This window comes from Kitasatospora gansuensis, assembly GCF_014203705.1.
GTDB classification, from domain to species: Bacteria; Actinomycetota; Actinomycetes; order Streptomycetales; family Streptomycetaceae; genus Kitasatospora; species Kitasatospora gansuensis.
The window spans coordinates 2,625,483-2,738,623 of sequence record NZ_JACHJR010000001.1; the positions used below are offsets into that span (position 1 = coordinate 2,625,483).

Here is a 113,141-nt window from a genome sequence, read left to right on the forward strand (position 1 = left end):
CAGGCCTGGTCCTGACGGACCAGCAGCTCGACCGCCTCGACGAAGGCCTCGGTCGGCAGCTCGGGCATCGCCAGCCGGCGCGCGGAGGCCTGGAAGCGCTCGGCGTTCGCGGTCGGGCGGAAGGTCGCGATCGAGCCGTCGGGCTGGCGGTAGGCCTTCATACCCTCGAAGATCGCCTGACCGTAGTGCAGGGTCATGTTCGCCGGGTCGATCTCCAGCGGGGCGTACGGGGTGAGCTGCGCGTCGTGCCAACCCCGGCCCTCGGTCCACCGGATGGTGACCATGTGGTCGGTGAAGACCCGCCCGAAGCCGGGGTTGGCCAGCCGGGCCGTGCGCTCGCCGTCCGCGAGCGGGTGCGCGGAGGGCTTGAGGTCGAACGTGATGGGCGCCTGGGTGGGCGTACTCATGACTGTCTGTCCTTCACCGTGGGGTTGGTCCGGGCCGCCACCGCCATGGTGATTGAACGCACGAAGGCACGGCCCACTGTCGATACTCGCATCCAGAGGGCCGTGCCGAACAGCCGGTCGGCTGTTACGTGGGGTGAAACCGGCCCGTCAGCCGGAACACCCTTGGTCGGTTCCGGCCCGCTAGCCGGATACTCGGGCGGCGATCGCGTCGCCGACCTCGGAGGTGGAACGGGTGCCGGAGCGGGCCAGCAGGTCGGCCGCGACGGCCGCCTCGACCTTGGCGGCCTCCTCGGCGAAGCCGAGGTGCTCCAGCAGCATGGCGACCGACAGCACGGTGGCCGTCGGGTCGGCCTTGCCCTGGCCCGCGATGTCGGGGGCCGAGCCGTGCACGGGCTCGAACATCGACGGGAAGGCGCCGGTCGGGTTGATGTTGCCCGAGGCGGCCAGGCCGATGCCGCCGGTGACGGCCGCGGCGAGGTCGGTGAGGATGTCGCCGAACAGGTTGTCGGTGACGATCACGTCGAAGCGCTCGGGCTGGGTGACGAAGAAGATGGTCGCCGCGTCCACGTGCAGGTAGTCGGTGCTGACCTCGGGGAACTCCCGGCCGACCTCGGCGAAGATCCGCGACCACAGGTGGCCGGCGTGCACCAGCACGTTGTTCTTGTGTACCAGGGTGAGCTTCTTGCGCGGACGGGCGGCGGCGCGCTTGTACGCGTCCCGGACCACCCGCTCGATGCCGAACGCGGTGTTCAGGCTGACCTCGGTGGCCACCTCGTGCTCGGTGCCGGTGCGCAGCGTGCCGCCGTTGCCGACGTACGGGCCCTCGGTGCCCTCGCGGACCACGACGAAGTCGATCTTCGGGTCGCCGGCGAGCGGGGACTGCACACCGGGGAGCAGCTTGCCCGGGCGGAGGTTGATGTGGTGGTCGAAGGCGAACCGCAGCTTGAGCAGCAGCCCGCGCTCCAGCACGCCGGACGGCACGCTCGGGTCGCCGATGGCGCCGAGCAGGATCGCGTCCTGGGTCTTCAGCTCCTCCAGCACGGCGCCCGGCAGGGTCTCGCCGGTGCGGTGGTAGAGGCGGGCACCGAGGTCGTACTCGGTGGTCTCGACCTTGACGTCAGCGGGGAGGGCGGCGGCGAGCACCTTGAGGCCCTCGGCCACCACTTCCTGGCCGATACCGTCACCGGGGACAACTGCGAGACGAAGGCTGCGAGACATGCAGGGGACCCTACTCCGGCGTCCCAGGGGCTGACACCTGCTGTCCGCCATTCGGACGCCGCGTGTCGGCCACCGCGACCCGGCGGGAGCCGGGGGATCATACCGGGGCAGACAGGACGAAACGTCAGGAGCGCCATCCCGTGAGCGAATCGCGCCGTGCGGAGTCGGGGGCCGCCGGGCTCGCGGCCGGGGTCTCGATGGGCGCGTACTGCCTGGCGCTGGCGTTCCACGGGACCTATCCGTTCGGCTCCCGCTCGCGGGCCGTGCAGGACCTGGGCGACCGGTACGTCCCGTTCCACGCCCACCTGTGGGACCTGATGCACGGCAACACCACCGGCGACCTGCTGTTCAACTGGAACAGCGGCTACGGCGCGCCGTTCCTGGCCGACTTCTTCGGCTATCTGATGAATCCGTTCTCCTGGCTGGTGGGCCTGTTCCCCCGCTCGGCGGTGAACTTCCCGGTCTTCCTGGTCACGCTGCTCAGCATCGGCCTCAGCGCCGCGGTGATGACCCGCTTCCTGGGCCGTCTGCACCCCGGCCCCGCCTGGCTGCGGGCGCTGCTCGCGGTCGGCTACGGGCTCTGCGCCTGGGTGCTCGACGACGGCGCGACCGCCCCGATGTGGATGTGGGGCCTGGTCTCGCTGCCGCTGCTCTGCCTGGCCGGTGACTGGTGTCTGCGGGGACGGCACTGGGTGCTCGGCAGCCTCGCCGTGGCGGTGGCCTGGGCGGGCAACTTCTACACCGGGACGATGGCCACCCTCGGCGCCGGGCTGGTCCTGCTGCTGCGGGTGCTGCTGCTGACGGACCGTCCGGTGCTCGCCCGGCTGAAGGTGCTGGGGCGGGCGGCCACCATGCTGCTGCTCGGGGTGCTGCTGGCCGCCCCCGTCCTGACGGTGGCCCTGAAGGCCGACAAGGCCGCGCAGCCGGCCCCGCTGGCCACCTACGACGGACCGCCCGGGCTGACCGACTACCTGGCCCAGCTGCTCCCCGGCGGCCGCTCCGACCACCCCCTGCCGAACGTCTTCGTCGGCGTGCTCGGCCTGCTGCTGGTCGCCTCGCTGCCGTTCAACCGCCGGGTCCCGGTCCGGGAGCGGATCGGCTGGTACGCGCTGCTGCTGCTGGTCGGGGTGAGCTTCGTCTGGGAGCCGACCGTCCTGCTCTGGCACGGTCTCGAACTCCCGAACGGCAGCCCCTACCGGGCCACCTTCGTGCTGAGCGGGCTGCTGGTGGCGGCCGCCTGGGTCTCGCTCGCCCGCCGCCCCGACCTGTTCGCGCTGGTCGGCGGCGCCGGGGTGGTGGCGCTGGTCGCGCTGCTCGGCCACGGACAGAGTTCGGTCCGGACCGCGACCTGGGTGCTGCTGTCGGCGGGCGGCGTCCTGGTGCTCGGTGCGCTCTGGCTGCTGGAGCGCGGGACGGCGCGGCGGGCGGTCTGCGCGCTCCTGACGCTCGGCGTGCTGGCCGGGGCCACCTACTCGACGTACTCGGTCACGGTGATCCGCGACAAGCTGCCGTCCTTCCAGCCGCGGACCACCGTCAGCGCCCGGTCGCTGGCGGCCTATCAGGTGATCCAGCGGGCCGACGACTGGCCGAACGGCCGGACCGACCCGGGCCCGCACGAGTTCACCGGCAACGACCCGCTGCTGCTCGGCGGCGAGGGCGGCTCGTACCACTCCGGCAATCTGCCCAGGACCACCGCCGAGCTGCTGCACGACCTCGGCGCGGGCTGGTACCTCGACGGCCGGCACACCCTGAGCCCGGCGGACCCGGTGGGCCGGGCGCTGTTCGGGGTGACCACCTACCTGGACAGCGGCCCGGCCCCGGACGGCTTCACCGTCGGGCAGGCACCGGCCGTCCCGCTGATCACCCTGCGGCCGGACGGGCCCGCGCCCGACACCACCTCGGTCTGGAGCAGGCAGCAAGCCCTGCTCGGCACCACGGTCTACCGGGTGCCGCAGCTCACCCCGACCGCGGGCCCGGCCCCGACCCTGCACGGCACCAGCGGGTGGTCGATCCCGGCCACTCCCCCGGGCGGCACCTGGACCACCTTCGAGGGCAGCTGCCTGCCCGGTGACCAGGTCTTCTTCTACGGGCCGTGGTTCAACGGCACGGTGCAGGGCCTGGGCACGCGGTTCACCGGCCACGGCCGCCAGCCGATGACCGCGATGCCGGTCCGGCTGCTCGGCGACGCCCCCGCCGACGGCCGGTTCACCGTGGCGCTGCAGACCGGCGCCGCCGCCCAGGTCCCGGCCCAGCCGGTGGGCTGCCTGGACCGGGCCGCGCTGGGCCGGGCGCTGGCCCGGCCGGCCGTGGTGACCGCCGTGCACAGCACCGGACACTCCGTCAGCGCGCAGCTGCCACCGGGCTCCACCGGCACCGCGCTGATCTCCGTCCCGGCCGTCACCGGCTGGCAGTGCGCGGTGGACGACGGCCTCGAACAGCCGGCGAGGTCGGTGCTCGGCATGATCGGTGTCCCGCTCGGCGCCGGGGCCTCCCGGCTGAGCTGTACCTACGTGACCCCGGGGCTGATGCCGGGAGCGGCGCTGAGCGGGGCCGCGCTGGCGGTCCTGGTCGGTGTCGCGCTGGTCACGCTGCTGCGGCGGAGGGCTTCGGCCGCTCGTTGAGTACATTGGCCGGACCCGCCACGAGACCGAGGAGCCCGGTGAAGGCACAGCTCTGGCAGCTCGTCCGGTTCGGCCTGGTCGGGCTGGTGAACACCGGCACCTTCTTCCTGCTGTACCTGGCCCTGCACCCGTTCCTGCCGTACTTCGCGGCGTTCACGGTGGCTTTCCTGCTCGCCATGGTCGGCTCGTTCTTCCTGCACACCTACTTCACCTACCGCACCCTGCCGAGCTGGCGGAAGTTCCTGCTCTTCCCGCTGCCGAACCTCGCCAACTACCTGGTGCAGAGCGGTGGCGTGCTGGTCCTGGTGCAGGGGCTCGGGCTGGACTCGCGGATCGCGCCACTGCTGGCTGCCGTGGTCGCGATCCCGGTCACCTTTCTGCTCTCCCGGCTGGTGCTGACCGGCCGGGCCTCCGCCCAACCGTCAGCCCAACCGTCGGCACAGCCCTCAGCGCAGCCGGACCAGCTGGGCCCGGCGCCCGTCCGGGTTGAAGTGGTGGACGAGTAGCAGCCGGTCCGCCCCGGCCCCGCGCCGCCTGACCTCCAGGACCGCGCCGGGCTGCTCGGGCACCGCGACGGCCGTCGGGCCGCCCGCCCCGGCCCGGACGTCCAGCGCCGGGGCGAGCACGTCGATGGTCAGGGTGGGCCGCTCGCCCTGCAGGCCGATCGAGGAGAGCGCCGCCGCCGCACTGGGTGTGCCGGGGGCGACGAACGAGGTCCACAGGCCGTACCGGATCTTCGAGGTGCTCTGTCGCAGTCCCGGCAGCTTGGCCAGCCGGACCGGCAGGACGACGGTGTCGCTGTCCAGCAGGCCGGTGTCGGTGTCGCCCCAGCGGGCGTTCAGCGGCTGGACGTCGAGCTCCTCGCCGGTCCTGGCGTCCAGCGTCCTGGCCACCAGCACGTCACTGCCCTTGAGCCGGGCGGCGGTCACCACCACGTCGGTGACCTGGTCGCCGTCGGTGTCCAGGGAGGCCCGGACCGCGATGCCGCCGGCCGGGGTGGCGGCCGGCGCCCACAGGCTCGCGGCCAGGTAGAGCGTGCCGTTCTCGAGCGGCTCGCCGCCGACCGCCGGGGCGTCGCTGGCGGCGCCCACCGCCCGCAGGTTGGCGGCCCGGTCTCCCGGGGCCGTCACACAGACGCCCGCGGCCTTCTCCTCCTCGGTCTTCTCGTCCCTGGGCGTCCCCGGCGGGCAGTCCGGCCAGCGGGCCGCCTCGCCGCCCAGCGCGAAGGCGCTGACCAGCGCCCCGCGCGCGGTCGGCGCGCCGGTGCCGGTGATGCTCAGCAGGGTGGTCCCGGCGGCCCGGACCTGCGGACCTGCCGTCAGCTCGGAGGTGGCGTGCGGAGCGGCGAACAGCGGCACCCGGAGCGCGGGCGGCCCGGCCTCGGTCGGGGTCAGCAGCAGCCGTCCGGACAACTCGCCCCGGTAGCTCCGGGCCTTGCCGCCCTGCACCAGGTCCAGGGTCGGGTCGGGGGCGCGGTCCAGCTGTCCCGGCACCCGCAGGGTGACGGTCACCCGGGCGGTGCCGCCGGGCGGGACCGTGACCTGACCCGGCGTCAGCTCGAAGGCGGCGCCCTGCAGTTCGGTGGCCGCCAGATAGCCGGTGCGGTACGTCAGCGGGTGGTCGGCGAAGCTGCGCAGCTCGACCTCCCGGCTCAGCGTGGTCGCTCCGGTGACCGGCACCGGGCCGAACGAGAGCCCGACCGCGCCGTCCACCTCAGGCCCGGCCGCGTACGCGACCACCGGGGTGGCCACCGCGAGGTCGACCCTGGCCCGCCCGGCGCCGGTCCGCTCGGGCCCGTACACCGGACCCGACCGGTCGTCACCCGCCCAGGTGTCGCCGGTGGTGTTCATCAGGGCGGCCTTCACCTGGGCCACCGTCCAGTCGGGGTGGGCGGCCCGGACCAGCGCGGCCAGCCCGGCCACGTGCGGGGCCGCCATCGAGGTGCCGTCCTCGCGCATCCCGCCGGAGCCCGCGCCCGCCTTGGCGGACCAGATGGTCTCGCCGGGCGCCGCCAGGTCCGGCTTGATCAGGCCGGGCAGCCCGATGCCGCGCGAGGTGAAGGTGGTCAGGGTGTCGGTGCGCTGCGGCTGGTCCTGGGCCACCGCGCCGTGCAACGGGTTGCCGGGGGTGGCCAGTTGGACGGTCACCGGGCCGGCCTCGGTCGCCCGGAGCAGCCGCTCGCCGTCCGCCTTCGCCAGGATCGCCACCGGCACCCGGTCGTTGCCCGCGAGCTCGCCGAGGTGGTCGCCGTCGGCGGCGAACAGCGCGCCGAGCGCGCCCGCGTCGGCCGCGTGGTCGGCCCGGGCGGCCGAGCCGCAGGCCCGGTCCGGGTCCTTGGTCCGCCAGGCCAGCAGGGCGATCTTGCCCTGCAGCCGGGCCGCGTCGGCGGCCGAGAAGGCCGTGCAGCCGTCCGACTGGTCGACCGGGAGGGCGAGTTGACCCTGCACCTCACGGTCCGCCCAGTGCTGGTACTTGGCACTCCAGTGCGCCGGGACCAGCCCGGCCAGCGGCTCGGGCGCCAGCACCCGCAGGCCGTCCGCGTCACCGTGCGGGTCGACCGAGGCGGCCACCGTGACCACCCGGGGCGCGGTGCCGGGGCTGCCGCCGATCGCGTACACGTCGCCCTCGTTGCCCGCCGCCGCGACCACCACGGTGCCCAGCGCGGCGAGCCGGTCGGCGGCGATCGCGTCCGCGTCGTCCGGGCCGCCGAACGGGCTGCCGAGCGAGAGGTTGACCACGTCCAGACGGTCCGTCAGATCGCCGTTCCGGTCCGGGTCGGCGGCCAGGTCGAGGGCCTGGGTCAGCTGGTCGGTCGAGCCGTCGCAGCCGAACACCCGGATCGCGAACAGCCGCGCCTCGGGCGCCGCACCGGGGCCGACCTTGAAGCCCGCCGGGTCCAGGCCGGTGGTGTACGGGCCCCGGTAGGTCTGGCCCGCCGCGGTGACGCCGTACCCGGCGGCGGTGCCCGCGACGTGGGTGCCGTGGCCGTTCAGCGCGCAGTCGATCGGGTTGTCGTCCGGCTTCGGCGTGCCGCCCTCGGGCGTGCCCGGGTCGTACGCGTCGCCGACCAGGTCCCGTCCGCCGTACACCTTCTCGGTCGGGAACAGGGCCTTGGGCGCGGGCTTGGCGCCGTCCACGGCCTTGAACGCCTCTTCGGTGCCGGGGCCGCCGAAATCGGCGTGGGTGTAGTCGATGCCGGAGTCGATGACGCCGACGCTGACGCCGCGGCCGGTGTTGCCGGGCAGGCCGGCCCAGACCGCGGGGGCGCCGAGCAGCGGGACGGAGTACCCGTTCACCCGGTGCTTCAGCGCGATCGGGTGCACCGCGCGGACCCCGGGGAGCCGGCCCAACGCGGGCAGGGCGGCGGCCGGGGTGCTGACCGCGACCGCGGTCAGCAGGGTGCCGGTCCGGTACAGCTCACGTGCGCCGGGGGCGGATCGCCGTACCGCGCCCGCGAGTTGGTCGGCGGCCCGGTCGGCGACCCGGCGCTGTTCGGCCCCGGCGGCCGAGGCCGCCCGGCGGACCGCGTCCGGGGACCGGCGTTCACCAGTGGCCTGGTCGGCGGCCCGGCGCCAGGCCGGGGCGGCGGCCTCGGTGTCGAGTTCGAGCAGGACGCTGCGACGGGCGTCCGGACCGCGCTCGGCCGCCGCACCGGCGAGCGGTACGGCGGCGAGCGCGAGCGAGCCGGTCAGCAGCGCGATGCCGAACCGGAGTGCTGAGCTGGTGCGCACGGGGCTGTCTCCCCCGGCAGGGGCTCTGGCGGGTCCGCGCCGTGCGGAGCCCGATCACCCTTCCGGAGGCACCAAATTACGATCATCGCGCCGGGCTGTGCGAGCACCGTCCCTCGTCCGGGGGCGCACTGCACTCCTGCGGGTGACGGATCGTCAGGCGTTCGGCGCAACACCCGTAACCTGCCCGTTGACCAGGCCGGTTCAGCGGCCTCGGCGACCGGCTCAGTGGCCGGTGACGCCGCCGTTGTCGCGGCGGTCCAGCGCGCGCTGCAGGGCGGCGGCGGCGTCCGGGTTCGGCTCGGTCCTGCGACGGCGGCGGGGGGCCTGGGCGCGGGCGGCGGAAGCGGTGGCGTGGCGGTCTGCGGTGGGGGGCATACCGAACTCCTTGAGGTCGTGCGGGGAGAGGGTTTCGGGTACGCCGGCCAGGGGTCGCCTGCCGAACTGCGTACGCGCGCACCCGGGCCTGGCACCCTCGGTTGGGAGGGGCGGCTCGCCGGATGGCTCTTTCACGGTACGACCTGGAGCGGGTGCTGTCTGCACGGATAGTTGGATTTCCTAGTATCTGAGACAGGACTCACCCGGACGACGAAAAGGCCCGGCCCGCCGAAGCGGACCGGGCCTCTCTGACGAGTGATCAGCCGAGGTTGACCGCGCGGGCGAACCGCGCCCCGATCGCACCGGCGATCTCGGTCAGGACCTCCTGCGAGACCTCGCTGTCCACGGTGATCGAGGCCAGCGCCTCGGAGCCGTCCCGGGCCACCTGCATGCCCGCGATGTTGATGCCCGCGTCACCGAGGATCCGGCCGAGGGTGCCGACCACGCCGGGGCGGTCCTCGTACTTGAAGAACGCCATGTGGTCGGTGAGCGCCACGTCCACGTCGAAGGCGTCCACGCCGACGATCTTCTGGGTCTGCTTCGGGCCCGACAGCGTGCCGGAGATGGCGATCTCGCCGCCGGCCGCCAGGGTGCCGCGCACGGTGATCACGTTGCGGTGCTCGGGCGACTCGCTGGAGGTGGTGAGGCGGACCTCGACGCCACGCTCCTGGGCGAACAGCGGGGCGTTCACGTAGGACACCGTCTCCGCCACGACGTCCTCGAACACGCCCTTGAGCGCGGAGAGTTCGAGCACCTTCACGTCGTGCTGGGTGATCTCGCCACGGACCTCGACGTCGAGGCGGACGGCGACCTCACCGGCCAGCGCGGTGAAGATCCGGCCGAGCTTCTCGGCCAGCGGCAGGCCCGGACGGACGTCCTCGGCGATCACGCCGCCCTGGACGTTGACCGCGTCCGGTACCAGCTCGCCGGCGAGGGCGAGGCGGACCGACTTGGCGACCGCGATGCCGGCCTTCTCCTGCGCCTCGTCGGTGGAGGCGCCCAGGTGCGGGGTGGCCACCACGTTGTCGAAGGCGAACAGCGGGGAGTCGGTGCACGGCTCCTTGGCGTAGACGTCCAGGCCGGCCCCGGCCACCCGGCCGTCGCGCAGCGCGGAGGCCAGCGCGGCCTCGTCCACGATGCCGCCGCGGGCGGCGTTGACGATCCGCACGGTCGGCTTGACCTTGTGCAGCGCCTCGTCGCCGATCAGGCCGATCGTCTCGGGGGTCTTCGGGAGGTGCACGGTGATGAAGTCCGAGACCTCGAGCAGCTCCTCCAGCGAGAGCAGCTTGACGCCCATCTGGGCCGCGCGGGCGGCCTGGATGTAGGGGTCGTACGCCACGATCTTCATGCCGAAGGCGGACATCCGCTGGGCGACCAGCACGCCGATCCGGCCGAGGCCGACCACACCGAGGGTCTTCTCGGAGAGCTCGACGCCGGTGTACTTGTTGCGCTTCCACTCGCCGGCCTTGAGCGCGGTGCTGGCGGGCGCGATGTTGCGGGCCGAGGCGATCAGCAGGCCGCAGGCCAGCTCGGCGGCGGTGACGATGTTGGAGGTCGGCGCGTTGACGACCATCACGCCGGCCTTGGTGGAGGCCGCCACGTCCACGTTGTCCAGGCCGACGCCCGCGCGGGCGACCACCTTGAGCTTCTTCGCGGCCGCCAGCGCCTCCGCGTCCACCTTGGTGGCGGAGCGGATCAGGATGGCGTCCACGTCGGCGATCGCGGTCAGCAGCTCGGTGCGGTCCGCACCGTTGCAGTGCCGGATCTCGAAGTCCGGGCCGAGCGCGTCGACAGTGGCGGGGGACAGCTCTTCGGCAATCAGTACTACGGATTTGCTCACGACAGTGTGTCCTTAACTGTCCGGTTCTCCCCGCGCACGATGGTGGCGTGGAAAGCGGGGGAAGGTGGCATGCCGCGTAGATAGACGCACGACGCTGTGGGCCTGACGCGCACTCGGAAGTGTATCGACGGGCTGGAGGCCGGGCTGCTCCCGTCCGGCGAAATCACCCGGACGGGAGCAGCCTAGTTGTACAAGGCAGTTACGCCTTCTCGTCGACCCAGCTCATCAGACCGCGGAGCTTCTTGCCCGTGGTCTCCAGCAGGTGGTCGGCGTCCGCGCTCTTGTACTCGTTGTACTTCGGCAGGCCGGCCTTGTACTCGGCGATCCAGGTGTTGGCGAAGGTGCCGTCCTGGATCTCGGCGAGGACCTGCTTCATGGCGGCCTTGGTGTCGGCCGTGATGATGCGCGGGCCGGTCACGTAGTCGCCCCACTCGGCGGTCTCCGAGATGGACCAGCGCATCTTCTCCAGGCCGCCCTCGTACATCAGGTCGACGATGAGCTTCAGCTCGTGCAGGCACTCGAAGTAGGCGATCTCCGGCTGGTAGCCGGCCTCGACCAGGGTCTCGAAACCGGCCTTGACCAGGGCGGCGGTGCCACCGCAAAGGACGGCCTGCTCACCGAACAGGTCGGTCTCGGTCTCCTCGGTGAAGGTGGTCTTGATGACGCCGGCCTTGGTGCCGCCGATGCCCTTGGCGTAGGACAGCGCCAGGTCGAAGGCCTTGCCGGTGGCGTCCTGCTCGACGGCCACGATGGCGGGAACGCCGCGGCCCTCCTGGTACTGACGGCGCACCAGGTGACCCGGGCCCTTGGGGGCGACCATGCAGACGTCGACGTCGGCCGGCGGCTGGATGAAGCCGAAGCGGATGTTCAGGCCGTGGCCGAAGAACAGGGCGTCGCCCGCCTTCAGGTTCGGGGCGATGTCCGCCTCGTACACGTCGGCCTGGATCGGGTCCGGCACCAGGATCATGATGACGTCGGCCTCGGCGGCGGCCTCGGCGGCGGTGACGACGCGCAGGCCCTCCTCCTCGGCCTTGGCACGGGAGGACGAGCCCTCCTTGAGGCCGACCCGGACGTCCACGCCCGAGTCACGCAGCGACAGCGCGTGGGCGTGGCCCTGGCTGCCGTAGCCGATCACAGCGACCTTGCGGCCCTGGATGATCGAGAGGTCGGCGTCGTCTTCGTAGAACAGCTCGGCCACGGGGGCACATCTCCTTGCGTGGTGGTGATGCCGGTGCGTACCTACCGTACGTGGACCCGGCGGGGGTGTGGGGCAGTGCTTCAGGGTGTGAGACGACTGATCGTCAGGCGCTGCGGTCGAGGGCGCGCAGCGAGCGGTCGGTGATCGAGCGGGCGCCGCGGCCGATCGCGACCAGGCCGGACTGGACCAGTTCCTTGATGCCGTACGGCTCCAGCATCCGGAGCATCGCCTCCAGCTTGTCCGAGCTGCCGGTGGCCTCGATGGTCACCGCGTCGGGCGAGACGTCGACCGTCTTGGCCCGGAACAGCTGGACGATCTCGACGATCTGCGAGCGCGACTCGGCGTCGGCCCGGACCTTGACCAGGACCAACTCGCGCTGGATGGCGGCGGTCTGGTCGAGTTCGACGATCTTTATCACGTTGACCAGCTTGTTCAGCTGCTTGGTGACCTGCTCCAGCGGGAGGTCCTCCACGTTGACCACGATGGTCATCCGGGAGATGTCCGGGTGCTCGGTCGGGCCGACGGCCAGCGAGTCGATGTTGAAACCCCGACGGGAGAACAGGGCGGCGATGCGGGCGAGCACGCCGGGCTTGTTCTCGACCAGGACGGAGAGGGTGTGCTTGGACATAGTCATGACTCTCTATCGGATGGTCTGGGGCGTCAGTCGAGGTCGTCGCCGAAGTCCGGGCGGACGTCCCGGGCGGCGAGGATCTCGTCGTTGCTGGTGCCGGCGGCGACCATCGGCCAGACCATGGCGTCCTGGTGGACGATGAAGTCGATGACCACCGGGCGGTCGTTGATCTCCATCGCCTGCTTGATCACCGCGTCCAGGTCCTCCGGGCGCTCGCACCGCAGGCCGACGCAGCCCATCGCCTCGGAGAGCAGCACGAAGTCCGGGATCCGGGTGCCCTGGGCGGGGGCGGCGATGCCGTCGTGCTCGGGGCCCGCGTGCAGCACGGTGTTGGAGTAGCGCTGGTTGTAGAACAGGGTCTGCCACTGGCGGACCATGCCCAGCGAGCCGTTGTTGATGACGGCGACCTTGATCGGGATGTTGTTCAGCGCGCAGGTGACCAGTTCCTGATTGGTCATCTGGAAGCAGCCGTCACCGTCGATCGCCCAGACCGGGACGTCCGGCTTGCCCGCCTTGGCGCCCATCGCGGCCGGCACCGCGTAGCCCATGGTGCCCGCGCCGCCGGAGTTCAGCCAGGTGGCCGGCTTCTCGTAGTTGATGAACTGCGAGGCCCACATCTGATGCTGGCCGACGCCCGCCGCGTAGATCGCGTCCGGGCCGACCAGCTGCCCGATCCGCTCGATCACCTGCTGCGGCGACAACTCGCCGTTCGGGGCGGGCTCGTAGCCCAGCGGGTAGGTGGTCTTCCACTGGTTGAGCTTGACCCACCAGTCCGCGTAGTCGCCCTTGTGACCGGCGTCGAACTCGGCCTGCACGGCGACGATCAGGTCGGCCAGCACCTCGCGGGCGTCACCGACGATCGGCACGTCGACCGGGCGGTTCTTGCCGATCTCGGCCGGGTCGATGTCCGCGTGCACGACCTTGGCGTACGGGGCGAAGCTGTCCAGCTTGCCGGTCACCCGGTCGTCGAAGCGGGCGCCCAGGGTGAACAGCAGGTCCGCCTTCTGCAGCGCGGTGACGGCCGGGACCGAGCCGTGCATGCCCGGCATGCCCAGGTGCTGCGGGTGGCTGTCCGGGAAGACGCCGAGCGCCATCAGGGTGGTGACCACCGGGGCGCCGGTCAGCTCGGCCAGGATCCGCAGCTCGGCGCTGGCCTGCGCCTTGTGCACGCCGCCGCCGACGTAGAGCACCGGGCGCTTGGCGGCGACCAGCATCTTCGCGGCCTCGCGGATCTGCTTGGCGTGCGGCTTGGTGACCGGCCGGTAGCCGGGCAGCGAGGTCTCCACCGGCCAACGGAAGGTGGTGGTGGCCTGCAGCGCGTCCTTGGCGATGTCGACCAGGACCGGGCCGGGGCGGCCGGTGGCGGCGATGTGGAACGCCTCGGCGATCACCCGGGGGATCTCGGCCGGGTCGGTGACCAGGAAGTTGTGCTTGGTGATCGGCATCGTGATGCCGCAGATGTCCGCCTCCTGGAAGGCGTCGGTGCCGATCGCCTTGGAGGCGACCTGGCCGGTGATCGCCACCATCGGGACGGAGTCCATGTACGCGTCGGCGATCGGGGTGACCAGGTTGGTCGCGCCCGGGCCCGAGGTGGCCATGCAGACCCCGACCCGGCCGGTGGCCTGGGCGTAGCCGGTGGCCGCGTGGCCCGCGCCCTGCTCGTGCCTGACCAGGATGTGACGGACCTTCTGCGAGTCCATCAGCGGGTCGTAGGCAGGGAGGATGGCGCCGCCCGGGATGCCGAAGACGGTGTCCGCGCCCACTGCCTCGAGGGAGCGGATGAGCGACTGCGCGCCGGTCATCGTCTCCACGACGACGCTGGGCGCAGGAGCGTGGGTGGCCGGGGTGTCCCCGCGGCGGGGGGCGGCGTGCTCGGTCATCTGCCTGTCTCTTCTCGGGTTCTGCCGTCCCCGTCAGGTGAGGGTCCTGGGGTCGGGGGCCGGTCGCCGGTCCTGCCTCCATCGTCCACCCGGACGGTTGAGTACCGGGACAAGTGGGCGATTCGGCTGGGGTCTTGCGTTGTCAGACGGTTCCAGTGCAACAAAAAACCCCTCGTGCCAAGGGCATGCGAGGGGTGGCGCGTCGGTCTCCACGTGCGGGGGGTGGCCCGCTCAGCCGACGCGCCCGCCAAGTACGAGAATTCGGGTGCGCATGGCACCGACCTTCCTCCCCGGCGGTGGGGCATGTCAAGCAGGTGGGACGGCCGTCTCGCTATGCGGACCCCCTCCCGGACCCCAGGACGGACCGGGGGCCGGGCGGCGTTCGGCCAGGTCGGGGGCGTTCTGATGGTGCACGACCCGGCTGCCGCCGGGCTCCGGGCGGCCACCCGATCGGGCGTCCGCCGCCAGGTAGGCGCGCCGCGCGGAGAGCCCGTTCGCCTGCTTCGGGAGAGGGTAGACCCGGCGCAGCAGGGCCCGCCGCAGCCGGTGCTCGTCCAGCGGCTGGGCGAAGGCCAGACCCTGCCCCTGGCGGCACCCCAGCTCCTGCAGCGCGGTCACCTGCCGGGGCTGGTCCACCCCCTCGGCGCCGGTCACCAGGCCCAGGTCGCGGGCCAGCCGGAGGGCGTGCCCGGCCAGCGAGCGGGTCAGCCGGGAGTCGGCCACGTCCTGCACCAGGCTGCGGTCCAGCTTGAGCGCGTCGAACGGGAGCCGGGCCAGCGTGCCGAGCGAGCCGCCACCCGCGCCGAAGCCCGCCACCGCGGTGGAGACGCCGTGCCGCCGGAGCGCGGCGAGTCGGCGGCCGAGCTCGTCGGCGTGCTCGTCCGGACCCGTCCTGGCCAGCTCGATCACCAGCAGCTCGGCGGGCAGGCCGGTCTCCCTGAGCACCGCGACCACCGCCTCGTACATGCCGGGCGCGCACAGCCGCTGGGCCGACAGCCGGATCGAGACCGGGACGGGCACCAGCCGCGGACCGACCCGGTGGGCGGCCGCGGTGACCGTCTCCTGGAGCATCCAGCGGGCGAACCTGGTGGCCGCGTCGCCCTGGTCGGCGGTGCGCAGGAACTCCGCCGGGGTGAGCAGCAGCCCCTGGGCCGAGCGCCAGCGGGCCTGCGCCTCGACGCCGGTGACGGCGCCGGTGGCCAAATCCACCACCGGCTGGTGCAGCAGGGTGAAGGAGCCCTCCTGGACGGCCACCCTGAGCCGCTCCTCCAGCTCGGTGCGGCGGTCCAACTCGGCCCGCATCGCCGGGTGGTAGAGCACCACCCGGCCCTTGCCCTCGGACTTCGCCCGGTACATCGCCAGGTCGGCGTTGCGCATCAGCTCGTCCGCCGCGGCCTGCGGGTCGACACCGGGGTCGGGGTCGCAGCCGGCGAAGGCGATGCCGATACTGGCCGCCACCCCGAGCTCGGCCCCGCCGATCCAGTACGGCTCGGAGAGCGCCGAGCGCAGCCGCTCGGCCAGCTCGTGCACCTGGGCCCGGCCGAGTCGGCCGCGGACCAGCGCGGCGAACTCGTCGCCGCCGAACCTGGCCACCGTGTCCCCGGACCTGACCGCGTGCTGCAGCCGGCGGGCGGCCTGCACCAGCAGCTCGTCGCCGACCTGGTGGCCCGCGCTGTCGTTGACCGCCTTGAAGCCGTCCAGGTCGAGGAAGAGCACCGCCACCGTCGCCTCGTCCGGGTACCCGTCGACCGAGCTCAGCGAGGTGCGCAGCCGCTGGGTGAAGAGCGCCCGGTTCGGCAGGTCGGTGAGCGGGTCGTGGAACGCGTTGTGCTGCAACTGCGCCTGCAGTATGACCCGTTCGGTGACGTCCCGGCTGTTCAGGATCAGCCCGTCCCGGTACCGGTTGACCGTCGACTCGACGTGCAGCCACTCGTCGTTGCCGGAGCGGACCCGGCACTCCACCCGGGCCGAGGGCTCACCGGCGCCCTCCCGGCGCACCGGCCGGTCGGCCATCAGCCGCCGGACCTCGCGGAGCACCCGGTCGACGTCCTCGGGGTGCACCAGGTTGAGCAGGTTGCCGCCGACCAGCTCCTCCGGATCCCGCCCGTAGACGCCGATCGAGGCGGGGCTGACGTAGGAGAGCACACCGCTGCCGCCGGCGATCATGATCACGTCGCTGGAGCCCTGCACCAGGGAGCGGAAGTGCGCCTCCTTCTGGGCGAGTTCCTGGGTCAGCGAGAGGTTGTCGAGGAGTATCACGCCCTGCCGGACGATCAGCGCCAGGCCGACGGTGCAGGCCGAGGCCAGCACCACCCGGTCCAGCGCGTGGCCGCCCAGCGCGTTGTAGAGGATGCCCGCGGTGCAGACCGCCGCCGCGACGTACGGGGTGAGCGCGCTGAAGGTGGAGGAGACCCGGCGGCGGGGCGCGCCGCCGACCGAGGGGTGCTCGCGGCTCGGGGCGAACCGGCCGCGGGAAGCCCAGGGCGCCCAGGCGAGCAGCACGCTGCCGGCGAACCAGCCCGCGTCCAGCAGCTCGCCGGAGTGGTAACTGCTGCGCAGCGCGGGCGAGGTGAAGAGCGCGTCGCAGACCACCGTGACGGCCAGGCCGACCATCGCGGTGTGCACGGCGGCCCGGTTGCCGTCCCGGCCGCGGAAGCGGAGCCCGACCACCAGGCTGACCAGCAGGATGTCCAGCACGGGGTAGGCCAGGTTGAGCGCCAGCCGGAGTGGGTCCTCGCCCTCGCCCGCCGCGACCCGGCCGAGCGCCAGGCTCCAGCTGAGGGTGAACAGCGAGCCGGCCACCAGCCAGCCGTCCAGCAGCAGGCAGAGCCAGCCGGCCGCCGTCCGGGGCCGCTGGGCCAGCACGGTCAGGCCGATGATGGCGAGCGGGGCGAACAGCAGGAAGGCGTACTCGGCGGGCGAACCCTCCGGCAGCGTGGTGCCGAGCACCACCTCGTACCAGCCCCAGGTGCCGTTGCCGATCGCCACCATCGAGGAGGACAGGCCGAACAGCAGCCAGGCGGGCCGGGCCGGGCCATCGGCCGCGCAGGCGTGCAGCAGACAGGAGATCGCAGCGGCCAGCGCCGCCCCGGCCAGCCCGAAGTCGCCCATGAACAGTGCGAGTTCCGGCGACCCCCAGCCGACGGCGGCGCCCAGGGCGTACCCGAGGCAGAGCAGCACCAGTAGCAGGCCGGGGAGGCGGCGCGGGTGGAAGTTCACTCGACCTCTCCCCCACGCCTTGCCGGTGTTCCCTCTCGGGACCTTACACCACTTCCGTCACTGAATGACACGCACACTCAACTTAGAGTAATGGGGCCCGGGTGGCGTTGTGTCCCACTCTTGACGGGATCGCCCCGGTTGGCCGTAGCGCACCACGGGGGCGTACGGGGCACGCACCCGCCCGGGCGGTGGCTGACGGCGGGTCAGGCGCCGAGCAGGTGCAGCCGGTGCGCCAGGGCGGCGGCCTCGCCACGGCTGCCCACCGAGAGCTTCGCCAGGATGTTGGAGACGTGCACGCTGGCGGTCTTCGGGGAGATGTAGAGCTCCTCGGCGATCTGCCGGTTGGTCCGCCCCTGGGCCAGGCGGTGCAGCACGTCCCGCTCGCGCGGGGTGAGGCCGAACTGGTCGGCGGGCTCGGCCGGTTGGGCCGGCCGGGCGACCGCCGCCGGGGGCGCGGCCAGCGAGAGCCCGGCCCGGGCGGTCAGCTGGCCGATGTCCTGCCGCAGGTAGAGACCGGCCGTCGCCAGTGCCTGGACCTCGCGCAGCGGCTCGACCGCGGCCTCCCGGCGGCCGACCGTCAGCAGCGACTCGGCCTGCCGGTAGAGCGCCTGGCCGAGCGGGCAGCCGAGGCCGGTGTCGCGCAGCAGGCCGACCACCTCGGCCCACTGCTCGGGGGTGTCCTTGCCCTCCGCGCGGGCCAGCTCGGCGGCCAGCAGCGCCGCCCAGCTCCGGTGCAGCGCCGTCCGGGGCCGCAGTCGGGCCGCCACCTCGGCGATCCGCGCCAGCACCACCGGACGCCCCAGGTCGGCCGCCGCCGCACCCCGCGAGTCGGCCTCCCCGGACGCGCCCTCCACCAGTACCGGCAACAGCCCGTACAGACAGCCGTCCGCGAAGCCGGGACCGGGCGGACGCTCGGCCAACCGGTCGAGTACGGCGAGGAGTTCGGCCCTGGCCCGCAGGGGCCGCCCGGCCCTGGCCTCGATCCGCATCGCCAGCCGGGCCATCGGCAGGTCGTGCTGGGTCTGCCTGACCTGCCGGCCGGCCACCCTGGCCCGCTCCAGGTACTCCTCGGCGGTCGCCAGATCGCCCTGGTCCAGGGAGAGTTCGGCCCGCAGCCGGCCGAGGAAGGCGTGGTAGTTGCTGCCCGCCGGGTGGCACTCCCAGTCGGTCAGCAGCTGCTCGGCCTCGGCCGGGCGGCCGAGCGCCAGCAGGGCCTCGACCAGGTTCCCGGTCAGCAGGGCCCCGATGTGGCCGAGCAGCCCGTTGCTCCGGGCGACCTCCAGGCCCTCGCGGGCGAACGCCTCGGCCTCCGCCGCCCGGCCCAGGCCGAGCACCAGGCTGGACAGGTTGTTCAGCCCCCGGCAGAGCACGTCCACCGGGCCGGTGCGCCGGATCCGCTCGACCGCGTCGGCGAGCATGGCGAGACCGGCGGCCGGCTCGCCGAAGTAGACGGACAGCGTGCCCATGGTCATCCGGGCGTGCTGCTCGACCGCGTGGGCACCGACCTCGCGGGCGATCGCGGCAGCCCGCTCGGCCAGCTCCAGGTCGGCCTCGACCGGGTCGCCGAGCATCGCGTGGCTGGCGGCCAGGGCGAACACCTCGGCCTGCACCGGGGACGGCTGCAGCCCGGCCACCAGCCGCTGGGCCCGCTCGATCTCCTCGTCGCTGCCGCTGCGCCGGAGGTGACCGAGCATCAGCGCGCGCTGGATCCGGAACCAGGCGACGCGCTCCGGCTCGGTCTCCTCGTCCAGCAGCTTGAAGGCCCGCTTGGCCAGGCTAAGGCCGCGGTCGCGGTCGCCCGCCCGGCGGGCCGCCAGCACCGCCTCGGCGAGGACGTCGACCAGGTGCAGCTGCCGGCAGGCGCCGTCGTCGTGGCCGCAGGGCGGATAGGTGCCGGCCCAGTCGGCGGGCCGCAGGTTCTCCCGGCAGACCTCCTCGGAGACCTCGTCCCAGAGCTCCAGCGCCCGCTCCAGCATGCCGAGTTGCTCGGCGAAGGCGTTCCGCCGCCGGGCCGCCCTGGCGGCCTCCAGCGCCGTCGGCAGGGCCCGGCCCGGGTCGTGCGCGTGGTACCAGTAGTTGGCCAGCCGGGCGGCCCGGCCGTTGCCGCAGACCAGTGAGCCGTCCTGCTCCAGCGCGGTGGCGTACCTGCGGTTGATCCGGTACCGCTCGCCGGGCAGCAGGTCGTCCGAGATCGCCTCGCGGACCAGCGCGTGCCGGAACCGGTAGCCGTCGCCGTCGCTGTCCGGGCGCAGCACGTTGACCCCGACGGCGTTCCGCAGCGCGTCGATCAGGACGTCCTCGCCCTCGTCCAGCACCGCCTCCAACAGGGCGTGCTCGACCAGCGAGCCGCCCTCGGCGGCGATCCTGAGCACCCGTTGGGTCTCGTCCGGCAGCGCCTCGACCCGGACCAGCAGCAGGTCGCGGAGCGAGTCGGTGAGCCCGGTGTCGCAGCCGTCCTGGTGGGCGGTGGCCAACTCCTCGACGAAGAACGGGTTGCCCTCGGAGCGGCGGTGGATCCGGTCCACCAGCTGCCGGTCGGGGGCCGCGGTGCCCAGGATGCCGGCCAGCTGGGCGGCCACCTCGCGCCGGGCGAACCGGCACAGCTCCACCCGCTGGACGGTGCGCAGCCGGTCCAGCTCGGCCAGGAACGGGCGCAGCGGGTGCCTGCGGTGCAGGTCGTCGGAGCGGTAGGTGGCGACGATCAGCACCCGGGCCCGGTGCAGGGTGCGGATCAGGTAGGTGAGCAGCTCCCGGGTGGACCGGTCGGACCAGTGCAGGTCCTCGATCGCGAGCACGATCGTCCGGTCGACGGCGAGCCGCTCGAACAGCCGGGCGACGTGCTCGAACAGCCGGGCCCGGCTGAACTCGTCGTTGGGCTCGGCGTCGTCCGCGCCGAACTCCGGCAGCAGCCGGGTGAGATGACCCTCCATGCCCTGCGCCGCCCGCTCCAGCTCGGCCCCCAGGCTCCGGTGCAGGCGCCGCAGTGCGGTGGTCAGCGGCGCGTACGGCAGCCCCTCGGCCCCGACCTCCAGGCAGCCGCCCAGGGTGGTGACCACGCCGGGCCCGCAGGCGGCGGTCAGGAACTCCTCGATCAGCCTGGTCTTGCCGACCCCGGCCTCGCCGCCGATCAGCACGGCCTGCGGCTGGCCGGCCGCGGCCCGGCGCAACGCGGTGTCCAGGGTGCCGATCTCGGTGCCGCGTCCGACGAAGACCGGGCTCACCGATATCTGCTCCATGGCGCCGAGCATGCCACAGGCCGCCGACACCGTCCGAGCGGATATCTCGCTGTTCGGACGGGCGGCGGCCGGGCTGTGAGGGTCTGTCAGCATTCGTACCCCCCGGGCACGGGAGGGTTCAGCTCTGGCGGAGCTGCGGGGCCGGACTGAGGGCCCGTACCCGGCGGTTTTGCAGTGCTCTCCGCAGGCCGCTGCGCAGGCTCGGGCGGCCTTCGCGCTGCACCGCGTCCAGCGCCTCCCGGACCAGTGCCTCGTGCCGTGCCAGACGCTGCAGCTCCTGCGAACGGGCCTGGATCAGCTCGTACTCCAGCATGGTGGTGCCCCCTTCTCGGCGGACCGTCCCGGCCTCGGTCGGCCGGTCCTTCGTCCTGCTAAGAGCTTCCTCCGCTGAGGGGGGTCATCACATCGGGAGCATGCCGCATGTTCCGGGCCGTCAGGTCCTTAGACGACGACCGCCCGCTCCGTAGGTACGGAGCGGGCGGTCGCGAACGGCCTAGGTACCCCTGCTTACTCGGGGGTGACCCCGAGCTTCGCGAAGATCATGTCCTTGACCTTCGCGGCGTCGGCCTGGCCGCGGGTGGTCTTCATGACCGCGCCGACCAGGGCACCGACGGCGGCGATCTTGCCGTCCCGGATCTTGTCGGCGATCGCGCCGTTCTCGGCGATCGCCTGGTCGACCGCCGCGCCGAGCGCGGAGTCGTCCGAGACCACGGCCAGGCCGCGGGCCTCGATCACCGCGTCCGGCTCGCCCTCGCCGGCCAGCACGGCCGCGATGACCTGCTTGGCCAGCTTGTCGTTCAGCTTGCCCTCCGCGACCAGCGCGGCGATCCGGGCGACCTGGACCGGGGTGATCGGCTGCTCGCTCAGCTCGGTGCCGGTCTCGTTGGCGTTGCGCGCCACCTCGCCCATCCACCACTTCCGGGCCTGCTCGGCGGTGGTGCCGGCCTCGATGGTGTCCAGGATCGGCTGGACCGCGCCGGCGTTGAGCACCGACTGCATGTCCTTGTCGGACAGGCCCCACTCGCCCTGCAGCCGGGCCCGGCGGACCCGGGGCAGCTCGGGCAGTCCGGCCCGCAGCTCCTCGACCCACTCGCGCGAGGGCGCGATCGGGACCAGGTCGGGCTCCGGGAAGTACCGGTAGTCCTCGGCGTTGTCCTTGATCCGGCCGGCCGTGGTGGAGCCGTCCTCCTCGTGGAAGTGCCGGGTCTCCTGGACGATCGTGCCGCCGTCGTCGAGCACCGTGGCGTGCCGGCGGATCTCGAACCGGGCCGCCCGCTCCACGCTGCGCAGCGAGTTGACGTTCTTGGTCTCCGAGCGGGTGCCGAACTTCTCCCGGCCGTGCGGACGCAGCGACAGGTTCACGTCGCAGCGCATCTGGCCCTTGTCCATCCGGGCCTCGGAGACGTCCAGCGCCTTGATCAGCTCACGCAGCTCGGCCACGTACGCCTTCGCCACCTCCGGAGCCCGCTCGCCCGCGCCCTCGATCGGCTTGGTGACGATCTCGATCAGCGGGATGCCGGCCCGGTTGTAGTCCAGCAGCGAGTGCGAGGCGCCGTGGATCCGGCCGGTCGCGCCGCCGATGTGCGAGGACTTGCCGGTGTCCTCCTCCATGTGGGCGCGCTCGATCTCGACCCGGAAGGTCGAACCGTCCTCCAACTGCACGTCGAGGTAGCCGTTGAAGGCGATCGGCTCGTCGTACTGCGAGGTCTGGAAGTTCTTCGGCATGTCCGGGTAGAAGTAGTTCTTCCGGGCGAACCGGCACCACTCGGCGATCTCGCAGTTCAGCGCGAGACCGATCTTGATCGCCGACTCCACACCGATCGCGTTGACCACCGGCAGCGAGCCCGGCAGGCCGAGGCAGGTCGGGCAGGTCTGCGAGTTGGGCTCGGCGCCCAGCTCGGTCGAGCAGCCGCAGAACATCTTGGTCTTGGTACCCAGCTCGACATGGACCTCAAGGCCCATCACCGGGTCGTACGAGGCAAGTGCGTCCTCGTACGAGACCAGGCTAATGACGCTCACAGCGTCCCCTTCAGTTGAGTCTTGGAGGTCCGTCAGCCCAGCAGCACGTCGTCGTCACCGAGCCGCTTGAGCTCACGGACGAGGAGTGCGGTGCCGGTGATCAGCGCGGCGGCGCCGACCAGGGCGTTGATCAGCTTGAGGGTGTCGTTCTCGCCGCGGGCCTTCTTGACGTCCTTGACGATCGAGACCGCGCCGAAGGCGCTCGTCCCGATGGACAGCCAGAGACCCGGCTTCGAGTTCTTGAACCCCTTGGCCTTCGCGATGCTGCTCACAGTGCCGGTGCCTCCTCCAGCAGGGGGTGTCCCCACTTGTCGTTGAGTGCGGCCTCGACGGCGCCGCCCACGCGGTACAGGCGGTCGTCCGCCATCGCGGGGGCGATGATCTGCAGGCCGACCGGGAGATTGTCCTCCGGCGCGAGGCCGCAGGGCAGCGACATGGCCGCGTTGCCCGCGAGGTTCGACGGAATCGTGCAGAGGTCGGCCAGGTACATCGCCATCGGGTCGTCGGCGCGCTCGCCGATCGGGAAGGCGGTGGTCGGGGTGGTCGGCGAGATCAGCACGTCGACACCGGCGAAGGCGGCGTCGAAGTCGCGCGAGATCAGGGTGCGGACCTTCTGGGCCGAGCCGTAGTACGCGTCGTAGTAGCCCGAGGAGAGGGCGTAGGTGCCGAGGATGATCCGGCGCTTGACCTCGGCGCCGAAGCCCGCCTCACGGGTGAGGGCGGTGACGTCCTCGGCCGAGCGGGTGCCGTCGTCGCCGACCCGCAGGCCGTACCGCATCGCGTCGAAGCGGGCCAGGTTGGAGCTGGCCTCGCTGGGCGCGATCAGGTAGTAGGCGGGCAGCGCCAGGGTGAAGGACGGGCAGGAGACCTCGACGATCTCGGCGCCGAGCTCACGGAGCAGCTCGACCGACTCGTTGAAGCGCTGCATCACGCCGGCCTGGTAGCCCTCGCCCGCGAACTCCTTGACCACGCCGATCCGCATGCCGCGGACCTCGCCGCGCTTGGCGGCCTCGACCACGGCCGGCACCGGCGCGTCGATCGAGGTGGAGTCCAGCGGGTCGTAGCCGGCGATCGCCTCGTGCAGCAGCGCGGTGTCCAGCACCGTACGGGCGCACGGGCCGCCCTGGTCCAGCGAGGAGGAGAACGCGACCAGGCCGTAGCGGGAGACCGAACCGTAGGTCGGCTTTACGCCCACGGTGCCGGTGACGGCGCCGGGCTGACGGATCGAGCCGCCGGTGTCGGTGCCGATTGCCAGCGGGGCCTGGTACGCGGCCAGCGCCGCCGCCGAGCCGCCGCCGGAGCCGCCGGGGATCCGGGAGAGGTCCCAGGGGTTGCCGGTCGGGCCGTAGGCCGAGTTCTCGGTGGAGGAGCCCATCGCGAACTCGTCCATGTTGGTCTTGCCGAGGATGACCACGCCCGCGTCCTTCAGACGGGTCGTCAGGGTGGCGTCGTACGGCGGGATCCAGCCTTCGAGGATCTTCGAGCCGCAGGTGGTCGGCACGCCCTTGGTGGTGAAGACGTCCTTGAGCGCGAGCGGGACGCCGGCCAGCGGGCCGAGCACCTCGCCCTTGGCGCGCTTCTCGTCCACCGCGCGGGCGGCGCTCAGCGCGCCCTCGGTGTCCACGTGCAGGAAGGCGTTGACCTTCTTGTCGACGGCGTCGATCCGGTCCAGGTGGGCCTGGGCGACCTCGACGGCGGAGACCTCGCCGGAGGCGATGGCGGCGGCCGTCTCGGCGGCCGTGCGCTTGATCAGTTCGGTCATGGTGATCAGTCCTCCCCGAGGATCTGCGGCACGCGGAAACGCTGCTCCTCGACGGCGGGGGCGCCGGCCAGCGCCTGCTCGGGGGTGAGCGACGGTCGCACCACGTCGGCGCGCATGACGTTGGTCAGCGGCAGCGGGTGGGAGGTCGGCGGGACGTCCTGTCCGGCGACCTCGGAAACGCGGGCGACCGCGCCGATGATCACGTCGAGCTGCTCGGCGAAGTGGTCCAGCTCTTCGGCCTGCAGCTCCAGACGCGACAGCCGGGCGAGGTGGGCGACCTCCTCGCGCGTGATGCCAGGCATGCAGCGATCCTCAAGGTGAGTTCTGGTCGGGCGGGCTGATGGCGACGTGCCCGTCCTCTGTCTGTCGAGCCCATCCTAGGGGGAGCACGGCCGACGCCCGTCCCGACATATGTCAGGACGGGCGTCGGAGCGGTGTCGCGGCGGGCTACTGAGGGGTGGTCGGGGCCGGCACCGGCGGCAGGGCCGGCGGCGGGGCGAGCAGCTCGACCGCCGGTGCGCCGGTGCGGTGCACCATCAGCCAGGCGGTGGCCTGGTCGGCCGGGAGGGCGGCGGAGACCAGCCAGCCCTGCACCGCGTCCACGCCCATGCTGTGCAGCCGCTCCCAGGTCTCGTCGTCCTCGACGCCCTCGGCCACCACGGTCAGGCCGAGCGAGTGGGCCAGCTCGACCGAGCAGCGGACCACCGCCGCGTCGTGGTCGTCGGCCACCATCCGGGAGACGAAGGACCGGTCGATCTTCAGCTCGCCGACCGGCAGCGAGCGCAGCCGCACCAGCGAGGAGTGGCCGGTGCCGAAGTCGTCCAGCGACATGCCGACCCCGTACCGGCGCAGCTCGGCCAGGGTGTCGGCGGCCAGCCGGGAGTCGTCCAGCAGCAGCCGCTCGGTGATCTCCAGCTGGAGTGCGGCGGCGGGCACCTGATGCCGGGTGAGGTGACCGGCCACCCGGTCGGCGAAGCCGGGGTTGAGCACGTCCCGGGGCGAGACGTTGACCGCGACCTGGACCTCCAGGCCCTGCGAGCGCCAGATCGCCAGCTGGCCGACCGCCGACTCCAGCACGTAGTCGGTCAGCCGGGGCATCAGACCGCTGGACTCGGCCAGGCCGATGAACTCGTCCGGCGGCACCCGGCCCTGACCGGGCCGCTCCCAGCGGAGCAGTGCCTCCAGGCCGACCACCCGGCCGTCGAAGGCGACCTTCGGCTGGTAGTGCAGCTGGACCTCGTTGGTCTCCAGGGCCCGCCGCAGGTCACCCAGCAGGCCGATCCGGTACGGCGTGTCGAGGTCCCGGGTCTCGTCGTACTGCTCGACCCCGGTCCGCCGGCGCTGGGCGTGCGCCATCGCCACGTCGGCCCGGCGGAGCAGCGCCTCGGCGTCCTGGGCGTGCGCCGGGTAGACGCACACCCCGGCGCTGGCCTCCAGCACCAGCAGCAGCCCGTCCAGCCGGATCGGCGCGGCGAGTTCGGCGATCAGCGCCTTGGCGACCCGCTCCAGGGTGTCAGGGCGGCCGACCCCGGGCAGCAGGACGGCGAACTCGTCGCCGCCCATCCGGGCCACCACCGGGCGCAGGCTCTGCTGGACCGGCGGCGGCAGGCTGGAGAACACGTCGTCCGGGTCGTCCCGGCCGGGGTTGTGGGTGCCCGAGCGGAGCGCCCGGTGCAGGCGGCGGGCGATGTGCACCAGCAGCCGGTCCCCCGCGGTGTGGCCGAGCGCGTCGTTGAGCGACCTGAACCGGTCCAGGTCGAGCAGGATCAGGCCGACGTTCCAGTCCTGGTCGCCGCCGTGCTCGGCGATCGCCTCCTGGGCGGCCAGCAGCAGGGCATGACGGTTCGGCAGATCGGTCAGCGGGTCGGTGAGCTGGTCCCGCGCCCGGTCCCGGGCGATCCGCCAGGCGGCCACCAGCACCGCCAGCGGCACCGCGAACAGCGGTAACAGCTCGGGCTCGTGCCGGTACACCAGGACGGCGAGCGGGATGAGCGGCGCCGCGCCGGCCAACAGCACGCCGAGCAGCAGGACCGCACCTGCCACCCCCTGCGGCGGGCGTGTGGGCGCGCCGCCGGTCGTACGATCCATAAGCCTGTCCTCCGTCGGGCCCGCCCCGTCAGGCCGCCTTTCGGTGCGACACCCGGAGTGCCGGCAGGCGTCAGCGAACCGGGGCGTCCCCGCTGGTACCGGCTGCAACCCCGGTGCCGACCGCCCCTGCTGACACAGTGTCGCCCTAAGGGTAAGCCGGTGTCCGACCGGTAAGGCGGACTTTCGGACAACCCTGGACACGCCGAAGCCGGAACATCCTTTCGGGATGCCGCACACTGACAGAATGCCCGGTTTCTTTCGGACAGACCCCGCTGACGAGGCATCAGGAAGGTAACGGAGCATCAGCTCTCGGCCGGGGCCTCCTCGACCGGCTCGGCGGGCTCGATCCCCAGGTGGGCCCGGGCCGCCTCGGGCCCCTCCGCCAGCAGGACGGCGAACCCGGCGTCGTCCAGCACCGCGAGCCCGAGTTGGACCGCCTTGTCGTACTTCGACCCGGGGTTGTCACCGGCCACCACGAAGTCGGTCTTCTTCGACACCGAGCCGGTGACCTTGGCCCCGCGCGAGGTCAGCGCCTCCTTGGCGCCGTCCCTGGTGTGCCCGGCCAGCGTGCCGGTGACCACCACGGTCAGGCCCTCCAGCGGGCGGGGGCCCTCGTCCCCGGTGCTCTCCTCGACGAAGCGGACCCCGGCGGCGCGCCACTTCACCAGGATCTCCCGGTGCCACTCCTCCTCGTGCCACTCCTTGATCGCCCGGGCGATGATCGGGCCGACCCCCTCGGCGGCGGCCAGCTCCTCCTCGGTCGCGGCGAAGATCAAGTCCAGGTCGCGGAACTCCCTGGCCAGCGCCTGGGCGGCGACCGGGCCGACATGACGGATCGACAGACCGTTCAGGAAGCGCCAGAGCGGCCGGTCCTTGGCCTTCTCCAGGTTCTCCAGCAGCACGGTGGCGGACTTCTTCGGCTCGCCCTTGAGATTGGCGAAGAAGGGAACCACCTTCTCCTTGCCGCTCTTGTCGTCCAGCTTGGGCATCCCGGTCTTCGGCTCCAGCACCCGGACCCTGATCGGCAGCAGCTGCTCCATGGTCAGGCCGAAGATGTCCCCCTCGTTGGTGACCGGGGGCTGCTTGGGCTCCAGCGGCTGGGTCAGCGCGGTGGCGGCGACGTACCCGAGCCCCTCGATGTCCAGCGACTCGCGGCCGCCGAGGTAGGCGATCCGCTCCCGGATCTGGGCCGGGCAGCCCTGGGCGTTCGGACAGCGCAGGTCGATGTCGCCCTCGCTCATCGGGCGCAGCCCGGAGCCGCACTCGGGGCAGTGCGTCGGCATCTCGAACGGCTGCTCGGAGCCGTCCCGCAGCTCCTCGACCGGGCCGAGGATCTCCGGGATCACGTCCCCGGCCTTGCGCAGCACGATGGTGTCGCCGATCAGCACGCCCTTGGCCTTGACCACGTCCTGGTTGTGCAGCGTGGCGTACTGCACCATCGAGCCCGCGACCTTGACCGGCTCGGCCAGCACCGCGTACGGGGTGGCCCGGCCGGTGCGGCCGATGCCGACCTCGATCTTGGCGAGCCTCCCGTTGACCTCCTCCGGCGGGTACTTCCAGGCGATCGCCCAGCGCGGCGACTTGGAGGTGGCGCCGAGCCTGCCCTGCAGCGGGATCTCGTCCACCTTGACGACCACGCCGTCGATCTCGTGCTCGACCGAGTGCCGCTGCTCGCCGAACTGCGCGATGAAGGCGCGCACCTCGTCCAGCGTGCCCACCACCCGGTTGTGCCGGGCGGTCGGCAGGCCCCAGTCGTGCAGCAGCTGGTAGGCGTGCGACTGGCAGTCGATGTCGAAGCCCTCGCGGGCGCCGATGCCGTGCACCACCATGTGCAGCGGACGGGAGGCGGTGACCAGCGGGTCCTTCTGGCGGAGCGAACCGGCCGCCGCGTTCCGGGGGTTGGCGAACAGCCTGAGCAGGGCGCCGGGGCGCTTGCCCTCCTGCTCGCGCTGCTCGTTGACCGCCTGACGGCGCTCGTTCTCCGCCGCCAGCGAGGCGTTCAGCTCGGCGAACGCCTCGGTCGGCAGGTAGACCTCGCCGCGGATCTCCACCAGGGCGGGGATCTGCTCGCCCTTGAGCTGGTGCGGGATCTCCTTGATGGTGCGGACGTTGGCGGTGATGTCCTCGCCGACCCGGCCGGTGCCCCGGGTGGCGGCCTGCACCAGTCGGCCGTGCTCGTAGGTGAGGTTGACGGCCAGGCCGTCCACCTTGAGCTCGCACAGGTAGTGGTACTCGAGCCCGTCCAGCTCGCGGGCCACCCGGTCGGCCCAGGCGGCCAGCTCCTCGTCGTCCATCGCGTTGTCCAGGCTGAGCAGCCGCTCGCGGTGCTCCACCTCGGCGAACTGCTCGGTGACCGCGCCGCCGACCTTCTGGGTCGGGGAGTCGGGCGTGACCAGCACCGGGTGCCCGGCCTCGATCGCCTCCAACTCCCGCATCAGCCGGTCGAACTCGGCGTCGGTGACGGTCGGGGCGTCCTGCTCGTAGTACCGGACGCGGTGCTCCTCGACCTCGGCCGCCAGCTCCGCGTGGCGCCTGCGCACCTCCGCCGGAACGTCCTCCCAGCCCTCGACCGCCACCGCGTCCTCCCAGCTTCTACTCCGGGTTGTCCACCAGGCTCTGGGCCGCCCTCGCGCTGAGTGACAGCGCCGTCCGCGCGTACGCGGGCGAAGCCCCCGCCAACCCGCAGGTCGGTGTCACCAGCACCCGGCGGCCCAGCAGCTCCGGGGACAGCCCCAACCTGCGCCACAACGTCCTGACACCCTGGACACTACCGGCCGGGTCCGTCATTCCCCGGTCGCTGGAGGGCACCACACCGGCGAGGAACACCGTGCCGGCCTCGACCGCCTCGCCGATCTCGTCGTCCTCACGCTCCGTCAGCAGACCGAAGTCCAGCGAGATCCCGGCCACCCCGGCCCGGCGCAGCAGCGGGATCGGCACCTCGGGCGCGCAGCTGTGCACCACGACGGGCGCGTCCAGCGCCGAGATCACGCTCCGCAGCACCTCCTCGGCGACCTGCCGGTCCACCGAGCGCAGCCGCTGGAAGCCGCTCGCGGTCTTCACGTCACCGGCCAGCACGGCGGGCAGCGAGGGCTCGTCCAGCTGGAGCACCACCTGTGCGCCGGGGATCCGCCGCCGGACGTCCTCGAGGTGCCGGCGCAGCCCCTCGGTGAGCGACTCGGCGATCCCCCGGCAGGCGCCCGGGTCGCGCAACGCCTTCTCGCCGCTGCGCAGTTCGATCGAGGCGGCCAGCGTCCACGGCCCGACCGCCTGCACCTTCAGCGCGCCCTGGTACCCCTGGGTGAACTCCTCCAGCGCGTCCAGGTCCTCGCCCAGCCAGGAGTGCGCCCGCTTGGTGTCCCGCCCGGGCCGGTCGGCGAACCGCCAGCCGCTCGGCTCGGTCTGCGCGAACAGCTCGACCAGCAGGCCCGCCCCGCGCCCGATCATGTCCGCCCCGGGCCCGCGCGCGGGCAGCTCCGGCAGATGCGGCAGGAACTCCAGCGCGCCGACGGCGGTCTTCGCCGCCTCCCGCGCGTCCGTGCCCGGCAAGGAACCGATCCCGGTCGCGGCGCCGACCAGCTCGGGGAAACCCAGTTGAGTGCTCACCCGGCCGAGCCTAGGGCACCTGCCGCTCAGCTCATGCCGAGGTGCTTGCGGGCGAAGCCGATGGTCGCCGCCAGGTGCCTGACCCGCTCGGCCGCGACCAGCGAACCGTGGCCCGCGTCGTAGCGGTACACCTCGTGCTCCTTGCCCAGCTCGGCCAGCCGGTGCACGTAGTTGTCGATCTGCCGGATCGGGCAGCGCGGGTCGTTCTCCCCCGCGATCACCAGCACCGGCACCGACACCGACTCGACGTAGCTGAGCGGCGAGGAGGCCAGGTAGCGCTCGGGCACCTCCTCGGGCGAACCGCCGAACAGGGACCGGTCGTACGCCTTGAGCGCCTCCATCTCGTCCTGATAGGCGGTCAGGTAGTCGGCGACCGGCGCGTTGCTGATGCCCACGGTCCAGTCGCCCGGGTGCAGCCCGAGCCCGAGCAGGGTCAGGTAGCCGCCCCAGGACCGCCCGGCCAGCACCAGCTGCTCCGGGTCGGCCAGGCCGGTGGCGACCGCCCAGTCCCGGACGGCCTTGACGTCCTCGAACTCGGTGAGTCCCGGCCGGCCCTCGATGGCGTCCCGCCAGGCCGACCCGTAGCCGGTCGAGCCTCGGTAGTTGACCTGGACCACGGCGAACCCGTGGTCCACCCAGGCCGCCACCAGCGGGTCGAAGGCGTCGGCGTCGTACCCGGTCGGGCCGCCGTGCACCTCGAAGACGCAGGGGTACGGCGCCGCGCCGCCCCGTGGCTTGGAGATCAGGGCGTGCACCGGACCGCCGGGGCCCTCGATCCAGGCGTCCTCGACCGGCACCGACGGCGGCGCGGCCGGACCGGGCGGGGCGAGCACCACGTGCCCGGCGGTCGACCGGATCACGTGCGGCTCGGCGGCGGAGGACCAGGCGAACTCGATGCTGCCGTCCGGGCGGACGGCCGCGGCCCGGACCGTGGCGGAGCCGATCGTCCCGCGCGGGGTCGGGATCCGGGTCAGCTGACCGCTCGTCAGGTCGTACCGGTAGAGCTCGTCCCTGGCGTGGTGGGAGTGCGAGATCAGCAGCGCGTCGCCGGTTGGGTACCAGTCGGCGCCGGTCTCACCGGGCAGGTCGAGGACCAGCTCGCGCTGGGCCCCGCTGACGGTGTCCCAGACCAGCAGTTCGGGCCGGCCGCGGCGCTCGTGCTCGACCAGCAGCCGCGGGTCGCCCGGGACGGGGGCGAAGCCGAAACCCTTGAGCCCGAGCCCGGCGCCGTCCCAGAGCTCGGCGACCGTCGAGCCGTCGACGGCGAGCACCCGCAGCGCGGGGTGCCGGCTGTCGCCGTGCTCGCTGTGCCCGATCGCGACCAGCGAGTCGTCGGCGGAGAGCGCCACCACCTGGGCGTCCTCCCGGTGTTGGTACAGCGTGACCGGGTCGGCGCCGTCGCGGCAGAGCTGGACCTCGCTGCCGGCCCTGCCGGTGCGGCCGATCACCGCGAGGCCGTCCGCGCCGAGCGCAAGCCCCGCCGGGTAGGCCGGCTCCAGGCCCGGCACCGCCGGCTCGTCGGTCTCCCCGTCGAACGGGCGGCGCATCCAGACGCCGAACTCGTCGCCGTCCGTGTCGGCGAACCACCACAGCCACCGGCCGCTCGGGTCGATGGTGCCGGTGAGGGTCCCGTTCGGGCGCCGGGTGACCTGCCGGTGGGTGTCGGTCGACCGGTCCCAGGCGTGGATCTCCCAGGTACCGGTGGCGTTGGACCGGTAGACGCAGCGTTCCGGCCGGTCCCTGGCCCAGACCGGCAGGCCGACCCGGGCCGCCCGGAGCCGGGACTGCCAGCGCTCGGTCTCGGACATCAGTGCACTCCTTCAGCGGTCTGGCTCTCGGCGGTCTCGGCGGTGGCACGCGACTTCGCCCGGTCCGCGAGCAGCAGGACGGCCAGCAGGCCGAGGCCCGCCGTCACCGGGATCACCACGGTGGGCGAGACGAACTCGGCGGCGGCACCGGCCGCCGCGAAGCCGAGGCCCTGCCAGAACATCAGGCCGGCGGTCTGGATGCTCAGTGCCCTGGCCCGCAGGTGCTCGGGGGCCACCTCCAGCAGCACCCGGTCCTGGCCCAGGTGGAAGCTGGAGCCGAGCCCGGAGACCACCAGCAGCACGGCGGTCAGCGCCACCCCGGGGCTGAACAGGAAGAACACCAGCGGCAGGAAGACCAGCGCGGCGGCGGGCGCGATCACCCGGACCTGGGTGGCCGCCGAGAGCCGCCAGTTGCTCAGCAACTCGCCCAGCACGGTGCCGATCGGGTTCGCGGTCAGCAGGAGCCCGGCTCCGACGCTGCCCGCGCCGAGTATGCCCGCGTACGGCACCGCGAGCGCCTCGGGGGCGACCCCGAGCATCGGCACCGCCCAGCCCAGCAGCAGCACCCGGCGCAGCGGCCGGACCTTCATGACCGCGCCGAGCCCGCCCAGCGAGTCCTTCAGCAGGGCCGGCCGGGGCGCGTCCTTGACGGACTCGACGGTCCGCTCCCGGGTGCCGAACTGCAGCAGCACCGCCGAGACCAGGAAGCTGACCGCGTTGCCCAGCAGGATCGCGCTCGGCGAAGCCACCGTCAGCAGCACGCCGCTGAGCGCGAATCCGCCCATCTGGGCGCCCTGGCTGACCAGCCGCATCAGGCTGCGCCCGGGCACGTAGACCGGCCCCGGCAGCACGTCGGGCAGGGTCGCCGCCCGGGCACCGGAGAACACCGGCTCGACCAGGCCGAGCACAAAGGCCAGCACCAGTACGGCTGCTGACGGTGTGCCAGGAAGCGCCATCGCTCCGGCCAGCAGCGCGGACAGCACGTTGCAGACCACCAGCAGGCGGCGCGGCGGGAACCGGTCCACCAGGGCCGAGAGCAGCGTCCCGGCCAGCAGGAACGGCGCGAGGATCAGGGTGAAGACGAGGGAGGCCAGCAGTGGCGAGCCGGTCTTCTGGTAGACGAGCACGGTGAGCGCGAAGTTCGCGACCACCGTGCCCGACATCGAGATGACGTGCGCCAGGAACACCGCGCGGAACTCACCGACGGCGAGGGCGTCGCGGTAACGGCCGGACGTGGTCAGAATGTGATCTCCAGCGGAAGGATTTCCAGCGTGCGCACGGTGGCGAGCTTCTTGTAGGTGGCCGGCTCCGCGAGCCGCAGCACCGCTCCGCGTTCGAGCAGTACGGTCAGCACCTCGCGCAGCAGCATATGGGCGAGGATCGAGCCTGAACAGGCATGTGCGCCGTATCCGAACGTCAGGTGGTGGTTGGGCCACCGTCCGAGGTCGATCCGGTCCGGCTCGGTGAAGTGCGCGGGGTCCCGGTTGGCGGCCGCGAACATCATCAACACGCCCTGGCCGCGCAGGACCTGAACACCCGCCAGCTCGGTGTCGCGCACCGCCAGCCGGGTGGTGCCCTGGATCGGCGCCTCGAAGCGGAAGAACTCGTGCGGGGCCCGGTCCAGCGTGACCGGGTCGCCCAGCTGCTCCTTGAGGATCCGCGGGTCGCGGGCCAGCGCGTGCAGGGCGTTGCCGAGCGAAGCGGGTACGGCGGTGAAGCCGTTCACCACCAGGGTGCGCAGCGAGTTCATGGTGGCCGCCCGCGGGATGCCGGCCTCGGTCGCCCGGTCCACCAACTCACGTAGCGGGGCGCCCGGTTCGAGCTCCTCCACCCAGGTCTCGATCAGGTCGGCGAGCTTGCCCTGGGCCTCGACCCCGGGCTTGCGGGCCGACGGCACCAGGCCGCCGTCCATCGCCTGGGTGATCGCGGCGGCGATCGGCCGGATCACGTCCAGCTCGAACTCGGGCAGGCCGAGCGCCTGCGGGATGAACCAGCGCGCCAGCGGCTCGGTGAACTCGGTGACCAGGTTGACCGGTCCGGCCGGCAGCGCGTCCAGCCGGGCCGCGATCTCGGCCCGGGCCCGCTTCGCCAGGCCGTCGCTGGCCATCTCCATCAGCGAGTGGGCCAGCACCCCGTAGATCCCGGTGTGCTCGGGCGGGTCGAAGGTGTGCACGCTCAGCGAGACGTCGGGCACGGTCTCCCCGGCCCGCCGCCAGTCGGCGGCGAAGTTCTCGTGGTCGAGCAGCACACGCTTGCAGTGCTCGTACGAGGTGAGCACCCAGCTGTCCAGCCGGTCGCTCCAGACCGGACCGCCCAGGGCCCGCAGGGCCTCGTACGTCGGGTACGGGTCCTTCAGCGTCTCCGGGTCCAGCGGGTCGTAACGGTCGATCAGGTCGCTCTGCTCGGTCAGGCCGGTCAGGTCGGTCATTCTCGGGTCAGCTCCCAGCGGTTCGAAAGGTGACGGGCAGTCGGTCCGGGTAGCGCAGCGTGGCGCGCGTCTCGCGTACGGGCGGTCCGGCCAGGCGGGGCGGGCGCGGTGCCCGGATCAGGCCGGTCACCAGGGCGCGGATGATGATCCGGGCGAGCATCGCGCCGGAACAGGCGTGCGGCCCCCAGCCCAGGGACAGGTGCCGGTTGGGGCTGCGGTCGAGCACCAGCTCGTCGGGCGAGGCGAACTGGGCGGGGTCGCGGTTGGCGGCGCCGAACAGCATCAGGACCAGCTGGCCGCGCTCGACCGTGACGTCGCCGATGGTGGTCCGCCGCACGCACGCCCGGGTGGTGCCCTGCACCGGGCTGTCGAACCGGAGCAGCTCGTCGACCCCGGTCTCCAGCAGCTTCGGGTCGCGCAGCCGCTCCAGTGCCTCCGGCCGCTCCAGCAGCGCCAGCACCGCGTTCGCGGCGGCGCCGACGGTGGTGCTGAATCCGGCCAGGAAGAGCACCCGGGAGCTGTTCCAGATCTCGCCCTCGGAGACCCCCGCCTGCGCCGCGCCCGCCAGCACCTGGGTCAGCAGGCCGGGCCCGCGGGTGGCGTGGTGCCACCCGGCGATCAGCTCGTTGATCTCCTTGCGCGCGGCCATCGCCGGCTCCAGCACCTCGGGCCGCAGCCCGGCGTCCATGCCGTGCACCAGCGCGTCCGACTGGGCGGCGAAATCGGCCACCGGCGGGATGTCGACACCCAGCAGCCGGCAGACCGCCGAGAGTGCCACCGGACGGGCCAGTTCGGCCGTGAAATCGAATTCTTCGGCCGTCGAGAATTTCTCCAGCAGTTCCGTGGTCTCGGCCAGCGCCATATCTCCGATATGGTCCAGATCCTGATCCCGGAATGCCGTGGTGAAAAGCCGACGAATAGGCGTGTGATCCGGCGGGTCGAGTGCCTGCATGCTCATCACCGTCGAAGCCGACTCGTGGCCGGCTCGCCGCCAGTCGCTGGCGAAGTTCGCGGCGTCCCCCAGGACGGCCCGGCAGTCCTCGTACCTGGTCAGCACCCAGGAGTCGAGCCGATCACTCCAGAACACCGGTGCGCTGTCACGGAGTTCGGAGTACGTCGGATAAGGGTCGGTCACCATGACCGCCGACAGCGGGTCATAGTCAGGCACGTGGGTGTCCCCTCGGAAGTTTATTGCAGAAGACAGGCGCGTGGCCCGGGCGTTCAGCCCGGGCCACGCCGTGAGTTATCAGTAGTCGTAACGCATGTCGAACCCCCCTCTCCGGGCCGGTGACCACCGTGCTTTCAATTCCCCGCCGGTGGCCGTGTCCCAACTATCACTCGGCTCGACAGCTGTCGCAACTGTCATTTCGCGCCCGTCCGTTCGAATCGGGCGACGCTGTCCGGAATTGATCGGCGGAGATCACCCAGGGTCATGCCAAAGAGATACCGAAAGCAGGTTTGTCCGGCCGTAGGTCTGATATGCCCGATATCCACCGCCCCGTCATTCGCGGCCAATCCGGGCATACCCGGTGGAGCGGTCGGCCGGCCCCGGCCGGTGGCGCCTCACCCAACGTGTTTCGCGGCTCGGCGATTCGGCCCCGAAGCACCCTCCCCGCGACCGGACCCGCCGTATCCGATCTGACCCGTGCGCATCAAGCCTGGTGAGAGGCCCGATGGTGCTCCGGGCATGCCGAAGCCCCTGGCGCGGAACCACAGTTCCGCCCCAGGGGCTTCACAGAACGAACGCTCGGTCAGCCGCCCGGGCGGACCGTGATCTCGGTGATCTCGGCGTCCCGGGGCAGGTCCAGCGCGGTGAGGATCGCGGTGACGACCGACTCCGGCGCGATCCAGCGGGACGGGTCGTACTCCTTGCCCTCCTGCTGATGCACCTTCACCTGCATCGCGGTGGCCGTCCGCCCCGGGTAGACCGAGGTGACCCGCACCCCGTGCCCGTGCTCCTCGGCCCGCAGCGCGTCCGCCAGCGCCCGCAGCCCGAACTTGCTGGCCGCGTACGCCCCCCAGGTGGCGTCGGCCCGCAGGCCGGCCCCGGAGTTGACGAAGAGCACGTGACCCCGGGCCTGCCGGATCGAGGGCAGCAGCAGCCGGGTGAGCTCGGCCGGCGCGACCAGGTTGACGTTCAGCTGCTCCTGCCAGCCCTTGACCGGCAGATCGCCGATCTCGCCGAGCTGGACCACGCCCGCGATGTGCAGGATCGAGTCCAGCTCGATCGGCAGCTCCTGCTGGCCGAGCGCCCAGGACAGCTTCGCCGGGTCGGCCAGGTTGCCGACCAGCGTCCGGCTGCCGGGGAAGCGGGCCCGCAGCTCGGCACCGCGCTTGGCGTCCCTGGCCAGCAGCCAGAGCTGCTCCCCGCGTTCGGCCAGCCGCTCGGCGACCACCGCGCCGATGCCGGAACCCGCTCCGGTGATCAGGTGAGCACCCATCAGTTCTTCTCCTCCAACAGGGCCAGCGCCTCGGCCGGTTCGGCCGCGAAGCTGATCAGCTCGGCCAGCGGCCGGGGCAGGAAGCCCTCGGCGTCCATCCGCTCCAACTGGGTGCGCAACCCGCCGTAGAAGCCCTCGGTGTCGAGCACCACCACCGGCTTCTCGTGCATCGCGTGCTTCTTCAGCTCCAGCACCTCGGTGATCTCGTCCAGCGTCCCGAGCCCGCCGACCAGCACCACCAGGGCATCCGCCCGGGCCAGCAACTGCGCCTTCCGCTCGGCCAGGTCACGCGCCATCACCAGCTCGTCGGCGCCCTCGTACGTCTTGTGCGCCAGGAACTCCACCGAGATCCCGACCAGCCGCCCACCGGCCTCCTTGACCCCGTCGGCCAGCAGCCCCATCAGCCCGGCGTGCGAACCACCCCAGACCAGGGTGTGCCCACCGGCCCCGAGCAGGCGGGCGAACTCGGCGGCGGGGGCGGTGTACTTCTCGTCCAGCGAGTACGCGGAACAGAAAACAGTGATGTTCATAGTGCCCCCAGGTCTACCAGGTGCACTGCCCGCCGCCCACCTGGTTAGGAGACAGCCCTCAGGCGCTGACCCGGCGCCGCTCGGTGGTCGCGATGGTGGCCGAGCCGACCACCCGGGTGCCGTCGTAGAGCACGACGGCCTGGCCGGGGGCGATGCCCCGGGCGGGGGTGGCCAGTTGGACGTGGAGCTCGTCGTCGGTCAGCGTGGCGGTGACCGGGACCTCGTCGCCGTGGGCGCGGAGCTGGGCGGTGTAGGAGCCCTGGCCGGCCGGGGCCTCGCCGCACCAGCGGGGGCGGATCGCGGTCAGGCCGAGCACGTCGAGCCCCTCGGCGGGGCCGACCGTGACGGTGTTGTTCACCGGTGAGATGTCGAGCACGTAGCGGGGCTTGCCGTCGGCGGCCGGGGTGCCGATCCGCAGGCCCTTGCGCTGGCCGATGGTGAAGCCGTACGCCCCGTCGTGCTCGCCGAGCTTGCTGCCGTCGGCGTCCACGATGTCGCCGGTGGCGGTGCCGAGGTGCTTGGCCAGGAAGCCCTGGGTGTCGCCGTCCGCGATGAAGCAGATGTCGTGGCTGTCCGGCTTCTTGGCGACGGCCAGGCCGCGCTGCTCGGCCTCCACCCGGATCAGGTCCTTGGTGGTGTCGCCGAGCGGGAAGAGCGAGTGCGCGAGCTGGTCGGCGTCGAGCACCCCGAGCACGTACGACTGGTCCTTGGCCATGTCCACGGCGCGGTGCAACTGCCGCTCCCCGGACGGGAGATCGACGATCCGGGCGTAGTGCCCGGTGCAGACCGCGTCGAAGCCGAGCGCGATCGCCTTGTCCAGCAGCGCGGCGAACTTGATCTTCTCGTTGCAGCGCAGGCAGGGGTTCGGGGTCCGGCCGGCCGCGTACTCGGCGACGAAGTCGTCGATCACGTCCTCGCGGAACCGCTCGGCCAGGTCCCAGACGTAGAACGGGATGCCGATCACGTCGGCGGCCCGGCGGGCGTCCCGGGAGTCCTCGATGGTGCAGCAGCCCCGGGCGCCGGTCCGGAAGGACTGCGGGTTCGAGGACAGCGCCAGGTGCACGCCCGTCACCTCGTGCCCGGCCGCCACCGCCCGCGCGGCGGCCACGGCCGAGTCGACGCCGCCGGACATCGCCGCGAGCACGCGGAGCCGGCCATTGCCAGGGGACACGGGAGCACCGGGGAAATCAGTCATGATGCGGACAAGCCTACGTCGTCAACGACGCGCTGCGGCGGCGAGTCCGGCGTTCCGGGCCCTCAGCACGGCCGGGCCGATCGCGGCGGCCAGCGCGGCCACGTCGTCCCGGGTCGAGGTATGGCCCAGCGAGAACCGGAGCGAGGCCCGGGCCAGCAGCGGGTCGGCGCCCATCGCGAGCAGGACGTGGCTGGGCTGCGGGACGCCGGCCGAGCAGGCCGAGCCGGTGGAGCACTCGATGCCCTGGGCGTCCAGCAGCATCAGCAGCGCGTCGCCCTCGCAGCCGGGGAAGGAGAAGTGCGCGTTGGCGGGCAGCCGCCCGGCGGCCGTCGGATCGCCGTTCAGCACGGCGTCGGGCACCGCCCGGAGCACCTCGGCGACCAGCTCGTCCCGGAGCGCGGCGACCACCGCGGCGTGCTCGGCCCGGCGCTGCACCGCGAGCTCGGCGGCGGCGGCGAACCCGGCGGCGGCGGGCACGTCCAGCGTCCCGGACCGTACGTCGCGCTCCTGGCCGCCGCCGTGCAGCAGCGGCACCGGCGTGACGCCCCGGCCGAGCAGCAGCGCGCCGACCCCGTACGGGCCGCCGACCTTGTGCCCGGTGACGGTCAGCGCGTCCAGCCCGGAATCGGCGAACGAGACCGGCACCTGGCCCAGCGCCTGCACCGCGTCGGCGTGCATCGGGATGCCGAACTCCCGTGCCACCGCGACGAGTTCGTGGATCGGCTGCAGGGTGCCGACCTCGTTGTTGGCCCACATCACGGTGACCAGGGCGACCGAGGACGGGTCCCGCTCGATCGCCTCCCGGAGCGCCTCGGGGTGCACCCGGCCGTAGCCGTCCACCGGCAGGTACTCGACCTGGGCGCCCTCGTGCTCGGAGAGCCAGTGCACCGCGTCCAGCACCGCGTGGTGCTCGACCGGGCTGCACAGCACCCGGCGGCGGGCCGGGTCGGCGTCCCGGCGGGCCCAGTACAGGCCCTTCACCGCGAGGTTGTCGGACTCGGTGCCGCCACCGGTCAGCACGATCTCGCTGGGCCGCGCGCCGAGCGACTGCGCCAGCGACTCGCGGGACTCCTCGACCACCCGGCGGGCCCGGCGGCCGGCCGCGTGCAGGGAGGAGGCATTGCCGACCACCCCGAGGTGCGCGCTCATGGCGGCGATCGCCTCGGGCAGCATCGGGGTGGTGGCCGCGTGGTCGAGATAAGGCATAGCGGCACAAGTGTAGGGGCCCGGCCGGTCACGATTTGGCCATTGCACCCTGTGCAACGCGCAGTTAGCCTCCTGGCTCAACTCATCCGGTAAGGGGGCGCGGCGGAATGTCGCAGACGGTGGACCGGGCGCTGACCATTCTGGCCTCGCTCGGCGACGGGCCCGCGTCCCTGGAACAGGCCGCCGCCCGGATCGGCGTGCACAAGTCCACCGCCCTCCGGCTGCTCCGCACGCTGCAGGAACACGGCCTGGTGGACCGCCAGCCGGACCAGCGCTACCGGCTCGGCGGCCGGCTGTTCTCACTGGCCCAGCAGGCCCTGGCGGGGATCGACGTCCGCCAGGTCGCCGCCCCGTTCCTGGCCTCGCTGAACGACCGGTACGGGCACACCGTGCAACTCGCGGTGCTGGACGCTGGCGAGGTGCTCTACCTCGACAAGGTGCAGAGCCGCTACCCCGACCGGCCCGGCACCTGGTCCGACCCGGCCGCCCGGATCGGACAGCGCGTCCCCGCGGTCGCCACCGCGGTCGGCAAGGTGCTGCTGGCGGATCTGCCGGAGGATCAGCTGACGGCCTTTCTGGACGTCCAGGAGTTCCCGGCCAGGACCAGCACCAGCATCCGCACCGCCGAGGAGTTCCGGGTCGAGCTGACCGCCGTACAGCGCCAGGGCTGGGCGGTCGACCAGGCCGAGTACCAGGAGACGGTGAACTGCATCGCCGCCCCGGTGGTCGGCCCCGAGGGCACCACGATCGCCGCCTGCTCGATGTCCGCCCCGGTCGGGGTGGCGCCGATCGCCGAGCTCAGCCGGCTGCTGCCCGAACTGCTCTGCACCGTCGAGGCGATCTCGCTGGCGTACGGCGGCTCGCCTACTCCTCGCTGGTGCGAGAACCGTTGCGGTGCCAAGCACGCGGCGCCCGCCAGCCGTACTTGAGCGCCAGCATCCGCAGCACGAACGCGGTCAGCGCCGAGGCGGTGCCGGACGCGGTGGTGAGCTGCCCGGCGCCGATCAGCACCACCACCATCGCCGAGCCGACCAGCGCGGGCACCGCGTAGATCTCCCGGTCCCAGCGCAGCAGCGCGGGCATCTCGTGCGCCAGCACGTCCCGGATCACCCCGCCGCCGGCCGCGGTCAGCATGCCGAGCGCCATCGAGGACACCGCGCCAAGACCGTAGTCGTGCGCCTTCGCGGTGCCGGTGACGCAGAACAGGCCCAGGCCGAACGCGTCCAGGGTCTGCACGGCGCGGTTGATCCGCTCCACCTCGGGGTGCAGGAAGAACACCACCAGGGCGGCCAGCAGCGGGGTGACGAAGTACCCGAGATTGGTGAACGCCACCACCGGAGTGGCCCCGATCACCAGGTCACGCATCACCCCGCCGCCCAGCGCGGTCGCCTCGGCGAGCACACAGATGCCGAAGATGTCCATGTTCTTGCGGACCGCCAGCAGACCTCCGGACAGGGCGAACACGAAGATGCCGATCAGGTCCAGGGTCTGCTGCACATCGGGGGAGAAAAGCTGCGAAGTCACCGTCAATTCTTACCGCGCCGGTCACCCGTACGAGCACAGCCGCCCCGGTACGAGCCGGTCAGCCCGTCGCGTGGCCTACCGCGACCAGGGCGGCGACCGGCAGCGCGACGGTGCCGTCCGGCTCGGCCCAACGGGCCGTCAGGGCGTCGTACCGCTCCCTGATCCGCCGCACGGTGGCCTCGTCCTGACCCTCGATCAGCGAGGAGGTGAGCACCGTGCCGGTCAGCACCGCCCGCCACCAGCGGTCCGGCGCGACCCGGTGGGTCCAGCCGACCCGGTGCACCTCGACATCGGTCAGGCCCCCGGTGCGCAGCAGCCCGGCGAACCGCTCGGGCGTCGCGTACGGCGCGAACGGCGCGGTGTCCGGGAGTCCGGCCGGGCGGGCCGCACCGGCCTCGGCGACGGCGGCGAAGAAGACGCCCTGGGCCTGGTTGGCCGTCAGCTCGTCCCAGCAGGAGAGCACCACCCGGCCGCCGGGGACCACCACCCGGGCCAGGTCGCGGACCGCCGCCGGCGGATCCGGTACGTGGTTGATCACGAACGCCCCGACCGCGCAGTCGAACTCGTCCGCCCCGAACGGCAGCCCGGGCAGCTCGCCCCGCAGCACCTTCGGCAGCACCCTGCCTGCCTCGGCCACCATCTCCGGCACCGCGTCGGTGGCCACCACCTCGGCACCCAGCCCGCTCGCCGACAACGCCAACCGGCCGGTGCCGCACCCCACTTCGAGCAGCCGGACACCCGGCCGCACCTCCGCCTCGGCCAGCAGCCGCGCGTGCAGCCCGGCCGTCATCGCACCGAAACCGTCGTCGTACGTACCGCTCCGGCGGGCCCATCCCCTGCGCTCGAACTCCGCGAACTCCACCACGTGCTGCCCCTAAGTTGACCGTCACCGGTCGCGCCAAGATCAGCTTGCACCACAAGGGGCTCGGGGCTCTACTGACGTGCGGCTCCGCCGCATGGGCGACGCCGACCTTTTGGCAGGTGCTCAGCCGACTACGGTCAGGGGCTCGGGGAACGGCGACGAGATCTGGCGTGCGGGTCAAAAGGCGAAAGTGCCTGACCATGTACGCACGCGTGACCTTCTCCGAGGTCGGCGTCGCAGTTCCCCGAGCCCCTGGACCATAGATGGTGGAGCCCCTGCCAGAAGGCTAGACGGCGTTCTCCGGGAAGTGGCAGGCCACCTGGTGCCCCGCCTTGGCCGCGGCGAGCGGCGGCTCCTGGCTCGCGCAGATGTCCTGGGCCTTCCAGCAGCGGGTGCGGAACCGGCAGCCGCTGGGCGGGTTGATCGGGGACGGCACGTCGCCGGTGAGCAGGATCCGCTCGCGCTGGTGCCTGCGCCGGGGGTCCGGCGTCGGCACGGCCGACATCAGCGCGGTGGTGTACGGGTGCATCGGCGCCGTGTAGAGCGAGTCCCGGTCGGCGATCTCCACCACCTTGCCGAGGTACATCACCGCGACCCGGTCGGAGACGTGCCGGACCACCGAGAGGTCGTGCGCGATGATCAGGTAGGTCAGGCCGAGCTCGTTCTGCAGGTCGTCGAGCAGGTTCACCACCTGGGCCTGGATCGACACGTCGAGCGCGGAGACCGGCTCGTCGGCGACGATCATCTTCGGCTTGAGGGCGAGTGCCCGGGCGATCCCGATCCGCTGCCGCTGCCCGCCGGAGAACTCGTGCGGGTAGCGGTTGTAGTGCTCGGGGCTGAGCCCGCAGAGCTCCAGCAGCTCCTGCACGGCGCGCTTGGTGCCGTGCTCGGTGGCGACCTTCTGCAGCTTGAACGGCGCACCGACGATGGTGCCGATGGTGTGCCGGGGGTTCAGCGAGGAGTACGGGTCCTGGAAGATCATCTGGATGTCGCGGCGGAGCGGACGCATCGCCGAGACGCCGAGGTGGGTGATGTCCCGGCCCTCGAACTCGATCTTGCCGGCGGTGGGCTCGTCCAGTCGGGTGACCAGTCGGCCCATCGTCGACTTGCCGCAGCCGGACTCGCCGACCACGCCGAGGGTCTCACCCGCGCGGACCTCGAAGTCGATCCCGTCCACCGCCCGGACCGCGCCGGTCTTGCGGCCCATCAGTCCCTTGGTGATCGGGAAGTGCCGGGCCAGCCCGGAGACCCGGAGCAGCGGCTCACGGTCGGAGGCCGGGGAAGGCGAAGCCGCAGGAATCAGCTTGGGCGTCGCCGTCGATGCGTCCGTCATGGGGTCTTCTCCTGAGGGGTGGTACGTGCTCACAGCCGGGGCGCGATCTCGTCGGTGAAGATCCGGTGCCGTTCGGCGATCGGCAGGTGGCAGGCGGCGTGGTGCCCGGGAGCGGCCTCGGCCAGGGTGGGGACGTCCGTGTCGGACCGGCCGCCGGTGAGCGAGGCGTACGGGCAGCGCGGGTGGAAGGCGCAGCCGGACGGGACGTTGATCAGGCTGGGCGGGGTGCCCTTGACCGGGATCAGACGCTCCTGGAGCGGCCGGTCCAGTCGCGGCATCGAGCCCAACAGGCCCCAGGTGTAGGGGTGTTCGGGAGACTCGAAGAGCGAGGCCGCCGGGCCGCGCTCGATGCACTTGCCGCCGTACATCACCAGGATGTCGTCGGCCAGCTCGGCCACCACACCCAGGTCGTGGGTGATGATGATGACCGCGGAGCCGAACTCCTGCTGCAGGTCCCGGATCAGGTCCAGGATCTGCGCCTGGACGGTGACGTCCAGCGCGGTGGTGGGCTCGTCGGCGATCAGCAGCGAGGGGTCGTTGACCAGCGCCATCGCGATCATCGCGCGCTGCCGCATGCCGCCGGAGAACTCGTGCGGGTAGGAGTCCACCCGCTTGTCGGGCTGCGGGATGCCGACCCGGTCGAGCATCTCGATCGCCCGGGTGCGGGCCTGCTTCTTGGAGACGCCCGGGTGGTGGGCCTGGTAGCCCTCGACGATCTGGGCGCCGACCGAGTAGTACGGGTGCATCGCGGTCAGCGGGTCCTGGAAGATCATCGCCATCTTCTGGCCGCGCAGCTGCCGCACCCGGTCGGGGTCGGCGCTGACCAACTCCTCGCCGTCCAGCCAGACTTCACCGCTGATCCGGGGTGCGCCGCGCTTGGTGCCGGTGCGGTGCAGACCCATGATGGAGAGCGAGGTGACGGACTTCCCGGAGCCGGACTCGCCGACGATGCCGAGCGTCTTGCCCTTCTCCAGGGAGAAGTTGAGGCCGTCGACGGACTTGACCAGGCCGTCGTCGGTGGGGAAGTGCACCCGCAGGTCGCGGACGGTGAGGAAGCCCTCGGGAGCCTCGCCGCGCTGACCGGGGACGATGGTGGTGTTCTTGCTCATGTCAGCCTCACCCGGGGGTCGACCACGGCGTACAACACGTCAACCACGAGGTTCGCCAGGATGATGAAGAAGCCGGCGAACAGGGTCACGCCCATGATCACCGGAAGGTCGCTGGAGTTGATCGCGTAGACCGCCTCGTAGCCCAGACCACGGAAGTTGAAGGTCGACTCGGTGAGCACCGCGCCACCGATCAGACCGCCGAGGTCCATCCCGAACACGGTGAGGATCGGGGTCAGCGTGGAGCGCATCGCGTGCTTGCCGATCACCTTCCGCTCGCTCAGGCCCTTGGCCCGCGCGGTCCGGATGTAGTCCTCGCCGAGCACGTCCAGCAGCGTGGCCCGGGTGAGCCGGGCGTACGTCGCGGCGTACAGGAAGGCCAGGGTGATCCAGGGCAGCATCAGGTTCTGCGCCCAGGCGATCGGGTCGGTGCCCAGCTCGACGTAGTCGTGCGGGAACCAGCCGAGCTGGTAGACGAAGATCGCGCTGGCCAGCATGCCGGTGAAGTAGATCGGCAGCGAGACGCCGGCCAGAGCGGTGGTCATGGTGATCCGGTCCAGCAGGGTGCGGCGCTTGAGCGCCGAGACCACACCGGTCGCGGTACCGAAGACCAGCCAGAGCACGGAGGCGCCGGCGGCGAGCGAGGCGGTGACGCCGAGCCGGTTCAGCAGCAGCGGCCAGACCGCCTGCTCGGTCTTGAAGGAGTACCCGAAGCACGGGGCGGCGCAGTGCGAGACGCTGACGCCGGTGCTGTAGTCGCGCCCGACGAACAGCCCCTTCAGGAACAGGTAGAACTGCTCGATGATCGGCTTGTCGAGGCCCATCTTGTGTCGGGCGCCTTCGACCGCGGCCTTGTCGGCGATCTTGCCGACGTAGTAGAGCGCAGGGTCGGTGCCGGTGAGTTTCGGCACCATGAAGAAGATGGCGAAGGTGACCGCAGCGACCACCACGAGCATGGCGACGACATTGACGAGCCGTCGGATGAAATACACGAGCATTGCGGTCGACCCCGCCGGGCACCGGCCGGAACCCCTGTAGGAGTTCCGACCGGCCCCGGCGGAGCCTTCACCTGCCCTTCGGACTAGCTGAGCGAACTACGGAAGCGGGGACAGGTCGGGGTCACTTGCCGTCAGAGACACCCAGGGCCTGGAAGTCCACCTCGCCGAAGGCGTCGTTGATGAACACGTTGGTCAGGCGCGGGTTGCGGTAGTTCAGCGCCTTGTCGGCGACGATCGGCAGCCAGACCGCCTGGTCCACGACCTTGTGGTTGATCTTCTTGTAGAACTCGGCCGCCTTCGCCGGGTCCGTGGTCGCCGCGGCCTGGTCGAACCAGCCGTCGACCTCCGGGTCGCTGGTCTCCGGGTAGTTGCTGTTACCGGTCTTGGTGATGAAGCGGCTGTCCATGAGCGGCTGCATGTAACCGTGGCCGTTCGGGAAGTCCGCGCCCCAGCCGGCCACGATCAGGCCGTAGTTCTTGGTGTGGACGGTGTCGGGCGAACCCGCGACCGAGGCCAGCAGCTTGCCGTCGTACTGCTCGACGTTGACCGTGACGTTGATGGCCTTCAGGGCGGTCTGCAGCGCGACGGCCGAGTTGACCTCCTTGGCCTTGTTGCCACGGACGGCGATGGTGGTGGTGAAGCCCTCCGGCTTACCGCACTCCTTCAGCTCCGCCTTGGCCTTCTCGACGTCCGGCTTGCCCTTGGTCAGGCCGAACGGGTCGTAGTCGTCCGAGCCGAGGATGTTCGGGGGCAGCATCGAGCCGAACAGCGAACCGGCCGAGGAGCCGCCACGGGCGGTCTGCAGCGCGGTGGTGTCGGCCGCGTACAGCACCGCCTTGCGGCAGTGGATGTTGTCGAACGGCGCGACCTTCGGGACCAGCGAGATGAAGCGGATGAAGCCGTTGTACGGGTTGTCCGTGTTGGCCTTCAGCGCCGGGTCGGTGAGGACCTTGGCCTGGGCGGCCTGCGAGAGACCGGTCTGGCCCCAGTCGAGGTCGGCGGTGCCGTCCAGCTGACGGGCGTCCATGTCGTCGGCGTTGGTGGTGATCGTCAGCTTGACGACGTCCGGCAGCGCCTTGCGGAACGAGTCGGTGGCCGGGTCCCAGTGCTCGTTGCGGACCAGCTCGTAACCCTTGCCCGGCTCGGCCGACTTGAACTTGTACGGGCCCGAGGAGACCGGCTTGTCACCGTACTTGGCACCGGTGTCCAGCTTCTGCGGCACCGGCGAGGCCGAGCCCATCGCCAGCAGGTACGGGAAGGAGGAGTCCGCGTCCTTCAGGTGGAAGACGATGGTGTTGTCGTCCGGGGTCTCGACCGTCTTCAGACCCAGCTTGTTCGGGTCGGTGTCGGTGTAGGGACCCTTGTAGTCCTGGCCCTGGTCGAGCGAGTTGATCAGGTAGGTCGGACCACCGGCGACGACGTCCTGCGCGAAGATGCGCTCGATGCCGTACTTGATGTCCTTGGTGGTGATCGCCGAGCCGTCCTCGAACTTCAGGCCGCTCTTCAGCTTGAAGGTGTAGGTCTTGCCGTCAGCGGAGATCTCCGGCTGCGCGGCGGCGAGGTCCGGAACGAGCTTCAGACCCTCCTTGCCGGGCTTGCCGTCGAAGGCGAGCAGCGTACGGGCGTAGAAGCGCTCGTAGTTCCACACCGAGGCGTAGTAGGCGCGGCCCGGGTCCAGCGAGTCGACGTCCGTGGCGGACCACAGGTTGAGGGTGCCGCCCTTCTTGTCGGACGGGTTGTGCACCTTGTCGACGGCGGCGTTGAAGCCGCCCTTCGAGGCGGACTTGCTGGCACCGTCGCCGGCGCTGCCGCCCTTCGAGCCGCCGCAGGCGGAGACGGTGAGGGCCAGCGTGGCCACCAGGGCGGCGGCGGCGAGCGTCCTATTACGCGTCATGGGTACGGATCCTCCTGATGATGTGCGGGCCTGAGCGGTCCGCCGGGGGGCTGTGGTCCCCCAAGTGGGTGGGCCGCGGGGTGGACCGGCCGCCGATGGGGGTCGGACGGCCGTGCGGGGTGAGGCAGTTGGTGCTGGACGCGGGCTCAGTTGCCCTTGGGGTCGAGCGCGTCGCGCAGGCCGTCGCCGAACAGGTTGAAGGCGAGGACGGTGATGAAGATCGCCAGACCGGGGACGACCATGTAGGTCGGGTCGACCTGGTAGATCTTGGTGGCTTCGGAGAGCATCTGGCCCCACGAGGGGGTCGGCGGCTTGACGCCCGCGCCCAGGAAGCTCAGCGCGGCCTCACTGAGGATGTTGGTCGGGATGATCAGGGTCGCGTAGACCAGGATCGGCGCCACCAGGTTGGGCAGCAGCTCGCGGAGCAGGATGTGCACACTGCCGGCGCCCAGGCTGCGGGCCGCGTCGACGAACTCGCGTTCACGCAGCGACAGGGCCTGACCTCGGACGATCCGCCCGATGTAGGGCCAGCCGAAGCCGCCGATGACCACCACCAGGATGCCCATCCGGAGGAAGCTGCCGTCGACACCGAGCAGCGAGCTCGGCATGACGGAGACCAGCGCGATGCTGAACAGCAGCTGGGGGAAGGCGAGCAGGACGTCCATGACCTTGCTGATCACCGAGTCGACCCAGCCGCCGAAGTAGCCGGCCGCGGTGCCCAGCAGGACGCCGATGACCACCGAGAAGGCGGCCGACAGCAGGGCCACCGTGAGGGAGATCCGGGCGCCGTAGATGATCCGGCTGAAGACGTCACGGCCGAAGGTCGGGTCGACCCCGAGCAGGAAGTCACCGCTCATGCCACCGAAGGAGCCCAGCGGCAGCCCGAGGTCCGGGTTGATCTGGTCCGGGTGCGGCTCGTCGACCGGATGGCCGAACAGCGCGATGAGCACCGGCGCGAAGACCGCGGCCAGGATCAGCAGCAGGACCACGACGCCGCCGGTCAGCGCGATCTTGTCGCGCTTCAGCCGGTCCCAGGCGATCCGGCCGGGTGAACGGCCCTCGATCCGCTTGGCCGGTACGGCAGTTGGCGGCGGAGCGTCGGTCGTGCTCTCAGTGGAAGTGCTCATGTCTCAGTTCGTTCCCCTCGCCGACGGTGGCCGGCCCACGGTCCGGACACACGGGCGCGGGCCCGGTGGGGCCCGGGCCCGAAGGTGGTCCGGTGTCGCGTACTAATGCGGTGGTGGTGCTGGTGCGTCGGTGCGGTGCTGCCGGCCGCGGATGCGGCGGTGTACGAAGAATGCTGTAAAGCAAGGGAGTTGCAGGACCGGGTTGGCCGAACCCTTGAACCGCTTTGGGCAGACTCTCTGCCATTCGGGTTGTCGCACGCCAGACCTGACAACCGAAGGATGCCCAACTGTGATCTGTCTGCATGCACTCGTGATCTTGCCGAATAGCGCTCTTCACACGGCTGTTACATGTCTGTCAAGATGCGTGCAGATGAACAAACCGGACGTACCCCAACTACCCCTTCGGAGCAGGGGGGTTCACTGCCAGGGCTGGTGCGGCCAGTACCCCTGGGCCGGGTAGGGGCGGGCCTCCCGATCGAAGAACGGGCGGGCGAAGGCGCGCATCCACATCGCCACCGGGTCCCACTCGTCAGCCAGCACCACCGTCGAGACCGGCAGCCCGGCCGGGATCTGCGGCACCGCCCGGTGCACCAGCGCCCGGGCCGCCTCGACGGCGGGCGGCGAGGTGTCGTACAGGTCGAGACCGATCGCCAGGTAGGGCTCACCGAGAGCCGGGCGCACCCAGGCCTGCCGGAGCGCCCGGACCGGGCGCACCTCGGCCGCCTCGCGCTGCAACTGGGCGTAGAACTGCGGTGCCTGGACCACCGGGTCGGTCAGCTGGAGCGGCCCGGCCGGCAGCCGGTCCAGGCCGGCCGCGATCCGCCGCAGGTCGGCCCAGGGCACACCGACCCCGCCGCCGGGCACGTGCGGGTTGAGCCACAGGCCCCAGCGCGTCCGGTACAGGGCGTTGGCGATCTCCGGTCCGGAGATCACCTCGTGACTTCGGGCCCAGCCGCTCGCGGCCAGCTGCTCGGGCGAGGTGACGGCGGGGGCGTAGCCGTGGCCGCCGAGCTCCATGTTCCCGTACTGGGCGTCCGGGCTGCCGGGGGTGCCGTGCCAGAGCAGCATCCAGACCCGGCCCTCGGCCAGCGCGTACAGCAGCCGCTCGTAGGCGTCGAAGCGGTCGGGCGCGACCTCGCCGAGGGCGCGCTCGATCGCGCCGTCTGCCGTCGCTCCCGCGCTCATGCCTCGCTCCGCCCGTTTCCGCCCGTCTCGCCCTGGGCTCCGAGCGAAGCCTATTGGCCCGCCCGGACAGCCGTCATACCGCCGCCCCGTACCGGCGGGTCCCCCGCCGGCTCAGCCCGCGACCGCCCCGGACCTGACGTAGAAGGGACGTACCCGGGTGAGCATCCACTCCACCACCGGATCGGCCACCAGATCCAGCAGCACCAGGTGGACGCCCCACGGCGGCGGGGTGGTTCCGAGCGCCCGGCCGAGCGCCTCGTTCACCTGCCCCGGATCGGCCGGCCAGCCGGCGTCCAGCTGCACCCCGATGAACAGCACCGGCGTGTCCCGCTCCACCCCGGCCAGCGCCCGACGGGCCGTCAGCACTCCCGGCAGCTCGGCGAGTTCGGTGATCGCGGCGCCCAGGAAGGCGTACGGCTCCTCGGCCGGCTCCGGCTCCCGCAGCGCCACCCGCGCACCGTCCGGCTGCTGCTCCCAGCGCTCGCCCTGCGGCCCGCGGCGCAGCTCGCCGACCCCCTCCGGAGGCACCGGGATCCCCACCGGCGCCTCCGGGTTGACCGCGATGCCGACCCCGAGCGGCAGCCCGCGGGCGAACTCCCAGGCCGGGGCGATCGCGAAGGCCAGACCCGGCGCGTGCCGCAGGAAGGTCTCCTGCGAGGAGAACACCGGGACGTACGGCGAGCCCGCCAGTTCGATCGTGGGCAGATCGAGACCGCTGCCCTGTGGGTCCGCCCCGGCCGGCAGCGGGATCCAGATCTGACTGCGGGCCAGCACCTCGATCACCCGGGGCGTCGCGCCCGGGTCGCCGAGCGCGGCGGTCAGCACCTGCTCCAGCTCGTTGACCGGCCAGCTGCCGCCGGGCGGCGCGGTGCCCGGCTCCGCCCATGCCTGCGCCCCTGTGTCGCCCGCCGGGTACCCCATCGCCCCTGCTACCGCCCCTCTATGTCTTTGCTGCCAAGAGCGTAGGGCCTGTCTGCCGATTCCCGTCGGATCAGGCCGGGTCGTTCGGTGCGTGCGCTCGGCGTGCGGCCGGGGCGGCCTCGTAGCGGAGCTACTTGGTCGTTTCGGCCGTGCGGCGAGCGTGCGTGCCGGGCGGGCCGGCCCCGACGGGAATCGGCAGACAGGCCCTCGGCCCGGCCCCCTCTCCCCTTGGGGCGTCGACTCGTGCCATGATGACCCCGCCCACAACTTCACACTGGCCGCTCGAACCCGCGCGGGAGAGTCCGGACTGCCCTCGTGGCACAGGCCGGCGCCGAAGGAGCAAGTCCTCCCCGGAATCTCTCAGGCACCCCTACCGCCCGGGCGAGGCAGATCTGGAAAGTGGACACGGCCGCGCCGTGCGCCCACCCACGGTGCAAGCCGCCATCCTTGGATGTGCGGTGAAGCTCTCAGGTTGTGACGACAGACGGGGAGACTCCACCCCCGCATGCCCGTTTGCTGCCAAGGAGTCCAGTCACCATGTCCCCTCGCCTCACCGCGCTCGACGCGCTGCACCGCTCGCTCGGCGCGACCATGACCGACTTCGCCGGCTGGGACATGCCGCTCCGCTACGGCAGCGAGCGTGAGGAACACCTCGCGGTCCGTACCAAGGCGGGTCTCTTCGACCTCTCGCACATGGGCGAGATCACCGTGACGGGCCCTCAGGCCGGTGAACTGCTGGACCACGCGCTGGTCGGCTTCATCTCCGCGCTCGGCGTGCTGCGCGCCCGGTACACCATGATCTGCCGCGAGGACGGCGGCATCCTGGACGACCTGATCGTCTACCGCACCGGCGAGACCGAGTACATGGTGGTCGCCAACGCCTCGAACGCCCAGGTGGTGCTGGACGCGCTGACCGAGCGCGCGGCCGGCTTCGACGCGGTGGTCCGGGACGACCGGGACGCCTACGCGCTGATCGCGGTCCAGGGCCCGGAGGCCAACGGCATCCTGGCCTCGGTCACCGACGCCGACCTGCCCGGCCTCAAGTACTACGCGCTGCTGCCCGCCACCGTCGCGGACCGCGAGGTCTGGCTGGCCCGCACCGGCTACACCGGTGAGGACGGCTTCGAGGTCTTCTGCGCCCCGGCCGACGCCGAGCACCTGTGGAACGCGCTGACCGAGGCCGGCGCCCCGGTCGGCCTGGTCCCGGCCGGCCTGTCCTGCCGCGACACCCTCCGCCTGGAGGCCGGCATGCCGCTGTACGGGCACGAGCTGTCCACCGACCTGACCCCGTTCGACGCCGGTCTGGGCCGGGTGGTGCGCTTCGACAAGACCACCAACGACGGCGAGTTCGTCGGCCGCAAGGCCCTGGAGGCCGCCGCCGCACAGGCCGAGGCCAACCCGCCGCGCAAGCTGGTCGGCCTGGTCTCCGAGGGCAAGCGCGTCCCGCGCGCCGAGTACGACGTCGTCAGCGTCGACGGCACCCCGATCGGGCGGATCACCTCGGGTGCCCCGTCCCCCACCCTGGGCAAGCCGATCGCCATCGCGTACGTGGACGCGGCGCACGCCGCCCCCGGCACCGCGGTGGCCGTCGACGTGCGCGGCAAGCACGAGCCGGTCGAGGTCGTCGCGCTGCCGTTCTACAAGCGCGCCCGCTGAGCCTGACACCCTTTCAGTTCCCGCAGTCCCCCGGTCCGCTCAGCGGACGGCTTCGCCCTACCCTCTTGCGATCCTGGAGAATGACGCCATGAGCAACCCCACGCACCTGCAGTACACCGAGGAGCACGAGTGGCTGACCGAGGCCGTGGACGGTGTCTCGACGGTCGGCATCACCGCGCACGCGGCTGACGCCCTCGGCGACATCGTCTACGTCCAGCTCCCCGAGGTCGGTGACACCGTCACCGCTGGTGAGACCTGTGGCGAGCTCGAGTCGACCAAGTCGGTCAGCGACCTGTACTCCCCCGCCACCGGCGAGATCGTCGAGATCAACCAGGCCGTCATCGACGACCCGGCCTCGGTCAACAGCGACCCGTTCGGCGACGCCTGGCTCTACAAGGTCAAGGTCGAGGCGACCGACAAGCTGCTGTCGGCCGCCGAGTACGACGCCTTCATCAAGGCCTGAACCACTGGTTGACGGGGGGTCGGCCGCAGCGCGGCGGCCGGCTCTCTCCCTTGGTCCATTGCCCGCACCGCCCCACGGGAAGACCCTGACATGACGGTTCTTAACCAGTCCCTGCACGCGCTCGACCCCGAGATCGCCGCCGCGGTCGACGCCGAGCTGCACCGCCAGCAGACCACCCTCGAGATGATCGCCTCCGAGAACTTCGCGCCCGTCGCGGTGATGGAGGCGCAGGGTTCGGTCCTCACCAACAAGTACGCCGAGGGCTACCCCGGCCGCCGCTACTACGGTGGCTGCGAGCACGTCGACGTGGCCGAGCAGATCGCCATCGACCGGGTCAAGGAGCTGTTCGGGGCGGAGTACGCCAACGTGCAGCCGCACTCCGGCGCCTCCGCCAACCAGGCCGCGCTGTTCGCGATCGCCCAGCCCGGCGACACCATCCTGGGCCTGGACCTGGCGCACGGCGGCCACCTGACCCACGGCATGCGGCTGAACTTCTCCGGCAAGCAGTTCAACGTGGTCGCGTACCACGTCGACTCGGCCGGCCTGGTCGACATGGCCGAGGTCGAGCGCCTCGCCAAGGAGCACCGCCCCAAGGTGATCATCGCGGGCTGGTCCGCCTACCCGCGCCAGCTGGACTTCGCCGAGTTCCGCCGGATCGCCGACGAGGTCGAGGCCTACCTCTGGGTCGACATGGCCCACTTCGCGGGCCTGGTCGCCGCCGGTCTGCACCCGAACCCGGTCGAGTACGCGGACGTGGTCACCTCCACCACGCACAAGACGCTCGGCGGTCCCCGCGGCGGCATCATCCTGGCCAAGCAGGAGTTCGCCAAGAAGCTGAACTCCTCGGTCTTCCCCGGCTTCCAGGGCGGCCCGCTCGAGCACGTGATCGCGGCCAAGGCCGTCTCCTTCAAGGTCGCCGCCTCGCCGGAGTTCAAGGAGCGCCAGGAGCGCACCCTCGCCGGCGCGCGGATCCTCGCGGAGCGCCTGCTGCAGGACGACGCGACCGCGGCCGGTGTCTCGGTCCTCTCGGGTGGCACCGACGTGCACCTGGTCCTGGTCGACCTGCGCAACAGCCAGCTCGACGGCCAGCAGGCCGAGGACCGGCTGCACGAGGTCGGCATCACGGTGAACCGCAACGCCGTCCCGAACGACCCGCGCCCGCCGATGACCACCTCCGGCCTGCGGATCGGCACCCCCGCGCTGGCCACCCGCGGCTTCCAGGCCGAGGACTTCAGCGAGGTCGCCGACATCATCGCCGAGGCCCTGCTGCCCACCTTCGACGAGGCCAAGGCCGAGTCGCTGAAGGCCCGGGTCACCGCGCTGGCCGTGAAGTACCCGCTCTACCCCGAGCTGTAGTCGGCTCTTCGCCGGGAGGTGTGACAGGCGACACCCGCCACACCTCCCGGTCACCCGGGGCACCGCGCACACTGGACAGTGAGGCGGTGCCCCGTCCCATGCTCAGCGCGTGTCCGTCCACAAGACGGGCCGTCACCCTCCACGAGACCAGACAAGGACGTCACCCCGTGGCCATCAGCGTCTTCGACCTCTTCTCCATCGGCATCGGCCCCTCCAGCTCACACACGGTCGGCCCGATGCGCGCGGCCCGGATGTTCGCCCGCCGCCTGAAGTCCGAGAGCCTGCTGGCCCAGACGGCCGGCATCCGGGCCGAGCTGTTCGGCTCGCTCGGCGCCACCGGCCACGGCCACGGCACCCCGAAGGCCGTCCTGCTCGGCCTGGAGGGCAACTCCCCCCGCACGGTCGACGTCGACCAGGCCGACGTCGACGTGGAGCGGATCAAGGCCGAGAAGCGGCTCCACCTGCTCGGGGTCCAGGACATCGCCTTCGACCCCGACACCCAGCTGATCCTGCACCGCCGCCGCTCGCTGCCGTACCACGCCAACGGCATGACGCTGTGGGCCTTCGACGCCGACGGCACCGAGCTGCTGTCGAAGACGTACTACTCCGTCGGCGGCGGCTTCGTGGTCGACGAGGACGCGATCGGTGCCGACCGGGTGGTCCCCGACGACACCGCGCTGCGCTACCCCTTCCGCACCGGCGACCAGCTGCTCCGGCTCACCCGGGAGACCGGCCTTTCCATCTCGGGCCTGATGCTGGAGAACGAGAAGGCCTGGCGCAGCGAGGCCGAGATCCGGGCCGGGCTGCTGGAGATCTGGCGGGTCATGCAGGAGTGCGTCGCGGCCGGCATGAGCCGCGAGGGCATCCTGCCGGGCGGCCTGAAGGTCCGCCGGCGGGCCGCCTCCGGCGCCCGCGCGCTGCGTGCCGAGGGCATCGGCCCGGCCAACGCGATGGAGTGGGTCACCCTCTACGCGATGGCCGTCAACGAGGAGAACGCCTCCGGCCAGCGGGTGGTCACCGCCCCCACCAACGGCGCGGCCGGCATCATCCCCGCCGTCCTGCACTACTTCACCAACTTCATCCCCGGCGCCGACGAGGACGGCATCGTCCGCTTCCTGCTCGCGGCCGGTGCGATCGGCATGCTCTTCAAGGAGAACGCCTCCATCTCCGGCGCCGAGGTCGGCTGCCAGGGCGAGGTCGGCTCCGCCTGCTCGATGGCGGCCGGCGGCCTGGCCGAGGTCCTCGGCGGCAGCCCCGAGCAGGTCGAGAACGCCGCCGAGATCGGCATCGAGCACAACCTCGGCCTGACCTGCGACCCGGTCGGCGGCCTGGTCCAGATCCCCTGCATCGAGCGCAACGGCATGGCCTCCGTGAAGGCCGTCACCGCCGCCCGGATGGCGCTGCGCGGCGACGGCCGCCACCACGTCTCCCTCGACAAGGCGATCAAGACCATGAAGGAGACCGGCGCCGACATGAAGGTCAAGTACAAGGAGACCTCGCGCGGCGGCCTCGCGGTCAACGTCATCGAGTGCTGAGTTCAGCGCTCTGACCTGGCTCTATGGCTTCCTCGTCATTCCTCACCGATCCTCACCCTTCCTCAGAGTGGTCCTCTCCAGAGGCTCCCCCGGGCCTGGATTCTCCCCACACGCTCCCCAGAGTTCCTGACATGAAAATGGCCCCGGACCCGTCGAACGACGGGTCCGGGGCACCATCGAGGGCGATAGGATGCGGCGCACCTCCCAGAGCACACGCATCCTGCACCCCCTCGGCTCCCGGCCGCAGTGCCCGATTACAGCGGGCACTGCGGCCGGGGTTCTTGGGAGGCCAATCGGCCAACAGCTGGGGCTACCGCACGTTGAAGCGCGGCGGTCCCAGGTGCCTGGGCTCATCCGCCCCAGTGGGTGTCGTTGAGGCTGAAGACGGTCGCCGTCGGCGAAGGCGACGTGACCTTCGGCGGGTCCGGCGTCGGCTCAACCTCATCGGCATACGCCGAGCTTGCGGTGAGCCCAATCAGCACGGCTGCAACGGCGGCCAGAGCCAGTGAAGCGATCTTTCTCATCGCCCCTCCCTTCACTTGTTGACGGTTCATCAAGTTCGTTCACAACGATCTCGCAAAGTCCTTGCGCAGGCAAGAGCTGCAGTGGTGCATTTATGTGCAGCAGCAAAAAAGTGCAGCCAGGAGGATCGATGGAGAACCCGCGCACCGTTCCGCCCGAGATCGTCATCTCCGACGATGCCCAGGCCCTCTACACGCGCCTGGCCGCCGAGGGGGGGCAGCCCACTCCGGAGGAGCAGGCCGCCGCACGCCAACTGCACGACCTCGGACTGCTGCGAGACGACCCCATGCAGGGCTACGTCCTGGTCGACCCTCAGTACGCCGGCGCTCGCCTGGAGGCCAACTTCTTCTCGATCTCCGCCCTGATGCTGGAGCAGGCCGCCTCAATCTCAGACGCCTTCAAGCCACTGCGAGCCACGTTCGACAGCAGGGCGGCCGATGCTGCTGGGCTCATCGAGCAGCACCGCGGCTCGGAGGCCATCGGGTGGCGCATGGGCCAGATCTTGAGCGGGTGCAGCACTGAAATTCTGTGCTGCCAACCTGGCGCCCAGCGCAGGCCCGAGGCGATCCAGGAAGCGTCCACCCGGGACCTTGCCGCTCTCCGGCGGGGCGTGGCCATGCGCACCATCTACCACGAGCAGGCGCGGACTGGCGCGGGGATGGACCTCTGGGTGTCGACCATGACAGCTGCCGGCGCCGACATCCGAACGCTCGACGCACACTTCGAGCGGATGTTCATCATCGACCGTCGGATCGCCGTGATCCCCGGTGATCACATTCTGGTAGATAGCACCGATGCAGTTGCCTACGTCGTCAACGACCCGGGCATCGCAGCATTCTTGGCCAGGCAGTTTGAGCGCGACTGGGAACAATCCACCCCATGGAACGATCCCGGGAAGGCGCCCCTTGCGCTGACAACCCGGCAGGCTGCGATCCTTCGCGGCCTCGAGGCGGGCACCAGCCGGGAGAAGCTTGCTCACCAGGTTGGAATCTCTCTGCGCACCCTGGCTGTCGCAGTGTCAGAACTTAAAGATCATTTCGGCGTTAAGAGCGCCTTCGAGCTGGCTTGCTGCTGGAAGGAGTGGCAGGCAGCTCAGGGCGCCGCCCGAAGCTGAGCTGTCAGTCGCCTGACCGTGGCGGCTGGCGCAGCGCCCAGGCTCACCAGGGGATACCCAGCCAGGACGCCCGGAACGTCCACCCCGAGCGCGGGCAGCGTGATGCCAATTGCGTCCAGCGCTGCCCGCAGGCCCTCTGCCGCATCCTGGGCGTCTGTCCACGGATCGGGCAAATGACGGTCCATCACTCAGTGTTCCTGACTGTGAGGTTGGGCCCTGCTAGATCATCGGGAGCTCTGTCGGGACCGGGCTCGCTCCACGAATCACATTGATCGAGGTCCGCCTGGTCCTCCTGTTCGTCGTTCTGCGGCTCGCATGGGTGCCGGACTGTCAGGCGCGAGTGCGCGCGGGTCGGGCCGCGGGTGCCGCGCCGGGGCTCGTGCCAGCCCCGGGCCTCCCCGCCGGGGACGACCCCGCTCACTGGGGCGGCTTCCGGGGCGTCGAGGGAATGGAGTTGAGGGCGTCCGCTGCGGCCTGGCGCTCCGCCGGGCTGGCGGTCGGATCCGTCGCGGCGTTCGCGGCAGCGCCGAGACTGGCGGCGAAGTCCAGCAGCGGGTCGGGCTCCCACAGGTCATCGGGCTCAGGTGTGGACACGGGTGCTCCTCTTCTTGGTGGTGGGTGTGGTGTCGGTCTGCTGGGCGGCCCAGAGCTCGACCCGGATTTCGGAGGTGAACGGCTCGGGCTCGCCGGTCCCGGCGCCGGTCCCGATTCGGCGGACCCAGTCGCGGTGCCGGTGGTCCCAGGCGCCCCACATCTGCAGAGCGCGCCCCAGCCGGGGCAGCGGACGCGGCTCGTACCGGTCAGCCACGGGCCGGCCCCGACAGTGGGACGATCGGCTCCGGGTCGGGCTCGATCTCGGGGATCATCCGCCACGGCCGGGACAGGACATGGCTGTAGCTGCGGTGGTCCGGGTTCGCCTGGAGGTGCTGGAACGACCAGCCGCGGGCGGCCTCGAAGTCCTCGCCGGCGGCGGACTGCTGGCCGCAGAGGACGCCCTGCTCGTTCTCGCCGTTGCACTGGAAGATGTGCAGGGTGGGCGGGGCGTCCGGCTCGAGGTCGGGGGTGGCGGTCCAGTTCATGTGCCGGTACCGGCGGGTGAGGCCCATGGCTCGTCTCTCGTCTGGGTGGCGGGTCGTCAGCTGGAGGGGACCAGGTGGAGCCGCAGCGGGCGGCAGCATGGACAGGTGCTGACCGGGCAGTCGCAGACCACGGCCGGGGCGCCGGCTGTCTCGCGGATGCCGCCCGGACAGCCGTGGTGGGCCCCGGCCTGGCACTCGACGGATATGTACTGGCCGTCCCGGCGGCAGTCGACGGTGAAGGCGACACCGGGCAGCACGAACTCACCGTCGACTCGGTAGTTCGGGAGCGAAACGGCGGCCATCAGCCGGTCGCCATGCAGCGCGCGCAGGACCGGACCGGCCACCCGAGGGGTGCCTCCCCGGTCGGAGTGAAGACGTGGCCCGCGTCGACCAGGTGGTGGTCGGTGCCGCAGCCAATGCAGCGGCGGCCGTGGAGCTGCTCGTCGGTGATTTCGACGGCCCGCTCGGCGCCGACGAGGGGGCGGAAGGCCACCACGGCGGAGGCGGGTTGTGCCTGATGGGTCGTCACCCCTTGATGGTCGGTCGCCGCTTGGGACGAACACACCGCGTTTCCGGGACGTTTGGGACGCTCTGCTGGTACACCTTGACTCGTCCTTGCAGCTCCAGGAGGTGCCCGCGTGAACGACGCTCTGCAACAGGCGATGGTCCGTGCCAACATGAGCGAGTCGCAGCTGGCGCGCGCCTGCGGAGTCGACCCGAAGACGGTCAGCCGGTGGCTCTCCAACCCCGCGCGCCTGCCCCACCCCCGGCACCGCGCTGCGGTCAGCCGGGCCCTCGGCGAGGAGGAGAGCGTGATCTGGCCCGCCGTGCAGCAGCTCGTGAAGTCCGGAGCGGACAGGGAGATGGTCCAGCTCTACCCGTACCGCTCGGCTGCCCCGGCGACGCTATGGCGCCAGCTCCTCCGCCAGGCCAAGACAGAGGTGACGTTCGCGGGCTACACCAACTACTTCCTATGGCTGGAGCACGCGAACCTCGGCGACCTGCTGCGAAAGAAGGCTGCGGCCGGATGTCGGGTCCGATTCGTGCTCGGTGACCCGGCCAGCCCAGTCACGCGGCAGCGGGAGTTGGAGGAGGATGTCCCGCTCACGCTGTCCACCCGGATTGAGGTCACCCTGTCCGAGCTCGCCAAGCTCAAGGACACCACCATCGAGGCCCGCTACGAGACCGGCCACGTCTCCCTTTCCGTCTTCCGGTTCGATCAAGACATGATCGTCACGCCGCTGCTGCCCGGTAGGATCGGCCACGATGCCCCGATGATGCACCTGCGGCGGGCCCAGGCTGACGGAGTGTTCGACCGCTTCGCGGGTCACGTTGAAGACCTGTGGGCCAAGGGGCGCGACGTGTGGACGATCCCGGAGGTGCAGCATGCCCAGGCGTGACTACGAGGACGACCCGAACGCTCCCCAGGCCAACAGCCTGGTGCCGGCCGCCAGCGTCGTCGTCGCCCGCGAGGACGGCCGGGTCCTGCTCCAGCGCCGAACCGACAACGGCCAGTGGGCACTGCCCGGCGGGAAGATGGACTTCGGTGAGTCCATCGCGGACTGCGGGGTCCGGGAGACTCTGGAAGAGACCGGCATCGAGGTAGAGATCGTCGGGATCGTCGGCACCTACACCAATCCCGGCCACGTCTTCGCCTACGACGACGGCGAGGTCCGCCAGGAGTTCTCGATCTGCCTGCTCGGGCGCCCGCTCGGCGGCGAACTACGGGTGTCGGACGAGTCGTTCGAGGTGGCGTGGTTCACCCCGGAGGAGACCGAGGCGTTGCCCATGGTGCCGAGCATCCGTAAGCGGATCACAGACTGGCGCTTCGCTGGTGGCCCAGTAGTCCGCTGACCTAACTCAGCCCTGCGCGCCGGTCCGTCGGGCTGTCGGTGGCCGGGCCTACGATCGCGCACGTGAGCGACACCATCGAGATCCCCGCAGACCTGATCGACCTGCACCGCCAGTGGGCCGAGACCGACCAGGCAGTCCACCAGCGGATCGCCGAGATCGAGCAGCACGAAGCCGAACACGGCCGGCCGCCCCTCCCCACCACCCCGGACGACCCCGGACGCGCGAACGACCAGCTCGCCCAGCTCCGGCAGGCCCGCAGCGATGCTGCCGCAGCGGTGCGCGCGCGGGTGGCCGAGGTGGCTGGAGACCCAGCCCGCCGCTGGGCGGTCCAGGCGGCGCTCCTCGAGGCGGCCGCCGAGCCCGTCGCGGTGTAGCCCGACACGAGGAAGCCGCCCCGCTCTCCTTCGGGAGGGCGGGGCGGCAGCATTTGGCGAAACGCTTCCATGTAGCACGCGCTACGTGTAGCGTGCACTACATGACGGATGCGACAGCACGCCAGCAGGCAGAGCAAGCCCTCCGCACATGGGCCCAGCGCCGGGACCAGATCGAAGCCGACCGCGACCCCCTCATCACCGCCGCCACCGCGGCCGGGGTCGACAAGATGACGATCCACCAGATCACCCGCGTCGCCCGCACCACCACCGACCGCATCCTCGACGCGGCAGCGGCCAGCAGCCTCCGCACCAGCGAGATCACCACCCTGACCAAGAAGGGCATCGCGCCGACCACACGGCCGGACCGCATCCTCCCCCTGCCCGAAGGTGCGGCCGAACTCCTCGCCAAGTACTCGAACGCGGACGCCGGACACCTCTTCCCGAAGCGGCCCCGCCCGAAGGCCCTGGCGCCCGCTCCCGTCATGCCCCGGCCCGAACCGCACGTGATCCAGGAGAGTGGGGAGGCACGACGTCGCCGGCGCGACACCCCCATCGAGGCCGCACCCGTCAGCCCCGCCGACCTCCAGGCCTGGCAGGTCGACACCGCCAAGTACCTCCAGGCGATTCGGCCCGAGCCCGACGAGAGCCAGTCTCAGGCATGACGAATCCTCCCCGTCCCTTCCGTAGGAGGGGCGGGGCGGTGGCGTTCAGCGGCCGAGCGCGGCGACCAGGCTGACCGGCGGTGCGGGTCGGCCGTATGGTTCCTCCCAGGGAGATCGCCCGAGCTGGAGGAACCGTGCCCGAGGAGCCGTTGCACCGTCAGATCGCCGACGACCTGCGGCAGCGCATCCTCGGCGGCGAGCTCCAAGCAGGCGACCCGGTGCCGAGCGAGAACGCGCTGATGGCTGAGTACGGAGTGGCCCAGGGCACCGCACGGAAGGCGCTCGGTGCGCTGGTAGCCGAGGGCCTGACCGAGGCCCGGCGCGGCTCCGGCACCCGAGTGCGGGGCTTCCGTCCGATCCTGCGCCGCGGCTCGCGCCGCCTCGACCGGTCCGTCTGGGGCGAGGGCCGATCGGTGTGGGAGGTCGACCTGGACGGCCGGCCACTGGAGGTGGACCGGCTGACGGTCCAGGAGCAACCGTGCCCGGAGCGCCTGGCCGGCGCGCTTGGCATCGCGATCGGGGATCCGGTGTGGGTGCGGGACCGGCGGTACCTGGTGGAGGGCGAGCCGGTGATGCTGGCGGCCTCGTACCACCCGGCGTCGATCGTGGCGGGGTCGGCGATCACCCGGGAGGACACCGGCCCGGGCGGGGCGCCCGCGAGGTTGGCGGAGTTGGGGTTCGCGGCGGTGCACTACCGCGAGCAGGCACGCACCCGGATGCCGCTCCCCGGGGAGGCTGCCGCGCTGGAGCTCGGCGCGGGCACTCCGGTGATGCTGGTCGTGCGGTACGGGTGGGCCGAGGGCGGGGTGCCGGTGGAGGTCACCGAGATGACGGCTGACGGCTCCCGGTACCTGATGGAGTGGGAGTTCCCGGCGTGACTCAAGGTGCCTGACGGACAGTCACCCAACCGTTGACTTCTGTATAGAACTCGCCGGATAGTTCTTTACAGAACCCCGGGAGTTGAGGGGTTCCTCCCCGCCCCGGCCGACCTGCTGGCGAGCCGTACGACCGGGACGGGTTCCGCAACACAGCACGGCCCCAGGCGCCAACAGGCGCACGGGTTCCGCACGTTGTGAGGAGAACCCAGTATGACCACCGCACCCCAGCGCCCGCCAGGGCCCATGGCACCCGACACCGCCGCGCTCCGAAACCCGGACCTGCTGCTGACGGACAGCCAGTTCGCCAGCGTGGTGAACACCATCCTGGACAACAACCCCAGCATGACCACCGACATGGCCAAGAGGATCGCCGTCGAGGGCATCCGCTTCGTCGTCACGGGAGCCCTCCGGCCCGAACTCGCCATGGCGCCCAGCCGCATCGTGGACGAGGGATGGCACGCCCTGATCATGCACACCACGCTGTACGCCGACCTGTGCGAGCGGTTCGGCCAGTTCGTCCACCACGCCCCCGGCTTCGACCCGGATCACTTCGACCCGGACATCCTGGAGAACACCCAGCGGGCCATCCAGGGTGTCGGATTCGAGGTCGACGCCGACCTGTGGCGGGCCCCGGACGACAACTCCCTGGTGAGCGTCGCCGCCAACTGTCAGCACGCACCGAACTGCTCGACCATCAAGCCCACCAAGCCGGGCGAAAAGCCGTGCCACAAGCCCAGTAAGTAACCCGCCAAGCGCCCCCGCCTCCGCGCACGCCAGAGGCGGGGCGCGTACCCTGCTGCCATCGACAGGAGGTGTCCTCATGGAGTGGATCAACCCGAAGTACGCCGAGCTGGTAGCCGACTACCGGATGCCGATAGACCCCGACATGACACCGATCAGCCCGATGGCCCGGCCCGACGGTGAACCCGTGGCACCGGTGCGGGGGTTCATCATGGAGCCCCTGGCCGACTGAAAGCCAACCGCAAACACCGCCCCCTGCACCGGCCGAAGCCGGGCAGGGGGCGGTGTTCGTTCAGCGGCCGAGCGTGCCGTACGCAGCAACCCCCAGCGCCGCCAGACTCACCACAGCACCCAGCGTCGGCAACGGCCAGCGGGCGCCCTTGAGGGTGTCGACTTCCTTCCGCAGTAACGCGATCTCGTCAGCCGTCCGCTTGTCCAGCTCGGCCACCTTCGCGTCCGTCTGGTCAGCACGCTGGAGGAGTAGGTTCAACTGGCCATCGGTTCGGGCGAAACCCACGTCCACACTCCTCCGGAGCTCCGCGAGCTCCAGCGCTACCGAGATGCCAGCGTCGCCAGCCTGGGCCGTCACTCGTTCGTCGCCCGCCGGTACGCGGCGGCGTCCGGATCGGCAGCGGCCCGGAGCCAGGCTGGCAGCCGCCGGTTGACCGCCGGGTTGGCCATGACCCGGGTTACGACCGTGGCGACCGTGACTGCGGTGGCCAGGCCGGGCAGAGTTGCCGGAAGGTCGCCGGCGTTGACCAGCAGCGGGATCGCCGCGAGCAGGCCGAGCACGGTCTGGACGGTGGTGCGGATGGTCCGGCGCGTGGCGTCGGTCATGGTGATCTCCGATCAGGTGATGGTCGGTCAGTTGGTGACGGGGGCGGTCCAGGCAGCGGCCCAGGTGACCGGGCCGACGATTCCGTCGACCGGCTGGAGGCTCTTCTCGGCCTGGAAGCGGCGGGCCACCTCGGCCGAGGCCGGGCCGAACCAGCCGTCCACGTCGATCTGCCAGCCGCGGTCGCGCATCCGCTGCTGCCAGATCCGGGCGGCCTCGTGGTGGGTGGTGGCGCGCAGGTACACCCCAGGCCAGTCCGGGCCGGACGGTGGCGGAGTCGGCGTGGGCGCCGGGGCCGGCGCGGTGCTGCCCGGCCGCGGGGCACCCGCCTGGACCCAGGCGTAGAGCGGGCCGCCGGGGCAGCTGGTGGCGTAGCCGTCCCGGTGGCCCTTGATCTCCGGGCCCGCGCCGCCGTCGCGCTGGAGCCACTCGACCGCGTCGCGCAGGCCGTGCAGCATCGCCTCGGTGGGCTCGGTCAGGCCGGAGTCGCCGACCATTGCGCAGACCGCGTAGTGGGCTGCGTTGAGTGAACTGCCGCCGTTCGCACCGTTCTTGACGTGGGCGCCGCGGCCCTCGAAGACGACCGAGTGCGGGCACACCACGGCGGTGTACGCGATCGAGATCCAGCCCTCGTTCCGGTCAGCCATGTGGCTGGCCTCGATCGCGTTGACCCGTCCGGCGCACCGGTGATGCTGGTCCGGCCCGGCGAGGTCGGCCGGGACGGCGGTGCCCTCGTAATGGATCTTCACGCCGCGGGTGACGTCGATCCTGGTGAACGGCGCCTTCGGCTGCGGGGCGCCCCGATCGGCGCGGCTGACGAACTGCATGACTCTCCTTGGACATGGGAAAGCCCCCGGCCAAGGCGGCACGGGGGCAGGGGTGGGTGGGACTCAGGCGAGGGTGACGTCGGCTGCGGTGAGGTCCACGCTGAAGTCCGTGTAATGGCGCAGGATGACCTGGTGCCCGGCGGTGGCCAACGGCTGGGCGATGTCGGTGGCGGTGCGGATCCCGCCGGTGTACTCGCCGGTGCGGGCCGGCCAGCCGGGGATGTCCTCCTGGGAGGTGATCGCGTAGACGACCCACTCGGTGGAGGCGGCGGTCGGCCGGGCTACGGCCATCAGCCACAGTTCGCCGTACGCCACGTCCTGGCCCCACTGGGGTGTGCTGGCCTGGCCGGCGAGGCCGGTACGGAACTGTTCGCGCGCATAGGCATCCAGGGCTGCGGTGAACGCCACCGGATCCAGGCTGCCGAGGGTGTTGACGAGGCGCATGGTGGTCTCCTCAGGGGATGCTGCGGATGAGTCGGGTCTGGGCGGCGACGGCTCCGGCGCCGCCGGTGCGCTGTGCTTCGACGCTGAGCTGGTACTGGTCGCCGATGGCGACGCCGGGCAGCGGGCCGGTGTAGTCGAAGGTGGTGCCGGCCGCGACGGCCGGGCCCCACTGGGTTCCGTTGACCATCACGCGGACGGTGCCGGTGGTGCCGCCGACGGACACGGTGGTGGTCAAGGCGAGGCGAACTGCCGTGCCCCATAGGACATTGCTGCTGGTGGCGATGGCGGTGTACCCGGCGGCGGTGGTCTGTGGCCACCGGGCTGGGTCGGCGTCCAGCGGCGGCAGGAGCGCGTCTGCGGCGGAGAGGTCGACTCTCTGGGCGCGGAGCTCGGCGACCTGCCGCTGCAGGGTGGCGAGGTCGCGCGCCAAGTCGGCGGGCTCGCGTGGCAGTTGGTCCAGGCGTCGGGTCATTCGTCCTCCAGGAGGGTGGGCACGAGGCTGTCCGCCGTGGTGTCGAGGGCCCAGGCGTAGGCGCGGGCGGTGACCGCGGTCCCGGCCGGGTGCCGGGGAGAGGAGGCGATCTGGATGCCGATGCTGTCGCCGAGCCCCCACTCTGAGCCGAGCCGTGGCGCCCGGGATGCTGTCGCCTGAAGTGCCCACGCCCGGGCGCCCGTTGCGGACAGGGCGAGTGCCTGGGCGGCGTGGCGGTCCAGCTGGCCGGTGTCGGTGATGCCGGCCGCCGGTGTGAACCGGTCCTCCCAGAGCGGCCAGCCCGCGGCGATCGCCTCGGCGGCGGTGTGTACCGCGCTGGTGGCCCGGGTGCCGTCGGCCTGTGCGCCGCGGGCGATGGTCCGGGTGGCGCCCTTGCCGCGCTCGTACGACTCGCTGACCACGTACGAGGAGAGACAGCCCGGCATGTCGAAGATCGCGGCGGGTCGGTCGGTCACCACCCCGAGGGTTGGGCGGATGCGCAGGATCAGCTGGAAGCGGGTCTGCGCGGCGTCCGCCCAGGCGACGTCGATGGTCCACTCGGGGGCGCCGGCCATCGCGGCGACCTCCTGCAGGCCGGAGGAGACGGTGCGGTCGGCGGAGTCGGCCATGGTGTAGTCGATCACCGTGCCGCTGGCGGCGGTGTCGAGCACTAACGGTGGCCCGGACGTGAGCACCGCGGTCGCCAGGTCGGCCATGACCGTCGTCATATCGGTGGCGGTGGCGGTGTAGTCGCCGGGGTAGCGGCGGTCCAGGTACGCCTCGGCGGTTGCGGCGGTGAGGTCCAGCGTGGGGCTGCTGCCGCCCTCGCGGCGCAGGGTGAGCCCGCCCCAGAGGGGGAGGCCGGTCGCCGTGTCGACCGCGACCAGCATGGTGCGGCCCTGGTCTGTCGCCGCCTCCCACCCGGCGGGTGCCCCGTCGAGTGCGAGGCTGAACGACGTGGACGTCGGGGCGCCCATCCGCCGCGACAGCACCTGCTGCGGGCGCAGGGACCGCAGCTCCTCCGCGATCCGCCCGGTCCGCAAGTCGCAGCCGTACCACGCCAGTTCGACCGGTGCCATCAGGAAACGGGTTCGTAGGTGATGTTCCAGGACAGGCGGGTCGCGGAACTGGCGCCGACCGGGAGGGTGTTGGAGACGTTGGCGGTGCTGGAGGCGGTGGAGCCGGTCTTGACCGGGAACACCATCAGGACGCCGCCGGGGTCGATCTCGACGGCGCCGAGGAAGTTGTTCGAGGCGAGGACGGTGTAGTCGCAGCTGCCGATCTCGTAGATGCCGACGGAGGCCGCGGCCACCGGCAGGCTGAGGAACCACGTGCCCGTGCCGCCGTTACTGAGGCTGCCGAGCTGGAGGGTGCCGCGGCAGTTGATCTGTCCGCCGATACGGGCCCACCGCGCGGCCAGAGTCCCGTTGTTCAGAACCGGGTTGGTGGTGCTGGCCGTCCAGGCCGGCGTGTAGGCGGTGTAGTCGCCCTGCGCTCGCCAGGCGGTGCCGTTCCAGTACTCGGGCACGCCTCGGACGCTGTTGTAGCGGGCCTGTCCGACGTGGACACCCGAGATGGCGATGTCGGCGGCGGAGGAGACCGGCAGGATCCCGCCGGGGGCGACGGTCACCTGCCGGACGGTGGCTGACACGGTCGCCGAACCGGTGCCGCCACCGGCGGTGTTGGGGACGGTGATGGTGGCGAGCGGGATGTAGATCTCGGTGGCCCCGGGGACCGGCGCGGCCGGGCTGGCGGACGGCGTGCCGGTGAGCAGGACGGTGTCGGCCCTGCGCAGGCCGGAGGAGTCGACGGCTGTGTCCCACACCCGCAGGTAGACCAGGTCGATGCGGGTGTAGGTGCCGTTGGCGGCGGCCAGGGCGCCGGGGCTGGAGGCGGCCAGCTGGGCGCGGTAGACACCCTGTCCGCTGCGGTGCAGGGTCGCGGCGCCGCCGGTGACGTTGACGGTGGTCCCGGCGAGGCTGACCGCCAGGCCTGGGTCGCCGGGCCGGGTGCCGGGGCGGGAGCCGAGCGCGGTGCCGTCCGCCATCACGAGGGCGGAGTCCATCCGGCGGAGCTCGGTCTCGTCGTAGCTGATGGACGGCAGCCACAGCGGGTCGGAGGGCAACGGGGTCTCCTTACAGCCAGGCGGACCGGCAGGTGCCGGTCAGGCGGGCGGACGGGTCGTAGGAGGAGGCGGACCAGCTGATCGCCACCGAGGTACCGGGCGGGATCTCCGGCCACTGGCCCGACAGGTACATGCGCCGCGAGACAGCGCCGTTGAGGACGGCGGAGTGCTGGTCGGTGTCGATGACCAGGACGTCACCGGCGCCCAGCGAGTCTCCGTAGAGGAGAGCGCGCACGGTGCCGTCCGGGTACTGCACCGTGATGGTGGGGGTGGTGACCGGCCCGGTGAGGGTGAGTTGGGGCCGGGTGGCGACGGTGCCGGCGTTGGTCAGGGTGATCGTGCCGGACACGGTGGTCGCCGTGATCGTCAGCGGCAGAGTGACCGGCAGGGTGAGCCCGCCGGTCACCGACGGCAGCGCGGTGGACTGGGACTGCAGGGTGGTGCTGTAGCGGCGCGGGTCGGCGGCGGTCAGCAGCACGGAGTACGAGGCGATCCGGTCGGTGTCCGGCCGAAGCAGCAGCCTCCCCGAGCGCCGCACAGTGACCTGCCGAGGCACGGCCTCCACGACGGTGAGCACCGTGTCGGTGAGGGCGGCCGCGGCGCTGAGCTGATCGGTCGCCAGGTCGAGCGACGCCAGGTCCGGCGCGATGATCTTCCCGGTCAGTGTCAGCACTCTGGCCTGCAGGTAGACCGGCCCTGCCCAGGCGCCGTGGTCGGCCTCCCGCTCGGTGTACCGGGTCCGCACGTCGGGGCTGTCCCAGCCCTGCAGCCCGTCGGGGTCGATGGTCCAGGCGATGCCGGCCGCGTCCACCGCGCCCAGCAGCAGGCCGCCGAGGGCGACTTGCTTGCCGGCCAGGACCTGACCCGGCGTGTATCCGGCCACGCGCCTCCTCCTCTCAGGTCACGAACTCCATGTGCCGCACCAGGTCGGCCATCTGCTCCTGCAGGCCCTGGTGGGCACCGTTCAGCGTGATGGTGGTGATCCGCCCGGCGGCGGCCTGGCCCGAGGCGGCCGGGGTGGTGGCGATCTGCCGCATCGGCGTCAGCTCCCGCGCGGTGGGCACGAGTTGCAGTCCGAAGCGGCCGGCGACCTCGCCGAGCAGGGCAGTCGAACGGGCCCGCTTCGAGGCGGATAGCGGGATGTACGCCTCGGGCCCGGCCTCTGCCCACAGGATCGGCCGGTTCGCGATGGCGGCCTGGCGGGTGTAGAGGCCGTTCGCGGCGGCGGTGATGCCACCGTCGGCCATGCCGAGGATCCCGCCGTTCGCCTGCGGCATGGGCAGCGGCTTCCCGCCGTACGGCCCCACCCCGGTCGTGTAGTAGTCGGTGTGCACCCGAATGGTGACCGACCGGTCGCGGATCTGGTCGATGTAACCCTGGATCGCCGTGGCCGAGTTGAAGGCGTCGCTGGTCGGCACGGTCACCCGGACCTGCCCGTCCTTCATGTGCTCGACCTTGTAGCCGAGCGCGAGCAGACCCTGCTCCGCCTCGGCGGTCACCGCCTTCATCGTGACGCTCTTGCCGGGCGGGACCCCCTCGACCGTCTGCCGGACCCGCTCGAGATCGGCGATGACCTGCAGAGCACCGGGGTCGGTCACCGTCGTCTGGGCGGTGGCCGGGAGCTGGGTGTAGGCCTTGGTCAGCGACTCGATCTGGAGCGAGGTGAATCCGGCCTGCCGCATGGTGGCCTTGAGCATCTCGATGTCGCGGGCCAGGACGACCTGCCCGGCCTCCACGCTGTCCTGCTGCTTGGAGACGGCCTCGGCGTGAGCGAGCGCCGCCGAGGCCGCGCCGAGGAACGCGTCCTTCACGTCGCGCCCCTTGGCGGTGGTGATGTCCAGCCCCGTCCCGTTGTCCCTGACCTTGTCGCTCAGGTCCGCGAGCGACCCCTGGAAGCTGATCGCTGCCTTGGCGGAGGAGATGTTGCGGCCGTTGAGGACGTCGAGGGCGTCGCTCAACTTCTCCGCCGCGCTCTTCTGCTTCTCCAGGTCGGCGGCGGTCTTCACCGCCTCAGTGCCGAGCTTGGCAGTGCCGGCCGCGGCCTGCCCGGAGGCCTCCGCCTCGCGCTTGGCTGCGGCCTGAGCGCCGTTCACCTGGCCGGTCATGCTCGTGAGGGAGTCATCGACCTTGAGCAGGCTCTGGACCCATTCGTAGCCGGCGGCGGAGGTGTCCACCTGCGCGGCCCCGAGCTCCGCGGCCGACTCCCGCGTGTCCGCGAGCTGCGTGTTGACCCGCTCCAGCGCTTCGCCGCTGCCGAGGATCGCCTCGGTCAGGTCGGCGGTGGACAGGTGCAGGTCGTCTGCCGCTCGCAGGACGCCCTTGGTCTCCAACTCATGGGACACCCACTTGCGGGTGTTCTCCCCCACTGCGCCTGAGTCCGCCTTGACCGCCTCGGTGAGGGCCTTCACCTCCTCCTTGGTGTCGTCGGCTGCCCCGGCGAACAGGGTCAGCACGGTGATGCCGGCGGTGAGAGCGGCGCCCCAGGGCCCGAACATGAACGAGGTCGTCGCGGAGGCGGCCGCCGACAACCGCGGCATGGTGACGGCCAGTTCGGTCACCGCGGTGCGGAACGCGACCACGCGCGGGAGGACCAGGACGAACGCGCCCGCCGCGAGGGTGAGAGCGCCGACCAGACCCATCGTCAGGGTGACGGAGGACTGCATCTCGGGCGAGAGGTTGCTGTACGCCTCGATCAGGTGGGTGATCCACTGGGCGATCTCGCGCAGGGCAGCGGTCGCGCCGCTGCCAGACTCGATCAGCGCGGTCTCCAGCGAGCCGCGCAGCCGCTCCAGGTCCCCAACGAGATTGTCGGTCTGCTGCTGGGCGACCCGGGACGCGAACCCCTGGTCGCGCACCGCATCCGTCCAGTTGCGGACTCCCTGCTCGCCCGCGCGGTACAAAATGGAGGCCGCTCGCACGGCATCCGAACCGAAAATCACACCGAAAGCCGCGTTCCTGGCTTCGGGGGTGAGGTTCCCGAAGGAGCTGGCCAGGCGCTTGGCGAGCTCGTTCAGACCGACGAACTGCCCGGCCGAGTCATAGGCGCTGAAGCCCAACTTCTGCATCATGCCGAGGGCTTCGTCCGACTGCGGGGTCAGCCGCTGCAGCATCGTCTTCAGGGACGTGCCCGCATCCGAGCCGACCAAGGCGTTCTGCGCGAAAAGGGCCAAGACTCCGGCGGTGTCCTCCAGAGACAGGCCGGTCTGCTGAGCCACCAGCGCCGACATCCGGAAGGCAAATCCGAGATCGTGCACGTTCGTTGCGCTCTTGCCGGCCGCAGCCGCGATGACGTCGGCGATCCTGCGCGTGTCCTTGCCCTTGAGCTGGAAGGCATTCATCGCCTGCGCGGTCAGGACCGCGGACTCGGCGAGGCCAAGCTGACCGGCGGAGGCGAGGTCGAGGGAGGCCCGCAGGGCGCCGCCGGTAATGTCGGCGACCGAGATACCCGCGCGGGCGAGCTCCGCCTCGGCGGTCGCGGCCTCGCCGGCGCTGAAAACTGTCGCCTTCCCTGCGTCCAACGCGGCCTGGCGCAGGGCGTCGAGATCCTTGCCCGTGGCACCGCTGGCAGCACCGACCACCGACATGGCCTGCTCGAACCGCGCGGCCGCCACCACCGCAGCGGCGAACACCGCGAGCAGCGCGACCCCGGACATGCGGACCGTGCGCCAGGCGGCGGCCGAGGTGGTGGCAGAGGCCGTCATCGCGGTGGCGACGGCTGCGGCCTGGGCGCGCGCGCCGGCCGACCAGGCGGTGACGGCGCTCTGCGCGCGCGTGATGGCGGTGGCCTGCGCTGCAGCGCTGGTGACGGTCGCAGCTTGCGCGGCCGCCGCTGCGGTGGTGACCTCGGCCAGCGCCAGGCGTGAGGCCAGCGAGAGGCGGGCCGTGCCGGTCGCCGCAGTGACGGTGGCTTCGGTGATCGCGGTGGTGGTCTGGGTGATGGCCAGCGAAGAGCGAGTGGCAGCGCCGGTAACCTCCGCCAGGGCCCGGCCGCCGGCCGCTCCCGCCGCCCGGAACGCGGGCGGGACCTGGCCTGCGGCCTCGGCCACGGTGCGGGTCGCGGTGGCTGCGCGCTGGGCGGCCGCCGAGGTGGTGCGCGCCGAGGCGGTAGCGCTCGCTGCCGCCTCGCCGAACGCCGACTGCGACAGGGCGGCGGCCTGCTGAGCGCTCAGACCGATGCGCTGACTGTCGCGCACCGCGCTCTGCGCGCCCCGGCTGTAGCCGGTGGTCTGCAGGTTCAGGCCTACGGTGACCACGCGCTCCGTCATTAGGGTTACCCCTTTCGTCGGCTCACGCGCACCTGGGCGCCTCGGCTGTCTCCGCCGGCGTTCTGCCAGCGGTCCACGTGCCGGGCCGCTGTCGCGCAGGCGTGGCACCGCAGTGCCTCGGCCGCCCAGCGGTCCTCGAGCTCGGGGTCGAGCGTCTCGGCCAGGGGATGGCCGCAGCCCGAGCAGGCCTGCGCCTCGACCTCGAGGAGGGCCAGGGCCCAGGCGCGGTCCTCGGCCGTCCACAGCGCCTCGCCCGGGCCGGGCATCGCCCGGCCGAGGAAGATGCTGCGGGGAACTCCCCAGGCGCGCGCCGCCTCTACCTCTCGGCGGTGGTGCCCAGAAGAGCGGAGGCGGCCAGCGAGAAAGGGACGGCGGTGTCGTTGTTCACCCGCCAGGCGGCCGCCTCGAGGTCCTCGCGCTGACCGTGGTTGATGACCTGGCACAGCCCCCGGTACTCGTCCTCGGTCATCACCGGGTCCACGCAGCACGCTGCCACCAGAGCGGGCGACAGGGTGACCGGGTTGAACCCCTCCTCGGCATGCCGGCCCGGATGGGCGGCCAGCAGATCCGACCACTCCTCATCGGGCAATGCCTGGAGGCGGAAGTCCGCTGCGGAGCAGCGCAGTTGGCCCTGGAGGTCGGCGATCTGCTCTGCGATCTCCCGGCGAGGGTCGGCGTCGGCCATCGAGGACGGCGACCAGGTGCCGACGTCGGCGAGCGAGCGCTCGAGGTCCTGGATCTGCCCGGCCAGGTCGCCCGCCAGGTAGAGGGTGACCGTGGTGCGCCTCGGCGTGGCCCGGGCGAGGATCTGATCGAACGCAGTGAGGGCGGGGGTGGGCTGCTTGGTCGTCATCACGCCACCAGGGCGTTGGTCGCGGGCGCCGTGTGGACCTTGATCGGCACCGTGTATTTCATGACCTCGTTCGCGGCCGGCGGCTTGTTCATCCGCTCGCCGCACACCGATGGGTACACCTCGACCTGCTGCCCGGCCGTCCACGCCGTGGCGAAGGCGATCGCCCGGCGGATCACGAGGAAGCCGTGGACGCCGTAGACCAGCGTCCCGTACGGGAGGTCTTCGGGCCCGGTGGTGCCGCGCTTGAGGGTCAGCTCGTTGTCGAACTTGACCCGGCCGACCTCCTCGGTGTCGTAGGTCGAGGCCAGCGAGCCGGTGTCGACCGAGGCAGTGGTCGGGTCGACCTTCAGGCCGTCGGGGGTGATTCGCACCGTCAGGTCCATCCCGGCGGTGAGCTCGGCGGCCGTGGGCGCGAAGATGTTGGCGATCGTGCTGCACCACACCGCCCGGGTCCTGCCGTCGCTGATCGTGTCCATCGGTGCCCTCCTTGGGCATGGGAAAAGCCCTGGCGTCAGCCAGGGCCTCGGGGTTGGCGGTGGGTCAGATGCGCAGAGCTGCGACGGTCACGGACGCGGTGGAGGAGTACGTCACGGCACAGGTCCCGTCTACCGCGCCGGCGTACAGCTCCGCGCTGATCGGGCCGATCATCTTGTCGCCGGTGGTGGCGGGCACCGTGACGACCGTGTCGGCCACGGCCTGGCCGCGGACCTTGGCGGTCGCGGTGAGGGTGACGGTCATGCTGGCCCCGGCGGTGTTCTTGACGTGCAGCCAGGCCCGGTCGTCACACGGGACGGTGGTGGAGGCAACGGCGGGGGCAAAGATCGGGGTGAGGCCGGCCAGGCTCACCGCCTGGGGTGTCAGTTGGGGCATAAGGAGTCTCCGATCAGGCGGGTGCGGATCTCAACCGGTACTGCACCGGCAGGTAGTACAGGGGCGGGGTCACGTCGTCGTCCCTCTGCAGCGGCGGGCCGCCGAGCTCCTCCGGCCGCCAAGACTGGCGGCCCGGGACGGTCAGCGGGCCGCACAGCGCGGAGCGGGCCCAGTCGGCGGTGCCCAGGGCGCCCTCCCACGTGGTGGACACGCAGGTGAGCTGCACCAGGAGGTCCAGCCGCGTCCGGTCGTCGGCCAGGCTGGCGGCCGAGGCGACGCCGTCGTCCGGGTAGAGCACCACGTAGGTCTTGGGCAAGGTGATGGCGGCCGGGGCGCCGCCGACGTAGACGGTCAGCCCGGCCGCCTCGAGCGCGGCCTGGACGGCCATGATGTGCGGCAGCGCCGCAAGTGCCGGTGCGGTCACAGGAGTTCACCGCCGAGCCGCGCGACCTGGGCGAGGAACCGGGGCTCCTCCGTGGTCAAGGCGCGGCCGCCGTCGTTGTGGCCGGCCTGACGGGCGGTGCCGTACTCGAGGATGTTGCCGAGCGGGCCCTGCGGCAGGTCCTTGTCCGGCCCGATGACCGCGCGGGCGCCGCCTCCGGGCAGAACGTGGAGGTCGTAGCCGATGGTGGACGGGTACAGCCGGGCGTGGCGCCCGGCGCTGCGGGCCGCGTTCGCCCGCCAGTCGTTCTTGATGTTGAGCGCGCCCCTGGAAACCACGGCCGCCGCCTCGCGCTCGACTTCGGCCCCGGCGCGGGCGATCCGGGCCGCGAGGATGCCCAGCTCGGAGATGTCTGCGGTCATGACCGGTCCTCTCCGCTTAGCCGCCAGGCGGTGGCGGCGGCGCTGTACTGGGTGCCGGTGACGTGCAGCACCAGGCCGGCCATGCGCGGGTCCGGGCTGGTGAGCACCTCGACCAGGTCCCCGGGCTGCACCGGCTGGGCGGGCACGGTGGCCCAGGGCAGAGCGATCTCGTACCGGCGCAGGCTCACTTCACGGTCGCCGGCCTGGACTGCTTCGCCGATGGCCTCGACCGGCTTCACGCGGGCCTGGCCGCTGTGCAGTTCGGTGCTCGAGGTGGTCGTCTGGCCGGTGCCCGGGTCGTAGACGTCCGCGCCGGGCCGCAGGAGGCGAACTGTCTCGCGCATCCGGGTCTCGGCCATCGCCCGGCCTGCGGCGAGGGCGGCGTCCTCAGTGGTCACGAGATCCCGACCGAAGAACCGGCGAACGCCTGCCGGATGGTGTCGGCTTCACCGGCGAGCAGTGAGGCGCGGGCATCGACCAGGGTCTCGGCGAAGTCGTCGACCTCGTGGGAGCGCACCAACTCCGGGTTGAGGACGGTGCGCTTGACCGCGTCGCAGGCAACCGACCGGGCGACCTCGTAGCCGGGCTGGGTCTCGTTGAGGCCGTGCGAGTAGGTGACGGTGACCGCCCCCGACCAGGTGCAGCCGTCGAGGCGGGTGAGGGTCTGGCCGCCGTCCCACTCCCACCGGCCAGCGCTCAGGCCGGCCACCGCGGTCACGTCCAGCACCGGGCGCTGAGGCAGCGTCAGGCAGGTGGTGCCGGGTCCCCGAAGGGTGACCGTGTCATTGTCGACGCGGCTGATCTGCTGGTACCCGGCGGCCATGCGGATGAGGCTGGAGGCGTCGGCGAGCAGGCGGTTCACCTGGGTCTCGGCGGCGCCGGTGAACGTCCGGTTCATCCGCACCCCCAGGTCGGCGGCGGTGGCGAACGGCCCCAGCACCATGTCAGCCCCCGTAGGTACGGATCAGCTCGGCCTTGGTGGCCTTGTCGATCTCGGCGTGCACGGCCGGGTCGCTGTCGGCGACGGTGAGCGCGTAGGCGCGCCACTCGGCGACCGGCGCGGCGACGGCCGGGCGCGGTGCCTGCGGTTCGGCCTGCTCGGCCTGGTCCCCGTTGTCCTGCGGGGCGGGGACCAGGGAGAGGAAGAGGCCGGGGGCGATGACGTCGGGGCCGTGCGGGTCGGCGGATCCGGCGCCGTGCGGCGGCAGGTGGTCGTCCTGGTGCGGGTGGACAGCGGCGTCCCGGATGGGCGTCCCGATGCGCTGCACGGTGATGTGCCTCGGGTCGGTGCGCGGGGCGACTGCGGCGAGCGGGTTGGTGAGCTGGCCGCCGACGATGTACCCGGCGCCCCGGCAGTAGCCGATGATCGCGTCGTCGTCGGTCTCTGCGACGCCGTTCACGAAGTGGAGCCCGCCGGGGCCGTCGCCGGTGAACCCGGCGACGGGCGTCTCGATGCGTGTCATCAGGAGGTGTCCTCTCAGGCGGACTTGATGTTGCGCAGGACCGCGCCGGACTTCGTGGCCTTCAACACGACTGCGGCCGGGCCGAGTTCGACCTCGCCGGTCTTGACCGCGCCGGACGTGGTGAAGTCCGGAAGCCACCAGTTGACGAGCGGGCGGCCCGCCACCGAGACGCCGTGGAATCCGTCCAGGCCGAAGCGCACGGCGAACAGGTCGCCGAGGTTGGTGACGTTGCCGCCCGCGCCGCCGGCGTCGGGGTCGCGGGTGACCAGGCCGACGACGTCGGTGTTCGATCCGGCCTTCGCGCCGAGGTCGATCAGCGGGATGTTGTTGTACCGGTTGACCGGACGGCCGAACGCGTCCTGGGTCTTGTCGTACTGGTCGGCCCAGATCGCGAGGCGCTTGAACAGCGCCAGGGTCTTTTTGTTGCCGAAGATCGCGCCGGGCTCGCCGTCCATTGTGGCCAGCCAGGCGTCGATGTGGGCCAGTGCCGTGAGCGCGGTGGCCTTGTCGTTGACGGTGGTCCAGTCGAGGTAGCCGGTGGCGACGCCGTTGGTGAGCGGCAGGTATTCAGTGCTGGATCCGGTCAGGATCTTGGAGAGGCCGTCGAAGCCGTTGGTATCCACCGCGGTGTCGCCGTTGATCACGGCGTCGGCGAACTTCGCCCGGGTCGCCTTGATCTTCTGCTGCAGCTGCAGCGTGGTCTCCGCCGCGGCCGCGACGCCGTCCAGGATGCGGTCGATCTGGAAGGAGCCGCCGAGCGGCTTGAGGTCGGTGGTGTAGCGCTGCTTGGTGACCTCACCGGGGACGTACTCGGTGTTCACGGCGCGGAACGCGGCGTCGGCCTGGGTGATCAGGCGGGTGTAGCCGTAGGTCAGGGTCGAGCCGGACCCGGCCTGGTTGACGACGTCGTCGAAGGTCATGTTGTCGAGGAGGAACGAGTTCTTCTGGAACTCGTCGATCACCTGGGTGTCGATGTCGTCGGTGGCGTTGAGCTTCGCCTGGGCGAGTGTCACGGGCATGAGCGCATCTCCTATCGGCCGGTCTTGCCGGCGAGGCGGGCTGCGACCGCCTCGCCGAGGCTGGCGGCGGTCTTCTTGGGGGTCTTGCGAGCGCCGCCGTCGGCGCCGCCCTGGAACCGTCGGCCATCCGTACTGTTCGCGGACTTCGCGGCCAGGTAGGGCTCGTCATCCAGGAGCTCGTCGATCAGCTCGGCGAGGGCGTCCCGGTCGGGCCGGCCCTTGTCGTTCTTCGGGACGTCGGACAGGTCGAGCAGGCGGGCGGCCAGCTGCGGGTTGGCCAGGCGCCCGGCCGCGGCCGCGATCGCCGCGGCCTCGACGCGCTCGGTCCACACCTCGGCGCGGGCTTCCTCGCGGGCCTGCTCGCGCAGCGCCTGCGGGTCGGTGGTGTCGTCCGTGCCGTCCTTCTTGGTGCTCTGCTGGCCGCCCTGGCGGGCCTGGGCCTTCAGTTCGCGGATCTCCTTGCGGAGTGCCCGCATGGCCTTCTTCCCCGCGTCGCCGAGGTCCTTGTCGTCGTCCTGGTCGTCGCCGTCGCGGTCGTCGTCCTGGTCGCCGTCGCCGGTGTCGTCGGCGTCCTCGTCCTGGTCGCCGTCGTCGGTGCCGTCGCCGCCGCGGATGGGCCAGATCGGCTGGGGGCCGTCCTCGCCCGGGCGGGCCTTGCGCCAGCCGACGGCGGTCAGGCCGGTCAGGGCGTGCGTGGGCAGGGTGGTGTCGAGCATCGCGCTCTCCGTGGGGTCGTGGGCGGCGTCGCGCCGCCCGGGTCAGATCAGGTACGCGTACCGGCGCAGGAGCGCGATCGCCTCGTCGCGGGTCGCGGCGAGCCGGTAGATCTCCTCCGGCATCAGCCGCACCGAGCGGAGCTGGAACTGGCGGCCGATGTCCGCCGGCGCCCGGCCTGTGGCGATCGCCCGGTCCCGCTCGCGCCGGTAGAAGGCGCTGCGCTTGGACGTCCCTTGGCGGGTCGCCCGCGCGCCGTCGCGGGTGGTGTAAGTCGAGCCCCTACGGCGGGCGTTGACGACCTGTCGCAGGTCGGCGCCGTCCCGGATCGCCCGGGCTCCGTCCGTGCCGAACCGTCTCTGCTGCTCGGCGGCCGAGAGGCTGTCGAAGTACCGCCGGGGCTCCAGGTGCGCGCCTCGGCGCCCGCGGGTGGTCGGTTCGTGGATGCACTGGCACTGTGGGTGCCGGTCGAAGGCCGTCTTGCTGCCGTAGATCTGCCCGGCCAGGATGATGCACCGTGAGCAGGCCCCGCCGGCGACGACCCGGACGTATCCGGTGCAGGTCCGGTCGGCGACGATGCCGACTCCGGAGGCGACCCGGCCCGCGTCCGCGACCTCGGACGAGACGGTTCGCAGGAGCTGGGAGCGGCCCAAGCGGAGCGCGGTGTCCGCCGGGAGGCCGGCGGCGATCTGGGTCAGCGTGGTGATGCGCGGGAGCTCCAGCAGTGAGGCGAGGTCGCGTCCGTCGGCGGCCACCCCGGCCAGCGCCGAGATGTTCAGCCGCCCGGCCGGGGCGGGCCGGGCGCCGGCTGCGGTGACTGCGGCCTCGACGTAACTCTGGGCTCCGTCGGCGGATGCCTGCTGGGCTGCGGTCAGCAGCGTGAGCACCTGGCCCGAGACCTCGTGCCAGGACTCGGCGATCCGGCGGGGATCGAGGCTGGACCACAGCAGGTCGGCGGAGGCGACCGCGCGTGCGGCCAGGGCCCGCTGCCGCGCCGACCGGCGGAGCGTCACCTCCAGCGGGGGCATCAGGCCGCCGCCGGGGTCCGGTGACCGGACGCGGGCTCGAGGGGCCCGGGGTCGTCGATGCCGGAGAACGCGAGGGCCCGGGCGGCCCGGTTGGCGTCCTGCTCCAGCATCGCCTCCATCCGGGTGATCTGGGTCGGGGTGTAGCCGAGGTCCTCCATCAGCTGACGCCACGGCACGCCGATCGCCTTCTTCTTGATGGCGGCGTCCACGCGCTGGGCGTCGGTGCGGTGTTCGACGTCGGCCCAGATCGTCTCGGCGAGCGGGTCGTTGCCGCGCTGCTGGTCGTCCTTGACGAGGAAGCACAGCCGGGCCATCTCCTCCCAGGCGTCGGACAGGAACGTCGTCTTGTCCCGCGTCTTGGCGATCAGCCCGACCTCGGACTCCTGCATGGCCTCGGCATTGACGTTGACCAGCTTGCCGGTCATGTAGCCGGGCGGTGTGCGGGACTGGGCGGCGACATGCTCGACCAGCATCTCGATGCCGGTGACGAAGTTCCGCAGGTCGGCGGCCTGGAAGTTGCCGAACTTAGCCTGCGGGCTGCTGGCGCGCAGCATCTTGGACACCGACAGCTTCCACATATCCGGGTTGTCGATCTCCTGGCCCGTCAGCGGGTCCTTGGGCAGGTCGATGCCAGTGCCCCAGCGGGCCGGGAACGCGCCGGCCTCGGCTGCCACCAGCATGTCGATGACCAGCTTGTTGATCGCCCGCTGCAGCGGCATCACCGTCTGGTGCTCGGGTGAGGGGTCGTCAACCAGGCGCGGGCGGTTGGTCAGTTCCACCATCGGTACCCGCCGCAGCGGGTTGCCGATGACGGCCTGGTCCAACTTGCCGGCCGCGCGCGGCACCCACCCGCCGAGGGCCACCCCGGTGGGGAGGATCAAGCCGGACCCCAGCGAGGCGCGGCGCCATTTCCAGATCTGGTCGGGCAGATAGAGGGTGCCGTAGACGAAGCCGTCCTCACCGTCGAACCGCTTGAACGCGGCCCGGCGCTTGCGCCGGTTGCCCGGCTCGTACGCGACGATGCACTGCGTGGCGTCCTCGACGGTGATCTCCGGCTCGGTGTCGCTGTCGTCCGGGTTCTCGGCCCAGACCAGCACGAACGAGCGGGACTTGACCATCATCTCGGTGTGCGCGATCCGGGCCCAGGCGTCCATCCCGTTCGCCTGCCAGAACCGCTGGGCCTGCTTGTCGGCCGGCGCGGCCGCTCCGTCCTCGCCCTCTCCGAAGCGGAACCCGAGCGGGGTCATCCGCTCGCTGGGGGCGTCGCACACAACACCGCACCAGTTGTCGGAGAAGCCGTCGAACAGGCCGCCGAAGGCCTGCCGGAACCGGTCCGAGGCGAACACCAGACGCTCGCTCTTGCCCTTGTAGAAGCCGTTCCAGACCTTGACCGCGGCCTGCCGCTTGTCGAGCTGTGCCTCCAGGGCCTGGGTGATGCGGAGGGCTTCCTGCTCGGTGACAGCCACGTCGTCCTCCTTCGGTCAGTAGCCGGTGAACGAGGACGAGGTGTTCGCCGCCTGGCTCCGCAGGTAGTCCGCGCGGGCCTCGCTGGCGAGCGCCGCGGTGACCGCGGTGTCGATCTTCCGGTCGTGGGAGGGCTTGGCGATGGCAACGCCGCCCGGGCGCCGCTCGGGCTTGGCGTTGCCGACGTGCTCGGCCATCAACGCGTTGCCGTCGTGGGTGAGTTCACCGGCCAGCACGCTGGTCTTGAGCCGGTCCAGGGCCGGGCACATGCGGGTGCCGACCCGGGTCTCGAAGATCAGGAAGGTTTCGCGGCCCAGCGACTCCGACCACTCGTCACACTCGTCCCGCCAGTCCGGCGGGTCCATGTAAGCCCGGGCCACGCGGTAGGTCGCGGCCACGTGCGCCATGCCGGCCTTGACCTCCTGGCGGGGCACCCGCCAGTCGTCGGGCGCTCCGTTGTCCCACTTGGTCCAGATCATCGGCCGGCCGTCCGGGAACGTCGGCGTGAACACGTAGCCGTCGCTGACCCTGCACGCCGTGATCGCCGTGCAGTCGTCGTGGTCGCTCCCGTCGAACCCGACGGTCACCAGTTCCCCGGGCTCGACCTGCTGCGGGAGCGCGCACCGCTCCCACAGGTGCCGGGACAACCACGTCTCCGACAGCGAGACGGGCAGGTTGAAGAAGTAGCGGCGGAACTTGGCCCGGTCCTGGCTAGGCTTCTGGGCCAGCGCCACCATGCGGTCCAAGTCCATGTGCGCGGCGAACGGCCCGTACGCGGCGATCAGTCCGAGCTTGAGCTGGACCGGGTCGTCGTACGCCTCGTCCTCCAGCAGCGCCGGCGGGGCCTGCTTGTGGTCGAAGTACAGCCGCGCCGCCTTGCCCGACTTCGAGTTGCGGTGCGTGCGTTCCGCGATGGAGTCCTCGCCGATCGCGTACATCGTGCTGGTCTGCAGGAACCATGGCTCGGCGCTCTTGCGCTTCATCGTGTTGCGCTCGACGGTCTCGTACATGTTCCGCAGCTCGGGCAGCACGTACAGGTGCGTCTCGTCCGCGACGCTGAAGCTCTCCTTGCCGCCGTCCTTCGCCGAGGAGCTGGCGGTCGAGGGCCGGACCTCGCCGCCGTCGGGCAGGAACACCCGGGTGGAGGTCTGCCAGTCGTTGCCGATGTCGATGCCGGGGTAGTCCTCGGCGATCCGCCCGCTGTGGGCGAGCATGTAGGTGATGTTCGCGTAGGTGTTCCCGGCCTGCGTCTCCTCGGTCGCCAGGCACCGGATGAAGGGGTAGGTGACGGGCCGCCCCACCGGCTCGCCGCTCTGGTACTCGTAGCCCCAGTCGGAAACCTCGCCGGGCTTCGCCCAGTGGTCGAAGCGCACCGGCGCCAGGGCCTCCGCGCACGCGATCGCTCCGGCGACCTCCGATTTCGCGCGGCCCTTGGCCCTCGAGAGCAGGACCTCGTCGAAGCGGCGCCGGCCCGCGCCGTCGATGGCATAGGTGCAGGCGAGGAAGTGCAGGATCTCGACGTCCAGCTCGATCGGCTCGCCCTGGACGTCGCCGGGACCGTGCAGGAGGTAGTACTCGATCCAGTCGGCGACGGCGTACCCGAGGGAGCGCCGGACGCCGGGCCGCCTCATTCGTCACCGACCGCCCGGAGCCTGTCGCGCGGGTCCGCTCCGGCCCGCCGGGCGGCGGCGCGCTCGGCAGCCCGGGCCGAGCCCCTGCCGACCTCGGGGACGCCGAGCGACCACCGCAGTCGCATCCGGTCCGCCGCTGTGCCGCCGAGGCTGGCCTCGTTCAGCCGGATCTCGCCCAGGAGGTCCTTCTTCGGCTCCTCCCAGTACTGCTCGACGAGCTCGGCCAGCATCGCGAGGCGTTGCCAGTCGGTGGCCAGGAAGGTCGCGGCCTGCGGGCTGCTCTTCCAGGTGTTGTACCAGGCCAGGGTGCGACTGTCGTAGTCGTGGCCGCCGGGCAGGTCCGGGGCGGGCCCGGTGTAGCCGTCGGCTGGCAGCACGGTGCCGGCGACCGGGTCGGTATTGCGTCGCCGTCGCTCGGCCGCAGGCTTCGGAGCTGGGCCCGTCCCTGCCATGTGATCACCTTTCTCGGGTATTCATGCAGCCCCTGCGGATTTGCGAAAGTTGCAAATGAGGGAGTCGACATGCCAGCCCCGTTGGCCGGTGGTAGCTTTTGTCTAAGTGGCCTCCTATGCAGGAGATCCGACATGGGCGGAACATATGAAGTGGTCAGCCAACTTGCGAGCGTTGGCTATGATCTGATCCCACGTGATGCTTACGCCAAGCCTCGCATCACTCTTGAAGTGACTGCTACGCAATCCAGATTTACTGAGCACGATCTCGAAGCCATCGGCAACGGCGCAAGCGGTGGGGCATACCTGCCGCCTGGCGAGATCTTGGGGCTATCCATGCAGGTAGCACAAGGTGACGTCCTTGCTCCCGTGTACTACGGAGAAGATGCCGGATGGGCCCTTCGTGATCTTCTATCGATCACCCGCAGTACATCCCACCAACTAGACCATCTCATCTTCAATGAAGATAAGATCATGGTCCCCATTTTTGGATCACCTCCGAGTGACTGGAAGCCACTCAGGTCGGCGTTGAACTCGGCGCAGCATGCTGCCCTAATTCCGCCCGGCTGGGAGATGTCGACCGGACATCCACAGCAAGGGTGGATAATGGTCGCGTTTTACGTTGGAGGGCAGATATTTGTCAGGGTAATTCAGCCGGGCCTTTCGGCAACGGGTGACGGCGTGAGCGCGTGGATTCGGCGCGTCTTCAAGATCGACGATCGAGAGCGTGGATGATCGTGCTCACAGTGCGTAGCTAGCAGGGTCTCCCAGACCCGTACACGGAGCGAGATCCCTCCCCGGCGGTCCCCGCCGGAGCCGCTCAGGGGGTCACCCCCCTGGGTGCGGTGACGGTCAGTCACCAGCGAGGGCGGACGTCGTCTCGATGTGCTCGGCGAGGTGAAGCATGCCGGCCCGCTCGATCCACCCGAGGCCGTCCGAGTGGGTCAGGCTCAGCCGTACCGCTCCGTCCGGCTGCAGGACCTTGAGCAGTACCACCGCGCCGGCCAGCAGCTCGTCCGGGCCCAGGGCGGCGGTGATGCCGAGGGCGTCGAGCGCGTCACCGACCGGTTGCGGCCTGGCCTCGCCCTCCTCGGTCCATCCGCTCATCTGCTGTTCCATCCTCCGGGCTGGTGCCGGGCGGTCTCCGCGCTGTGGCACGGCCCGCACAGTCCGCGGCCGTACTGCGGGCTGTCCGGGTCCAGGCCAAGCTGGACCAACTCGCGGCGCGAGTGTGGGTGGTGGTCGGCGTGCCTGCTCGGCGCCATGGTGCACACCACGCACACCGGGTCGCGGGCGAGCACCGCTGTGCGGAAATGCTGCTCGTGGCGGCGGCCGTAGCCGCGCTGCCGGGCGGTGCCGCGACGTTGTTCGGCTTCGGCCCGGTGCTCGGGGCAGCGTCCGGAGTCGGTGAGCGCAGGGCAGCCGGACCTGGAGCAGACGGTCAGTGCGCGACGCCTGGCCATGGTGATCGCCTCCGCCCCACGCTGGTCCCCGAGTTGGAGGGGATGGCGCCCGCCCCATGGTTTCTCAGCACCCGGACCCAGGACATCCGACGCTTGTCGTACAGGGGGATCCTGATGCGCTTACTGTCCGTCCACGACCCGGTTGGCGGCGACGTGCGCGCCGAACCCGCTTGCGGTCAACGCGTCTTCCATCTCGAAGCGCCCGACGGGGCACCCGGGCGCCTTACCAGTGGGTTCGTCTCAAGGGGCAGCCGTACGGACCTCTTGCCGCCCTCTGCTCGACTCGGGGATGAGCCGGTCGGCTGGGGCAAGCTCACAACCACCGTCAGAGGCAACCGGATTGCTCGACTCTGATCTGACCCTACGTCAATCGCAGTAGTGGCCACTCGCATGAACTGATGGATTTCTGGCCATTTGGCGCCCGTCCAGCAGCCGCCGGTGATTTCCTTCTGATCGACGCAGAGAAGGCCCCGCGAAGGAGCCCTCCCTGCGTCGGACGCCCCCTCAGCTGGGGGTGCCTCAGTTGTTCGGTGCGCTGCTATGGAGGCCCGCGCCGAACTTCGCCCTTGGAAGGACATTCACATGATGGACGAGCACGAGCCGAAGGAACAGGGCGATCGTCAGGTCGTCACCCACAAGAAGGACAAGCGGCGTACCCGGGTTCTTATCCGGGGCGCGGGCATCAGCTTCCTGAAGGGCGTGATGTACGGCCTGGGAAGCGGTCTGGCGATGCTGGCACTCGCTCAGCTGGTGTCCATCGCCTAGACGGGCTGGGGCCGTGCTGTTCGGCACGGCCCCAACTTCGCCGCGACGCTGTTCGGCTTCGGCCCGGTGCTCGGGGCAGCGTCCGGAGTCGGTGAGTGCGGGGCAGCCGGACCTGGAGCAGACGGTGAGTGCGCGACGCCTGGCCATGGTGATCGCCTCCGCCCTACGCTGAGCCCCGAGTTGGAGGGGGTAGCTGTGGTGGACAAGGCAAGGAGCACAAGCGCCGTGGTACCGGTGACTGATGCTCAAGCGCGCCGGGCCAGGATGGCGCTGGGCGCGATCGTCGTGGCTGTGATCGTCAGCCCGTTCATCTGGTCGGCGGCGAAGGACGACAGCCCGGAAGCGGGTGAGCGGTTGGTGGCGCGGGGTTCGTTCAGCCCCTGGCCGTTCACCGTCGGCTCCGGTGTTCTGCGCTGCCACCCTGGCGAGCAGATCACCTTCGAGACCGGCGGCATCGAGTACGGACTCAACGGCCTGGCGGCCGCACGCAACTACCCGCCCGCGACGGCCATCTGGGCCGATGACCCGAGCCTCGGCCACGGACTGAAGGTCGACATCAGTGCTGCCATCTCGGCGGGCCGCGCCCTCTGCTGATGCTGCTGGTGCCCCGCCGCGGGAGCGGGGCACCAGCAGCTGTTCAGCTGGCGAGGGTGAGGCGTTCGCGGGTGACGGTGGCGTAGTCGCTGGAGATCTCGATGCCGACGAACTTGCGGCCGGTGGTGAGGGCGGCAACGCCGGTGGAGCCGGACCCGGCGAACGGGTCGAGGACGATTCCGCCGGGTGCGACGACCTCGATCAGACCGGCCATCAGCTCGTCGGGCTTCTGGGTGATGTGCCGCCGGTTGGTTCCCCTCGGCTGGCTGGCCGAGTAGAGGCCGGGTAGGTAGACGGGGTTGCGGGTTGCGTCGACCGGGCCCTTGGTCGCCCACAGGGCGTACTCGCAGGCCCGCTTGAATCCGCCCTTGGCCGGGCGGGCGATCGGCTTGTGCCACGGGACGATGCCGCGCCACGTCCACCCGGCGGCCTGCAGGGCATCGGAAGTCACGGGCACCTGGCGGAAGTCAGCGAACACGAGCAGCGGGCCGCCGCGCCGGGTGACGCGGTAGCACTGGGTCAGGATCATGGTGAGGAAGGCGAGGTAGCCGCGCTGGTCGCGCTGGTCACCGTCGAAGTCGGGCAGCGTGTGCTTCGCGTCCCCGCTGACGTACTTTCCGCGGGCGGTGTCGCCGGTGCGAACGGCCATCGTGGGGGCGCCGGAGTTGTAGGGCGGGTCGGTGATCACCGCGTCCACGCAGGCGTCGGGCATCTCGGTCAGCACGGACAGGGCATCGCCCTCGTGCAGGGTCCAGGTCAAGGTCAGGTTCTCCCCAGGTGCGGTCGCATGCACACGCCCGGTCGGGCGGTGAGCGAGTCGGTGCACACCGCCCGGAGTTGGGCGGTGAGAAGTTGGGGGGAGACGGGCCTGAACACGCTGGATCCGGCGAGACGGTGGTTATGCGGCCTGGCCGAAGGTGCGGCCGGCGTGGTCGCGGGTGGCGGCCTCGGCGCGGGCGACGTCGAGTTGGCGGTAGAGCGGGTGCCCTCGACCGTCGAGGCCGGCGCGATCGAGGAGGCCGCGGCTGGCCCAGCTGCGGATGGTGCCGGGAGCGACGCCGCACAGCGCGGCGGCCTGGCGGGTCGTCAGGAGCTCGGTCACAGCGACCTCCTCTGGGGAACGCCGAAGGGGCTCGGCCACTGTTCGGCCGAGCCCCTTCGTCATGTTGGCGCACGTGTGGTGCTGTCGCCACTGTTGCACGCCTCCGGAACGTGCGCAACAAGATCCACTCGTAGGGGTGAATGCGGGTCAGGCGCTGAGGAGTTGTCCAGTGTCCTGACCAGCGGTGCTGTTGCGGATGGCGCTAATCGAGGACTTGGACAGGCCGGTGGACGCCTGGAGTTCAACGGGCTGGACGCCACCGGCGAGGAACCGGCGGATCAGCCGGTCCCGGTCGCCGAGGGCGGTGGCGGTGAGGTCTCGGAGCTGTGCGTGGCCGGCGGCGCTGGTGGCGGCGGCGGGCAGGTGCTCGGCGGAAAGCGGGCCGGTAGCGGTGGCGGCGGCAAGGTGAGGGGCGAGAGCGTCCAGCGCGGTGGATGCGGCGCGCTCGATCACGTCCGGGGTGCCGAACTGGCTGCCGTCGGCGGCGAGCGTGAGGTGGGTGGGCCGTATCCCGGTGGTGACCAGGTCGGTGACGGTCCATCCGATGCCCCGCCGGGCGTCGGCCGCGGAGGCCGGGCTCAGGGTGCCGGTGGCGTAGACGTGGCCGGCGGCGCCGCGGCTGCGGATGGACAGCAGCACGGTGCGGCCGCCGGTTTCCAGGACGGTGGCCATGCCGGAGACGGTCCAGGGGCCGAGGCCGGGCAGGCCGTGCAGGTGGGTGGACAGCTTCGTGCCGGGAGCGGGCAGGTCGTTCATCACGGTGGCCTCGGTGGTGGTCGGGTGTCCAGCGGGGTGGACGGCGGGTGGGGTGTCGAAGGCGTGGAGCTCGTCCAGGTGGCGCTCGGCGTGGTCCTGGTACTCGGCCGGGCGCAGGATCACCGCACAGTCGGGGTCGGAGCACTCCGGGTCGCGCCCGTCGACAGCGGCCAGGGTGAGCTGGTGGCAACGGGGGCAGGGCAGCGGCAGCGCCCGACGGCGGGGGGCGAGCATGGCGAGCGGGGAGAGCTCGCGGACGATCTGGTGGATCTCGGCGGCGTAGTCGCCGGCCCAGGGCTGCCGAGCGGCCCAATCGGCGGTGGCCTGGAGGGTGCGGATCTGCTCCCCGGTGGTGCCGGTGTGCAGGCCGGCGTGGCTAGCCTCGGTGAGGGCAGAGCGGCTGGTCTCGACGGTCAGGCGGGCCCAGTCGGCGATCACAGTAAGCACCGGGGCCGGGCCGACCTGGTCGCCGTGCTGGTCGCTGACCGGACCGGGAGCGCCAGGGCCGAGCAAGCTCAGCACGTCGGCGCGCACCGGCAGCGGTGCGGTGCGGGTGGCGCCGGAGACGTGACCGCTCTGGCCGCCGCGGGCGGGCAGCAGGGCGAGCTCGGCGTAGACGAGGAGCTCGGGCAGGTCGGAGAGATCACGGCGAAGGCGCTGGGTGGCGGCGGGGGTGAGCATGTCCGGGATCACTCTCCTGGTGCGGCGTGCGGGCGAAGCTGCTGTGGCGGGCGGTCAGGTCTTGGGCTGTGGCGGTGCGGTGATCTGGACGGCGCGGGGCGGCAGTTGGCGGGTGGCGATGGCCAGGCCGACGGCGTGGGCGCGGTCGCGGGCGGCGAGCTTGCGGTAAATCCGGCTGGAGTGCGACTTCACGGTGTTCACCGAGAGGCCGAGCCGTTCGGCGATCTGGCGGTTCTCCTCGCCGTTGGCCATGCCGGTGATCACCTGGATCTCGCGGCCGGTGAGCGGCTGGCCTGGCTCGGCCGGAGCCGGGGAGGTCACTCGGTCACCTGGCTGAGACTCTCGGGCATGGCGATCTCCTTCGGTGCTGCTGCCCGGCCGTGCAGGCCGGGCAGCAGACGGTCGGTCAGCGGCGGCAGGTCGTGTGGTTCGTCTGGTAGTGGCAGGTGTAGAGATCGGGCATGTCGGGGTGGTCGACAGCCATGCACTCGTCGCATTCGCGGCGACGGCAGGGCGCGCAGAGACCCGGAACGCGCGGCGGAACGTAGTTGGCGGCAGCGGTGGCAGCGGCGATCCACGCGGCCTGGATGGTGTCGCCGAGCTGGTCCCAGGTGGGCATGGGGCGGCCGTCGTGGGTGAGTCCGCCGGTGGTGTGGCCGTAGGCGGCGTACGCGGCCTGGGCACGGGAGGTATCGGTCAACGGGTGCTCCTCGGTAAGGGTGGGGCCGCCGGTGTGGCGGCCCCGGGACGGGAGGGGTCAGGCGGCGGTGGGCGCGCAGGTCGGGCAGTAGTCGCCGGCCGCGGTGCAGGACCAGCCGAGGGTGCGGACGTGTGCGCGGATGAGCTCGAGGCGTTCGGGCTTGGTCATGGCGTCGCTGACCACGAAGTCGCCTTCGGCGGTGGTGTGGCAGGTGTCGCAGTAGACGCCGAGCCGGGCCGGGTACTGCTCGTCCTCGGCGGTGGCCGGTGCAACGGCGGTGCAACCGTCGGCGTGCCGGTCGAAGCGGGCCGAGCAGCCGCACTCGCGGTCCGACCACGTGGCCTGCGCTGCGGCCTGCTCGCGGAGTTCGGCGCCGCGGCGGAGGCCGACCAGGAGCATCTCCGCGTCGGCGTCCCGGCCGTGCAGCTGGACCATCTCGGTGGCGTTGTCGGCGGCCTGCCGGTACCCGGTGGCCTTCGCTGTGGCCACCGCGGCGGTGGTGCCGAGGCGGAGCGCCTCGTTCTCGGTGCGGAGGTGAACGAGTTCGGCCAGCAGGTCCGGGACGTCCTGCCGGGCGTGGGCGACGAACTGGGCGTCGCTCTCGGTGCGGTTGCCGATGTAGCCCAAGCTGAGCTCAAGAGTCTCGCTGTCGTTGGTGACCCAGCGGGTCACGGTGGCCTGGTCCTCCAGGACGTGCCAGGGGCCCTTGGTTGCTGCGGCTTCGCGGGCTTGGATCGGGGCCAGGTCGAGCGGATCGGCGCTCAGAGGCTGGGTGTTGGTCATCGTGTGACTCCTGATCAGGCGGCGGTCTGGACGAGGTACCGGTCGACGCGGCTGGGGTGACTGTCGGCCAGGCGGCGCCCGGACGGGCTGGTGCAGCGGGCGTTCGGGCGCGCCAGGCAGGTCGGCACCGGGCAGGGGACGGAGCGCTCGGGCGGGCCGCCGCGCACTCCGGCCTGGGCGAGGGCGGTGCGGATCGCTTCGGGCAGGTACGGCTCGGCCTGGTTGCGGGTGGGGATGGTGCGTCCGATTCCGGCGGTGAGCTCGGCGGCGGCGATCGGGCGGCCGGCGGCGAGGGCGTGGGGGGCGGGTTCGACCTGGCCGGTGGCCACTGCGCGGCGGGTGGCGGCGAGTTCGGCCCGCCAGCGGCTGTCGTCGTCCGGGTCGGCGGCGGGGATCGGGTCGGTGTGCCGGCCGAGGCGGTCCTTGGCGTCCTGGGCCCAGCGGGTGGCGATGTCGGCCGGGGTGATCGGCCACTGGCTGACGCGGTAGTGCGCGCCGACGGCCCGGTAGGCGTAGTCGGCGGGGACGTCCGCCAGCGCCTGGACCCAGAGGTCGACCTGGGCGACGCGCTCGGGCGTGCTGTCGCGGCGCAGGCGCGGGTCGGCCAGGGCGATCTTGGCGATGAGCTGCGGGACCTCGGCGGGGATCATGAACTCTCCCTGGTGCTGTAGCCGTTGGCGATGTCGGCCATGTCGGCGAGGTAGTCGAGTGCGGCGCTGGGCCCGCCCAGGGCTTGGGCGGCCGGGTGCCGGTGGTGTTCGGGGGCGGGCCGCAGGGCGAGCCAGCCGGGCAGGAAGTACCGGGCCGAGTAGGGCTTGGTCTTGGCGGCCTGCCAGACCCGGGCGGCGTGCTCGGCCAGCGCGGCGGTGCCCATCTGCTCGACCTGGGCGGCGAGTTGCGTCCACTCCTCGGCGGCCAGTGCCCACGAGACGGTCATCTGGCGCGCGCCCATCGCGTCCACCAGCTCCTGCACCGGCGTCGTCTCTCCCCCTCCGCCGGCGGTGCGGAAGGCGACCGCGGGCAGCTGATCTGCGGGGGGTTGGGGGGAGGACGTACCTCCGTAGGAGGTACGTGGATAGGAAGAGGAAGAGGATAGGGGGTGCGTGCCACCCTCGACGTCGTCACGGTGTGACAACCCGCCCCCACCTGCGGCGGAGTGCGGAAACTGGGGGTCGAACGGATTCGTTTCCGGCGCCGTTTCGCTCTCGTTTGGATCCGTTTTCGGCTCCGGATCGTCCGCGTTTCCGCCCGGATTCGGGGCGCTTTTCCGCCCCGAGCGGGCCCGGGCGGAGCGGTCGGCTGCGGCCCTCTTCGCGGATTCGACCTGGGCTCGGGTGCTGTTGCGGCCGCCCTCGAAGAAGTCGTGGATCACGTAGTCGTCCGCCTCGAGCGGCTGCGGGCAGCGCGGGCAGGTGTGCCCGGCGGTGTGCCATAGGCCGGTCTTGACGAGCTTGGCGGCCTGCGGGGCGGTGCCGTAGTTGGCGGCGACGATGCCGGGCACGATTCCCTCCGTCAGGTGCTGGGCCGAGTAGGCGCCGCACCGCAGCCACAGCCCCAGTGCCGCGTTCCCGGCGCGCAGGAACTTGGGGTGGCTGTGCGAGGAGTCGTCGATCTTGAACCACGGCACGGGGCCGTCCTCCTGGTGGTGGCGCGGTGGTCCCCGGGGCCGGAAGCAGGTACTGCTCCGGCCCCGGGAGAAGGTGGGGTGAAAGGGGGTCAGCCCTCGTCCGGGGCGGGCGGCTGGCCGGCGCGAGCGGCGCGGTAGTCCTCGATCCAGCCCCGCGGGTTGTGCCCGGCCTGCTCGGCGAGCTCGTGCGCGGTCTCCGCGAACTCCCCGCCCGCCAGCTCGTCCTCGATGTGCTCGACCGTCCGCTCGGCCAGCAGCGGGTCGGCGCCCCGCAGAGCGTGCAGCAGCCGGTAGGAGACCCACGGTTCGACCAGGCCCCGCACTGCCTTGTCGAGTTCGGTGCTCTCCGCACCGCCGGGGAGGTCGTGGAGCCGCTCCGCGCTGAGCAGGGTGCGGTGCAGCAGCCGCTCGGCCATGGTGTCCGCGGCGGCCGCCGGGTCGGGCAGCAGCGCGCCCTCCGCCGCCGGATCCAGCCCGCCGCAGTCGATGCCGAGCGTGTCCCGCCACGCCTGGACGTAGCCGTCCCAGGTGGCGCTCACCAGCGGCTTGAGCGGCATCTGCAGGCCGATGAAGTCCGTGCCCTCGAAGATCAGCAGCGGCTTGTCGGGGTTGCTGGGCACCACGTGCAGCTGCCTCCCGGCCGCCTGCCAGCGTTCCAGCAGCTCGGTGCGCAGGCCGGTCAGGCCGGTGGTGGCCGCCGGGGCGGACAGGTAACGGGCAAGCAGGGAACGCCAGTTGGGGTATGTCTGGCCGGTCAGCAGCGGGACCGTGATGCGGCCCCGGTCGGAAGCGGCGTGCAGCTGCCCGCCGGTGCGGCGCAGCAGCACCGCCTCCCGGCCGGGCTGGGCGTCGGCGAAGCCGAGCAGGGCCCGGGCGTCGGGCAGGTCCACGGTGGCCGACCAGGCCGCGGTGCTCTCCACCGTGTAGGCGGTGCGGGCGGCGGCCAGGGTGTAGCGGTCGGTGGCCACCGCGGTCAGGTGGCGGCCGGCGGCATCGAGGTGGACGGAGGCCAGGATCGGGGCGATGGCGCCGGTGTAGGCGTGCGGGATGGCCCGGGTGATGATGTCGGCCAGCCCGGCGGCGGTGACGCTCGCGCCGCCCGGATCGGCCGGGCCGGCCTGCACGGTGGTGGGCTCGCCGGTGATGGTGCTCAAGGTGGTGGGTTCCTTTCGGAAGGGGCGACCGCCCGGTGGCCCGGGCAGCGGCACGTCAGGAAGCGCGGTACGTGGTCCGGGCGAGGTGATGGTCAACGGCCTCGCCGACCGGAAGCCCGAGCTGCTCGAGGCGGATCAGCAGGAGCTGGGCGGCCACAACGACCTCCGCGCGCGGGGAGCACAAGCCGGTGGCGATGTGCTCGACCACCACCCGCTCCAGAGCGCTCGTCTGCTCGGCGGTCAGCACGCCCAGCTCCTGGCCGGTCACGGCCGGGCGCTCCGGCCGGGCAGGACAACACCGGTAAGCACCGGCGCGCCGTGCACCGTCAGCAACGGCGCGGGCTCCGGCTGCGGCTCGCGGCGAGCCGGCATCGGGCAGAGGTACCAGCCCGTGCCGTCGGGCCGCACCAGCTCCAGCGCGTTCACCGGATCCGTGATCCGCACGACCCGCAGGCCCAGCAGGGCCCGCAACCGACGGCCCGTCACGACGTCACCGCGGCCGGCTGCTCGGGCCCGGCGCTCAGGGCCGGCGCCTGGCTGGGCTCGTCGTTCGGCTTCGCCACGATCTCCAGGCCCTGCCCGGCCGCCCAGGTCCGCGCCTGGCGCTCGTCGCTCGCGGCGCAGTGGGCGTTGAAGTCGACGTAGCCGTAGACGTGGTAGACGATCGGGCCGAAGGTGAGGTTGACCGACAGGTTGCCCTCGGCGTCCGCCTTGGGGTCCAGGTCGTACCTCGTGGCGAACTCGGTGACGGCTTGGTTGGTCGCCAGAAACAGCAGGATGCGCTCGTCGCGGGGGGCGGGGCAGTCGGGGTTGGCGGTGAGCCAGTCGGTGAACTGGCGCATGCCGGTGAGGAAGTGGGTACGGTCGTCGGTCATCGGGTGGTCCTTTTCCGGGCGGCGCGGGCACGGTGCTGGTGCCAGGCGGTGGCGATGGGCAGGCGGGCCAGGACGGCGACGGTCGCGGCCCAGACGGCGGTGACGACCAGGGCCGGGGTCACCGGTCGGCCTGCGGGTCGTAGGCGGGGAGCGCGGGCACCGGAACGACGCGGTAGGCGGTCTCCAGCTCGGCGTCGCCCTCGCCCTGGCCGACGGCGTGCATCCGCAGCGCGGTCAGGGTGTCGGGCTCCTCCTCGTACCAGGACAGGGAGGCGGTCGGGCCGTAGTCGGCCAGGTGGTGGTCGGCGCAGTGGGCCCGGGCCTCGTCGGCGCTCAGGTAGGTGGCGAGCGGGATCGGGCCGACCTCGGCCCGCCAGACGGTCAGTGGCTCGCCGTCGGCCAGGCCCAGGACGGTCTCGTAGTTGTCGACCGTCTTGGCGAGCAGCGCCTGGGTGTCCGACAGCTCGGCGGCGAGCCAGCCGAGTTCGGCGAGGAGCTCCTGGGCGTACTGCCCGGAGTGCCGCAGCCAGCGGGCCACCGGGTTGTCGATGTCCCGGATCGGGCCCGGGGCGTCCGGGTCGCGCGCCACGGCCAGCTCGGCGGCCGGGGTGATCAGGCCACCGCCGTCCATCTTCCCCACGGGGAAGCTGGGTTGGGCGCCCTGCATGCCCAGGCGGTCGAAGCCCATGACGTACACCCAGCCGGAGTGCGTGGTGGCCAGCACCGGTCCGTCGCGCCGGCAGTCGCCGATCCACTGCCACGGCGGCGCGGGGATGGCGGCCAGGGCCGCCTCGATCTCGGCATGCCGCTCGGGCGTCATCGGTTCCGCGGTCACCGGGCACCGCCACGGCGTGCGAGGTCCATCAGGTAGTCCGCGTACTGGCGGGCCTCGTGCTTGGTCGAGACGGTGGCGGAGCGGCGTCGGCCGCCGTCCTCGCTCCAGCGCACCTGCCACCGGCCGCCAGCCCTCCGGGTGATGCTCGGGCGGGACCTCGGCGTCGGGCGTGGCAGCCTGGCGGCCAGACGCTCGGCCCGGGCACGCTCGGCCGCCAGCTCGGCCTCGGCTGAGTCCAGGTCGGCGTCCAGCTCGGCGATCTCGTCCAGCAGTTCGCGCAGCACCGGCGCGAACATCCGGGCGTACACGGTGGCCCGGCGCCGGGCCGGCCCGCTCCAGGTCTCGCTCTGCGGAACCAGGACGGCGAGGCTCAGGGCCCGGATCGAGGCCAGGCGTTCGTCGGAGATCGGCGCGGGCCTCACGCGGCTACCGCCGCTCGGCGCGCGAGGATGTTGGCCGGGACCGACGCGGTCAGCCGCACCGAGACGTCACCGACCGTGACGGCCGCGGTGTAGAAGCGGCGCGGGCCGTCCGGCGTCTCGTGGATCGTGGTGCCCAGCCGGGCGGAGCCGAGCACGCGCCGCCAGGCGTCGAAGACGCGGAGAGCGGTGTCGTCGTCCGAGCGGAGCTGGCCGTCGGCGAACCCACCGACGGTCACCCAGGTCGGGGTGATGTGCTGGGGCACCCTGGCCGCGACGGCGGCCCGGGCAAGAGCTCCGACCGCGTCGAACGCGCTGGCCTGGAGCTGGAGTTCGGTAGGCTGCTGCACAGCCCGCCTCCTTCTGTACGAGGGTGTAGCTCGGTGGGCCTGGGCCGCCCCTGGAGTCGACGCCAGGGCGGCCCGCCCAATGTCTGGGGATCGTCAGGCGGCAAGCTGCCGCGCTGGCCGCCTTCTGCGCGGCTCAGGCGCCACGCGGGTCGGGTCAAGGGCGGGGTTCGTTCGGGAGTCCTGGGCCTCGTGCTTGGCCAGCCAGTCATCCAGTTCCGCGCGCCGGAACATGACTCGGCCGCCAGTACGAAATCCGGCCGGAGCGGTCCGGCGCTCGCGCAGGCAACGAAGAGCCTTCGGTGTCCTGCGGATGTACGCGGCAGCTTCCTCCAGGCTCAATACCGGGCTAAGGGGCGAGGAGCTTTCCATCATTTCCCTTCGTTTCTCATCCAGGCGAGTCGGTAATGTCGGCGATTGCGACCTTCAGGCCAGCGGCGATCCGCGCCAACAACTCGGGCTGAGCCCCCCGCTGACCTCGCTCGACTCGCGACAAGTGCGCTGGTGAGACGTCGACTTCGCGCGCAAATCGGGTCAGGCTGTAGCCAGCCAGCTCGCGCTTGTTCCGTATATCTGCACCTCGCGCTCTCACCTGCCCAACAGTATGGGCAATGATGAGGAATGGCAAGGCATGATGAGCAATCCGCGAGGCATATGCCGCCCCACCTGGGGAAATGGCGGGAACCCGCCTGCGCAACAGTGCCCTGCGTCTGGGATGCTGTTGCCTAACGTTGTCCAACAAGACCAGGAGCGGGCATGAGCGCAGCCGAGGAGTCGCCCCTCGACTGGGCGGGGCTGGGGCGCGCGATCAGGCTCGATCGCGCTGCCAGGGGTATGAACCAGCAGGCCCTGGCTGCTGCGGCGGGGCTTGATCGCAAGACGATCAGCAACTACGAAAACGGCCGCATCCCAGCTCCGGGAAGAATCCCGGACGGCTACCACGCAGTCAGCAGAGTGCTGAGCTGGCCTCCTGGCCGAGTGGATGAGCTCCTTGGCCTGCCGTCACCGCTGACCGGGCATGGTGCTGGGCGGAGCAGCGGGCCAAGCATCCCGAGCACGCCAATCGAGCTCTATCCGTCTGTGATGGCCTTCGCGCGTGCATGCAGCCGAGAAGGTGCTGATCCTGCACTGCGCGACCAGTTCGAGGAGGCCGCCGAGCGCCTGCTGCTCTCCCTGCCAGCAGGTCGCCAGTCGTCAGCTTCACGCGCGGACTACGGACTGGCGGCATACCGGCCACACGGCTGGAGCGAGGGTGATCCCTCGGTGCCGGCCGACGACGCGGAGCGAATCCAGCAGGCGCTGCAGGAGCATCGCGACCGGCGGAAGTAGCCCCTGGGACAGACGCGCCACACGATGTTCCCGTGACGCCCTGCTATTAAACACTCACACTTTGCGTCACAAGCGTGCAAGAATCGACGCTCTCGGCGCACCTCCCACACGTCCGAACCGTGGGGGAGAGGTATGTCCGCAGCGCAGTCGACCGAGCTGCACTACGATCCGCTTGCCGAGCTGGAGCTCATGGGAGTACCCGTGATCCGGCTCTGGCTGCGCGACACCTGGGGGGCCTGGTCGCCCCAAGACCAGGCTGTTGTGATCGCAGACGGGCTCAGCCCCGTTCAGGAGCGCTGCGTCCTGGCCCACGAAATCGAGCACATCCTCGCCGGTGACTCCAGTTGCGCCGGCGAGCGCGGCCTCCGCGCCGAGCGCTCCGCCGACCAACGTGCGGCGCGAAAGCTGATCGCGCTGTCTGACTTCTGCGCAGCTCGGCAGTGGGCGACCAGCGAGCAGGAGCTCGCGGCCGAACTCAACGTCACCACCTGGGCCTTGCGGGCCCGGATCGCAGATCTGGAGGGGGCAGACCAGTGGCTGGATACATCGAAGATCGCTGGCTGAATAAGCTCAAGGACGCCACGACGGGGAGGCGTGAGCGAACGGAGCGCTGGGGGAAGGGGAAGCGATACAAGGTCTCGGGCATCCCTGGTGTACGGGGCCGGAGCTTTGAGGTCCTGGAGGACGCGAAGACGTGGCTGGCTCAGGCTCAAACTGACGCCAGGCGAGCGGAGTTCGTGGACCCGCGCCGTGGTGACATGACGCTCTCGGAGTACGTGCGCACTCAGTTCTTGCCCGGACGTACGGACAAGCTCACCACCTACACGACCATGGAGAGCAAGGTCCGTAACCACATCCTCGGGCTGCCAATCGGCTCGCTCTCACTGCGACGGATCGATGCGGCCGCGCTTCGGATGTGGAAGGCGGAGTTGCTGACCCGGGTGGACGTGGCCACGGCCGAGGTGATCTGGACCCACCTCTCCACCATCTTTCAGGCCGCCGTGGACGACACCCGTCTTCTTCGAAACCCGTGCCGGGTCCACGCCAGCGTGAGGCCCCCGAAGACGAAGGAGAAGAAGGTCCGGGCCTGGTCCCGCCAGATAGTGGATGCCGTCCGGACCGGAGTGCAGCCGCGGTACCGGATCGCTGTCGACCTCGGGGTAGGCGCCGGCCTCCGGCAGGGCGAGGTGCTCGGGCTGGCCGAGGAGGACATCGACTTCGACCGGATGGTCATACACGTGCGACGCCAGTTGCGGGCCACCAACTCCGGCGCCTTCTACTTCTGCCTGCCCAAGGGTGACAAGACCCGCACCGTACAGCTCACGCCCAACCTCGCGGCCCGCCTGCGGGACCACATCGCTGCATTCCCGCCTAAGGTCGTGGAGCTGCCGTGGGATAACCCAGAGGCCCCCACGACGGACCTGGAGGCCCGGCAGCGGGCACCGATCGCGGTTCCCCTCCTGCTGACTACCACCTATGGGAACCGGATCTACTACAGGACCTTCAACGACCGGACGTGGAAGCCTGCGCTTCTCGGCGCCGGACTGATCGAGAAGATCGCTCCGGCGGACGCGAAGGAGGCGGCCCGGCAGAAGCGGCTCCACCGATCGCGCTGGACGCCCTCCCGGGAACTCGGGTTTCACTGCTTGAGGCACACGTTCGCGAGCGTCCAGCTGGAGGCCGGCGAGTCGATCGTGACGGTGTCTCAGTGGCTCGGCCACTCCACTCCGACGATCACCCTGGAGCGGTACGCTCACTTCATGCCCGGCGCTGGTGCCCGTGGAATGGCCGCGATGGACGCTTGGTTCGAGGCCCCGACCACTCCCCCGCCGCTGCTTCTCTCCAAATTCTCTCCAGCGGGGTTCTCGCTGTCGGCCAGCACTGCTGCCCTGCAGCTCAAGGCGATGCAGGGCAGCAAGGCTGACATGAAGGTCAAGTACAAGGAGACCTCGCGCGGCGGCCTCGCGGTCAACGTCATCGAGTGCTGACGGACCGGCGGGTCAGCCGGCCAGCAGGGCCGTCAGCACGTCGGCGATCCGGTCCCGGGTGGCCGGGTCGGTGATCACGCCGTCGGCGCCGCGCGCCTCCGGCGGGACGGGGATGGTGGCGCAGGCCGTCTCGGTGACGGCCGCGCCGGTGTAGCCGAGCACCGAGGCGAGGGTGGCGGCCGCGCCGGTGCCCCGGCCGGGGGCGGCGGCGGTGATCCAGGCGGCGGGCTTGTCGCTGATCTCGACGCCGCCGACCGTCCAGTCCAGCAGGTTCTTGAAGGAGCCGGGGAGGGTGCCCGCGTACTCGGGGGCGGAGATCAGCAGGGCGTCGGCCGCCGCTATCGCGGCCCGCAGCTCGGCCACCGGGGCGGGCAGCGGGTCGGTGTCGTGGTCCGGGTTGAAGTGCGGCAGCTCGGCCAGTCCTTCGTAGAACGTGGTGGTCACGCCCTCGGGGGCCAGCGCGGCGGCGGTCCGCAGCACCGCCTCGTTCGAGGAACCGGCCCGCAGGCTTCCGCTCAACAGCAGCACATGACGCGTCATCAGCATGCCGCCAACCTACCCAACTGGGCGCCGCGCCATGGCCGTTACGCCCCGGTCTTGCCGTCCGCGAGTTCGCGCAGCAGGTCGAGGTGGCCGTTGTGCCGGGCGGTCTCCTCGATCAGGTGCAGGACGATCCAGCGCAGGTTGATCTGCTGCCCGTCCCGGACGGTGCGCTGCGCGACGGCGTCCAGGTCGGTGGCCGCGACCAGTTCGCGGTAGCGGTCGGTCAAGGTCCGGTAGTCGTCGAGGAGTTCGGCCAGCGGCAGGTCCACGGCGATCCGCATCTCGCGGTCGGGGTCCTCCTCGGCCCATGGGCCCTCGTCCTCCCCGCCGAGGAAGACCACGTCGAACCAGTAGTACTCGACCCAGCGCAGGTGGCTGATCAGCCCGGCCAGGGTCATCAGCGGGGAGGCGGGCAGCGGGGCCTTTCGGGCGTCGTTCTGAGCGAGGTCCTCGCACTTGGCCAGCGCGGTGGCGCGGGTGTAGTCGAGGAAGGTGGCGAGCGAGGTGCGCTCGTCGAGGGTGGGCGGCAGATCGGTACGGGTCATGGCCCGGATCATGACCGGTCCGGGGCGAGCTGTCGACTAGATAATCAAAGGCCGGGGCGCGAATCCATACGATTAGTCCAGGTGAAGTAGGTTACAAACCTTTCAATCGATTTTGCCCACATCCTGAGACCGTGCGATAGTCGAGACATCGAGAGCTACGGCCATCCCCGACCCGGTTCGGCCGTCTGCACCGCGTGGCACGCACCCCCATGGCTTGCGCGGTGACCTGCAGGGGCCCCCACACCGCATCACGGTGACCGGGGGCCCCGCACTGTTTTCCAGCGACCGACTCAGGCCGGTACGCGCTCGCGGACCTTCAGCTCGAACCAGACGCCTTTGCCGCGCGGCAGCAGATCCGCGCCCCAGCGCTCCGAGATGGTGCTGATCAGCAGCATGCCGTACCCGGTCTCGTTGCCCGGCTCGGCCACGATCAGACAGGGCAGCGCCCGGGAGGAGTCCCGGACCTCGACCCGGAGCCAGCCGGGGCGGCGGGTGAGGCGGAGGCCGACGGTGCGGCCGCCGGTGTGCCGGACGGCGTTGGCCATCAGCTCGCCGGTGAGGAGTTCGCCCGCCTCGAGTAACTGGTGCATCCGCCAGCCCTGGAGCACCGAGAGCACCACCCGGCGGGCCACGCCGACGAGTTCGGGCCGGGACGGCAGGAAGACCTCCTGCTCCGCCGCCACCTGCTCACAGAGCCGGCCGAAGCACTCGCGCTCGACCTCCTGCGGGCTGAGTCGTTCCAGAGTCTCCAGGGCGAGCACCCCACCTTCCGACGGGTCGTCAGTGGCCGGACCGGCCCCTGGAAGTGATGCCCACTCTGCCTCGCCCCATCCCGCCATGGGCCAATCATTGCGGAACGCAAGCGGCCGCGTACGGACAATGAACAAACGATCACTATTCATTTGGCATATGCCACCAGCATCCCGAACGCGACCCGAACAAGGGCTCGTACAACAGCTCGGCCCGGGCGCCAGAAGGGCACCCGGGCCGAACAGTTGAACGGGAATCAGCTCCCGGAGGGGCCTACCAGGCGCTCCACGGCATCGTCCAGCCGCTCAGGCCGTTGTCGCCCGAGACCGTCGGGCCCTTGGAGTTCTGGATCTTCACCACGTCACCGACGATCGAGCTGGCGAAGTACTTGCCCGCGGTGGAGGCGTCGTCGCCGCCCTTGGTGTCCGCCATCGAGACGCAGCCGTGGCTGGCGTTGTACTTGCCGAAGGCGTTGCCCCAGTAGTTGCCGTGCACGTAGGTGCCGGTGGCGGTCAGCCGCATCGCGTGCGGGACGTCCGAGATGTCGTACTCGGAGCCCTTGATGTTGGAGACGGTGGCCGAGTTCATCCGGGTCACCTTCTCCATGCTGGAGACGACCATGGTGCCGTTCCAGGACGGGTTCTGGTCGTCGCCCGCGGTGATCGGGATGGTCCTGGTCGCACCGTCCCGGGTGACCGTCATCTGGTGGGTGGCCGCGTCCGCGACGCTGATCTGCGAGCGGCCGATGGTGAACGGCTCGTCCCGGTCCACGTCGCCGTAGACGCCGGGCGCCACCTCGACGTTCTTCAGGCGGTACTTGATGGTGACCTTGGTGCCGGACTTCCAGTAGGTCTCCGGCCGGAAGTCCAGCCGCTGGGAGCCGAACCAGTGCCCCTTCACCACGGTGTGGTTGCTGTCCTCGAAGGTGATGCCCTTGAGCACCGCCTCCTTGTTCTTCACCGCCTTGCCGAAGCTGACCGAGACGATCATGCCGACGCCGTACGTGCCGTTGTCGGTGATGTTGTCGTTGACCGAGGCCGTCTTCGCCGGGGTGAGCGTGGTGAAGCTGCTGGTCGAGGCGGACACCAGACCGTCGGCGTCCTTGGCCTGGGCGCTCACCTTGTAGACCATGCCGACCGTGAGCGGCGCGCTGGGCTTCCAGCTCAGGCCGTCGGCGGTGATCGCACCGGCCACCGCCTTGCCGTTCTTGTCGGTCACCTCGACGGCGGTGAGCTTGCCACCGGTCACCGCGACGTTCAGGGCGTCGTTCGGGTTGACGTCCTCGGCGCCGTCCTTGGGCGTCACCGTCAGCACGGCGGCCGAGTTCTTCGGCGCGGACGGGCTGGCGCTCGCGGAGGCCGCGGTGTCGCCGCCGGTCCCGGCGGTGGCCTTGCCCTTGTCGTCCGTGCCGGAGCCGGAGCCGGAGCTCGAGCAGCCGGCGGTGACCAGCAGCACGCCGCCCATCGCGAGCGCGACTCCGGCCAGCCGGGTGCGCTTGGCACGGCGCTCGGCCGCGCCCTGAGTCCTGACTATCGCGGCATCGGCCGCCTGTACCGGCTTCACTCGGTCTGCTCCCCTCCGGGTATCCACGCTCAGTACACGTTCCGGCGCCGGTTTCAGTTTCACGAAGGGCGGGGGTCGTGCCGAGTTGTTATCTGCGCCCGCCCGCTCGGTGAGGTCGAGGGACGGCACGGCAGGTCAGGATAACCGGAGAAGATTGGTGTCCGTCCGGGGGGAGGCCGGTGCGGGGTCGGTGCACGGTCGGTGCGCGGCTGGTGCGGCCTCAGTGCAGGCCGAGCGCGCTGCCGCGCCGCCACTCCGCCCAGGTCAGGTTCCAGCCGTTCAGGCCGTTATCCGGCGGCACCTGGTCACCGTCCCGTCCGCGCACCTCGATCACGTCCCCGACCATGGAGTGCTCGAAGAACCAGCCCGCCGGGGAGGAGTCCGAGCCGCCCTTCTCGTCGGCCAGGCCGAGGCAGCCGTGGCTGGTGTTGGCGCTGCCGAAGACCGAGCGGGCGGCCCAGTAGTTGCCGTGCACGAAGGTGCCGGAGTTGGTCAGCCGCATCGCGTGCGGGACGTCCTTGATGTCGTACTCGTCACCCAGGCCGACGGTCTGCGAGTTCATCCGGGTGACCGGGTACTTCTCCGAGATCACCATCGCCCCCAGGTAGGTGGAGAACTCCGGGCTGCCGCCGGAGATCCGCAGCGTGCGCAGCACCCGGCCGTCCTCCCGGACCGTCATGGTGTGCGCGTCCAGGTCGGCGGTGCTGACCATCGAGCGGCCGACGGTGAAGTGCACGTCCTTGGACTGGGTGCCGTAGTCGCCGGGGGCGCCCTGGACGTCCTTGAGCCGCAGCGCCAGGGTGACCTTGGTGCCGGCCGCCCAGTACTTCTCCGGCCGCAGGTCCAGCCGCCGGTTGCCGAACCAGTGCGCGGTCACCGGCACCGGCGGGTCGGCGGTCACCGTGACGGCCCGCTCGACCGCGGCCCGGTCGGTGATCGCCCGGCTGAACCGGAGCGAGACCGGCATCCCGACCCCGACCGTGGAGCCGTCCTCCGGGGTGAAGAAGGCCGCGAAGGTGTGCTCGGGCGCCAGCGTCGCGAAGGCCACGTGCTGGGCCGCCTTCAGCCCGGCGGCGTCCTCGGCCACCGCGTCCAGCGTGTACGGGGTGGCCAGGGTGAGCCGGCCGTCCGGGGCCCAGCTGCCGTCCGCGGCGATCCGCCCGGCCACCTCGCCGCCCTTGGCGTCGGCCAACCGGACCGAGATCAGCTTTCCCTGAGCCACCGTCACCTTGACCGGCCCCTCGGCCGGGACCTCCTGGGTGCCGTCCCCCGGGGTCGCGCTGATCACCGCCTTGGAGACGGCCGGGCTCGGCGCGACCACCGCCTCGGAGCTGGGTGTACCCCGCCGTTCACTGGAGCAGCCGGTGAGCAGGCAGAGCCCGACCAGCACCACGACCGCCACCCGGGAGCGCATCCCGTTCCTCCGTACGTACCTACCGCTGACGTCAACAACCGTCCGGCATAACGACCCTGGAGCCGCTCGGACACGTGACAGGGAAATCCCGCAGGAGCCGCCAGAAGTCATCGGACCAGGACAGAATCGTTCACAGTCCGTCACAGCACGGTCCGTCACGTGACAGCGGTATCCGATCAGGGAACAAGAGAGCTACGCGGGGCCCGGGACGTCCCGCGCTGGGAGGGTGCGGCCGATGACGGCTTGGCAGCGACAGGAACAGCCGGAGCACGGCGCGATCGACCCGGCCGTGCCCTGGCCCGGCAACTGGCAGCCGCTCGGCGCCCGGTACCGCACCGACCACAGCGGCGGCCACGGCACCAACTTCGCGCTCTGGGCCCCGGACGCCGAGGCGGTCGAACTCTGCCTGTTCACCGAGGACGGCACCGAGAGCAGGCACCCGCTCACCGAGCGGACCTTCCAGACCTGGCACGGCTACCTGCCCGGGGTCCGCCCGGGCGCCAGGTACGGCTACCGGGTGCACGGCCGCTGGGACCCGTGGACCGGCGCCCGGTGGAATCCGGCCAAACTGCTGCTCGACCCCTACGCCCGTGCGGTGGACGGGAGTTACACCGCGCACGACGCCACCTGCGCCGCCGTCCGGAACTGGCCGGAGCAGGAGGTCGCCGACACCGTCCGGGACAACCGGGACTCCGCCGCGTACGTGCCCAAGGCGGTGGTGGTGCACGACGACGACGACTGGTACGACGACCAGCGCCCGAAGACCCCCTGGGCCGAGACCGTGCTGTACGAGCTGCACGTCCGCGGCTTCACCATGCGCCACCCCGGTGTCCCGGCCGAACTGCGCGGCACCTACGCCGGGTTGGCCCACCCGGCGGCGATCGAGCACCTGGTGAACCTCGGGGTGACGGCGGTCGAGCTGCTGCCGGTGCACCAGTACGCCGACGAGGACCACCTGCAGCAGCGCGGGCTGACCAACCACTGGGGCTACAACACGCTCGCGTTCTTCGCCCCGCACGCCGGGTACTCCGCCTCCGGCAGCCGGGGGCAGCAGGTCGGCGAGTTCAAGCGGATGGTCCGGGCGCTGCACGCGGCCGGGATCGAGGTGATCCTCGACGTGGTCTACAACCACACCGCGGAGAGCGGCATCATGGGCCCCTCGCTCAGCCTGCGCGGCATCGACAACGCCGGCTACTACCGGCTGGACCGCAGCCGCCGGGGCTACGCCGACTACACCGGCTGCGGCAACACCCTGGACACCCGGCAGCCGCACACCATCAAGCTGGTCACCGACTCGCTCAGGTACTGGGTGGCCGAGATGGGCGTGGACGGCTTCCGGTTCGACCTGGCCGCCGCGCTGGCCCGCGGCTCGGACGGGATCGAGATGCACCACCCGTTCCTGGCCGCGGTCTCCCAGGACCCGGTACTGAGCCGGGTGAAGCTGATCGCCGAGCCCTGGGACGTCGGACCAGGCGGCTACCAGGTGGGCGGCTTCCCGCCGCTCTGGGCCGAGTGGAACGACAAGTACCGGGACACCGTGCGGGACTTCTGGCGCGGCGCCCGCCCGGACGTCCGGGAGCTCGGCTACCGGCTGTCCGGCTCCTCCGACCTCTACCAGCGCGGCGGCCGCCGCCCGTACGCCTCGGTCAACTTCGTCACCGCGCACGACGGCTTCACCCTGCGCGACCTGGTCTCGTACAACGCGAAGCACAACGAGGCCAACGGCGAGCAGAACCGGGACGGCACCGACGACAACCGGTCCTGGAACTGCGGGGTGGAGGGCGAGACCGACGACCGGACGGTGACCGAGCTGAGGCAGCGTCAGCTCCGCAACCTGATGGCCACCCTGCTGCTCTCCACCGGGGTGCCGATGCTCACCGCCGGGGACGAGCTGGGGCGCACCCAGCGGGGCAACAACAACGCCTACTGCCAGGACAACGAGACCAGCTGGCTGGACTGGTCGCTGCTGGAGGACCCGGAGTGGCGCCGGCTGTGCGAGCTGACCGGCCGGCTGATCCGGCTGCGCCGCGCGCACCCGGTGCTGCGGCAGCGGGCGTTCTTCTCCGGCCGGGCGGCGGTGCCGGGCGGGCAGAGCGACCTGGCCTGGTTCACCGCCCGGGGCCGGGAGATGACCGAGGCCGACTGGTTCGCCCCGACCGCCGTGCTCGGCATGCTGCTCTCCGGCCGGGCGATGTCGGAGCGCGACCAGCACGGCTGCCCGCTGACCGACGACAGTTTCCTGGTGCTGCTCAACGCGGGCCACCAGCCGGTCGGCTTCACCCTCCCGGGCGAACCCTGGGCCAAGCGGTACGAGACCCTGGTCGACACCGCCCGCGCCCGGCCCGAGCCCGACACCGCAGGCCAGGTCGCCCTGGCCGCCCGGTCCCTGCAGCTCCTGCGGGCCGGCGACGACTGAGTCGCCCACCGACGACCGGCCAACCGACCGGGTGGCCGGTTCTCGTCGACAGGGGCGTAAAACCAGATGAGAAATGTCAGACCCTCTGCCTACCCTCTCGGCGATGGCCGAGAACACGCAGCTGAGCAAATCCGACAAACCGTCACTTCCCGCACCTGAACCGCCCCGTCGGTCCACGGTGCGCTCACTGCTGCGCCTCTGGCCGTACGCCCGGGTCGCCCGCTGGCGGATCGCCGGCTCGGTGACCGCCGCGCTGCTCGCCTCCGGCAGCGTGCTGCTGGTCCCGCTGGTGCTGCGGGCGATCGTGGACGGCCCGATCGCCCACCACGACCTCGGCGCGCTCTGGCCGCCGGCCGGGCTGCTCCTGCTGCTCGGCCTGGCCGAGGCCGGTCTGTTCGGCATCCGCCGGGTGATCGTGGCCCGGCCGCTGGCCAAGGTGGAGAGCGCCATGCGCGGCGACCTCTACGCCAAGCTCCAGCGGCTGCCGGTCTCCTTCCACGACCGCTGGCCGTCCGGGCAGCTGCTCTCCCGGGCCACCTCCGACATGTTCACCATGCGGCTCTTCCTGGCCTTCCCGCTGGTCTTCCTGATCGTCAACTCGCTGGTCTTCCTGACCGGCACGGCGATGATGTTCGCGCTGGACTGGCGGCTCGGCCTGATCACCCTGCTGCCCGCCCTCCCGCTGGTGCTGCTCACCCGGCACTTCGAGGACCGGTACTCGGGGGCCGCCCGGCGCGCCCAGGACCAGACCGGCGACCTGGCCACCGTGATCGAGGAGTCGGTGCTCGGCATCCGCATCCTCAAGGCCTTCGGCCGGCACCGCACGATGGCCGAGCGGTTCAAGCGGCAGGCCACCGAGCTGCGCTCGACCGAGCTGCACAAGGCCGACATGCTGGCCAACCTCTGGGCGGTGATCGTCGGCCTGCCCGAGATCGCGCTCGGCCTCGCGCTCGCGGTCGGCGTGGTCCGGGTCGCCGACGGCGACCTCTCCACCGGCACCCTGGTCGCCTTCCTCTCCACCGCGCTGGCGCTGCGCTGGCCGGTCGAGTCGCTCGGCTGGCTGCTCGCGTACGCCAACGAGGCGGCCACCGCGACCGACCGGTACTTCGAGGTGATGGACGAACCCGAGGACGCCCCGGCCGAGTCCACCACCGTCCCGACCGAGGACCAGGGCATCCGGTTCACCGGCGTCCGGTTCCGCTACCCCGACGCCCCCGCCGACACCCCCGACCTGCTGACCGGCATCGACCTGCACATCCGGCGCGGCGAGACGATGGCCCTGGTCGGCGCCACCGGCAGCGGCAAGACCACGCTGACCGCGCTGCTCCCCCGGCTGTACGAGACCAACGGCGGCAGCATCACGCTGGACGGCCGGGACATCCGCTCGATCCCGCTGCCCCGGCTGCGCGAGCTGGTCAGCATCGCCTTCGAGGAGCCCACCCTGTTCTCCGCCTCGGTCCGGGAGAACGTCCTGATGGGCCGTCCGGAGGCGACCGAGCAGGAGCTCGCCACCGCGCTGCGCACCGCCCAGGCCGGCTTCGTCGAGAAGCTGCCCGAGGGCACCGCGACCCAGGTCGGCGAGCAGGGCCTGAGCCTGTCCGGCGGCCAGCGCCAGCGCCTGGCGCTGGCCCGCGCGGTGGTCGGCCGCCCCGAGTTCCTGGTGCTGGACGACCCGCTCTCCGCGCTCGACGTGCACACCGAGGCGCTGGTCGAGCGGGCGCTGCGCCAGGTGCTCGCCGACACCACCGCGCTGGTGGTCGCGCACCGGCCGAGCACCGTGCTGCTGGCCGACCGGGTCGCCGTGCTGGCCGAGGGCCGGATCGTCGCCGTCGGCACCCACCAGGAGCTGCTGCACAGCTCCGCCGCCTACCGCGAGCTGATGACCGGTCAGACCGCCACCGAACGGAGCCTGGTCCGATGACCACCACCACCGTGCAGAGCGCCCCGGTCGAGGAGGAGCTGCCGAATCCCGCCGAGGACGAGGACATCCCCGTCCCGGCCGGCGCCCCCCGCCGCCTGCTCGGCGAGCTGCTCGGCCCGCACCGCCGCCGGATCGTGGTCGCGATGCTGGTCATCCTGGTCCAGCAGGCCGCCCTGCAGTCCGGACCGCTGCTGGTCGCGGTCGCGATGGACCGGGGCATCCCGGCGCTGCGCGAGCACGACGCGGGCCCGCTGGTCGCGGTGGTCGCCGCCTACCTCGGCTTCGCCGCGCTCTCCACCGTGCTGCAGCGCGCCTTCATCCGGCTGAGCGGCCGGATCAACCAGGACATCCTGCTCACCCTGCGCGGCCGGATCTTCCGGCACGCCCAGCGGCTCAGCCTGGACTTCCACGAGCGCTACACCTCGGGCCGGATCATCTCCCGGGCCACCAGCGACGTGGACGCGCTGCGCGAGCTGCTCGCCGAGGGCCTGCAGGAGCTGCTGACGGTCTGTCTGTCGGTCTTCTACATCTCGATCGTGCTGATGGTGATGGACTGGCGGCTCGGCTTGGCCGCGCTGCTCTCCTTCCTGCCGATGTACCTGAGCGTCAGGTCGTTCCGGCGCCGCTCGCTCAAGGTCTACCGGCGCTCCCGGACGGCGGTCGCCTCGGTGATCGTCCGGTTCACCGAGACCATGAACGGCATCCGCCCGGTCCAGGCGTTCCGCCGGGAGTCGGCCAACGAGGCCGCCTTCGGCACCGTGAACCGGCAGTCCGCCGACGCCACCGCCGACGGCCTGCTGGAGATGGCCCGCTACGTCGGCACCTCCCGGGCGATCGCCAACACCTGGATCACCGCCGTGGTGGTGCTCGGCGCCGTGCAGGTCACCGACGGCAGCCTGGAGCTCGGCGTGCTCACCGCCTTCGTGCTCTACCTGCGCCGCCTGTACGACCCGATCGACCAGCTGGCGATGTTCCTGAACAGCTATCAGTCGGCCGCCGCCGCCCTGGAGAAGATCGCCGGCCTGCTGGCCCACGAGCCCACGGTCGCCGAGCCGACCACGCCGGTCGCGCTGCCGACCTCCCGGATGAAGGGCCGCGAGGTGGTCTTCGACGACGTCCGGTTCGCCTACCGGACGGGCAAGGAGGTGCTGCCCAGCTTCGACCTGACGCTGGCCGCCGGGCAGACCACCGCCGTGGTCGGCGCCACCGGCGCGGGCAAGTCCACCCTGGCCAAGCTGCTCGCCCGGTTCTACGACCCGACCGAGGGCACCGTCCGGCTGGACGGCGTGGACCTCCGCTCACTGCCCACCGACGAGCTCAGGCGCGGCGTGGTGATGGTGACCCAGGAGTCCTTCCTGTTCTCCGGCACGGTCGCCGAGAACATCGCCATCGGCCGCCCCGGCGCCACCCGCGCCGAGGTCGAGCAGGCCGCCCGGGAGATCGGCGCGTACGAGTTCGTCGCCGCACTGCCGGACGGCTTCGACACCGACGTCCGCAAGCGCGGCGGCCGGATCTCGGCCGGGCAGCGCCAGCTGGTCGCGTTCGCCCGGGCGCTGCTCGCCGACCCGGCGGTGCTGATCCTGGACGAGGCCACCTCCTCACTGGACGTCCCCGGCGAGCAGGCCGTCCAGCACGCCATGCGCACCGTGCTGGCCGGCCGGACGGCGGTGATCATCGCCCACCGGCTGTCCACCGTGGAGATCGCCGACCGGGTCCTGGTGATGGACCAGGGCCGGATCGTCGAGGACGGCACCCCCGCCGACCTGATCTCCGGTCAGGGCCGCTTCGCCGACCTGCACCAGGCCTGGCGGGACAGCCTGGTCTGACCGGCCGTCAGACACGACCGATCCTCCCGCCCGTCGTCAGGACGACAGGCGGGAGGATCGGTTTCGCTCCGGACCGCTACCGCAGCAGACCCGCGTCCATCCCGGGCGTCTCGGCCGGCAGCGCGGCCAGCCCGAGCTCGGCCGGGGAGGCCAGCAGGTGGTGCGCGGGCAGCACCCGGACGGTGTAGCCGAACGGGCCGGTCCGGCAGAGTTCCAGCGAACCCTCGTACCGGTGCCGGCCGTCCAGGTCGGGGCCGCCGGCCGGCTTGAGGGTGAGGGCCACCGCGTCGGAGATGCCGTCGCTCTCGTCCACCCGGCCGGAGACCACCTGGACGTCGACGTCGCCGGGCTCCAGCGTGCCGAGCGAGACCTGAACCCGCAGGGTCAGGGTCGAGCCCAGCTCCTGCGCCTCGGCCAGGCCCTCGGTCTCCACGTGCTCGACCCGGACGGCCGGCCAGCCGTCCCTGATCCTGGCCTTCCAGCCGGCCAGCGCGCGGGCCCCGAGGTGATCGGACCCGGCCAGCTCGCGCCGGGCCAGCGCCGCGGGGGCGTACAGCCGCTCGACGTACTCCCGGACCATCCGCCCGGCCAGCACCTTGGGCCCGAGGGTGACCAGGGTGTGCCGGACCATCGCGATCCAGGCGTGCGGCAGCCCGTCCGCCGCCCGGTCGTAGAACCGGGCCGCGACCTGGTGCTCGATCAGGTCGTAGAGCGCGGCCGACTCGATGTCGTCCCGCCGCTCGGCCTCCGGGCTCTCCGGGTCGAGGGTGGAGGAGATGCCGTCAGCGGTCGGGATCGCCCAGCCGTTCCGGCCGTCGTACCACTCGTCCCACCAGCCGTCCAGGACGGACAGGTTGAGGCAGCCGTTCAGCGCGGCCTTCATCCCGGAGGTGCCGCAGGCCTCCAGCGGGCGGAGCGGGTTGTTCAGCCAGACGTCGCACCCCGGGTAGAGGTGCTTGGCCATCGCCATGTCGTAGTCCGGCAGGAAGACGATCCGGTGCCGGATCTCCGGGTCGTCGGCGAACCTGACCAGCTGCTGGATCAGCCGCTTGCCGCCGTCGTCCGCCGGGTGCGCCTTGCCCGCCACCACGATCTGCACCGGGCGGGTCGGGTGCAGCAACAGCGAACGCAGCCGGACCGGGTCACGGAGCATCAGGGTGAGCCGCTTGTACGAGGGCACCCGGCGGGCGAAGCCGATGGTCAGCACGTCCGGGTCGAGCACCGTGTCGGCCCAGCCCAGCTCGGCGTCACCCGCGCCGCGCTGGTGCCAGGAGGCGCGCAGCCGCTGCCTGGCCTCGTCCACCAGCTGACTGCGCAGCGCGCGCCGCAGCTCCCAGATCTCGCTGTTGCCGATCCGCTCCAGGCCGGTCCAGCGGCGGGCCTCGCCGGCCGCCATGGCGTCCTCGGCCTGCTCCTGGCCGAGCACCCCGGCCGCCAGCCGGACCACCGCGGGGTCGATCCAGGTCGGCGCGTGCACGCCGTTGGTGATCGAGGTGATCGGCACCTCGGCGGCGTCGAAGCCCGGCCAGAGACCGCTGAACATGCCCCGGCTGACCTCGCCGTGCAGGGTGGAGACGCCGTTCGCCCGCTGGGCCAGCCGCAGGCCCATCGCGGCCATGTTGAACAGCTTGGGGTCACCGCCGGGCCAGCTCTCCACGCCGAGCGCGAGCACCTGGTCCACCGGGACGCCCGGGAGGGCGGCGTCCCCGCTGAAGTGACGGGCCACCAGCTCCCGGTCGAACCGGTCGATGCCGGCCGGCACGGGGGTGTGGGTGGTGAACAGCGTCCCGGCCCGGACCGCCTCCAGCGCGGCGGCGAAGTCCAGGCCCTCGCCGACCAGCTCGCTGATCCGCTCCACGCCGAGGAAGCCGGCGTGGCCCTCGTTGGTGTGGAAGACCTCGGGGGCGGGGTGCCCGGTCAGCCGGCCGTACGTCCGGACCGCCCGGACGCCGCCGATGCCGAGCAGCATCTCCTGCAGCAGCCGGTGCTCGCTGCCGCCGCCGTACAGCCGGTCGGTCACCTCGCGCTCGGCGGCCGTGTTCGGCTCGATGTCGGAGTCGAGCAGCAGCAGCGGGACGCGGCCGACCTGGGCCTTCCAGATCTGCGCGGCCAGCGTGCGGCCGCCCGGCAGCGCGAGGTCGATCCGGCAGGGGGTGCCGTCCGGCTCGCGGAGCAGGGAGACGGCCAGCTCGTCCGGGTCGAGCAGCGGGTAGCGCTCCTGCTGCCAGCCGTCCCGGGAGAGCGACTGCCGGAAGTAGCCGTGCCGGTAGAACAGGCCGACGCCGACCAGTGGCACGCCGAGGTCGCTGGCGGCCTTCAGGTGGTCGCCGGCCAGGATGCCGAGCCCGCCGGAGTACTGCGGCAGCGCGGCGGCGATGCCGTACTCGGGCGAGAAGTACGCGATCGCGGCGGGCAGCGGGCCCGAGCCGTCGCCGGGCGACGGCGCGCTCTGGTACCAGCGCGGGCCCGCGAGGTAGTCGCGCAGGTCGTCGGCGAGGTCGCCCAGCCGGCGTAGGAAGCGCCGGTCGGTCGCGAGCGCGGCCAGCCGGGCGGCCGGCACCTCGCCGAGCAGCCGGACCGGGTCCTCGCCGACCGCCGACCAGACCTCCGGATCGACGGAGCGGAACAGCTCCCTCGTCTCCGGATGCCAGGACCAGCGGAGGTTGAGCGCGAGCTCGTGCAGTGGCTGGAGTTGTTCGGGCAGGACGGTGCGCACGGTGAATCTGCGGATTGCCTTCACGGCGTGCAGCCTAGACCCGGGGATATGGCTGACGACCCGTCAACTCCTGTATTCCCCACCCTTTTGGACCATTGATGAGATCGCAATCGGCGCACTTGGCGACACAGGGGCGCACGGGGGCGCATTCGAAGCGGGGCCCACGCCGACGGGGCATGAACACTCGGGAACGAGAGTGTTTCCGCTGTCCGATTCACCCCTCACTACCGTCCGAAATCGCCCCGTTACCCAGTCGTAGGTCTTGCCGCCGGTGCCAGGATGGACAAAGGTCGGTGGTGCGACGGGGAGTGCGATCCGGGTGGCGCCTCCCCCACCGCCACACGTCCGCAACCCTCTCCGCCGACGATCTCTCAACTTCCTTTAGTCCATTCGGTCTCCGTGTGCCGCTGAGGCGTGCCCTGACCCCGCCCCCGGTCGTTTGCCGGTTCGGGTTGGGTCGCTACGGGAGCGCGCCCGAGTGCTCGCGCGCCGGGACGCACGCGAGCGGGTTGACGGGCGCCGGTCCTTCCTCACCCATGCAGTCCCCCGGCACTCCCCCGACCCCGCACCGGTCGGCGGGAGCCGCCGCCGATCTCGGGCAGGAGTCCAGGCATGCACGGCGACACGCGGGACCAGGCGACCACGGCCACCGGTGGACTTGAGTCATCGTCAGAACCCGAGGCACCTCTGCCCGCTCCCCGGGCGGCCAGGAAGGCGGCCGCCCCGCGGAAGACCGCCGCCGCTCCGCGGAAGACGGTCGCCGCCCGCAAACCCCCCGCGAAGACCGCCGCCCGCAAGACGACAGAGAGCGACACCGTGATCGGCCGCATCCCCGTCCTGGACGTCTCCCCGCTGATCGACGCCGGCCGCCGCCCGGCCAAGGCCGCGGTCGGCGAACGCTTCCGGGTCACCGCCACCGTCTTCCGCGAGGGCCACGAGGCGGTCAACGCCAACCTGGTGCTCCGCGACCCGCGCGGCCGCAGCGGCCCGTGGACCCCGATGCGCGAGCTGGAGCCGGGCACCGACCGCTGGGGGGCGTACGTCACGCCGACCGCGCCCGGCCGCTGGTCGTACCTGGTGGAGGCCTGGGGCGACCCGGTGGCGAGCTGGCGCAAGGTCGCCGCCGTCAAGCTGCCGGCCGGGATCGACACCGCGCTGGTGCTGGAGGAGGGTGCCGGGCTGCTGGAGCGGGCCGCCGCCGGGGTGCCGAAGAAGGAGGGCCGGGCGCACGTGCTGGCCGCCGTGGACGCGCTGCGCGACCCGGGGCTGCCCCCGCTCAGCCGGCTCGCCGCCGCGCTGGCCCCCGAGGTGACCGAGCTGCTGGCCCGCTACCCGCTGCGCGAGCTGGTCAGCTCCTCCCGGCCGCTGCCGCTCCAGGTGGACCGGCAGCGGGCGCTGTTCGGCTCCTGGTACGAGTTCTTCCCACGCTCCGAGGGCGCCGTGATCGACCCGGACGGCAACCTGCCGCCGGTCTCCGGCACCTTCAGGACCGCCGCCGAACGCCTGCCCGCGGTCGCCGCGATGGGCTTCGACGTGCTCTACCTCCCCCCGATCCACCCGATCGGCCGAGCCTTCCGCAAGGGCCCCGACAACTCCCTGACGGCCGGTCAGCACGACGTCGGCTCGCCCTGGGCGATCGGCTCCCCCGAGGGCGGCCACGACGCCGTCCACCCCGATCTGGGCACCATCGAGGACTTCGACCACTTCGTCGCCGAGGCCACCGCCCTGGGCATCGAGGTCGCCCTGGACTTCGCCCTGCAGTGCTCCCCGGACCACCCCTGGGTCAACAAGCACCCCGAGTGGTTCACCCACCGCCCCGACGGCACCATCGCCTACGCCGAGAACCCGCCGAAGAAGTACCAGGACATCTACCCCGTCAACTTCGACCAGGACTTCGACGGCCTGGTCAAGGAGACCCTGCGGGTGCTGCGGTACTGGATGGCGCACGGCGTGCGGATCTTCCGGGTCGACAACCCGCACACCAAGCCGGTGCTGTTCTGGGAGAAGGTGCTCGGCGACATCGCCCGCACCGACCCGGACGTGCTCTTCCTGGCCGAGGCCTTCACCCGTCCGGCGATGATGCACACGCTCGGCAGGATCGGCTTCCACCAGTCCTACACCTACTTCACCTGGCGCGAGACCAAGG

Annotated in this window: 114 protein-coding genes, 1 pseudogene and 1 riboswitch (2 of these 116 cut by a window edge); of the genes and pseudogenes, 25 read left to right on the plus strand and 90 right to left on the minus strand. The window is 71.6% G+C overall.

Going from position 1 to position 113,141, the window contains the following annotated elements:
• Both F4556_RS11460 and F4556_RS11465 read right to left on the minus strand, forming a co-directional pair.
• Window positions 1–407, minus strand: partial view of a branched-chain amino acid aminotransferase gene (locus tag F4556_RS11460; RefSeq protein WP_184913971.1) — the 5' end (the start) only. Its footprint begins 706 nt before the window's first position; 407 of the gene's 1,113 nt are visible here — the first part of the coding sequence; the start codon lies at window positions 405–407; its stop codon lies beyond the left edge, outside the window.
• Window positions 408–587: 180 nt separating this feature from the next.
• Window positions 588–1,625, minus strand: a complete 1,038-nt coding sequence (locus F4556_RS11465; RefSeq protein ID WP_184913973.1) for a 3-isopropylmalate dehydrogenase — start codon at window positions 1,623–1,625, stop codon at window positions 588–590.
• 140 nt (window positions 1,626–1,765) lie between these two features.
• Between F4556_RS11465 and F4556_RS11470 the strand changes: the two genes are divergently transcribed.
• Together F4556_RS11470 and F4556_RS11475 are read left to right on the plus strand one after the other, a co-directional pair.
• A complete protein-coding gene (locus tag F4556_RS11470) occupies window positions 1,766–4,246 on the plus strand; it encodes a YfhO family protein (RefSeq protein WP_184913975.1) in 2,481 nt (826 codons plus the stop codon).
• A gap of 38 nt (window positions 4,247–4,284) precedes the next feature.
• Window positions 4,285–4,752, plus strand: coding sequence for a GtrA family protein (locus tag F4556_RS11475; protein WP_184913978.1), 468 nt, complete (start codon window positions 4,285–4,287; stop codon window positions 4,750–4,752).
• On the opposite strand, the gene F4556_RS11480 is transcribed toward F4556_RS11475, so the two are convergent.
• From F4556_RS11480 to F4556_RS11595, 24 genes and pseudogenes are all read right to left on the minus strand, one after another.
• Window positions 4,693–7,977, minus strand: coding sequence for a S8 family peptidase (locus F4556_RS11480; protein ID WP_184913980.1), 3,285 nt, complete (start codon window positions 7,975–7,977; stop codon window positions 4,693–4,695). The two genes, F4556_RS11475 and F4556_RS11480, sit on opposite strands and share 60 nt — an antisense overlap.
• Window positions 7,978–8,199: 222 nt before the next feature.
• Window positions 8,200–8,352, minus strand: a complete 153-nt coding sequence (locus F4556_RS11485; RefSeq protein WP_184913982.1) for a hypothetical protein — start codon at window positions 8,350–8,352, stop codon at window positions 8,200–8,202.
• Between the two features lie 259 nt (window positions 8,353–8,611).
• Window positions 8,612–10,192, minus strand: coding sequence for a phosphoglycerate dehydrogenase (gene serA / locus F4556_RS11490; RefSeq protein WP_184913984.1), 1,581 nt, complete (start codon window positions 10,190–10,192; stop codon window positions 8,612–8,614).
• A gap of 199 nt (window positions 10,193–10,391) precedes the next feature.
• On the minus strand, window positions 10,392–11,390 hold the full coding sequence (gene ilvC / locus F4556_RS11495) for a ketol-acid reductoisomerase (protein WP_184913986.1): 999 nt from the start codon (window positions 11,388–11,390) through the stop codon (window positions 10,392–10,394).
• 103 nt (window positions 11,391–11,493) lie between these two features.
• On the minus strand, window positions 11,494–12,018 hold the full coding sequence (gene ilvN, locus F4556_RS11500; protein WP_184913988.1) for an acetolactate synthase small subunit: 525 nt from the start codon (window positions 12,016–12,018) through the stop codon (window positions 11,494–11,496).
• A 32-nt stretch (window positions 12,019–12,050) separates the two neighbouring features.
• Complete coding sequence (locus tag F4556_RS11505) at window positions 12,051–13,901, minus strand: acetolactate synthase large subunit (protein ID WP_184913990.1); 1,851 nt, start codon at window positions 13,899–13,901, stop codon at window positions 12,051–12,053.
• 306 nt (window positions 13,902–14,207) lie between these two features.
• Window positions 14,208–17,120, minus strand: coding sequence for a putative bifunctional diguanylate cyclase/phosphodiesterase (locus tag F4556_RS11510; RefSeq protein ID WP_313068268.1), 2,913 nt, complete (start codon window positions 17,118–17,120; stop codon window positions 14,208–14,210).
• Between the two features lie 203 nt (window positions 17,121–17,323).
• Window positions 17,324–20,449 (minus strand): helix-turn-helix transcriptional regulator, encoded by a 3,126-nt coding sequence (locus F4556_RS11515; protein WP_246510998.1) that lies wholly within the window; start codon window positions 20,447–20,449, stop codon window positions 17,324–17,326.
• Window positions 20,450–20,474: 25 nt separating this feature from the next.
• Entirely contained in the window at window positions 20,475–20,669 is a 195-nt protein-coding gene (locus F4556_RS11520) for a hypothetical protein (RefSeq protein WP_184913992.1), read from the minus strand.
• 194 nt (window positions 20,670–20,863) lie between these two features.
• On the minus strand, window positions 20,864–22,375 hold the full coding sequence (gatB, locus tag F4556_RS11525; RefSeq protein ID WP_184913993.1) for an Asp-tRNA(Asn)/Glu-tRNA(Gln) amidotransferase subunit GatB: 1,512 nt from the start codon (window positions 22,373–22,375) through the stop codon (window positions 20,864–20,866).
• A 32-nt stretch (window positions 22,376–22,407) separates the two neighbouring features.
• A complete protein-coding gene (locus F4556_RS11530; protein WP_184913995.1) occupies window positions 22,408–22,647 on the minus strand; it encodes a hypothetical protein in 240 nt (79 codons plus the stop codon).
• The gene (gene gatA / locus F4556_RS11535; protein WP_184913997.1) at window positions 22,644–24,137 is read right to left on the minus strand and encodes an Asp-tRNA(Asn)/Glu-tRNA(Gln) amidotransferase subunit GatA; all 1,494 of its coding nucleotides are present in this window, start codon (window positions 24,135–24,137) and stop codon (window positions 22,644–22,646) included. The genes F4556_RS11530 and gatA overlap by 4 nt, the downstream gene beginning before the upstream one ends.
• 5 nt (window positions 24,138–24,142) lie before the next feature.
• A complete protein-coding gene (gatC, locus tag F4556_RS11540; RefSeq protein ID WP_184913999.1) occupies window positions 24,143–24,439 on the minus strand; it encodes an Asp-tRNA(Asn)/Glu-tRNA(Gln) amidotransferase subunit GatC in 297 nt (98 codons plus the stop codon).
• A gap of 145 nt (window positions 24,440–24,584) precedes the next feature.
• A pseudogene (locus F4556_RS11545) lies at window positions 24,585–26,162 on the minus strand (putative bifunctional diguanylate cyclase/phosphodiesterase); the annotation flags it as partial.
• Between the two features lie 365 nt (window positions 26,163–26,527).
• Window positions 26,528–28,801: an NAD-dependent DNA ligase LigA gene (gene ligA / locus F4556_RS11550; protein ID WP_184914003.1), complete on the minus strand. Its 2,274-nt coding sequence runs from the start codon at window positions 28,799–28,801 to the stop codon at window positions 26,528–26,530.
• Between the two features lie 16 nt (window positions 28,802–28,817).
• Window positions 28,818–29,828 carry a methionine synthase gene (locus tag F4556_RS11555; protein ID WP_313068269.1) on the minus strand — a complete coding sequence of 337 codons (1,011 nt, stop codon included), beginning with the start codon at window positions 29,826–29,828 and terminating at the stop codon, window positions 28,818–28,820.
• Between the two features lie 26 nt (window positions 29,829–29,854).
• Window positions 29,855–31,636: a S9 family peptidase gene (locus F4556_RS11560; RefSeq protein ID WP_184914005.1), complete on the minus strand. Its 1,782-nt coding sequence runs from the start codon at window positions 31,634–31,636 to the stop codon at window positions 29,855–29,857.
• Window positions 31,636–32,880, minus strand: coding sequence for an MFS transporter (locus tag F4556_RS11565; protein ID WP_313069189.1), 1,245 nt, complete (start codon window positions 32,878–32,880; stop codon window positions 31,636–31,638). The genes F4556_RS11560 and F4556_RS11565 overlap by 1 nt, the downstream gene beginning before the upstream one ends.
• Entirely contained in the window at window positions 32,874–34,064 is a 1,191-nt protein-coding gene (locus F4556_RS11570; protein ID WP_184914008.1) for a cytochrome P450, read from the minus strand. The genes F4556_RS11565 and F4556_RS11570 overlap by 7 nt, the downstream gene beginning before the upstream one ends.
• Before the next feature lie 7 nt (window positions 34,065–34,071).
• The gene (locus F4556_RS39420) at window positions 34,072–35,232 is read right to left on the minus strand and encodes a cytochrome P450 (protein WP_184914010.1); all 1,161 of its coding nucleotides are present in this window, start codon (window positions 35,230–35,232) and stop codon (window positions 34,072–34,074) included.
• Window positions 35,233–35,815: 583 nt separating this feature from the next.
• On the minus strand, window positions 35,816–36,505 hold the full coding sequence (locus F4556_RS11580; protein ID WP_184914012.1) for an SDR family oxidoreductase: 690 nt from the start codon (window positions 36,503–36,505) through the stop codon (window positions 35,816–35,818).
• A complete protein-coding gene (locus F4556_RS11585; protein WP_184914013.1) occupies window positions 36,505–37,035 on the minus strand; it encodes an LOG family protein in 531 nt (176 codons plus the stop codon). Before F4556_RS11585 ends, F4556_RS11580 begins: the two co-directional genes overlap by 1 nt.
• Window positions 37,036–37,093: 58 nt before the next feature.
• Entirely contained in the window at window positions 37,094–38,230 is a 1,137-nt protein-coding gene (gene mnmA / locus F4556_RS11590) for a tRNA 2-thiouridine(34) synthase MnmA (RefSeq protein WP_184914015.1), read from the minus strand.
• A gap of 21 nt (window positions 38,231–38,251) precedes the next feature.
• The gene (locus F4556_RS11595) at window positions 38,252–39,436 is read right to left on the minus strand and encodes a cysteine desulfurase family protein (RefSeq protein WP_184914017.1); all 1,185 of its coding nucleotides are present in this window, start codon (window positions 39,434–39,436) and stop codon (window positions 38,252–38,254) included.
• Window positions 39,437–39,543: 107 nt separating this feature from the next.
• On the opposite strand from F4556_RS11595, the gene F4556_RS11600 reads away from it, so the two are divergent.
• A complete protein-coding gene (locus F4556_RS11600) occupies window positions 39,544–40,365 on the plus strand; it encodes an IclR family transcriptional regulator (RefSeq protein ID WP_184914019.1) in 822 nt (273 codons plus the stop codon).
• Here the strand turns inward: F4556_RS11600 and F4556_RS11605 are convergent.
• The 9 genes from F4556_RS11605 to F4556_RS11645 all read right to left on the minus strand — a co-directional run bounded on the left by F4556_RS11605 (window position 40,301) and on the right by F4556_RS11645 (window position 50,386).
• Window positions 40,301–40,960: a trimeric intracellular cation channel family protein gene (locus tag F4556_RS11605; protein ID WP_184914021.1), complete on the minus strand. Its 660-nt coding sequence runs from the start codon at window positions 40,958–40,960 to the stop codon at window positions 40,301–40,303. The two genes, F4556_RS11600 and F4556_RS11605, sit on opposite strands and share 65 nt — an antisense overlap.
• A 58-nt stretch (window positions 40,961–41,018) precedes the next feature.
• The gene (locus F4556_RS11610) at window positions 41,019–41,825 is read right to left on the minus strand and encodes a class I SAM-dependent methyltransferase (protein ID WP_184914022.1); all 807 of its coding nucleotides are present in this window, start codon (window positions 41,823–41,825) and stop codon (window positions 41,019–41,021) included.
• Between the two features lie 283 nt (window positions 41,826–42,108).
• Window positions 42,109–43,155: an ABC transporter ATP-binding protein gene (locus F4556_RS11615; protein WP_184914024.1), complete on the minus strand. Its 1,047-nt coding sequence runs from the start codon at window positions 43,153–43,155 to the stop codon at window positions 42,109–42,111.
• 29 nt (window positions 43,156–43,184) lie between these two features.
• Entirely contained in the window at window positions 43,185–44,264 is a 1,080-nt protein-coding gene (locus F4556_RS11620; RefSeq protein ID WP_184914026.1) for an ABC transporter ATP-binding protein, read from the minus strand.
• Window positions 44,261–45,259, minus strand: coding sequence for an ABC transporter permease (locus F4556_RS11625; RefSeq protein WP_184914028.1), 999 nt, complete (start codon window positions 45,257–45,259; stop codon window positions 44,261–44,263). The genes F4556_RS11620 and F4556_RS11625 overlap by 4 nt, the downstream gene beginning before the upstream one ends.
• Window positions 45,260–45,380: 121 nt before the next feature.
• Window positions 45,381–47,153 carry an ABC transporter substrate-binding protein gene (locus tag F4556_RS11630; protein WP_184914029.1) on the minus strand — a complete coding sequence of 591 codons (1,773 nt, stop codon included), beginning with the start codon at window positions 47,151–47,153 and terminating at the stop codon, window positions 45,381–45,383.
• A 146-nt stretch (window positions 47,154–47,299) separates the two neighbouring features.
• The gene (locus F4556_RS11635) at window positions 47,300–48,280 is read right to left on the minus strand and encodes an ABC transporter permease (RefSeq protein WP_184914031.1); all 981 of its coding nucleotides are present in this window, start codon (window positions 48,278–48,280) and stop codon (window positions 47,300–47,302) included.
• Window positions 48,281–48,697: 417 nt separating this feature from the next.
• The gene (locus F4556_RS11640; protein WP_184914033.1) at window positions 48,698–49,465 is read right to left on the minus strand and encodes an enhanced serine sensitivity protein SseB C-terminal domain-containing protein; all 768 of its coding nucleotides are present in this window, start codon (window positions 49,463–49,465) and stop codon (window positions 48,698–48,700) included.
• A gap of 111 nt (window positions 49,466–49,576) precedes the next feature.
• Window positions 49,577–50,386, minus strand: coding sequence for an enhanced serine sensitivity protein SseB (locus F4556_RS11645; protein WP_184914035.1), 810 nt, complete (start codon window positions 50,384–50,386; stop codon window positions 49,577–49,579).
• A 283-nt stretch (window positions 50,387–50,669) separates the two neighbouring features.
• Window positions 50,670–50,772, plus strand: a riboswitch (glycine riboswitch).
• A gap of 151 nt (window positions 50,773–50,923) precedes the next feature.
• Here F4556_RS11645 and gcvT point away from each other — a divergent pair.
• The 4 genes from gcvT (at window position 50,924) to F4556_RS11665 (ending at window position 55,396) form a co-directional block, all read left to right on the plus strand.
• On the plus strand, window positions 50,924–52,042 hold the full coding sequence (gene gcvT, locus F4556_RS11650) for a glycine cleavage system aminomethyltransferase GcvT (RefSeq protein ID WP_184914036.1): 1,119 nt from the start codon (window positions 50,924–50,926) through the stop codon (window positions 52,040–52,042).
• 88 nt (window positions 52,043–52,130) lie between these two features.
• On the plus strand, window positions 52,131–52,505 hold the full coding sequence (gcvH, locus tag F4556_RS11655) for a glycine cleavage system protein GcvH (RefSeq protein WP_184914038.1): 375 nt from the start codon (window positions 52,131–52,133) through the stop codon (window positions 52,503–52,505).
• Window positions 52,506–52,595: 90 nt separating this feature from the next.
• Window positions 52,596–53,861, plus strand: a complete 1,266-nt coding sequence (gene glyA, locus F4556_RS11660; protein WP_184914040.1) for a serine hydroxymethyltransferase — start codon at window positions 52,596–52,598, stop codon at window positions 53,859–53,861.
• Window positions 53,862–54,028: 167 nt separating this feature from the next.
• Window positions 54,029–55,396, plus strand: coding sequence for an L-serine ammonia-lyase (locus F4556_RS11665; RefSeq protein WP_184914042.1), 1,368 nt, complete (start codon window positions 54,029–54,031; stop codon window positions 55,394–55,396).
• 350 nt (window positions 55,397–55,746) lie between these two features.
• Here F4556_RS11665 and F4556_RS11670 read toward each other — a convergent pair whose 3' ends face one another.
• Window positions 55,747–55,920, minus strand: a complete 174-nt coding sequence (locus F4556_RS11670; protein WP_184914044.1) for a hypothetical protein — start codon at window positions 55,918–55,920, stop codon at window positions 55,747–55,749.
• Window positions 55,921–56,048: 128 nt separating this feature from the next.
• On the opposite strand from F4556_RS11670, the gene F4556_RS11675 reads away from it, so the two are divergent.
• On the plus strand, window positions 56,049–57,032 hold the full coding sequence (locus F4556_RS11675; protein WP_184914046.1) for a LuxR C-terminal-related transcriptional regulator: 984 nt from the start codon (window positions 56,049–56,051) through the stop codon (window positions 57,030–57,032).
• Window positions 57,033–57,449: 417 nt separating this feature from the next.
• Here F4556_RS11675 and F4556_RS11680 read toward each other — a convergent pair whose 3' ends face one another.
• Genes F4556_RS11680 through F4556_RS11700 form a run of 5 tightly spaced genes read right to left on the minus strand, consistent with a single transcriptional unit; the run spans window position 57,450 to window position 58,640 of the window.
• Entirely contained in the window at window positions 57,450–57,626 is a 177-nt protein-coding gene (locus tag F4556_RS11680) for a hypothetical protein (RefSeq protein WP_184914048.1), read from the minus strand.
• On the minus strand, window positions 57,613–57,840 hold the full coding sequence (locus F4556_RS11685) for a hypothetical protein (RefSeq protein WP_184914050.1): 228 nt from the start codon (window positions 57,838–57,840) through the stop codon (window positions 57,613–57,615). Before F4556_RS11685 ends, F4556_RS11680 begins: the two co-directional genes overlap by 14 nt.
• The gene (locus F4556_RS11690; protein ID WP_184914052.1) at window positions 57,833–58,138 is read right to left on the minus strand and encodes a DUF7848 domain-containing protein; all 306 of its coding nucleotides are present in this window, start codon (window positions 58,136–58,138) and stop codon (window positions 57,833–57,835) included. The genes F4556_RS11685 and F4556_RS11690 overlap by 8 nt, the downstream gene beginning before the upstream one ends.
• A gap of 29 nt (window positions 58,139–58,167) precedes the next feature.
• Window positions 58,168–58,455 carry a hypothetical protein gene (locus tag F4556_RS11695; protein WP_184914054.1) on the minus strand — a complete coding sequence of 96 codons (288 nt, stop codon included), beginning with the start codon at window positions 58,453–58,455 and terminating at the stop codon, window positions 58,168–58,170.
• A complete protein-coding gene (locus F4556_RS11700; protein ID WP_184914056.1) occupies window positions 58,413–58,640 on the minus strand; it encodes a hypothetical protein in 228 nt (75 codons plus the stop codon). Before F4556_RS11700 ends, F4556_RS11695 begins: the two co-directional genes overlap by 43 nt.
• Window positions 58,641–58,749: 109 nt before the next feature.
• On the opposite strand from F4556_RS11700, the gene F4556_RS11705 reads away from it, so the two are divergent.
• The 7 genes from F4556_RS11705 (at window position 58,750) to F4556_RS11735 (ending at window position 62,852) form a co-directional block, all read left to right on the plus strand.
• On the plus strand, window positions 58,750–59,511 hold the full coding sequence (locus F4556_RS11705) for a helix-turn-helix domain-containing protein (protein ID WP_184914057.1): 762 nt from the start codon (window positions 58,750–58,752) through the stop codon (window positions 59,509–59,511).
• Window positions 59,498–59,965, plus strand: a complete 468-nt coding sequence (locus tag F4556_RS11710; RefSeq protein WP_184914059.1) for an NUDIX hydrolase — start codon at window positions 59,498–59,500, stop codon at window positions 59,963–59,965. The genes F4556_RS11705 and F4556_RS11710 overlap by 14 nt, the downstream gene beginning before the upstream one ends.
• Window positions 59,966–60,027: 62 nt before the next feature.
• Window positions 60,028–60,339: a hypothetical protein gene (locus F4556_RS11715; RefSeq protein ID WP_184914061.1), complete on the plus strand. Its 312-nt coding sequence runs from the start codon at window positions 60,028–60,030 to the stop codon at window positions 60,337–60,339.
• 101 nt (window positions 60,340–60,440) lie between these two features.
• The gene (locus tag F4556_RS11720; RefSeq protein ID WP_184914063.1) at window positions 60,441–61,001 is read left to right on the plus strand and encodes a hypothetical protein; all 561 of its coding nucleotides are present in this window, start codon (window positions 60,441–60,443) and stop codon (window positions 60,999–61,001) included.
• A gap of 134 nt (window positions 61,002–61,135) precedes the next feature.
• Complete coding sequence (locus F4556_RS11725) at window positions 61,136–61,879, plus strand: GntR family transcriptional regulator (protein WP_313068270.1); 744 nt, start codon at window positions 61,136–61,138, stop codon at window positions 61,877–61,879.
• Between the two features lie 210 nt (window positions 61,880–62,089).
• On the plus strand, window positions 62,090–62,623 hold the full coding sequence (locus F4556_RS11730; protein WP_246510999.1) for a UCP032817 domain-containing protein: 534 nt from the start codon (window positions 62,090–62,092) through the stop codon (window positions 62,621–62,623).
• 76 nt (window positions 62,624–62,699) lie between these two features.
• Window positions 62,700–62,852, plus strand: a complete 153-nt coding sequence (locus tag F4556_RS11735; protein ID WP_184914066.1) for a hypothetical protein — start codon at window positions 62,700–62,702, stop codon at window positions 62,850–62,852.
• Between the two features lie 60 nt (window positions 62,853–62,912).
• On the opposite strand, the gene F4556_RS11740 is transcribed toward F4556_RS11735, so the two are convergent.
• From F4556_RS11740 to F4556_RS11850, 23 genes are all read right to left on the minus strand, one after another.
• Window positions 62,913–63,137 carry a hypothetical protein gene (locus tag F4556_RS11740; RefSeq protein ID WP_246511000.1) on the minus strand — a complete coding sequence of 75 codons (225 nt, stop codon included), beginning with the start codon at window positions 63,135–63,137 and terminating at the stop codon, window positions 62,913–62,915.
• 68 nt (window positions 63,138–63,205) lie between these two features.
• Window positions 63,206–63,457 (minus strand): hypothetical protein, encoded by a 252-nt coding sequence (locus F4556_RS11745; protein WP_184914068.1) that lies wholly within the window; start codon window positions 63,455–63,457, stop codon window positions 63,206–63,208.
• A 27-nt stretch (window positions 63,458–63,484) separates the two neighbouring features.
• A complete protein-coding gene (locus tag F4556_RS11750; RefSeq protein WP_184914070.1) occupies window positions 63,485–64,282 on the minus strand; it encodes a peptidoglycan recognition protein family protein in 798 nt (265 codons plus the stop codon).
• 63 nt (window positions 64,283–64,345) lie between these two features.
• A complete protein-coding gene (locus F4556_RS11755) occupies window positions 64,346–64,726 on the minus strand; it encodes a hypothetical protein (protein WP_184914072.1) in 381 nt (126 codons plus the stop codon).
• Window positions 64,727–64,736: 10 nt separating this feature from the next.
• Window positions 64,737–65,198 (minus strand): hypothetical protein, encoded by a 462-nt coding sequence (locus F4556_RS11760; protein ID WP_184914074.1) that lies wholly within the window; start codon window positions 65,196–65,198, stop codon window positions 64,737–64,739.
• Window positions 65,195–66,277, minus strand: coding sequence for a hypothetical protein (locus tag F4556_RS11765; protein WP_246511001.1), 1,083 nt, complete (start codon window positions 66,275–66,277; stop codon window positions 65,195–65,197). The genes F4556_RS11760 and F4556_RS11765 overlap by 4 nt, the downstream gene beginning before the upstream one ends.
• The gene (locus F4556_RS11770) at window positions 66,277–67,323 is read right to left on the minus strand and encodes a hypothetical protein (RefSeq protein WP_184914076.1); all 1,047 of its coding nucleotides are present in this window, start codon (window positions 67,321–67,323) and stop codon (window positions 66,277–66,279) included. Before F4556_RS11770 ends, F4556_RS11765 begins: the two co-directional genes overlap by 1 nt.
• 10 nt (window positions 67,324–67,333) lie before the next feature.
• Entirely contained in the window at window positions 67,334–68,206 is an 873-nt protein-coding gene (locus F4556_RS11775) for a phage distal tail protein (protein WP_184914077.1), read from the minus strand.
• A gap of 13 nt (window positions 68,207–68,219) precedes the next feature.
• Window positions 68,220–71,588, minus strand: coding sequence for a phage tail tape measure protein (locus F4556_RS11780; RefSeq protein ID WP_184914079.1), 3,369 nt, complete (start codon window positions 71,586–71,588; stop codon window positions 68,220–68,222).
• Window positions 71,589–71,904: 316 nt separating this feature from the next.
• Window positions 71,905–72,441, minus strand: coding sequence for a hypothetical protein (locus F4556_RS11785; RefSeq protein ID WP_184914081.1), 537 nt, complete (start codon window positions 72,439–72,441; stop codon window positions 71,905–71,907).
• Window positions 72,441–72,917 carry a phage tail tube protein gene (locus F4556_RS11790; RefSeq protein ID WP_184914083.1) on the minus strand — a complete coding sequence of 159 codons (477 nt, stop codon included), beginning with the start codon at window positions 72,915–72,917 and terminating at the stop codon, window positions 72,441–72,443. Before F4556_RS11790 ends, F4556_RS11785 begins: the two co-directional genes overlap by 1 nt.
• 64 nt (window positions 72,918–72,981) lie before the next feature.
• Window positions 72,982–73,311 (minus strand): hypothetical protein, encoded by a 330-nt coding sequence (locus F4556_RS11795; RefSeq protein ID WP_184914084.1) that lies wholly within the window; start codon window positions 73,309–73,311, stop codon window positions 72,982–72,984.
• Between the two features lie 13 nt (window positions 73,312–73,324).
• Entirely contained in the window at window positions 73,325–73,735 is a 411-nt protein-coding gene (locus tag F4556_RS11800; RefSeq protein ID WP_313068272.1) for a hypothetical protein, read from the minus strand.
• Window positions 73,732–74,115 carry a hypothetical protein gene (locus F4556_RS11805; protein WP_184914086.1) on the minus strand — a complete coding sequence of 128 codons (384 nt, stop codon included), beginning with the start codon at window positions 74,113–74,115 and terminating at the stop codon, window positions 73,732–73,734. Before F4556_RS11805 ends, F4556_RS11800 begins: the two co-directional genes overlap by 4 nt.
• A complete protein-coding gene (locus F4556_RS11810) occupies window positions 74,112–74,513 on the minus strand; it encodes a DUF6093 family protein (RefSeq protein ID WP_184914088.1) in 402 nt (133 codons plus the stop codon). The genes F4556_RS11805 and F4556_RS11810 overlap by 4 nt, the downstream gene beginning before the upstream one ends.
• Complete coding sequence (locus tag F4556_RS11815; protein ID WP_184914089.1) at window positions 74,510–75,058, minus strand: hypothetical protein; 549 nt, start codon at window positions 75,056–75,058, stop codon at window positions 74,510–74,512. The genes F4556_RS11810 and F4556_RS11815 overlap by 4 nt, the downstream gene beginning before the upstream one ends.
• A gap of 1 nt (window position 75,059) precedes the next feature.
• The gene (locus F4556_RS11820; RefSeq protein ID WP_184914091.1) at window positions 75,060–75,578 is read right to left on the minus strand and encodes a hypothetical protein; all 519 of its coding nucleotides are present in this window, start codon (window positions 75,576–75,578) and stop codon (window positions 75,060–75,062) included.
• Between the two features lie 14 nt (window positions 75,579–75,592).
• A complete protein-coding gene (locus F4556_RS11825) occupies window positions 75,593–76,597 on the minus strand; it encodes a major capsid protein (RefSeq protein ID WP_184914093.1) in 1,005 nt (334 codons plus the stop codon).
• Between the two features lie 11 nt (window positions 76,598–76,608).
• The gene (locus tag F4556_RS11830; RefSeq protein WP_184914095.1) at window positions 76,609–77,313 is read right to left on the minus strand and encodes a hypothetical protein; all 705 of its coding nucleotides are present in this window, start codon (window positions 77,311–77,313) and stop codon (window positions 76,609–76,611) included.
• A gap of 42 nt (window positions 77,314–77,355) precedes the next feature.
• Window positions 77,356–78,339, minus strand: coding sequence for a VG15 protein (locus tag F4556_RS11835; protein WP_184914097.1), 984 nt, complete (start codon window positions 78,337–78,339; stop codon window positions 77,356–77,358).
• Complete coding sequence (locus F4556_RS11840) at window positions 78,339–79,805, minus strand: phage portal protein (protein ID WP_184914098.1); 1,467 nt, start codon at window positions 79,803–79,805, stop codon at window positions 78,339–78,341. The genes F4556_RS11835 and F4556_RS11840 overlap by 1 nt, the downstream gene beginning before the upstream one ends.
• Before the next feature lie 15 nt (window positions 79,806–79,820).
• The gene (locus tag F4556_RS11845; protein ID WP_184914100.1) at window positions 79,821–81,434 is read right to left on the minus strand and encodes a terminase TerL endonuclease subunit; all 1,614 of its coding nucleotides are present in this window, start codon (window positions 81,432–81,434) and stop codon (window positions 79,821–79,823) included.
• Window positions 81,431–81,886, minus strand: a complete 456-nt coding sequence (locus F4556_RS11850) for a phage terminase small subunit (RefSeq protein ID WP_184914102.1) — start codon at window positions 81,884–81,886, stop codon at window positions 81,431–81,433. The genes F4556_RS11845 and F4556_RS11850 overlap by 4 nt, the downstream gene beginning before the upstream one ends.
• 132 nt (window positions 81,887–82,018) lie before the next feature.
• Between F4556_RS11850 and F4556_RS11855 the strand changes: the two genes are divergently transcribed.
• Window positions 82,019–82,618: a hypothetical protein gene (locus tag F4556_RS11855; protein WP_184914104.1), complete on the plus strand. Its 600-nt coding sequence runs from the start codon at window positions 82,019–82,021 to the stop codon at window positions 82,616–82,618.
• 117 nt (window positions 82,619–82,735) lie between these two features.
• On the opposite strand, the gene F4556_RS11860 is transcribed toward F4556_RS11855, so the two are convergent.
• Both F4556_RS11860 and F4556_RS11865 read right to left on the minus strand, forming a co-directional pair.
• Entirely contained in the window at window positions 82,736–82,990 is a 255-nt protein-coding gene (locus F4556_RS11860; RefSeq protein ID WP_184914105.1) for a hypothetical protein, read from the minus strand.
• Window positions 82,987–83,346: a holin gene (locus F4556_RS11865; protein WP_184914107.1), complete on the minus strand. Its 360-nt coding sequence runs from the start codon at window positions 83,344–83,346 to the stop codon at window positions 82,987–82,989. Before F4556_RS11865 ends, F4556_RS11860 begins: the two co-directional genes overlap by 4 nt.
• 582 nt (window positions 83,347–83,928) lie before the next feature.
• On the opposite strand from F4556_RS11865, the gene F4556_RS11870 reads away from it, so the two are divergent.
• Together F4556_RS11870 and F4556_RS11875 are read left to right on the plus strand one after the other, a co-directional pair.
• On the plus strand, window positions 83,929–84,111 hold the full coding sequence (locus F4556_RS11870) for a hypothetical protein (RefSeq protein ID WP_184914109.1): 183 nt from the start codon (window positions 83,929–83,931) through the stop codon (window positions 84,109–84,111).
• 195 nt (window positions 84,112–84,306) lie between these two features.
• Entirely contained in the window at window positions 84,307–84,705 is a 399-nt protein-coding gene (locus tag F4556_RS11875; protein WP_184914111.1) for a YebY family protein, read from the plus strand.
• Between the two features lie 43 nt (window positions 84,706–84,748).
• Here the strand turns inward: F4556_RS11875 and F4556_RS11880 are convergent, their stop codons facing one another.
• The 18 genes from F4556_RS11880 to F4556_RS39710 all read right to left on the minus strand — a co-directional run bounded on the left by F4556_RS11880 (window position 84,749) and on the right by F4556_RS39710 (window position 94,576).
• Window positions 84,749–85,465, minus strand: a complete 717-nt coding sequence (locus F4556_RS11880; RefSeq protein WP_221503589.1) for a DNA-methyltransferase — start codon at window positions 85,463–85,465, stop codon at window positions 84,749–84,751.
• A 138-nt stretch (window positions 85,466–85,603) separates the two neighbouring features.
• Window positions 85,604–85,807 (minus strand): MerR family transcriptional regulator, encoded by a 204-nt coding sequence (locus F4556_RS11885; RefSeq protein WP_313068273.1) that lies wholly within the window; start codon window positions 85,805–85,807, stop codon window positions 85,604–85,606.
• 147 nt (window positions 85,808–85,954) lie between these two features.
• Window positions 85,955–87,244: a hypothetical protein gene (locus F4556_RS11890; RefSeq protein WP_184914115.1), complete on the minus strand. Its 1,290-nt coding sequence runs from the start codon at window positions 87,242–87,244 to the stop codon at window positions 85,955–85,957.
• A gap of 54 nt (window positions 87,245–87,298) precedes the next feature.
• Window positions 87,299–87,565, minus strand: a complete 267-nt coding sequence (locus F4556_RS39425; protein WP_184914117.1) for a response regulator transcription factor — start codon at window positions 87,563–87,565, stop codon at window positions 87,299–87,301.
• Between the two features lie 85 nt (window positions 87,566–87,650).
• Window positions 87,651–87,944: a hypothetical protein gene (locus F4556_RS11900; RefSeq protein ID WP_184914119.1), complete on the minus strand. Its 294-nt coding sequence runs from the start codon at window positions 87,942–87,944 to the stop codon at window positions 87,651–87,653.
• A gap of 57 nt (window positions 87,945–88,001) precedes the next feature.
• Window positions 88,002–88,727 (minus strand): hypothetical protein, encoded by a 726-nt coding sequence (locus F4556_RS39050; protein ID WP_184914121.1) that lies wholly within the window; start codon window positions 88,725–88,727, stop codon window positions 88,002–88,004.
• Between the two features lie 14 nt (window positions 88,728–88,741).
• Window positions 88,742–89,377: a zinc finger domain-containing protein gene (locus F4556_RS11910; protein ID WP_184914123.1), complete on the minus strand. Its 636-nt coding sequence runs from the start codon at window positions 89,375–89,377 to the stop codon at window positions 88,742–88,744.
• Entirely contained in the window at window positions 89,374–90,354 is a 981-nt protein-coding gene (locus tag F4556_RS11915) for a mucin-2 (RefSeq protein WP_184914125.1), read from the minus strand. The genes F4556_RS11910 and F4556_RS11915 overlap by 4 nt, the downstream gene beginning before the upstream one ends.
• A gap of 89 nt (window positions 90,355–90,443) precedes the next feature.
• The gene (locus F4556_RS11920; protein WP_184914127.1) at window positions 90,444–91,508 is read right to left on the minus strand and encodes a hypothetical protein; all 1,065 of its coding nucleotides are present in this window, start codon (window positions 91,506–91,508) and stop codon (window positions 90,444–90,446) included.
• 55 nt (window positions 91,509–91,563) lie between these two features.
• Entirely contained in the window at window positions 91,564–91,776 is a 213-nt protein-coding gene (locus tag F4556_RS11925; protein WP_184914129.1) for a hypothetical protein, read from the minus strand.
• On the minus strand, window positions 91,773–91,994 hold the full coding sequence (locus F4556_RS11930) for a hypothetical protein (protein WP_184914131.1): 222 nt from the start codon (window positions 91,992–91,994) through the stop codon (window positions 91,773–91,775). The genes F4556_RS11925 and F4556_RS11930 overlap by 4 nt, the downstream gene beginning before the upstream one ends.
• On the minus strand, window positions 91,991–92,383 hold the full coding sequence (locus F4556_RS11935; RefSeq protein WP_184914133.1) for a hypothetical protein: 393 nt from the start codon (window positions 92,381–92,383) through the stop codon (window positions 91,991–91,993). The genes F4556_RS11930 and F4556_RS11935 overlap by 4 nt, the downstream gene beginning before the upstream one ends.
• Entirely contained in the window at window positions 92,380–92,505 is a 126-nt protein-coding gene (locus F4556_RS39055; protein ID WP_281403645.1) for a hypothetical protein, read from the minus strand. The genes F4556_RS11935 and F4556_RS39055 overlap by 4 nt, the downstream gene beginning before the upstream one ends.
• Window positions 92,502–93,218 (minus strand): hypothetical protein, encoded by a 717-nt coding sequence (locus tag F4556_RS11940; RefSeq protein WP_184914135.1) that lies wholly within the window; start codon window positions 93,216–93,218, stop codon window positions 92,502–92,504. Before F4556_RS11940 ends, F4556_RS39055 begins: the two co-directional genes overlap by 4 nt.
• Window positions 93,215–93,640 carry a hypothetical protein gene (locus F4556_RS11945; protein WP_184914137.1) on the minus strand — a complete coding sequence of 142 codons (426 nt, stop codon included), beginning with the start codon at window positions 93,638–93,640 and terminating at the stop codon, window positions 93,215–93,217. The genes F4556_RS11940 and F4556_RS11945 overlap by 4 nt, the downstream gene beginning before the upstream one ends.
• Window positions 93,637–93,987 (minus strand): hypothetical protein, encoded by a 351-nt coding sequence (locus F4556_RS11950; RefSeq protein WP_184914139.1) that lies wholly within the window; start codon window positions 93,985–93,987, stop codon window positions 93,637–93,639. Before F4556_RS11950 ends, F4556_RS11945 begins: the two co-directional genes overlap by 4 nt.
• A gap of 93 nt (window positions 93,988–94,080) precedes the next feature.
• Window positions 94,081–94,359: a helix-turn-helix domain-containing protein gene (locus F4556_RS11955; protein ID WP_313068274.1), complete on the minus strand. Its 279-nt coding sequence runs from the start codon at window positions 94,357–94,359 to the stop codon at window positions 94,081–94,083.
• Window positions 94,360–94,372: 13 nt separating this feature from the next.
• Entirely contained in the window at window positions 94,373–94,576 is a 204-nt protein-coding gene (locus tag F4556_RS39710) for a helix-turn-helix domain-containing protein (protein WP_376775787.1), read from the minus strand.
• A gap of 164 nt (window positions 94,577–94,740) precedes the next feature.
• Between F4556_RS39710 and F4556_RS11965 the strand changes: the two genes are divergently transcribed.
• The 3 genes from F4556_RS11965 (at window position 94,741) to F4556_RS11975 (ending at window position 97,301) form a co-directional block, all read left to right on the plus strand.
• Entirely contained in the window at window positions 94,741–95,313 is a 573-nt protein-coding gene (locus tag F4556_RS11965) for a helix-turn-helix domain-containing protein (protein WP_184914142.1), read from the plus strand.
• A gap of 132 nt (window positions 95,314–95,445) precedes the next feature.
• Window positions 95,446–95,877, plus strand: a complete 432-nt coding sequence (locus F4556_RS11970; RefSeq protein WP_184914144.1) for an ImmA/IrrE family metallo-endopeptidase — start codon at window positions 95,446–95,448, stop codon at window positions 95,875–95,877.
• A complete protein-coding gene (locus tag F4556_RS11975) occupies window positions 95,847–97,301 on the plus strand; it encodes a tyrosine-type recombinase/integrase (protein WP_184914146.1) in 1,455 nt (484 codons plus the stop codon). Before F4556_RS11970 ends, F4556_RS11975 begins: the two co-directional genes overlap by 31 nt.
• Before the next feature lie 12 nt (window positions 97,302–97,313).
• On the opposite strand, the gene F4556_RS11980 is transcribed toward F4556_RS11975, so the two are convergent.
• The 5 genes from F4556_RS11980 to F4556_RS12000 all read right to left on the minus strand — a co-directional run bounded on the left by F4556_RS11980 (window position 97,314) and on the right by F4556_RS12000 (window position 102,116).
• The gene (locus tag F4556_RS11980; protein ID WP_246511002.1) at window positions 97,314–97,847 is read right to left on the minus strand and encodes an NADPH-dependent FMN reductase; all 534 of its coding nucleotides are present in this window, start codon (window positions 97,845–97,847) and stop codon (window positions 97,314–97,316) included.
• Between the two features lie 38 nt (window positions 97,848–97,885).
• Window positions 97,886–98,389 (minus strand): DinB family protein, encoded by a 504-nt coding sequence (locus F4556_RS11985; protein ID WP_184914148.1) that lies wholly within the window; start codon window positions 98,387–98,389, stop codon window positions 97,886–97,888.
• A 290-nt stretch (window positions 98,390–98,679) separates the two neighbouring features.
• Entirely contained in the window at window positions 98,680–99,150 is a 471-nt protein-coding gene (locus tag F4556_RS11990; protein ID WP_313068275.1) for an ATP-binding protein, read from the minus strand.
• A 262-nt stretch (window positions 99,151–99,412) separates the two neighbouring features.
• Window positions 99,413–100,702 (minus strand): L,D-transpeptidase, encoded by a 1,290-nt coding sequence (locus F4556_RS11995; RefSeq protein ID WP_313068276.1) that lies wholly within the window; start codon window positions 100,700–100,702, stop codon window positions 99,413–99,415.
• Between the two features lie 220 nt (window positions 100,703–100,922).
• Window positions 100,923–102,116 (minus strand): L,D-transpeptidase, encoded by a 1,194-nt coding sequence (locus tag F4556_RS12000; protein WP_184914153.1) that lies wholly within the window; start codon window positions 102,114–102,116, stop codon window positions 100,923–100,925.
• A gap of 235 nt (window positions 102,117–102,351) precedes the next feature.
• Here F4556_RS12000 and glgX point away from each other — a divergent pair, with 235 nt between their 5' ends.
• The 3 genes from glgX to F4556_RS39720 all read left to right on the plus strand — a co-directional run bounded on the left by glgX (window position 102,352) and on the right by F4556_RS39720 (window position 108,279).
• The gene (glgX, locus tag F4556_RS12005) at window positions 102,352–104,532 is read left to right on the plus strand and encodes a glycogen debranching protein GlgX (RefSeq protein WP_184914155.1); all 2,181 of its coding nucleotides are present in this window, start codon (window positions 102,352–102,354) and stop codon (window positions 104,530–104,532) included.
• Window positions 104,533–104,635: 103 nt separating this feature from the next.
• Complete coding sequence (locus F4556_RS39715) at window positions 104,636–106,453, plus strand: ABC transporter ATP-binding protein (RefSeq protein ID WP_184914157.1); 1,818 nt, start codon at window positions 104,636–104,638, stop codon at window positions 106,451–106,453.
• A complete protein-coding gene (locus F4556_RS39720) occupies window positions 106,450–108,279 on the plus strand; it encodes an ABC transporter ATP-binding protein (RefSeq protein ID WP_184914159.1) in 1,830 nt (609 codons plus the stop codon). The genes F4556_RS39715 and F4556_RS39720 overlap by 4 nt, the downstream gene beginning before the upstream one ends.
• Window positions 108,280–108,355: 76 nt before the next feature.
• Here F4556_RS39720 and glgP read toward each other — a convergent pair whose 3' ends face one another.
• Window positions 108,356–111,019, minus strand: coding sequence for an alpha-glucan family phosphorylase (glgP, locus tag F4556_RS12020; RefSeq protein ID WP_184914161.1), 2,664 nt, complete (start codon window positions 111,017–111,019; stop codon window positions 108,356–108,358).
• Between the two features lie 792 nt (window positions 111,020–111,811).
• Here glgP and F4556_RS12025 point away from each other — a divergent pair.
• Window positions 111,812–113,141, plus strand: partial view of an alpha-1,4-glucan--maltose-1-phosphate maltosyltransferase gene (locus F4556_RS12025; RefSeq protein ID WP_184924529.1) — the 5' portion only. Its footprint extends 626 nt past the window's final position; 1,330 of the gene's 1,956 nt are visible here — the first part of the coding sequence; it begins with the start codon at window positions 111,812–111,814; the stop codon falls past the right edge of the window.

Coding starts and splice junctions, on each gene's coding strand:
- F4556_RS11465 (WP_184913973.1), bottom strand. CDS start 1,625: ATGTCTCGCAGCCTTCGTCTCGCAGTTGTCCCCGGTGACGGTATCGGC.
- F4556_RS11485 (WP_184913982.1), bottom strand. CDS start 8,352: ATGCCCCCCACCGCAGACCGCCACGCCACCGCTTCCGCCGCCCGCGCC.
- ilvN (WP_184913988.1), bottom strand. CDS start 12,018: ATGTCCAAGCACACCCTCTCCGTCCTGGTCGAGAACAAGCCCGGCGTG.
- F4556_RS11505 (WP_184913990.1), bottom strand. CDS start 13,901: ATGACCGAGCACGCCGCCCCCCGCCGCGGGGACACCCCGGCCACCCAC.
- F4556_RS11515 (WP_246510998.1), bottom strand. CDS start 20,449: ATGCTGACAGACCCTCACAGCCCGGCCGCCGCCCGTCCGAACAGCGAG.
- F4556_RS11520 (WP_184913992.1), bottom strand. CDS start 20,669: ATGCTGGAGTACGAGCTGATCCAGGCCCGTTCGCAGGAGCTGCAGCGT.
- gatA (WP_184913997.1), bottom strand. CDS start 24,137: ATGACCGAACTGATCAAGCGCACGGCCGCCGAGACGGCCGCCGCCATC.
- gatC (WP_184913999.1), bottom strand. CDS start 24,439: ATGCCTGGCATCACGCGCGAGGAGGTCGCCCACCTCGCCCGGCTGTCG.
- F4556_RS11560 (WP_184914005.1), bottom strand. CDS start 31,636: ATGTCCGAGACCGAGCGCTGGCAGTCCCGGCTCCGGGCGGCCCGGGTC.
- F4556_RS11570 (WP_184914008.1), bottom strand. CDS start 34,064: ATGACCGACCTGACCGGCCTGACCGAGCAGAGCGACCTGATCGACCGT.
- F4556_RS11580 (WP_184914012.1), bottom strand. CDS start 36,505: ATGGGTGCTCACCTGATCACCGGAGCGGGTTCCGGCATCGGCGCGGTG.
- F4556_RS11585 (WP_184914013.1), bottom strand. CDS start 37,035: ATGAACATCACTGTTTTCTGTTCCGCGTACTCGCTGGACGAGAAGTAC.
- mnmA (WP_184914015.1), bottom strand. CDS start 38,230: ATGACTGATTTCCCCGGTGCTCCCGTGTCCCCTGGCAATGGCCGGCTC.
- F4556_RS11595 (WP_184914017.1), bottom strand. CDS start 39,436: ATGCCTTATCTCGACCACGCGGCCACCACCCCGATGCTGCCCGAGGCG.
- F4556_RS11600 (WP_184914019.1), top strand. CDS start 39,544: ATGTCGCAGACGGTGGACCGGGCGCTGACCATTCTGGCCTCGCTCGGC.
- F4556_RS11615 (WP_184914024.1), bottom strand. CDS start 43,155: ATGACGGACGCATCGACGGCGACGCCCAAGCTGATTCCTGCGGCTTCG.
- F4556_RS11620 (WP_184914026.1), bottom strand. CDS start 44,264: ATGAGCAAGAACACCACCATCGTCCCCGGTCAGCGCGGCGAGGCTCCC.
- F4556_RS11625 (WP_184914028.1), bottom strand. CDS start 45,259: ATGCTCGTGTATTTCATCCGACGGCTCGTCAATGTCGTCGCCATGCTC.
- F4556_RS11630 (WP_184914029.1), bottom strand. CDS start 47,153: ATGACGCGTAATAGGACGCTCGCCGCCGCCGCCCTGGTGGCCACGCTG.
- F4556_RS11635 (WP_184914031.1), bottom strand. CDS start 48,280: ATGAGCACTTCCACTGAGAGCACGACCGACGCTCCGCCGCCAACTGCC.
- F4556_RS11640 (WP_184914033.1), bottom strand. CDS start 49,465: ATGAGCGCGGGAGCGACGGCAGACGGCGCGATCGAGCGCGCCCTCGGC.
- F4556_RS11645 (WP_184914035.1), bottom strand. CDS start 50,386: ATGGGGTACCCGGCGGGCGACACAGGGGCGCAGGCATGGGCGGAGCCG.
- gcvT (WP_184914036.1), top strand. CDS start 50,924: ATGTCCCCTCGCCTCACCGCGCTCGACGCGCTGCACCGCTCGCTCGGC.
- gcvH (WP_184914038.1), top strand. CDS start 52,131: ATGAGCAACCCCACGCACCTGCAGTACACCGAGGAGCACGAGTGGCTG.
- glyA (WP_184914040.1), top strand. CDS start 52,596: ATGACGGTTCTTAACCAGTCCCTGCACGCGCTCGACCCCGAGATCGCC.
- F4556_RS11670 (WP_184914044.1), bottom strand. CDS start 55,920: ATGAGAAAGATCGCTTCACTGGCTCTGGCCGCCGTTGCAGCCGTGCTG.
- F4556_RS11675 (WP_184914046.1), top strand. CDS start 56,049: ATGGAGAACCCGCGCACCGTTCCGCCCGAGATCGTCATCTCCGACGAT.
- F4556_RS11690 (WP_184914052.1), bottom strand. CDS start 58,138: ATGGGCCTCACCCGCCGGTACCGGCACATGAACTGGACCGCCACCCCC.
- F4556_RS11710 (WP_184914059.1), top strand. CDS start 59,498: ATGCCCAGGCGTGACTACGAGGACGACCCGAACGCTCCCCAGGCCAAC.
- F4556_RS11720 (WP_184914063.1), top strand. CDS start 60,441: ATGACGGATGCGACAGCACGCCAGCAGGCAGAGCAAGCCCTCCGCACA.
- F4556_RS11730 (WP_246510999.1), top strand. CDS start 62,090: ATGACCACCGCACCCCAGCGCCCGCCAGGGCCCATGGCACCCGACACC.
- F4556_RS11735 (WP_184914066.1), top strand. CDS start 62,700: ATGGAGTGGATCAACCCGAAGTACGCCGAGCTGGTAGCCGACTACCGG.
- F4556_RS11745 (WP_184914068.1), bottom strand. CDS start 63,457: ATGACCGACGCCACGCGCCGGACCATCCGCACCACCGTCCAGACCGTG.
- F4556_RS11750 (WP_184914070.1), bottom strand. CDS start 64,282: ATGCAGTTCGTCAGCCGCGCCGATCGGGGCGCCCCGCAGCCGAAGGCG.
- F4556_RS11755 (WP_184914072.1), bottom strand. CDS start 64,726: ATGCGCCTCGTCAACACCCTCGGCAGCCTGGATCCGGTGGCGTTCACC.
- F4556_RS11760 (WP_184914074.1), bottom strand. CDS start 65,198: ATGACCCGACGCCTGGACCAACTGCCACGCGAGCCCGCCGACTTGGCG.
- F4556_RS11765 (WP_246511001.1), bottom strand. CDS start 66,277: ATGGCACCGGTCGAACTGGCGTGGTACGGCTGCGACTTGCGGACCGGG.
- F4556_RS11780 (WP_184914079.1), bottom strand. CDS start 71,588: ATGACGGAGCGCGTGGTCACCGTAGGCCTGAACCTGCAGACCACCGGC.
- F4556_RS11785 (WP_184914081.1), bottom strand. CDS start 72,441: ATGACGACCAAGCAGCCCACCCCCGCCCTCACTGCGTTCGATCAGATC.
- F4556_RS11790 (WP_184914083.1), bottom strand. CDS start 72,917: ATGGACACGATCAGCGACGGCAGGACCCGGGCGGTGTGGTGCAGCACG.
- F4556_RS11795 (WP_184914084.1), bottom strand. CDS start 73,311: ATGCCCCAACTGACACCCCAGGCGGTGAGCCTGGCCGGCCTCACCCCG.
- F4556_RS11805 (WP_184914086.1), bottom strand. CDS start 74,115: ATGACCGCAGACATCTCCGAGCTGGGCATCCTCGCGGCCCGGATCGCC.
- F4556_RS11815 (WP_184914089.1), bottom strand. CDS start 75,058: ATGGTGCTGGGGCCGTTCGCCACCGCCGCCGACCTGGGGGTGCGGATG.
- F4556_RS11820 (WP_184914091.1), bottom strand. CDS start 75,578: ATGACACGCATCGAGACGCCCGTCGCCGGGTTCACCGGCGACGGCCCC.
- F4556_RS11825 (WP_184914093.1), bottom strand. CDS start 76,597: ATGCCCGTGACACTCGCCCAGGCGAAGCTCAACGCCACCGACGACATC.
- F4556_RS11830 (WP_184914095.1), bottom strand. CDS start 77,313: ATGCTCGACACCACCCTGCCCACGCACGCCCTGACCGGCCTGACCGCC.
- F4556_RS11835 (WP_184914097.1), bottom strand. CDS start 78,339: ATGCCCCCGCTGGAGGTGACGCTCCGCCGGTCGGCGCGGCAGCGGGCC.
- F4556_RS11845 (WP_184914100.1), bottom strand. CDS start 81,434: ATGAGGCGGCCCGGCGTCCGGCGCTCCCTCGGGTACGCCGTCGCCGAC.
- F4556_RS11850 (WP_184914102.1), bottom strand. CDS start 81,886: ATGGCAGGGACGGGCCCAGCTCCGAAGCCTGCGGCCGAGCGACGGCGA.
- F4556_RS11855 (WP_184914104.1), top strand. CDS start 82,019: ATGGGCGGAACATATGAAGTGGTCAGCCAACTTGCGAGCGTTGGCTAT.
- F4556_RS11860 (WP_184914105.1), bottom strand. CDS start 82,990: ATGAGCGGATGGACCGAGGAGGGCGAGGCCAGGCCGCAACCGGTCGGT.
- F4556_RS11865 (WP_184914107.1), bottom strand. CDS start 83,346: ATGGCCAGGCGTCGCGCACTGACCGTCTGCTCCAGGTCCGGCTGCCCT.
- F4556_RS11870 (WP_184914109.1), top strand. CDS start 83,929: ATGATGGACGAGCACGAGCCGAAGGAACAGGGCGATCGTCAGGTCGTC.
- F4556_RS11890 (WP_184914115.1), bottom strand. CDS start 87,244: ATGCTCACCCCCGCCGCCACCCAGCGCCTTCGCCGTGATCTCTCCGAC.
- F4556_RS39050 (WP_184914121.1), bottom strand. CDS start 88,727: ATGACCAACACCCAGCCTCTGAGCGCCGATCCGCTCGACCTGGCCCCG.
- F4556_RS11910 (WP_184914123.1), bottom strand. CDS start 89,377: ATGATCCCCGCCGAGGTCCCGCAGCTCATCGCCAAGATCGCCCTGGCC.
- F4556_RS11935 (WP_184914133.1), bottom strand. CDS start 92,383: ATGACCGACGACCGTACCCACTTCCTCACCGGCATGCGCCAGTTCACC.
- F4556_RS11955 (WP_313068274.1), bottom strand. CDS start 94,359: ATGATGGAAAGCTCCTCGCCCCTTAGCCCGGTATTGAGCCTGGAGGAA.
- F4556_RS11965 (WP_184914142.1), top strand. CDS start 94,741: ATGAGCGCAGCCGAGGAGTCGCCCCTCGACTGGGCGGGGCTGGGGCGC.
- F4556_RS11970 (WP_184914144.1), top strand. CDS start 95,446: ATGTCCGCAGCGCAGTCGACCGAGCTGCACTACGATCCGCTTGCCGAG.
- F4556_RS11980 (WP_246511002.1), bottom strand. CDS start 97,847: ATGCTGATGACGCGTCATGTGCTGCTGTTGAGCGGAAGCCTGCGGGCC.
- F4556_RS11985 (WP_184914148.1), bottom strand. CDS start 98,389: ATGACCCGTACCGATCTGCCGCCCACCCTCGACGAGCGCACCTCGCTC.
- F4556_RS12000 (WP_184914153.1), bottom strand. CDS start 102,116: ATGCGCTCCCGGGTGGCGGTCGTGGTGCTGGTCGGGCTCTGCCTGCTC.
- glgX (WP_184914155.1), top strand. CDS start 102,352: ATGACGGCTTGGCAGCGACAGGAACAGCCGGAGCACGGCGCGATCGAC.
- F4556_RS39715 (WP_184914157.1), top strand. CDS start 104,636: ATGGCCGAGAACACGCAGCTGAGCAAATCCGACAAACCGTCACTTCCC.
- F4556_RS39720 (WP_184914159.1), top strand. CDS start 106,450: ATGACCACCACCACCGTGCAGAGCGCCCCGGTCGAGGAGGAGCTGCCG.